100 protein-coding genes, 2 tRNA genes and 2 pseudogenes (2 of these 104 running past the window's edge) are annotated in these 87,340 nt (G+C 72.6%); 84 read left to right on the top strand and 20 right to left on the bottom strand.

Features of this window, described 5'->3' with window-relative positions; genetic code table 11:
• A protein-coding gene (locus tag FHX73_RS19105) for a S66 peptidase family protein (protein WP_145906148.1) crosses the window boundary here: on the bottom strand, positions 1-291 show its start. Its footprint begins 654 nt before the window's first position; the window shows 291 of its 945 coding nt (coding positions 1-291); the start codon lies at positions 289-291; its stop codon lies beyond the left edge, outside the window.
• 255 nt (positions 292-546) lie between these two features.
• On the opposite strand from FHX73_RS19105, the gene FHX73_RS19100 reads away from it, so the two are divergent.
• The gene (locus FHX73_RS19100) at positions 547-1,548 is read left to right on the top strand and encodes a hypothetical protein (RefSeq protein WP_145906147.1); all 1,002 of its coding nucleotides are present in this window, start codon (positions 547-549) and stop codon (positions 1,546-1,548) included.
• A 38-nt stretch (positions 1,549-1,586) separates the two neighbouring features.
• On the opposite strand, the gene FHX73_RS19095 is transcribed toward FHX73_RS19100, so the two are convergent.
• The gene (locus FHX73_RS19095) at positions 1,587-2,084 is read right to left on the bottom strand and encodes an NUDIX hydrolase (RefSeq protein WP_145906146.1); all 498 of its coding nucleotides are present in this window, start codon (positions 2,082-2,084) and stop codon (positions 1,587-1,589) included.
• A 183-nt stretch (positions 2,085-2,267) separates the two neighbouring features.
• Here FHX73_RS19095 and FHX73_RS19090 point away from each other — a divergent pair, with 183 nt between their 5' ends.
• The gene (locus tag FHX73_RS19090; protein WP_145906145.1) at positions 2,268-3,167 is read left to right on the top strand and encodes an ATP-grasp domain-containing protein; all 900 of its coding nucleotides are present in this window, start codon (positions 2,268-2,270) and stop codon (positions 3,165-3,167) included.
• Positions 3,168-3,195: 28 nt separating this feature from the next.
• On the opposite strand, the gene FHX73_RS19085 is transcribed toward FHX73_RS19090, so the two are convergent.
• From FHX73_RS19085 to FHX73_RS19075, 3 genes are all read right to left on the bottom strand, one after another.
• A complete protein-coding gene (locus FHX73_RS19085) occupies positions 3,196-4,395 on the bottom strand; it encodes an MFS transporter (protein WP_145906144.1) in 1,200 nt (399 codons plus the stop codon).
• A 187-nt stretch (positions 4,396-4,582) separates the two neighbouring features.
• Positions 4,583-8,398 (bottom strand): ABC transporter ATP-binding protein, encoded by a 3,816-nt coding sequence (locus FHX73_RS19080; protein WP_145906143.1) that lies wholly within the window; start codon positions 8,396-8,398, stop codon positions 4,583-4,585.
• A gap of 297 nt (positions 8,399-8,695) precedes the next feature.
• Positions 8,696-9,340 (bottom strand): TetR/AcrR family transcriptional regulator, encoded by a 645-nt coding sequence (locus FHX73_RS19075; protein WP_145906142.1) that lies wholly within the window; start codon positions 9,338-9,340, stop codon positions 8,696-8,698.
• Positions 9,341-9,470: 130 nt separating this feature from the next.
• Here FHX73_RS19075 and FHX73_RS19070 point away from each other — a divergent pair, with 130 nt between their 5' ends.
• The 4 genes from FHX73_RS19070 (at position 9,471) to FHX73_RS19055 (ending at position 16,210) form a co-directional block, all read left to right on the top strand.
• Complete coding sequence (locus tag FHX73_RS19070) at positions 9,471-11,225, top strand: carboxyl transferase domain-containing protein (RefSeq protein ID WP_246213600.1); 1,755 nt, start codon at positions 9,471-9,473, stop codon at positions 11,223-11,225.
• A gap of 303 nt (positions 11,226-11,528) precedes the next feature.
• Entirely contained in the window at positions 11,529-13,835 is a 2,307-nt protein-coding gene (locus tag FHX73_RS19065; protein WP_145906141.1) for an ATP-binding protein, read from the top strand.
• 89 nt (positions 13,836-13,924) lie between these two features.
• Entirely contained in the window at positions 13,925-14,878 is a 954-nt protein-coding gene (locus FHX73_RS19060) for a hydroxymethylglutaryl-CoA lyase (protein ID WP_425461443.1), read from the top strand.
• A 141-nt stretch (positions 14,879-15,019) separates the two neighbouring features.
• Positions 15,020-16,210: an acyl-CoA dehydrogenase family protein gene (locus FHX73_RS19055; protein WP_145906139.1), complete on the top strand. Its 1,191-nt coding sequence runs from the start codon at positions 15,020-15,022 to the stop codon at positions 16,208-16,210.
• 109 nt (positions 16,211-16,319) lie between these two features.
• On the opposite strand, the gene FHX73_RS19050 is transcribed toward FHX73_RS19055, so the two are convergent.
• The 3 genes and pseudogenes from FHX73_RS19050 to FHX73_RS19040 form a co-directional block, all read right to left on the bottom strand.
• Positions 16,320-17,093, bottom strand: coding sequence for a bestrophin-like domain (locus tag FHX73_RS19050; protein ID WP_145906138.1), 774 nt, complete (start codon positions 17,091-17,093; stop codon positions 16,320-16,322).
• Between the two features lie 28 nt (positions 17,094-17,121).
• The gene (locus FHX73_RS44740; RefSeq protein WP_170304959.1) at positions 17,122-19,026 is read right to left on the bottom strand and encodes a hypothetical protein; all 1,905 of its coding nucleotides are present in this window, start codon (positions 19,024-19,026) and stop codon (positions 17,122-17,124) included.
• Positions 19,027-19,208: 182 nt separating this feature from the next.
• A pseudogene (locus FHX73_RS19040) lies at positions 19,209-19,643 on the bottom strand (universal stress protein); the annotation flags it as partial.
• 887 nt (positions 19,644-20,530) lie between these two features.
• On the opposite strand from FHX73_RS19040, the gene FHX73_RS19035 reads away from it, so the two are divergent.
• The 5 genes and pseudogenes from FHX73_RS19035 (at position 20,531) to FHX73_RS19015 (ending at position 26,961) form a co-directional block, all read left to right on the top strand.
• Positions 20,531-21,265 (top strand): HAD family hydrolase, encoded by a 735-nt coding sequence (locus tag FHX73_RS19035; RefSeq protein WP_145906136.1) that lies wholly within the window; start codon positions 20,531-20,533, stop codon positions 21,263-21,265.
• A gap of 1,374 nt (positions 21,266-22,639) precedes the next feature.
• Positions 22,640-23,797, top strand: a pseudogene (locus tag FHX73_RS19030) (helix-turn-helix domain-containing protein); the annotation flags it as partial.
• 833 nt (positions 23,798-24,630) lie between these two features.
• Complete coding sequence (gene orn / locus FHX73_RS19025; protein WP_145906135.1) at positions 24,631-25,233, top strand: oligoribonuclease; 603 nt, start codon at positions 24,631-24,633, stop codon at positions 25,231-25,233.
• Between the two features lie 249 nt (positions 25,234-25,482).
• A tRNA-His gene (locus tag FHX73_RS19020) sits at positions 25,483-25,558 on the top strand.
• Positions 25,559-25,665: 107 nt separating this feature from the next.
• Entirely contained in the window at positions 25,666-26,961 is a 1,296-nt protein-coding gene (locus tag FHX73_RS19015; RefSeq protein WP_145906134.1) for a tyrosine-type recombinase/integrase, read from the top strand.
• On the opposite strand, the gene FHX73_RS19010 is transcribed toward FHX73_RS19015, so the two are convergent.
• Together FHX73_RS19010 and FHX73_RS19005 are read right to left on the bottom strand one after the other, a co-directional pair.
• Positions 26,962-27,237: a hypothetical protein gene (locus FHX73_RS19010; protein WP_145906133.1), complete on the bottom strand. Its 276-nt coding sequence runs from the start codon at positions 27,235-27,237 to the stop codon at positions 26,962-26,964.
• 141 nt (positions 27,238-27,378) lie between these two features.
• Entirely contained in the window at positions 27,379-27,801 is a 423-nt protein-coding gene (locus tag FHX73_RS19005) for a helix-turn-helix domain-containing protein (RefSeq protein WP_246213599.1), read from the bottom strand.
• Positions 27,802-28,059: 258 nt separating this feature from the next.
• On the opposite strand from FHX73_RS19005, the gene FHX73_RS19000 reads away from it, so the two are divergent.
• The 20 genes from FHX73_RS19000 (at position 28,060) to FHX73_RS18910 (ending at position 38,256) form a co-directional block, all read left to right on the top strand.
• The gene (locus FHX73_RS19000) at positions 28,060-28,326 is read left to right on the top strand and encodes an XRE family transcriptional regulator (RefSeq protein WP_246213598.1); all 267 of its coding nucleotides are present in this window, start codon (positions 28,060-28,062) and stop codon (positions 28,324-28,326) included.
• Positions 28,323-28,592 (top strand): hypothetical protein, encoded by a 270-nt coding sequence (locus tag FHX73_RS18995; RefSeq protein WP_145906130.1) that lies wholly within the window; start codon positions 28,323-28,325, stop codon positions 28,590-28,592. Before FHX73_RS19000 ends, FHX73_RS18995 begins: the two co-directional genes overlap by 4 nt.
• A gap of 99 nt (positions 28,593-28,691) precedes the next feature.
• Positions 28,692-29,045 carry a hypothetical protein gene (locus FHX73_RS18990; protein ID WP_145906129.1) on the top strand — a complete coding sequence of 118 codons (354 nt, stop codon included), beginning with the start codon at positions 28,692-28,694 and terminating at the stop codon, positions 29,043-29,045.
• 130 nt (positions 29,046-29,175) lie between these two features.
• Positions 29,176-29,310, top strand: a complete 135-nt coding sequence (locus FHX73_RS47240; protein ID WP_281292690.1) for a hypothetical protein — start codon at positions 29,176-29,178, stop codon at positions 29,308-29,310.
• A gap of 62 nt (positions 29,311-29,372) precedes the next feature.
• Entirely contained in the window at positions 29,373-30,194 is an 822-nt protein-coding gene (locus FHX73_RS18985; protein WP_246213597.1) for a PD-(D/E)XK nuclease-like domain-containing protein, read from the top strand.
• Positions 30,191-31,015 carry a hypothetical protein gene (locus FHX73_RS18980; RefSeq protein ID WP_145906127.1) on the top strand — a complete coding sequence of 275 codons (825 nt, stop codon included), beginning with the start codon at positions 30,191-30,193 and terminating at the stop codon, positions 31,013-31,015. Before FHX73_RS18985 ends, FHX73_RS18980 begins: the two co-directional genes overlap by 4 nt.
• The gene (locus FHX73_RS18975; RefSeq protein ID WP_145906126.1) at positions 31,012-31,731 is read left to right on the top strand and encodes an exonuclease domain-containing protein; all 720 of its coding nucleotides are present in this window, start codon (positions 31,012-31,014) and stop codon (positions 31,729-31,731) included. The genes FHX73_RS18980 and FHX73_RS18975 overlap by 4 nt, the downstream gene beginning before the upstream one ends.
• A 260-nt stretch (positions 31,732-31,991) precedes the next feature.
• Positions 31,992-32,579, top strand: a complete 588-nt coding sequence (locus FHX73_RS18970) for a hypothetical protein (RefSeq protein WP_145906125.1) — start codon at positions 31,992-31,994, stop codon at positions 32,577-32,579.
• 91 nt (positions 32,580-32,670) lie between these two features.
• On the top strand, positions 32,671-33,204 hold the full coding sequence (locus FHX73_RS18965) for an Lsr2 family DNA-binding protein (protein WP_145906124.1): 534 nt from the start codon (positions 32,671-32,673) through the stop codon (positions 33,202-33,204).
• 75 nt (positions 33,205-33,279) lie between these two features.
• The gene (locus FHX73_RS18960) at positions 33,280-34,296 is read left to right on the top strand and encodes a helix-turn-helix domain-containing protein (RefSeq protein WP_145906123.1); all 1,017 of its coding nucleotides are present in this window, start codon (positions 33,280-33,282) and stop codon (positions 34,294-34,296) included.
• An 89-nt stretch (positions 34,297-34,385) separates the two neighbouring features.
• A complete protein-coding gene (locus tag FHX73_RS18955; RefSeq protein ID WP_145906122.1) occupies positions 34,386-34,811 on the top strand; it encodes a hypothetical protein in 426 nt (141 codons plus the stop codon).
• 3 nt (positions 34,812-34,814) lie between these two features.
• Positions 34,815-35,375 (top strand): hypothetical protein, encoded by a 561-nt coding sequence (locus FHX73_RS18950; RefSeq protein ID WP_145906121.1) that lies wholly within the window; start codon positions 34,815-34,817, stop codon positions 35,373-35,375.
• A 3-nt stretch (positions 35,376-35,378) separates the two neighbouring features.
• A complete protein-coding gene (locus tag FHX73_RS18945) occupies positions 35,379-35,816 on the top strand; it encodes a hypothetical protein (RefSeq protein ID WP_145906120.1) in 438 nt (145 codons plus the stop codon).
• A gap of 3 nt (positions 35,817-35,819) precedes the next feature.
• A complete protein-coding gene (locus tag FHX73_RS18940) occupies positions 35,820-36,245 on the top strand; it encodes a hypothetical protein (protein ID WP_145906119.1) in 426 nt (141 codons plus the stop codon).
• Between the two features lie 12 nt (positions 36,246-36,257).
• Positions 36,258-36,587 carry a hypothetical protein gene (locus FHX73_RS44735; protein WP_170304958.1) on the top strand — a complete coding sequence of 110 codons (330 nt, stop codon included), beginning with the start codon at positions 36,258-36,260 and terminating at the stop codon, positions 36,585-36,587.
• A 49-nt stretch (positions 36,588-36,636) separates the two neighbouring features.
• Positions 36,637-36,891, top strand: coding sequence for a hypothetical protein (locus FHX73_RS18930; RefSeq protein ID WP_145906117.1), 255 nt, complete (start codon positions 36,637-36,639; stop codon positions 36,889-36,891).
• Positions 36,888-37,127, top strand: coding sequence for a hypothetical protein (locus tag FHX73_RS18925; protein WP_145906116.1), 240 nt, complete (start codon positions 36,888-36,890; stop codon positions 37,125-37,127). The genes FHX73_RS18930 and FHX73_RS18925 overlap by 4 nt, the downstream gene beginning before the upstream one ends.
• A 29-nt stretch (positions 37,128-37,156) precedes the next feature.
• Complete coding sequence (locus FHX73_RS18920) at positions 37,157-37,348, top strand: hypothetical protein (protein ID WP_145906115.1); 192 nt, start codon at positions 37,157-37,159, stop codon at positions 37,346-37,348.
• Positions 37,345-37,608: a hypothetical protein gene (locus FHX73_RS18915; RefSeq protein WP_145906114.1), complete on the top strand. Its 264-nt coding sequence runs from the start codon at positions 37,345-37,347 to the stop codon at positions 37,606-37,608. The genes FHX73_RS18920 and FHX73_RS18915 overlap by 4 nt, the downstream gene beginning before the upstream one ends.
• A 45-nt stretch (positions 37,609-37,653) precedes the next feature.
• Positions 37,654-38,256 (top strand): hypothetical protein, encoded by a 603-nt coding sequence (locus FHX73_RS18910; RefSeq protein WP_145906113.1) that lies wholly within the window; start codon positions 37,654-37,656, stop codon positions 38,254-38,256.
• 22 nt (positions 38,257-38,278) lie between these two features.
• On the opposite strand, the gene FHX73_RS18905 is transcribed toward FHX73_RS18910, so the two are convergent.
• Entirely contained in the window at positions 38,279-38,500 is a 222-nt protein-coding gene (locus FHX73_RS18905; RefSeq protein WP_145906112.1) for a LuxR C-terminal-related transcriptional regulator, read from the bottom strand.
• A gap of 42 nt (positions 38,501-38,542) precedes the next feature.
• Positions 38,543-38,767, bottom strand: a complete 225-nt coding sequence (locus FHX73_RS18900; protein WP_145906111.1) for a hypothetical protein — start codon at positions 38,765-38,767, stop codon at positions 38,543-38,545.
• A 227-nt stretch (positions 38,768-38,994) separates the two neighbouring features.
• Here FHX73_RS18900 and FHX73_RS47235 point away from each other — a divergent pair, with 227 nt between their 5' ends.
• The 38 genes from FHX73_RS47235 to FHX73_RS18730 all read left to right on the top strand — a co-directional run bounded on the left by FHX73_RS47235 (position 38,995) and on the right by FHX73_RS18730 (position 65,456).
• Entirely contained in the window at positions 38,995-39,126 is a 132-nt protein-coding gene (locus FHX73_RS47235) for a hypothetical protein (protein ID WP_281292689.1), read from the top strand.
• A 10-nt stretch (positions 39,127-39,136) separates the two neighbouring features.
• The gene (locus FHX73_RS18895; RefSeq protein ID WP_145906110.1) at positions 39,137-39,598 is read left to right on the top strand and encodes a MalT transcriptional regulator family protein; all 462 of its coding nucleotides are present in this window, start codon (positions 39,137-39,139) and stop codon (positions 39,596-39,598) included.
• A gap of 11 nt (positions 39,599-39,609) precedes the next feature.
• Complete coding sequence (locus FHX73_RS18890; protein WP_145906109.1) at positions 39,610-39,939, top strand: hypothetical protein; 330 nt, start codon at positions 39,610-39,612, stop codon at positions 39,937-39,939.
• A complete protein-coding gene (locus FHX73_RS44730) occupies positions 39,936-40,109 on the top strand; it encodes a hypothetical protein (RefSeq protein WP_170304787.1) in 174 nt (57 codons plus the stop codon). The genes FHX73_RS18890 and FHX73_RS44730 overlap by 4 nt, the downstream gene beginning before the upstream one ends.
• 8 nt (positions 40,110-40,117) lie before the next feature.
• A complete protein-coding gene (locus tag FHX73_RS18885) occupies positions 40,118-40,507 on the top strand; it encodes a beta barrel domain-containing protein (protein WP_145906108.1) in 390 nt (129 codons plus the stop codon).
• Positions 40,508-40,510: 3 nt separating this feature from the next.
• Positions 40,511-40,834: a hypothetical protein gene (locus FHX73_RS18880; RefSeq protein WP_145906107.1), complete on the top strand. Its 324-nt coding sequence runs from the start codon at positions 40,511-40,513 to the stop codon at positions 40,832-40,834.
• Complete coding sequence (locus FHX73_RS18875) at positions 40,831-41,226, top strand: hypothetical protein (protein ID WP_145906106.1); 396 nt, start codon at positions 40,831-40,833, stop codon at positions 41,224-41,226. Before FHX73_RS18880 ends, FHX73_RS18875 begins: the two co-directional genes overlap by 4 nt.
• Positions 41,227-41,315: 89 nt before the next feature.
• Positions 41,316-41,864, top strand: coding sequence for a hypothetical protein (locus FHX73_RS18870; RefSeq protein ID WP_145906105.1), 549 nt, complete (start codon positions 41,316-41,318; stop codon positions 41,862-41,864).
• Between the two features lie 19 nt (positions 41,865-41,883).
• Positions 41,884-42,420: a hypothetical protein gene (locus tag FHX73_RS18865; protein ID WP_145906104.1), complete on the top strand. Its 537-nt coding sequence runs from the start codon at positions 41,884-41,886 to the stop codon at positions 42,418-42,420.
• A gap of 148 nt (positions 42,421-42,568) precedes the next feature.
• Complete coding sequence (locus FHX73_RS44725; RefSeq protein ID WP_170304957.1) at positions 42,569-42,763, top strand: MerR family DNA-binding transcriptional regulator; 195 nt, start codon at positions 42,569-42,571, stop codon at positions 42,761-42,763.
• Between the two features lie 14 nt (positions 42,764-42,777).
• Complete coding sequence (locus FHX73_RS18855) at positions 42,778-43,119, top strand: hypothetical protein (RefSeq protein ID WP_246213595.1); 342 nt, start codon at positions 42,778-42,780, stop codon at positions 43,117-43,119.
• Positions 43,120-43,279: 160 nt separating this feature from the next.
• On the top strand, positions 43,280-43,609 hold the full coding sequence (locus tag FHX73_RS18850) for a DUF1003 domain-containing protein (RefSeq protein WP_246213594.1): 330 nt from the start codon (positions 43,280-43,282) through the stop codon (positions 43,607-43,609).
• On the top strand, positions 43,606-44,154 hold the full coding sequence (locus FHX73_RS18845; RefSeq protein WP_145906101.1) for a helix-turn-helix domain-containing protein: 549 nt from the start codon (positions 43,606-43,608) through the stop codon (positions 44,152-44,154). Before FHX73_RS18850 ends, FHX73_RS18845 begins: the two co-directional genes overlap by 4 nt.
• Complete coding sequence (locus FHX73_RS18840) at positions 44,144-45,397, top strand: PBSX family phage terminase large subunit (protein ID WP_145906100.1); 1,254 nt, start codon at positions 44,144-44,146, stop codon at positions 45,395-45,397. The genes FHX73_RS18845 and FHX73_RS18840 overlap by 11 nt, the downstream gene beginning before the upstream one ends.
• Before the next feature lie 20 nt (positions 45,398-45,417).
• A complete protein-coding gene (locus tag FHX73_RS18835; protein ID WP_145906099.1) occupies positions 45,418-46,965 on the top strand; it encodes a phage portal protein in 1,548 nt (515 codons plus the stop codon).
• Positions 46,966-46,986: 21 nt separating this feature from the next.
• Entirely contained in the window at positions 46,987-49,191 is a 2,205-nt protein-coding gene (locus tag FHX73_RS18830) for a phage minor capsid protein (RefSeq protein WP_145906098.1), read from the top strand.
• A gap of 10 nt (positions 49,192-49,201) precedes the next feature.
• The gene (locus FHX73_RS44720; protein WP_425461399.1) at positions 49,202-49,363 is read left to right on the top strand and encodes an Rmf/CrpP fold protein; all 162 of its coding nucleotides are present in this window, start codon (positions 49,202-49,204) and stop codon (positions 49,361-49,363) included.
• 345 nt (positions 49,364-49,708) lie between these two features.
• Positions 49,709-50,479 (top strand): hypothetical protein, encoded by a 771-nt coding sequence (locus FHX73_RS18825; RefSeq protein WP_170304956.1) that lies wholly within the window; start codon positions 49,709-49,711, stop codon positions 50,477-50,479.
• A gap of 17 nt (positions 50,480-50,496) precedes the next feature.
• The gene (locus tag FHX73_RS18820) at positions 50,497-51,558 is read left to right on the top strand and encodes a major capsid protein (RefSeq protein ID WP_145906096.1); all 1,062 of its coding nucleotides are present in this window, start codon (positions 50,497-50,499) and stop codon (positions 51,556-51,558) included.
• Positions 51,559-51,560: 2 nt separating this feature from the next.
• Positions 51,561-51,875 carry a hypothetical protein gene (locus FHX73_RS18815; protein ID WP_145906095.1) on the top strand — a complete coding sequence of 105 codons (315 nt, stop codon included), beginning with the start codon at positions 51,561-51,563 and terminating at the stop codon, positions 51,873-51,875.
• A complete protein-coding gene (locus FHX73_RS18810; protein ID WP_145906094.1) occupies positions 51,872-52,468 on the top strand; it encodes a hypothetical protein in 597 nt (198 codons plus the stop codon). Before FHX73_RS18815 ends, FHX73_RS18810 begins: the two co-directional genes overlap by 4 nt.
• Before the next feature lie 12 nt (positions 52,469-52,480).
• The gene (locus FHX73_RS18805; protein ID WP_145906093.1) at positions 52,481-52,996 is read left to right on the top strand and encodes a hypothetical protein; all 516 of its coding nucleotides are present in this window, start codon (positions 52,481-52,483) and stop codon (positions 52,994-52,996) included.
• Between the two features lie 13 nt (positions 52,997-53,009).
• Positions 53,010-53,435: a hypothetical protein gene (locus FHX73_RS18800; RefSeq protein ID WP_145906092.1), complete on the top strand. Its 426-nt coding sequence runs from the start codon at positions 53,010-53,012 to the stop codon at positions 53,433-53,435.
• Positions 53,432-53,749: a hypothetical protein gene (locus tag FHX73_RS18795; protein ID WP_145906091.1), complete on the top strand. Its 318-nt coding sequence runs from the start codon at positions 53,432-53,434 to the stop codon at positions 53,747-53,749. Before FHX73_RS18800 ends, FHX73_RS18795 begins: the two co-directional genes overlap by 4 nt.
• Positions 53,750-53,761: 12 nt before the next feature.
• The gene (locus FHX73_RS18790) at positions 53,762-54,127 is read left to right on the top strand and encodes a minor capsid protein (protein WP_246213593.1); all 366 of its coding nucleotides are present in this window, start codon (positions 53,762-53,764) and stop codon (positions 54,125-54,127) included.
• On the top strand, positions 54,124-54,543 hold the full coding sequence (locus tag FHX73_RS18785) for a minor capsid protein (protein WP_145906090.1): 420 nt from the start codon (positions 54,124-54,126) through the stop codon (positions 54,541-54,543). The genes FHX73_RS18790 and FHX73_RS18785 overlap by 4 nt, the downstream gene beginning before the upstream one ends.
• Positions 54,544-54,555: 12 nt before the next feature.
• Complete coding sequence (locus tag FHX73_RS18780) at positions 54,556-55,008, top strand: phage tail tube protein (protein WP_145906089.1); 453 nt, start codon at positions 54,556-54,558, stop codon at positions 55,006-55,008.
• Positions 55,005-55,508: a hypothetical protein gene (locus FHX73_RS18775; protein WP_145906088.1), complete on the top strand. Its 504-nt coding sequence runs from the start codon at positions 55,005-55,007 to the stop codon at positions 55,506-55,508. The genes FHX73_RS18780 and FHX73_RS18775 overlap by 4 nt, the downstream gene beginning before the upstream one ends.
• Positions 55,509-55,763: 255 nt before the next feature.
• Positions 55,764-59,207 carry a hypothetical protein gene (locus tag FHX73_RS18770; RefSeq protein ID WP_145906087.1) on the top strand — a complete coding sequence of 1,148 codons (3,444 nt, stop codon included), beginning with the start codon at positions 55,764-55,766 and terminating at the stop codon, positions 59,205-59,207.
• 6 nt (positions 59,208-59,213) lie between these two features.
• Positions 59,214-60,149 carry a phage distal tail protein gene (locus tag FHX73_RS18765; protein ID WP_145906086.1) on the top strand — a complete coding sequence of 312 codons (936 nt, stop codon included), beginning with the start codon at positions 59,214-59,216 and terminating at the stop codon, positions 60,147-60,149.
• 8 nt (positions 60,150-60,157) lie between these two features.
• On the top strand, positions 60,158-61,342 hold the full coding sequence (locus tag FHX73_RS18760) for a hypothetical protein (RefSeq protein WP_145906085.1): 1,185 nt from the start codon (positions 60,158-60,160) through the stop codon (positions 61,340-61,342).
• Between the two features lies 1 nt (position 61,343).
• Positions 61,344-62,444 carry a hypothetical protein gene (locus FHX73_RS18755; RefSeq protein ID WP_170304955.1) on the top strand — a complete coding sequence of 367 codons (1,101 nt, stop codon included), beginning with the start codon at positions 61,344-61,346 and terminating at the stop codon, positions 62,442-62,444.
• Positions 62,444-63,178: a hypothetical protein gene (locus FHX73_RS18750; protein ID WP_145906084.1), complete on the top strand. Its 735-nt coding sequence runs from the start codon at positions 62,444-62,446 to the stop codon at positions 63,176-63,178. The genes FHX73_RS18755 and FHX73_RS18750 overlap by 1 nt, the downstream gene beginning before the upstream one ends.
• A gap of 109 nt (positions 63,179-63,287) precedes the next feature.
• The gene (locus FHX73_RS18745) at positions 63,288-63,587 is read left to right on the top strand and encodes a hypothetical protein (RefSeq protein WP_145906083.1); all 300 of its coding nucleotides are present in this window, start codon (positions 63,288-63,290) and stop codon (positions 63,585-63,587) included.
• Between the two features lie 213 nt (positions 63,588-63,800).
• Complete coding sequence (locus FHX73_RS44715) at positions 63,801-63,974, top strand: hypothetical protein (protein ID WP_170304954.1); 174 nt, start codon at positions 63,801-63,803, stop codon at positions 63,972-63,974.
• Positions 63,971-64,714, top strand: a complete 744-nt coding sequence (locus tag FHX73_RS44710) for a peptidoglycan-binding protein (protein ID WP_170304953.1) — start codon at positions 63,971-63,973, stop codon at positions 64,712-64,714. The genes FHX73_RS44715 and FHX73_RS44710 overlap by 4 nt, the downstream gene beginning before the upstream one ends.
• Before the next feature lie 50 nt (positions 64,715-64,764).
• Complete coding sequence (locus FHX73_RS18735; protein WP_145906082.1) at positions 64,765-65,133, top strand: hypothetical protein; 369 nt, start codon at positions 64,765-64,767, stop codon at positions 65,131-65,133.
• Positions 65,130-65,456: a hypothetical protein gene (locus FHX73_RS18730; protein ID WP_145906081.1), complete on the top strand. Its 327-nt coding sequence runs from the start codon at positions 65,130-65,132 to the stop codon at positions 65,454-65,456. The genes FHX73_RS18735 and FHX73_RS18730 overlap by 4 nt, the downstream gene beginning before the upstream one ends.
• A 607-nt stretch (positions 65,457-66,063) precedes the next feature.
• Here the strand turns inward: FHX73_RS18730 and FHX73_RS18725 are convergent.
• Both FHX73_RS18725 and FHX73_RS18720 read right to left on the bottom strand, forming a co-directional pair.
• Positions 66,064-66,381: a hypothetical protein gene (locus tag FHX73_RS18725; protein ID WP_145906080.1), complete on the bottom strand. Its 318-nt coding sequence runs from the start codon at positions 66,379-66,381 to the stop codon at positions 66,064-66,066.
• Between the two features lie 38 nt (positions 66,382-66,419).
• Positions 66,420-66,713, bottom strand: coding sequence for a hypothetical protein (locus tag FHX73_RS18720; RefSeq protein ID WP_145906079.1), 294 nt, complete (start codon positions 66,711-66,713; stop codon positions 66,420-66,422).
• Between the two features lie 130 nt (positions 66,714-66,843).
• On the opposite strand from FHX73_RS18720, the gene FHX73_RS18715 reads away from it, so the two are divergent.
• From FHX73_RS18715 to FHX73_RS18695, 5 genes are all read left to right on the top strand, one after another.
• Positions 66,844-67,056 (top strand): hypothetical protein, encoded by a 213-nt coding sequence (locus tag FHX73_RS18715; RefSeq protein ID WP_145906078.1) that lies wholly within the window; start codon positions 66,844-66,846, stop codon positions 67,054-67,056.
• The gene (locus FHX73_RS18710; RefSeq protein WP_145906077.1) at positions 67,049-67,561 is read left to right on the top strand and encodes a DUF6879 family protein; all 513 of its coding nucleotides are present in this window, start codon (positions 67,049-67,051) and stop codon (positions 67,559-67,561) included. The genes FHX73_RS18715 and FHX73_RS18710 overlap by 8 nt, the downstream gene beginning before the upstream one ends.
• Before the next feature lie 13 nt (positions 67,562-67,574).
• On the top strand, positions 67,575-68,429 hold the full coding sequence (locus FHX73_RS18705; RefSeq protein WP_145906076.1) for a helix-turn-helix domain-containing protein: 855 nt from the start codon (positions 67,575-67,577) through the stop codon (positions 68,427-68,429).
• Between the two features lie 292 nt (positions 68,430-68,721).
• On the top strand, positions 68,722-69,687 hold the full coding sequence (locus tag FHX73_RS18700) for a terpene synthase family protein (protein ID WP_145906075.1): 966 nt from the start codon (positions 68,722-68,724) through the stop codon (positions 69,685-69,687).
• On the top strand, positions 69,684-70,445 hold the full coding sequence (locus FHX73_RS18695) for a hypothetical protein (RefSeq protein WP_145906074.1): 762 nt from the start codon (positions 69,684-69,686) through the stop codon (positions 70,443-70,445). The genes FHX73_RS18700 and FHX73_RS18695 overlap by 4 nt, the downstream gene beginning before the upstream one ends.
• An 810-nt stretch (positions 70,446-71,255) precedes the next feature.
• Here FHX73_RS18695 and FHX73_RS18690 read toward each other — a convergent pair.
• The gene (locus tag FHX73_RS18690) at positions 71,256-72,272 is read right to left on the bottom strand and encodes a helix-turn-helix transcriptional regulator (RefSeq protein ID WP_145906073.1); all 1,017 of its coding nucleotides are present in this window, start codon (positions 72,270-72,272) and stop codon (positions 71,256-71,258) included.
• A 159-nt stretch (positions 72,273-72,431) separates the two neighbouring features.
• Here FHX73_RS18690 and FHX73_RS18685 point away from each other — a divergent pair, with 159 nt between their 5' ends.
• From FHX73_RS18685 to FHX73_RS18675, 3 genes are all read left to right on the top strand, one after another.
• On the top strand, positions 72,432-72,623 hold the full coding sequence (locus FHX73_RS18685; RefSeq protein ID WP_145906072.1) for a hypothetical protein: 192 nt from the start codon (positions 72,432-72,434) through the stop codon (positions 72,621-72,623).
• Between the two features lie 457 nt (positions 72,624-73,080).
• Positions 73,081-73,530: a DUF4442 domain-containing protein gene (locus tag FHX73_RS18680; RefSeq protein ID WP_145906071.1), complete on the top strand. Its 450-nt coding sequence runs from the start codon at positions 73,081-73,083 to the stop codon at positions 73,528-73,530.
• Between the two features lie 318 nt (positions 73,531-73,848).
• On the top strand, positions 73,849-74,673 hold the full coding sequence (locus FHX73_RS18675) for a hypothetical protein (protein ID WP_145906070.1): 825 nt from the start codon (positions 73,849-73,851) through the stop codon (positions 74,671-74,673).
• A 65-nt stretch (positions 74,674-74,738) separates the two neighbouring features.
• Here the strand turns inward: FHX73_RS18675 and FHX73_RS18670 are convergent, their stop codons facing one another.
• Together FHX73_RS18670 and FHX73_RS18665 are read right to left on the bottom strand one after the other, a co-directional pair.
• Positions 74,739-75,581 (bottom strand): spermidine synthase, encoded by an 843-nt coding sequence (locus tag FHX73_RS18670; RefSeq protein ID WP_145906069.1) that lies wholly within the window; start codon positions 75,579-75,581, stop codon positions 74,739-74,741.
• Positions 75,582-75,648: 67 nt separating this feature from the next.
• Positions 75,649-76,080 carry a hypothetical protein gene (locus FHX73_RS18665; RefSeq protein WP_246213592.1) on the bottom strand — a complete coding sequence of 144 codons (432 nt, stop codon included), beginning with the start codon at positions 76,078-76,080 and terminating at the stop codon, positions 75,649-75,651.
• Positions 76,081-76,521: 441 nt separating this feature from the next.
• Between FHX73_RS18665 and FHX73_RS18660 the strand changes: the two genes are divergently transcribed.
• On the top strand, positions 76,522-77,928 hold the full coding sequence (locus tag FHX73_RS18660; RefSeq protein WP_145906068.1) for an NsdA family TPR-like regulatory protein: 1,407 nt from the start codon (positions 76,522-76,524) through the stop codon (positions 77,926-77,928).
• A 48-nt stretch (positions 77,929-77,976) separates the two neighbouring features.
• On the opposite strand, the gene FHX73_RS18655 is transcribed toward FHX73_RS18660, so the two are convergent.
• On the bottom strand, positions 77,977-78,627 hold the full coding sequence (locus FHX73_RS18655) for a histidine phosphatase family protein (RefSeq protein WP_145906067.1): 651 nt from the start codon (positions 78,625-78,627) through the stop codon (positions 77,977-77,979).
• A 107-nt stretch (positions 78,628-78,734) separates the two neighbouring features.
• On the opposite strand from FHX73_RS18655, the gene FHX73_RS18650 reads away from it, so the two are divergent.
• The 6 genes from FHX73_RS18650 to FHX73_RS18625 all read left to right on the top strand — a co-directional run bounded on the left by FHX73_RS18650 (position 78,735) and on the right by FHX73_RS18625 (position 84,298).
• A complete protein-coding gene (locus FHX73_RS18650; protein ID WP_145908380.1) occupies positions 78,735-79,931 on the top strand; it encodes a hypothetical protein in 1,197 nt (398 codons plus the stop codon).
• Positions 79,928-81,493 (top strand): hypothetical protein, encoded by a 1,566-nt coding sequence (locus FHX73_RS18645; protein WP_145906066.1) that lies wholly within the window; start codon positions 79,928-79,930, stop codon positions 81,491-81,493. Before FHX73_RS18650 ends, FHX73_RS18645 begins: the two co-directional genes overlap by 4 nt.
• Positions 81,490-82,935 (top strand): AAA family ATPase, encoded by a 1,446-nt coding sequence (locus FHX73_RS18640; protein WP_145906065.1) that lies wholly within the window; start codon positions 81,490-81,492, stop codon positions 82,933-82,935. The genes FHX73_RS18645 and FHX73_RS18640 overlap by 4 nt, the downstream gene beginning before the upstream one ends.
• Before the next feature lie 171 nt (positions 82,936-83,106).
• Positions 83,107-83,451, top strand: coding sequence for a hypothetical protein (locus FHX73_RS18635; protein WP_145906064.1), 345 nt, complete (start codon positions 83,107-83,109; stop codon positions 83,449-83,451).
• Between the two features lie 123 nt (positions 83,452-83,574).
• A complete protein-coding gene (locus FHX73_RS18630) occupies positions 83,575-84,168 on the top strand; it encodes a bifunctional DNA primase/polymerase (protein ID WP_145906063.1) in 594 nt (197 codons plus the stop codon).
• Between the two features lie 56 nt (positions 84,169-84,224).
• Positions 84,225-84,298, top strand: a tRNA-Lys gene (locus FHX73_RS18625).
• A gap of 136 nt (positions 84,299-84,434) precedes the next feature.
• Here the strand turns inward: FHX73_RS18625 and pgi are convergent.
• On the bottom strand, positions 84,435-86,096 hold the full coding sequence (gene pgi / locus FHX73_RS18620) for a glucose-6-phosphate isomerase (protein ID WP_145906062.1): 1,662 nt from the start codon (positions 86,094-86,096) through the stop codon (positions 84,435-84,437).
• Between the two features lie 152 nt (positions 86,097-86,248).
• Positions 86,249-87,340: the 3' portion of a Na+/H+ antiporter gene (locus FHX73_RS18615; RefSeq protein ID WP_145906061.1), read on the bottom strand. 489 nt of this gene lie beyond the right edge of the window; the window shows 1,092 of its 1,581 coding nt (coding positions 490-1,581); its start codon lies off the right edge, out of view; its stop codon occupies positions 86,249-86,251.

Below are 87,340 nucleotides of genomic sequence, written 5' to 3'. Positions count from 1 at the left end.
GCCGTAGCCGCCGCGGGCGGTGATCACGGCGGCGATCGACGGGTCGCGCCAGGCCTGCTCGAAGTCGGCGGCGCGCTCGGCGTCGGTGCCGGAGAAGTGGCCCAGTCGGGGGTGCGCGCCGAGCACGTGCGCGCCGACCACGGGCTCCAGGCCCCAGCCGCGCAGCAGTTCGCAGCCGGCCCGGAGTCGGTCGGGGTCGATCGGACCGCTGGTGGCGACGACGGCCACCCGGTCACCGGGGACGAGTCGGCGGGGTCGGGTGAGGGCGCTGGCGGCGGAGGGTGTTCCCATCGGGGGCGTCCTTCGGGCGGCTCGGGCGGACCGAGCAGATCGGGTGTTCGAGGTCATTGTGGCCGTTCGACACGCACTTGATGTCCGCTCGGTGGTGGTTCGGCCCGGCTTTCCGTAGCCTGACGACCGATCAGTTCGCCTGCGGGCTGGGAGCGGTACCTCGGCTCTCTTGTCGGGTTCTGACACCCGCACCATGGACGTTGCCCCTTCGGTACGGCAGGATTCGGGCGGACCGTACAGCGGAGGACCTCACCGATGAGCTCGTCGTTCATACCGATGGACACGCCGAACCCGCCCCCGGCGGCTGCGGCCTCCGACGGCCTGCCCCAGGTCTGCGCGCCGACCGAGCCGACCGGCGCGGGCACGGTCGCGGAGCCCGCTGCCGGGCCCGCCGACGGCACCGGTGGAGCGGCACCGAGGCGTCCGGACGCCGGCGCCGCCACCACGGCGAACCTGCGCGCGGGGCTGGCCTCGCGGCTGCGCTCCGCCTACGAGCAGGGCGCCGGGCTGGGCGACCTGGCGGTGGCGAGCCACCAGTCGATCTCCGAGGTGCGGGAGTTGCTGGCGCTGGCCGCCACCGGGCCCGCGCCGGGCCAGCAGGACACGGTGCCCCCGCAGCGCAGCGGTCCGCCGGAGCCGTCGGTGGAGGACTGGCGGCCGACGGCCGGGCGGCCGCGCCCGCGGGTGCGCCGGCAGCTGCCCTCCCGTCGGTCGGCCAGGCCTGCCGGGCCGACCCTGGCCGACGGCGCGAGCGGTGAGGCGGGGGCGTGGTCGGCCGCGGAGCTCCCCGTCGCGGGCCGTTCCGCCGACGCCCCGCCGGCCGAGGCACGGTCGTTCGATCCGCGGCCGTCCGAGGCCGAGCCGTCCGACGCACGGCCGATCGAGCCGTCGCCGGCCGGGGCCGATCCGGAGCAGGGCCGCCAGGACCCGCCGCTCGGCGTGCTGATCGGCGCCTCGCGACCGCCGGGACCGCTGGGCGGCAAGCGGGTCGAGGAGTGCCGGAAGCGGGTCACGGCCCAGCTGGTCAAGGTCGGCCGGGGCACCACGCTCGCGGTGCTGCCCGCCTGGCGGGCGTCGATCGCGGTGTCGGTGCCGACCGAGCTGCTGCTCGACGAGACCGGGCTGGCCTTCGAGGAACTGGCCGGCACCGAGCTGACGGTGGTGGTGAACACCGAGGCGCTGCACGACCGCGAGCTGCGCCCGTCCGGCTGGCAGGTCGTGACCGCCGACCGCCCGGGTGGGCGCAGGCGCGGCTGACCCCGCCGGACGACGGGCGGTCCCCGGACCGCCGCGGTTCAGTCGTTGGGCAGGTACCCGAGGTGGACCGGGGCGGTCCCGGGCCGGCCCTCGGCCCAGGCCGCGCGGACGTCGCGGACCAGCTCCGCGAGGTTCGGCGGCCACAGCGCCTCGGCCTCCGGGTCGGCCAGCTCCTGCTCGCTCCACCAGCGCCAGTCCAGGATCCGGTCCTGCGCGTGCGCGTCGCTGACGTCGCCGACCGGGCCGCGGCGCGGACCAGTGGTGACGTAGACGTGCTCGGACTGACGCACCGGTACGCCCTTGCGGGTGAAGTCGTGCTCCCAGGTGCAGAGCAGCGGTCCGGGGCTCAGGTCGGTCCAGCCGGTCTCCTCGCGCAGCTCGCGCAGGGCGCCCTGCTCCGGGGTCTCGCCCGGGTCGATGCCGCCGCCCGGCGGGCTCCAGTGCACCCCGACCTCGTCGTTGTCGGAGCGGAGCAGGAAGACCGCCCCGTCCGGGTCGATCACCACGGTTCTGGCCGCCTGGCGTGGAGTGCGCATCCCGCCAGCTTGCCAGCGGGGCGCCGCCGGAGTCCACGCGGGCCGGCCGCACGCCCCTGATGCACCGTCAGCGCCACCGGGTGCCACGGACGCACGCTGCGGCGCGCCGATCGCCCGCACGCCCACCGCGGGACACGGCCGAACCACGGGACCACCGGGTACCACCCCGCTACCCTGTGGGCCATGCCAGCCCCGACCATCCTGCTGCCGCAGGATCCGTTGAACCCCCGGCGGGTCGATCCGCACTACTCCTACGAGGCCCAGCTGGTCCGCGGCCTGGGCGGCGAGACCGCGCTGGTGGACCACGACGCACTGCTGGCCGGCGACGCGGCCGAGGCGGTCCGCCGGGTGCCGGCCGGGACCGGACCGGCCTGGTACCGGGGCTGGATGCTGCCGGTCCAGGCCTACGCGGGGTTCGTGCGGGCCCTGGCCGAGCGCGGCTGCCACCTGCTCACCAGCGCCGCCGCCTACCGCACGGCCCACGAGCTGCCCGGCTGGTACGGCACCTTCGAGGGCGCCACCCCGGACAGCGTCTGGCTCCCCGCCGACGCCGACCGCGGCGCGCTGGCCGAGGCCGCCGCCCGGCTCGGCGGCCGCGGCCCGGCGATCGTCAAGGACTACGTGAAGTCCCGCAAGCACGAGTGGCACGAGGCCTGTTACATCCCCGACCTGGCCGACCTGCCGGCGCTGGCCCGGGTGGTCGGCCGGTTCGTGGAACTGCAGGGCGACTACCTGGCCGGCGGCGTGGTGCTGCGGCGGTTCCACCGGTTCGCGCCGGCCGCCGGCCCGGCGGGCGAGCCGGACGCGGCGGCGCGCGGCACCGAGGCGCGGGTCTGGTGGGTGGACGGCGAACCGGTGCTGACCGGCCCGCACCCCGACACGCCCGAGGTCTTCCCCGCGCCCGACCTCACCCTGATCCGCTCGCTGGTCCGCTCGCTCGGCTGCCGCTTCGTCACCACCGACCTGGCGCTGCTGGCCGACGGCAGCGGCTGGATGGTGGTGGAGGTCGGCGACGGCCAGGTGAGCGACCTGCCCCGGGGCACCGAGGTGTCCGGGCTGCTCTCCTCACTGATCTCCACCTGAGGCCGCCGCGGCCGGGCCCGACGCGGGGTCAGCCCCGCCGCTGGGCCGGGATCACCGGCCGGGCCCGGGCGGCCAGCGTGAGCGGCACGGCGGCCAGCAGCAGCGCCCCGCCGAGCAGGGCGCCGACCGGTGCCCCGCCGACCCGGGCGGCCAGCAGCGCGCCGGTGAGCGGCCCGCCGACCAGGCCGAGCGTGCAGGCCGCACCGGCCAGCACCGTCCAGCGCCCGGCCGGGTCCAGGGCGGCCGCGGTGCCCAGCAGGTAGCTGAGCACCAGCGGGTAGAGGCCGTTCCACAGCACCTCGCCACCGGCGAAGGCGGCCGCCGAACGGCTGGCCGCGGTCAGTGCGACGCACAGGGCGATGGCGGCGGTACCGGCGCCGACCGGCAGCGCCCGGCCGAACCGGTCGCCGAGCGCCCCGGCGGCGAGCACGCCGAGCAGGCCGCCGGCCAGCGCCACCGCGAGCACCAGGCCGATCCGACGCTCCGTCAACCCGGCCTGGTGCAGGCCGATCTGGGTGCTGATCCCCCACAGCGCGTTCTGCGCCAGCGACCAGAGCGCCATCCCGCCGGCCAGCGCCAGGCCCGCGCGCCGGTGCGGCAGCCGGCGGCCGCGCACCGCGCGGGCGGCGCCGCACCGGGCGGCGGGCAGCCGCATGGTGAGCGGGAAGGCGAGCGCGGCGAGCACGGCCAGGGCCAGGAAGGGCACTGCGGGCGCCCGGCCGAGCCGGGGCAGCAGCAGGTAGAGGAAGCCGGCGGCGCCGGAGGTGGCGAGCAGGCCGCGCACCGAGACCCGGTGCGGCTCGGGCGCGGCGGCGATGCCGGTGGCGGCGACCGCGCCGGCGGTGCCCGCGCCCAGACCGGCCAGCAGGCAGCCGACGAGCAGTCGCAGGCCCGCCCCGGGCCCGGCGGTGCCCGCCAGCGGGCAGCCGAGCAGCAGCAGGAGCAGGCCGGCCCGGGCCGTCCGGGCCTGGCCGAGGATGGCGACCCGGCCGGCCAGTGCCAGGCCGGCGGCGGCCGAGGCGAGCAGCAGGGCGCTGCCGACCGCGCCGGCCTGAGTGGCCGTCAGGCTGCAACCGGCGACGAGGCGGGCGACCACGGCGGGGGCCAGGTAGCCGGGCAGCGAGCCGACCGCGTAGAGCGCGATCAGTGCTGGGCGGGCCGGATCGGCCGCCGGGCGGGGAGCGTGGTGCGCAGGAGTGCGCCCCGCCACGCGAAGGCGCGGGGACATGGGTGGTGCGGCCTCTCGACCTCAGGGTTCGGGGACGCGTCCGCCCTCCCTGACGGCCGACGGGCCGTGCGGTCGCTCCGCATGTCTACCAGCTCGGGGCGCCGGCCGGGAACCGGCCGACGCCCCGAACGGCCCCGATCGGCCGAGTCGGCACCGGATCGAGAGCCCTTCGTGATCGAACGGACCGTCAACCGGCCAGCTCGGCGGCCACCCGGCCGTCGGCGACGAAGGCCTGCCACAGTCGCGCGTAGGTGCCGCCGGCCGCCACCAGCTCGGTGTGCGTGCCGTCCTCCACCACCCGTCCGTGGTCGAGCACCACCACCCGGTCGGCCCGTTCGGCGGTGGTCAGGCGGTGCGCGATCACCAGCGTGGTGCGGCCCTGCGGGCGGTTCGGGCGGCCCTCGCGCAGCAGGTCGGAGGCGCGGTTGACGGCGGCCTCGGTGGCCAGGTCGAGCGCGGCGGTGGCCTCGTCGAGGAGCAGCACGTCCGGGTCGACCAGCTCGGCCCTGGCCAGCGCGATCAGCTGGCGCTGACCCGCCGACAGGTTGCGGCCGCGCCCGGCCACCTCGTGCTGGTAGCCGCCGGTCAGGCCGGTGATCATCTCGTGCGCGCCGACCGTGCGGGCGGCGGCCTCCACCTCGGCGTCGGTGGCGCCGGGGCGGCCGTAGGCGATCGCGTCGCGCACCGTGCCGGCGAACAGGTAGGCCTCCTGCGGGACCACGCCGAGCCGGTGCCGGTAGCCGGTGAGGTCGTACCGGGTGACGTCGGTGCCGTCGATCCGGACCGTGCCGCCGGTCGCGTCGTAGAACCGGGCGACCAGCTTGACCAGGGTGGACTTGCCGGCCCCGGTCTCGCCGACCAGGGCGACGGTCTGGCCGGCCGGGATCCGCAGGTCGATGCCGGTGAGCACGTCCGGGTTGCCCTCCCCGCCGCCGTTGTAGGCGAAGGTGACGTCCTCGAACCGGATCTCGCCGCGCAGCCGGTCCACCGGCACCGGGTCCGCCGCCTGCGGGGTGGTGGTCGGGGTGCGCAGCAGCTCGCGGACCCGGCTCAGGCCGACGGCGGCCTGCTGGTAGCCGTCGAAGAGCTGGGACAGCTGGTTCACCGGTGCGAAGAACAGGTCGATGTAGAGCAGGTAGGCGACCAGCGCGCCGACGGTCAGCGAGCCGGCCTCGACCCGGGAGGCGCCGGAGATCAGCACCAGCGCGGCGGCCGCGCTGGACAGGAACTGGACGAACGGGAAGTAGAGCGAGATGTAGAACTGCGCCCGGACCCGCGCGTCGCGGTAGGCGGTGCCGCGCTCCAGGAACCGCCGGGTGGTGACCTCCTCCCGGCGGAAGGCCTGGACGATCCGCATGCCCGCCACGTTCTCCTGCAGGTCGGCGTTGACGGTGCTGATCAGCTCGCGGGAGACCTGGTACTGGGCCTTGGACTTGCGGCGGAACACCACGGTGGCGACCGCCAGCACCGGCAGCACGGCGAAGACCGTCAGGGCCAGGCCGGCGTCGATCAGCAGCAGCGCGAAGAAGATGCCGAAGAAGGTGAGCAGGCTGACCACCGCGGTGACCACGCCGGTCTGCAGGAAGGAGGAGAGCGCATCCACGTCCGTGGTCATCCGGGTCATGATCCGGCCGGACAGCTCACGCTCGTAGTAGTCCAGGCCGAGCCGGTTGAGGTGGGCGAAGATCTTCAGCCGCAGGGTGTAGAGCACCCGCTCGCCGGTGCGCCCGCTGACCTTGGTCTCGATGGCCTGCACCAGCCAGTCGCCGAGCACCACCAGCAGGGCGATCAGCGAGGCGGCGGTGATGCCGGACATCGCCGAGCGGGTCACGCCGTTGTCGATGCCCTGCCGGATCAGCACCGGGACGACCAGCCCGGCCGCCGCGTCCAGCGCGAGCAGCACGAAGGCTAGGCCGAGCGCCGGGCGGAACGGCTTGAGCAGGCGGGCCAGCGAGAAGTCGGGGTCGCCGGCCGCGGCCTCGGCGACCGGGACGGCGGGCAGGTCCGCGGCCGGCGGCAGGGCCGCCACCTTGGCCAGCAGCTCCGGGTCGGTGCCGCGCGGGGCGGCGCCGGCGGCCGGGCGGGCCGGTTCGGCGGCGGCCGGCTCGGCCACGGCCGCCGGCTCGTCGAGAAGCGGCGCCACCCGCTCGGCCTCCGGGTCGGTGATCAGCGCGCGGTACTGGGCGCAGCGCTCCTCCAGCTCCTCGTGGGTGCCGAGGTCCAGCAGCCGGCCGTGGTCGAGCACGGCGATCCGGTCGGCGAGCTGCAGGGTGGAGCGGCGGTGCGCGATCAGCACGGTGGTGCGGTCGGCCATCACCTGGTGCAGCGCGTGGTGGATCTGCGCCTCGATCTTCGGGTCCACCGCCGAGGTGGCGTCGTCCAGCAGCAGCACCTGGGGGTCGGCGAGGATCGCCCGGGCCAGCGCGATCCGCTGCCGCTGGCCGCCGGAGAGGGTCAGGCCCTGCTCCCCCACCTTGGTCAGGTAGCCCTCGGGCAGCGCGCGGACGAACCCGTCCGCCTGCGCGGCGCGGGCGGCGGCCTCGACCTGCTCGTCGGTGGCGTCGGGGCGGCCGAAGGCGATGTTGGCCCGGACCGTGTCGGAGAACAGGAAGCTGTCCTCGGGGACGATGCCGACCACCGAGCGCACCGAGTCCAGGGTCAGCTCGCGCAGGTCCTGGCCGAACAGCCGGACGGCACCGCCGGTCGGGTCGTAGAACCGCGGGATCAGCTGGGCGACGGTGGACTTGCCGGAGCCGGAGGCGCCGACCACGGCCAGCGTCTCGCCCGGGGCGACGGCCAGCGACAGCTCGCGCAGCACCCGGGGGCCGACCAGTCGGTCGTCCTCGGCGCTGCGGTAGCCGAAGTCCACCCGGTCGAACTCCAGGGCCGGGGCGCCGGGGACGGGGCGCAGCGGGTGCGCGTCGGGGGCGTCCTCGACCAGCGGGCGCTCGTCGATCAGCTCGAAGACCCGCTCCACGCCGGCCCTCGCCTGCTGACCGACCGTCAGCACCATGGTGAGCATCCGGACCGGGCCGGTCATCTGCGCCACGTAGCTGGAGAAGGCGACGAAGGTGCCCAGGGTGACCGAGCCGTGCACGGCCAGCCAGCCGCCCAGCGCCAGCACGGCGACCTGGCCGAGCGCGGGGACGGCCTGCAGGGCGGGGGTGAACCGGCTGTTCATCCGGATCGCGCGCAGCCGGGCGCCGTAGAGCGTGCGGGAGGCCCGCTCCAGCTTGCCGAGCTCCTGCTCCTCCTGGCCGAAGCCCTTGACCACCCGGACCCCGCCGATCGCGGCGTCCACCACGCCGGCCACGGCGGCCGCCTCCTGCTGGGCCGCCCAGGTCGCGGGGAAGAGCTTCTTGCGGCTGCGGTCGGCGAGCCACCACAGGGCCGGGGCCATCACCAGCGCGACCACGGTGAGCAGCGGCGACAGCCAGACCATCACGGCCAGCGACATCAGGAAGAGCAGCAGGTTGCCGGTCATCATCGGCAGCATCGAGAGCAGGCCGTGCACCAGCTGCAGGTCCGAGGTGGCGCGGCCGACCACCTGGCCGGTGTCCACCGAGTCCTGGCGGACGCCGTCGAACCGGGAGAGCGAGCGGAACAGGTCGGTGCGCAGGTCCAGCTGGACGTCGAGGGCGAGCTGGCCGGCGGTGTAGCGGCGGACCTGGGTGAAGACGAAGACCAGCAGCGCGGCCACGATCAGGCCGGCGGCCCAGGGGACCAGCGAGTGGGTGCTGCCCTTGGCGACGTCGTCGATGATCAGCTTGGTGATCAGCGGCACCAGGGCGGTGACCGCCATGCCGCCGAGCGAGGCGCCGAACGAGAGGAGGAAGTTGCGGCGGTAGCGCCAGCAGTAGGCGTTCAGGCGGCGCAGCCAGCCCTGGCCCTCGTGGGGCGCGGTGGTCGGGACGGGACCTGAGGTCGGTGCAGGGGCTTGCGCCGTCGCGGGTGTCGGGGCCGCTGAGGCTATCTCCCTGGTGGAGCCGTGAGTATCAGGCATATTTAGGGATACTAACCATTTCCTGAGGCGGTCGTCCACGATGTAATCGCGGCGCCGGACCGGGCGTGCGGGGGCTTGGGGTGGGGCGTCATGGAGCGTGGCGCGCGCCGTCGCAGACGGCCGCGGGGTCGGCGGGGCGACCGGCTTGGGCAACAGCGGCCGGCCGGTTTTCCTTCCCCCTCAGCCTGCTCCGCGCGGGCACGGGGGCGCACCGGGCGATCGACGGGGGTGCGGCGGGGCGCTCGACCTAGGACCTAGGGACGAGGACGGCCGTGCAGGTCTGCCGTGCGGGCCGGTTCAGCCGCTGTGCGGGGCCGCGGCGGCGAAGGCGCCCTGGGCGAGCCGGTGCAGCAGGGCGGCGATCTCGGTGCGGGGCAGCAGCTCGGGGCGCTCGCCCTGGGCGGCGGACTGCGGGCGCACGCCGAGGCTGTGCGGGGTGGAGTTGAGCAGGCCGAAGACGGCGTGCACGGAGGTGCGGGCGGCGGACTCGCGCTCCGGGTCGGCCAGCGCGGGGAAGGCCGCCCGGACGGTGGCGACCCAGAGCTCGACGTACTCGCGCTGCAGCCGGCGCACCCGGCGGCGGTCCTCCTCCTTGAGGTGGAACAGCTCGCGGTCGTGCAGGGTGATCAGGTCGGAGTCGTCGAGGGCGAACTCCACGTGGCCGCCGATCAGCGCGTCGAGCGCGGCCACCGGGTCGGCGGCGGTCGCCGAGCGGCGCCGACCCTCTTCCAGCAGGCGCTCGCTGATGCCTATCAGCAGGTCCGCGAGCATCGCGTCCTTGCCGGAGAAGTGGCGGTAGAGGCCGGGCCCGCTGATCCCGACCGCCTTGCCGATCTCGTCCACCCCCACACCGAGGAACCCCCGCGCGGCGAACAGCCGGGCGGCCTCCCGGCGGATCTGGTCACGGCGGGGGGTCGCGGCGGCGACGGGGCTGTTCGGCATGAAACCCATCGTAGACAGCTGGGTTATCGATGGTTAACCTGGCGGCAGGAGTTAACCACCATTAACTTGCCGGGCGCGGGCCCATCCGGATCCCCGTCCGCTGGTTTCCGGGAGCAAGGGAGCTCTTGGGATGGCCCTGACGACCCCCGGCTTCGCCTCTCCCCACCCCTGGGAGGCGGTCGGACCCGCGCACGCCGGTGCGCCCACGGCGGCCGGCCCCGCCACCGCGGTGGCCGGCGGACCGCTCGGCGCGAGCCCGGCGGCGGCTGCCCCGGCGCCACGGCTGAGCTCGGCGGTGGACGCCGGCTCGGCCGCCTTCGAGGCCAACACCGCGGCCCACCGGGAGCTGGTGGCCGAGCTGCGGGCCAAGCTGGCCGCCGCGGCGCTCGGCGGCGGCGCCAAGGCCCGGGACCGGCACACCTCCCGCGGCAAGCTGCTGCCGCGCGACCGGGTGGACACCCTGCTCGACCCGGGCTCGCCGTTCCTGGAGGTCTCCCCGCTCGCGGCGGACGGCCTCTACGACGGCGCGGCCCCGGCGGCCGGGGTGATCGCCGGCATCGGCCGGGTGGCGGGCCGGGAGGTGATGATCGTCGCCAACGACGCCACCGTGAAGGGCGGCACCTACTACCCGATGACGGTGAAGAAGCACCTGCGGGCCCAGGAGGTGGCGCTGGAGAACCGGCTGCCCTGCATCTACCTGGTGGACTCCGGCGGTGCCTTCCTGCCGATGCAGGACGAGGTCTTCCCGGACCGCGACCACTTCGGCCGGATCTTCTACAACCAGGCCCGGCTCTCCGCCGCCGGCATCCCGCAGATCGCGGCCGTGCTCGGCTCCTGCACCGCGGGCGGCGCCTACGTGCCGGCGATGAGCGACCAGGCGGTGATCGTCCGCAACCAGGGCACCATCTTCCTGGGCGGCCCGCCGCTGGTGAAGGCCGCCACCGGCGAGGTGGTGACCGCCGAGGAGCTGGGCGGCGGCGAACTGCACTCCCGCACCTCGGGCGTGACGGACCACCTGGCCGAGGACGACGAGCACGCCCTGGCCATCGTGCGCACCATCGTGGCCGGCCTCGGGCCGCGCACGCCCCGGCCCTGGCAGGTCTCCCCGGTGGAGCCGCCGGCGGTGGACCCGGGCGAGCTGTACGGCGCCGTGCCGGTGGACCCGCGCACGCCCTACGACGTGCGCGAGGTCATCGCCCGCCTGGTGGACGGCAGCCGGTTCGCCGAGTTCAAGGCCGAGTACGGCGCCACCCTGGTGACCGGCTTCGCCCGGATCCACGGCCACCCGGTGGGGATCGTCGCCAACAACGGCGTGCTGTTCGCCGAGTCGGCGCTCAAGGGCGCGCACTTCATCGAGCTCTGCGACCAGCGCGGCATCCCGCTGCTCTTCCTGCAGAACATCACCGGCTTCATGGTCGGCCGCCAGTACGAGGCGGGCGGCATCGCGAAGCACGGCGCCAAGATGGTCACCGCGGTGGCCTGCACCCGGGTGCCGAAGCTGACCGTGGTGATCGGCGGCTCCTACGGCGCGGGCAACTACTCGATGTGCGGCCGGGCCTACTCGCCCCGCTTCCTGTGGATGTGGCCGGGGGCCAAGATCTCGGTGATGGGCGGTGAGCAGGCCGCCTCGGTGCTCGCCACCGTGCGCCGCGACCAGTTCGAGGCCCGCGGCGAGGACTGGCCGGCCGAGGCGGAGGACGAGTTCAAGCGCCCGGTGCGGGAGCAGTACGAGCGCCAGGGCAACGCCTACTACGCCACCGCCCGGCTCTGGGACGACGGCGTGATCGACCCGATGGACACCCGGACGGTGGTCGGCCTGGCCCTCACCGCCTGCGCCAACGCACCGCTCGCACCGCCCGCGCCGTACGGCGTGTTCCGGATGTGACCGCCCGGTCGGCGCGGGCCGCTCCCCACCGCTCCCGGTTCCGGGGGCGCCTCGGAGCGGCCGGCGCCGACCGGCCCACCGGTGAGCGGCGGGCCCGATCCGTCGACCGGCTCCGCCGTCCCAGTCCGCCGTTCCAGCCCGCCGTCCCAGTCCGCCGTTCCAGCCCGCCGTTCCAGCCGCTGTCCCATCCGCCGTCCCGCCCCAGCGCCCCGTCGGCGCCCGGTGGCCGCGCACCGCGACCGCAGGTGCGCCTCCCCGGCCGTCGCCGCCCTTCCCCGTTCTCGCCCCGGAGGAGCACCTCCCATGTTCGACACCGTCCTGGTCGCCAACCGCGGCGAGATCGCCGTCCGGGTGATCCGCACCTTGCGCCGGCTCAGTGTCCGGTCGGTCGCCGTCTACAGCGACGCCGATGCCGATGCCCGGCACGTCCGCGAAGCCGACCTCGCCGTCCGACTCGGACCCGCCGACCGCAGTGACAGCAGCGCCGCCGAGACCTACCTGCGCGGCGACCAGATCATCGCGGCGGCGCTGCGAACCGGCGCCCAGGCGATCCACCCGGGCTACGGCTTCCTGGCCGAGAACCCCGGCTTCGCCCGGGCCTGCGCCGAGGCCGGCCTGGTCTTCATCGGCCCGCCCGCCGGCGCGGTCGAGCTGATGGGCGACAAGATCAACGCCAAGGAGGCGGTCAGCGCGGCGGGCGTGCCCGTGGTGCCGGGCAGCCGGGCCGGAGCCTCGGCCGACGAGGACCTGATCCGCGCCGCCGAGGAGATCGGCTACCCGGTGCTGATCAAGCCCTCGGCCGGCGGCGGCGGCAAGGGCATGCGCCTGGTCCGCGACCCCGCCGAACTGCCCACCGAGCTCGCGGCCGCCCGCCGGGTGGCGCGCACCGCCTTCGGCGACGACACCCTGCTGCTGGAGCGCTGGGTGGACAACCCCCGGCACATCGAGGTGCAGGTGCTGGCCGACGGCCACGGCACCACCGTCCACCTCGGCGAGCGCGAGTGCAGCCTGCAGCGGCGGCACCAGAAGGTGATCGAAGAGGCGCCCTCCGTTCTGTTGGACCCGCAGACGCGGGCGGCGATGGGGGCCGCGGCCGTGCGCGCGGCCCAGTCCTGTGGTTACACCGGTGCGGGCACGGTGGAGTTCATCGTGCCGGGCGGTGACCCGGCGGCCGGCCCGTCGGGCACTGACGGGTCGACAGGCGGGTCGACAGAGGAGTCGACTGACGGGTCGGCAGACGCCGAGCCGGTGGTCCGGGAGTTCTTCTTCATGGAGATGAACACCCGGCTGCAGGTGGAGCACCCGGTCACCGAGCTGGCCGTCGCGGTCGCCGGCCCGTCGGGCCCCGAGCGGCTCGACCTGGTCGAGTGGCAGGTCCGGGTGGCTGCCGGTGAGTCACTTCCCTTCGTGCAAACGGACATCTCCTTCCTTGGCCACGCCGTCGAGGCGCGGATCTGTGCCGAGGACCCGGCACGGGACTTCCTGCCGACCGGTGGCCGGATCCTGCTGCTGGAGGAACCCGGCGGCGAGGGCATCCGGGTCGACTCCGGCCTGACCGCGGGCACCTCCATCACCAGCTCGTACGACCCGATGCTCGCCAAGGTCATCGCCTACGGCCCGGACCGCGAGACCGCGCTGCTGCGGCTGCGCGCCGCGCTGGCCCGCACCCGGATCCTCGGGCTCACCACCAACGCGGGGTTCCTGCGGCGGCTGCTCGCCCACCCGGACGTGGTGGCCGGCCGGTTGGACACCGGGCTGGTCGAGCGAGCCGTCCAGGAGCACCCCGAGCTGCTGGCGGACCAGCAGGACCGGTTCGCCCCGCGGGACACTCACGGGGCTGCGGCCTCCCCGGCCCCGACCCCCGAGGCCGTCCTGCTGGCCGCGGCACTCGTGCGGCACCTCCAGCTCGTTCCCGCCGCCGCCTCCGACGGCTGGACCGATCCCTACGCGCTCCCTTCCGGTTGGCGCCTCGCCGGCGAACCGGCCTGGACGACGCACCGGCTCCGGGTCTCCGGGCAGGACCCGGTGTCGGTACGAGTACGACCCGCCAGCGCCTCGACCGTCATCGAGGGGACTGACGACTCCTCAACTGCGTTCCCCGAGCTCCACGTCCGCCTCGGTGACGGCCCGGTCCGCCGGGCCCGCGCCGAGCTCGGCGCGACGGATCTCTCGCTCACCCTCGACGGCCTGCGCAGCACGTTCGCGCTGGCCGTCGACCGCTCGCCCGCTGCCTCCGCCGGGCCGGTGATCTGGCTCGGCCACGACGGCGACAGCTGGGCCGTCCACCCGTACGACCCCGTCACCGACCGCTCCTCCGCCTCCGCCGCCCACCACGGGGCCTTGACCGCGCCGATGCCCGGCACGGTCACCGTGGTGAAGGCCGCGGTGGGCGACCGGGTCCGCCGCGGACAGCCGCTGCTGGTCCTGGAGGCCATGAAGATGGAGCACGTGATCGCCGCGCCGCATGACGGTACGGTCGGCGAACTCCCGGTCGCGGCGGGCGGAACCGTGGCGATGGAGCAGTTGCTCGCAGTCGTCGTTCCCGAGGAGGTGGCCCTCCCCGAAGGAGCGGGCACCGCCACCGAGGCCCAGGAGGTGGCTTCAGCATGACCAGCACTCAGGGAACGCCCCAGCGAGCGGAATCCGTGCCCGGTCCCGCGCAGTCCACCCGTTCGGAGCAGTCGGCCGACCCCGGCCCGCTGGAACTCGGCCTGCCGAGCACGGTGCGCGACCCGGAGCTGCCGGCCCGGGTCCGGATCCACGAGGTGGGCGCCCGGGACGGCCTGCAGAACGAGAAGGCGCTGGTCCCGGTCGAGGTGAAGGCCGAGTTCATCGCCCGGCTCGCCGCCGCCGGGCTGCGCACGGTGGAGGCGACCAGCTTCGTCCACCCCAAGTGGGTCCCGCAGTTGGCGGATGCCGAGCAGCTGCTTCCGCAGATCATCGGACTGCGCGAGGAGTACCCCGGACTGCGGCTGCCGGTGCTGGTCCCGAACGAGCGGGGCCTGGACCGGGCGCTGGCCCGGGGCGCCGACGAGATCGCGGTCTTCGCCAGCGCCACCGAGACCTTCGCCCGACGCAACCTCAACCGGTCGGTGGCCGAGGTCATGGAGATGTTCCGGCCCGTCGTCGGCCGGGCCGGCGAGGCCGGGGTGCCGTCCCGCGGCTACCTCTCGATGTGCTTCGGCGACCCCTGGGAGGGGCCGGTCCCGCCCCGCCAGGTGGTGGACGCCGGGCTCCAACTGCTCGACATGGGCTGCGCGGAGCTGAGCCTGGGCGACACCATCGGGGTCGCCACGCCGGGCCAGGTCGCCGCGCTGCTGGCCGAGTTCGACCGGGCCGGCGTGCCGGTGGAGCGGCTCGCGGTGCACTTCCACGACACCTACGGGCAGGCCCTGGCCAACACCCTGGCCGCGCTCCGCTGCGGGGTCACCGTGGTCGACTCCTCGGCCGGCGGGCTCGGCGGCTGCCCGTACGCGAAGAGCGCCACCGGCAACCTCGCCACCGAGGACCTGGTCTGGATGCTGCACGGCCTCGGCATCGAGACCGGCGTGGACCTACCCGTCCTGGTCGCCACCAGCGTCTGGCTGGCCGGGGAGCTGGGTCGTCCCAGCCCCTCCCGAGCGGTCCAGGCACTGGCCGGACCGGCCGACTGACGTCCGTCCGGCGCGCGTGGTGACGAACCGTCACCACGCGCGCCGCCGGTCGGCGCCGTCGTGCGCCGGCCCGCCCCCGCGACACCGATCGCACCCCGCTGCGCCCAGGTCACCCCTTCGGGCGAACCACTGGAGGATCAGATGCTCGACCACCGCCTGGATTCCGAGTACGAGGAACTGCGGCGCACGGTCGCCGAGTTCGCCAACGACGTGGTCGCGCCGGTGATCGGCGAGTACTACGAGCGGGAGGAGTTCCCGTACGAGATCGTCAAGGAGATGGGGCGGATGGGCCTGTTCGGCCTGCCCTTCCCCGAGGAGTACGGCGGCATGGGCGGCGACTACTTCGCGCTCTGCCTCGCCCTTGAGGAGCTCGCCCGGGTGGACTCCTCGGTCGCGATCACGCTGGAGGCCGGCGTCTCGCTCGGCGCCATGCCGATCTTCCGGTTCGGCACCGAGGAGCAGAAGCGCGAGTGGCTGCCCCGGCTGGCCGCCGGCGAGATCCTCGGCGCCTTCGGACTGACCGAGCCCGAGGGCGGCTCCGACGCCGGCGCCACCCGGACCACCGCCCGGTTCGACGAGGCCACCCGGGAGTGGGTGATCAACGGGACCAAGTGCTTCATCACCAACTCGGGCACCGACATCACCGGCCTGGTCACGGTGACCGCGCTCACCGAACCGCTCGTCCGTTCGAGTGAAGAAGCGACTGACGCCTCGTCAAAGCGCGAGATCTCCTCCATCATCGTGCCTGTCGGCACCCCCGGGTTCCAGGTGTCGAAGAAGTACAGCAAGGTCGGGTGGAACGCCTCCGACACCCACGAGCTGTCCTTCACCGATTGCCGAGTCCCCGAAGCCAACCTCCTCGGCCAGCGCGGCCGGGGCTTCGCCCAGTTCCTGCGGATCCTCGACGAGGGCCGCATCGCCATCGCCGCCCTGTCCACGGGACTGGCCCAGGGCTGCGTGGACCAGTCGCTCAGCTACGCCGCGACCCGGCGCGCCTTCGGGCGCACGATCGGGTCCAACCAAGCCATCCAGTTCAAGATCGCCGACATGGAGACGCGTGCGCACATGTCCCGCCTGGCCTGGCGGGACGCGGCCTCCCGCCTGCTGCTCGGCGAGCCGTTCAAGAAGGAGGCCGCGATCGCGAAGCTCTACTCCTCCGAGGCCGCCGTGGACAACGCCCGCGAGGCCACCCAGATCCACGGTGGCTACGGCTTCATGAACGAGTACCCCGTCGCCCGCTTCTGGCGCGACAGCAAGATCCTGGAGATCGGTGAGGGCACCTCCGAGGTCCAGCGGATGCTGATCGCCCGCGAGCTGGGCATGAACCCCTGACCCTGGCAACCGACCCACCCCACCCGCCGACCAGACCCGGTCGCCGGCGCCCGCAGCACTGACGCTCGCACCTCGACTGTGATCGTGACGAGCCGTCAGGGACGACCCGTCAGTGCTGCGCGGCCTCCGCGTCCATCTGGTCGTAGCGGGTGAGGGCCAGCTGGAAAGCGGCGGGCTGTACCTTCAGCACCCCGCTGTACGGCCCGCTGAGCTGTAGGACGAGGCCGACCGCGAAAGCCACGGTCGCCCCGACGAAGCACAGCACCATCAGATTCCGGCGGTTGGCGGTCATGCCGATCACCGCCGGGGTCGCGACCACCAGGACCGAACCGACGATCAGACCGCCCAGCGCCAGTCCCGGCACCACCGCCCGGATGTCGGAGAGCCTGGCGTTGCGGGTGGCGAACATGTCGGTCAGGTTCTGCAGGGTGTCCCCCTTGGCGGAGACCTCCGTCGTGGTCTGCGCGTTGGCGGCCTCGGCAGCCGTGCGGACCCGGTCCGCGGCCAACCAGACGGCGGAGCTGCCGTGCCCCGCCGCCATCTGTGACCACTCGTCGTCGATCACCAGGTGGGTGTAGTTGCGAAGGGCTCCCTGGACGGCCCGCCGATCGTCGGCCGCCATGCCCTCGCTCGACCAGTAGACCTCGGTGAGTGACCTGGACTCCTCATAAGTGTGCTGTCGCGCCGAGTTCAGCTCCTGCCAGGCGCCGGCGATGCTGAATCCGGTGAACAGCGCGAAGAACCCCAGGATCGCCGCTCCCGCGAAGGACAGGGCCTGCGGAGTGGTGGCCCCGTCCTTGGAACGGGCGGTTCGGCCGAAGACCGTGCCCACCGCCAGAGCCAGACAGGCACCCAGCAGGGCCGCGATGACACTGCGCCACATCAGTACCCACCTCTGAATTGACGGCTTCTCATGTCCGCCGCTTCACACGACCGGCGAAGGCCGCCGCCAGTACGCAGATCACCGGAAGGAGGAAGGCGAGCAACAACCACATCACCTCTGTCGGACCCCAGTCGTCGCTGATCGTGTACGGCTGCTCCCGACGGCGCCCGCCGGACAGTTGGTCCAACGGCGAGGCGGCTGCTCCGGGGGAAAGCGCCCTACCGGGAGCGGCCGTGCCCGCCGCTCCGCCCGGGCGGTTTCCCTGAGGTGTGCCGGCCCGGAAGGGGGTGGCCGGAAGCCCCGGGGTGAGGCCTGGCAGGTAGGGGGCGCCCTGGAGGACGCCGAGTTGGGCACCCGCGGCAACGGGAACCGCAGCGAGGCCAGCGGCTGCGGCGGCGGCCGCGCCGCCCGCGAGGGCTCCGCCGACGACTCCACCCGCGGCACCTACGCCGTTCGCGGCGTTCACGGTGTTCGCGGCGGACCCCGCAGCTCCGACGGCGCCTGTCGTTCCTGCGGGCCCGGGTCCGGCTCCGGCCGCTGCGGCGGCGGCAGCCGCAGCCACAGCCGCAGCGGCCGAGGTCGCCGAAGTGCCCCCCGCTGCGAAGGCGGACGCAGGAACGCGGCCGAAGAGTGGCGCTGTCGCGGTCGCGGCTGTGCCGGCCGGGACGGAGCCGGAGGCAAGGGTCGAGCCGCCGGGGCCACCACCCGGCCCGGCTCCGGGCACACCGCTTGCACCTCCGGCGCCGCTTCCAGGACCGACACTGCCAGCGACGCCACCACCGGTGCTGCTGCCGGAACTGCCACCGGTGCCACCACTGCCCGTGCTGCTGCCGTCGCCAGTGCCGCTGCCCGCGCTACCGCCGGTACCGGGCACGGGCGTTGGCGGAGGTGCCGGACCGTCATAGCCACTGTTCGCCTCGGCGTTCAGCGTCAGGGCGGGCAGTTCCCGGCCGTCCTCACCGACGGTGTGGTCGGCGGCCGTGGCGGCCGCACGGGCGATGCCGGACTGGCGGCCGGGCAGGGCCTGCCCGGCGGCCGTGCACTCGACGGAGTTCCCCGGGGCGAGCACGCCGCCGTTGGCCAGCCCCGGGCAGTCCACGGCAGTGATCCCGGGCACGGAATCGGTCATCCCGACGCCACTGAGCGGCACCTCGCCGAGGGCCAGCAGGCTGAAGCGCAGGCGCAGCGGCGGGTCCGCCTCGGGTGCGGCCGGCGCGAGTCCCAGGTCCGCTGCGGCCCGGTCCACGAGCGCCGGGCGCCATGCCGAGCGCCGTAGCGATCGTCCCGCCGCACCCACCACGCCCGCCGTAGCGTCAGCTGAGGCCGCGTCAGTGCGACTTCCAGGAACAGACCCACCAGGCGGCCCGCCCCACGCTGCCCGCGGCGCGTCGGCCACCCGCTCCACCCGGAGCCCGGAGACCACCCCGTGGTACGAGGCGGGCGCACCCGCTGCCGGGTTCGGCAGTCCGGCGGGCGCCTGCGCGTCGGCCGTCACGGTGACGGCCTGGTCCCCCGGTGCGGCCGACAGCCTCGCGCGGCACTCCACCGTCTCCAGCCCGCGCAGCACCAGTGGGAGCGGTCGTCCGCAGTCCGGCCGGACGCCCTGGAGTTGGGGATCGTCGAGGGTCACTCCGGTGAGCGGGTACTCCGCGCGGTTGGCCAGTTGGTAGACCCGCAGCAGTTCCGTGCCCGCCCGTACCCGTGGCGGCGCGGCCGCTCCGTTCGTGGTGACCGACAACCGCAGCGCGTCCCGTGCCTCTCCCCCACGCACGGAATCCGCACCGCGACCGCGCCGCAGCACCGTTGCCCCCGCACCCGCACCCGCACCCGCGACCGCCCCGGAACCCGCCCCCGCCCCTACCCCGGCACTTTCGGCCACTCCGGTGCCGGCCGACACGGCCAGCAGGGAAACCAGTACCGCACCGGTGATCATCCGCCTGCGCGGTAATTCCAGAACCCTTGGCGGTCGAACACTCCGCCCGACAGATAGGAAGACCACCGCTCAATTGTTTGCTTGGTACGTCCACAATCGATCAGGCGCGCTAGGCAATCGGCTCACGAGAACCCGATCGGCCTAGCCCCACCCGTCCACCACATTCCGGTGGTGATGCCGCGTCAGGGAATGACGATCACCGGTCGGTTGGCGCGTCGTGCCAACCGGCCCGAGACGGAACCGAAAACCCGGCCGAAGATCCCCTTCGTCGTGCCGACCACGATCGCGTCCGCGGCGTACTCCTTGCCGACTTCCTCGATCTCGTGGCAGATGTCGCCACCGCGCTCCACCAGGATCCACGGGACGCCGGCCAGGAAGTCCGCGCAGGCGAGCTCCAGGCCGAGCACCTCGGTCCGGTGGTCGGGCAGATCCACGAAGACCGGCGGCTCGCAGCCGGCCCACACCGTGGCCGGCAGCCGGTTGGCGACGTGCACGATGACCAGGCCGCAGTTCGAGCGCCGGGCCATGCCCACCGCGTAGGCGAGCGCGCGCTCGCTGGAGAGCGAGCCGTCGAAGCCCACCACCACGCCGTGCTGGAAGGCGGGATCGCAGGGCTTGGCGGGCTGCGCCCGCAGCACCGGGTCCTCCCCGCCGAGCGGAGCCGGGTGCTTGGAGTCCTTGGACCGCACGTCGCCACCACCGTTCTCACCGGGCCCGGGCGTTGCTCCGTCGAAGACCTTGGCCACCGCCGTCGCCGGCCTCAGCAGCCGCGCCGCGAACCGGCCGCCCCGCGTTCTGCGGATCCCGCCCGACCGGACGCCGGAGTCCGTCGACGCCGACACCTCGGGCGACAACTCAGCGGGCAGCTCGGACGACAGCTCGGGTGACGACTCGGACGAGGGCAGCACCGAGCGGGGTCGGGCCCCCTGCGACGGTCGGGACCCCTGCGACGACCGGGGCGGCCGCGAGGCGTCGGACAGCGAATCCGGGAATTCCGCCGATCCGAGAAATCGGAACGGGTCTGCAGATCGGGGAGACTCAGAACCGGCCATGAATCGAGGCTCTTCGAGTGAGAGGGGCCGACAGGAAGGACAGCGCTGCCCAGGCGGCAGGCCAATCATTGGCACGTGATCGGTGGAGGCCGAGCGGCACCGTTAGTGACCTGTTCCTTTCAGAGTACGACGACCGGACGTGGCCGCCCAGCCTTTAGGGCCTGGTGCGACAACGATCCCGCTAATGGCGGCGGCGTGAAGTAATCGGTGCGCGCCCCGGGGGAGCGGGATGACACGCCGCCTTCGCGCGGTTCCCAGGAGCTTGCCTGACGGATTGAGCGGATGCAACAGGTCGGCCACGTACCGTAGGAGAGGAGTTCAGCGGCTCGTGGGGCGGATGGGGTGGCTGTGGCGGCCGGCCAGCATCCGAATCCGGTCGAACCGTTGTCCGACTGCCGCGCTCAGCTGCGATTCCCTTCCTCCCGACCGGCGCCGCTGGCACCATGCACCGCATGCCGCTGCTCCTGCTCGACCTCGACAACACGCTCGTCCCGCGCGACGCGGCCTTCCGGGCCTGGGCTGCGGGCTTCCTCACCGAACACCGGCTCCCCGCAGCCGAACTGGCCTGGCTGACCACCCTGGACGGCGGCGGCTACGTGCCCCGCACCGCGCTGCTCGGCGCCGCCCGCCGGCGCTACCGGCTGGACCAGTCGCTGGAGGCCCTGCTGGCCCATTACGGACGCGGGATCAACTCCCATATCCGCTGCCCCGACTCGCACCTCGCGGCACTGCGGGCGGCCCGCGCGGCCGGTTGCGCGCTGGTCATCGTGAGCAACGGCGGCACCGGCTCCCAGGTCGAGAAGATCCGCCGCACCGGGCTCGCCGCGCTGGTGGACGCCTGGGTGGTCTCCGAGGAGGCCGGGTGCGCCAAGCCGGATCCGCTGATCTTCGAGATCGCGGCCCGGCGCTGCGGGTTCGAGCTGGCCGGGCCCGGGGCGGCCGACGCCTGGGTGATCGGCGACCACGCCCCGGCCGACATCGCGGGCGCCGAGGCGGCCGGCCTGCGCAGCGTCTGGTTGCACCACGGCCGCCCGTGGCCCGAGCTGGGCTACCGGCCGACGCTGACCGCCGCCAGCCTCCCGGAGGCGATCGACCTGGCCCTCGCCACCTCGACCGTCAATGCCCCGACCGTCAATGCCCCGACCGTCAACGTCCCGGCCATCAACGTCCCGACCGCCGCCGCCTGAGCGCAGGCGGTCCACAGGCAGTCCGCAAGCAGTCCACGGAACGGCGTGCGGATCGGCACTCGCCCCAAGCCCATTCCCGGAAACGGAAGTCGGCCCATCCGACTTTCCGGCGAGCCGGAAACCCGCCCCGACCTGACGGCCCATCGACCGCACCCTCGGCCGCCACCCGGAAATCGGTGCGACTGGATTTCCGCCCCCCTTCCGCAGTGAAAGTACGACCACCTACTCATCGCATCCAGGGCGTCATCGAGCACCCGTGCACGGCAGCACAGGGCGGCGAGTCGACCCGGAGGGCAGGTGGCCGGTTCGGGCCGGCCCATCGCACCCCCGGCCACCCGGCACGCACCACCTCCCCGCGACACCCCCACCCGATCGGGAGAACCGGATCCGCCTGCCTCGCGTACGCCACCCCCCGAGCCACCCCTGACCGACCCTCGACACACCCGCTCCCCGCCCCGTCCCCACCCCGCCCCCACCCCGCCCGCGACCCAGCGGCGCCCCGGCGCTTCGCACGGGCGCACGGATGCACTGCGCGCCCCGTTTGCGCAACACCGATTTTCAGTCAGTTTCGGGACTCCTCCGTGCGGTTGGCCATCCTCGCTGGCCACGGCGCCGGTCAGCGGCAGCGGGCCGCCGCCGGGCCCGGCCCGCCGTACGGCAACCAGCCACCGGGCGACCCGCCCCCTTCCCAGAGGGGTCGACGGGTGCCACGCTTCGTGATCGAATGCATCACGCCAAATTGCCATGTCGACATAGCGTCGGATGGTGAACTTGTCACAACGGCGACGGTCCACCCAGTAGATTCGATCTTGTGAGCAGTGCCGCACCACCACACCACACCACCGAGGGGGCTTGGGCGCCTTGAACAGGGTGAGCAGGAGCGAGACAGGTCCTGAAGGCGGCCAGTCCTCGACCGGCCGGGGCGGACCGGCGGTCCCGCCCACCCCGAGAAGCAGTGCCCCGAACTCCCTCCAGCCCTTCTCCGCCACCCGATCGTTCGCGGCCGAGTCCGGCGCCGCCCAGTCGATGGCCCATCACCCGATGAGCGGGCACCCGACCCCCCATCACCAGATGCCCCATCACCCGACGGGTAGTCAGCCGACCAACAGTCAGCCGATGGGCAATCAGCCGATGGGTGGTCAGCCGATGGGCGGTCACCAGCGCGGCGGCAGGCTCCAGTCGGCGTACCAGGACGGCGGCTTCGCGTCCTTCGGCGGCGCGGATCCCGCCTTCGCCGCGACAGCCGCGACAGCCGTCGCAACCGCCTTCGGCGGCCCGGGCGGCCCGGGCGGCCCCGGCGGTTCCGGTGCCCCCGGCGTTCCCGGTGCCGCCGGCAGCGCCGGCCCCGTCGGCACGGTCGGTCAGGCCGGCCCGCTGCCGACCAACGGAGCGGTCCCCAACGGCTCGCCCGCCCCGCGCAAGCTCTCCGGACGCCGCCGCCGGGAGACCGTGGCCGTACTGATCTTCAGCGGGGCACCGATCTTCGAGAGCTCGATCCCGCTCTCCGTCTTCGGCGTGGACCGCCAGGACGCCGGCGTCCCCCGCTACCGCCTGCTGGTCTGCGCCGGCGAGGACGGACCGCTGACCACCACCGGCGGTGTCACCCTCTCCGCGCCGTTCGGCCTGGAGGCGCTCTCCCGGGCGGGCACCATCGTGGTCCCGGCCTGGCGCTCGATCTCCCAGCCCCCGCCGGTCGAGGCGATCGCCGCCCTGCGCAAGGCCCACCACGAGGGCGCCCGGATCATCGGCCTGTGCACCGGCGCCTTCGTGCTCGCCGCGGCCGGCCTGCTGGACGGCCGCCCGGCCACCACCCACTGGATGTACGCGCCGACCCTGGCCAAGCGCTACCCGCGGGTCCACGTCGACCCGCGCGAGCTCTTCGTGGACGACGGCGACGTGCTCACCTCCGCCGGCACCGCAGCCGGCATCGACCTCTGCCTGCACGTGGTCCGCAGCGACCACGGCGCCGAGGCGGCCAACGCGCTGGCCCGCCGCCTGGTGGTGCCGAACCGCCGCAGCGGCGGCGGACAGGCCCAGTACATCGACCAGTCTTTACCGGAGGAGATCGGCAACGACCCGCTGGCCGAGGTGGTCACCTGGGCGCTGGAGAACCTCAACCAGCAGTTCGACGTCGAGGTGCTGGCGGCCCGTGCCTACATGAGCCGCCGCACCTTCGACCGGCGGTTCCGCACGCTCACCGGCAGCGCACCGCTGCAGTGGCTGATCACCCAGCGGGTGCTCCAGGCGCAGCGGTTGCTGGAGACCTCCGAACTCTCGGTGGACGACGTGGCCCGGCGGTGCGGCTTCCGGTCCCCGGTGGCGCTGCGCGGCCACTTCCGCCGTCAGCTCGGGGTGTCCCCCGCCGCCTACCGGACCAGCTACCGGGCCCGGCGTCCGGGCACCGGCCAGTCGGCCGGGGTGCCGCCGCAGGGCACGGCGGTCGAGCGGACCGGAGCCGTCGGGCCGGTGCAGCCGACCGCGGCCGGGCCGGGCGGGACGCAGCCGGGCATGCCGGGCGGCACCGGGGCACCCGGTGCGAACGCCGGTGCGGCCAAGCAGCCCCGCCAGTTGGCGCAGCCCAACCTGCCGGCGCCGGGCAAGAACCGGATCCGTCCGCTGGTCCCGCCGCAGCCGGGTCCGGCCACCCGGCGCGGTGCCGCGCCGGTCCGGCCGGTGGAGCACGCGGTGGCGGAGGACGGCCTGGCCCAGCCCGGCGTGCGCGGGCGGGTCGAGCGGTCGGCCCCGGAGACCCGCAGCGACGCCCGTCCGGGCGGGCGGCCCGGCACCGCGGCGCCCCGCGGTGGGCTGCCGAACGGCGGGCGCGGGACGGGTGCGCCGGGTGTTCCCGGCGGGCCCGCCGCTCCCGGGATGCCCGGCGTTCCCGGCGTTCCCGGCGGAGCGTCAGCCCTGCGGCGCGGCCCGGGAACGAGCGGTGCGCCCGGTCTCGGTGCGGTGGTCCGGCACGGCGCCGGACCCGCCGGAGCCGTCGGTCCCGGCCTGCCCGGTTCCGGCCTGCCCGGCGCCGACGGCGCGGCCCGCTCGCGCCCGACCGGCCCCGCGCCGGTCCGCGGCACCAGCGGGTCGGGCGGGCCCGGCGGGTCGGGCACCGGTGGTCCGGCCGCGGCGCCGGTCGTCCCCGGTTCCCCGGCCGACCCGGCCGCGGACCGCTGAGCGACGGGCCCGCGGCGCCGGGTCGCTGACCCACCGCCAGACAACCGCCCCGGGCGCCCCGCAGGGCGTCCGGGGCACCCGCGCGCCCACCCCCGACCGACCCCGCCCGCCCGTCACACCGGCGGACGGGGTCGGTCGACGTACCGGCGCCGCCTGGTGTCCCGGGAGCGGGGGTGCCCCGTAGGGTGGGACAGGTGAACGACCGTTTGGTATGGATCGACTGTGAAATGACCGGCCTGGACCTCGAACGCGACGCGTTGATCGAGGTGGCGGCCCTGGTCACCGACTCCGAGCTCAACATCCTCGGCGAGGGCGTGGACGTGGTGATCCGCCCGCCGCAGGAGGCGCTCCTGACCATGCCCGAGGTGGTGCGCGAGATGCACACCTCCTCCGGTCTGCTCGACGAGCTGGCCGAAGGCGTGACGCTGGCCGAGGCCGAGGAGAAGGTGCTGGCCTACGTGCGCGAGTGGGCACCCGAGGCGGGCAAGACTCCGCTGTGCGGCAACTCGGTGGCCACCGACCGCGGCTTCCTGTCCCGGGACATGCCGGCCCTGGAGGGCCACCTGCACTACCGGATCGTGGACGTCTCCTCGATCAAGGAGCTGGCCCGGCGCTGGTACCCGCGGGCGTACTACAACAGCCCGCAGAAGGGCGGCAACCACCGGGCGCTGGCCGACATCCGGGAGAGCATCGCCGAACTGCGCTACTACCGCGAGGCGGTGTTCGTCCCGGCGCCCGGCCCGGAGACCGAGCAGGCCAAGGAGATCGCCGCGAAGCACCAGATCGCCGGCGGGTGACCCGCCGCCCACCGCCGGACTCCTCCCCCGGACTCCGGCGGTGGGCACGGGCGTTGTGAGCCGCGTCACTCCGGCGCCCGCGCGTTCCCCGCGCCGGCCCGGCAGTTCGGCGCCGTTCCCGGCCCGCCCGGCCCCCGCCGGGGTTCCGTCCGGCCGTCCGCAGGTCGGCCGGTCGAAACCCTGGCGCGAGCACCCTCGGGAATCCTGTAGAGTTCTTCCTGTCAGCGCGGGAAACGCGCAAGACAGATGGTGGGTGTAGCTCAGTTGGTAGAGCACCTGGTTGTGGTCCAGGTGGTCGCGGGTTCGAGTCCCGTCACTCACCCCATCTGATCAAGCCCTGGCCAGCATCAACGGCCAGGGCTTGATCGTTTTCCGTCTCACGTCAACACGACGTCAGCACGAGCTGTCCACCCAGGGGCCTACGGTCCCCCCATGGCGACCATCCGAAACCGCGTCCGCAAGGACGGCGGCATCACCTACACCGTGCTCTGGCGCGCTGGCGGCAAGGCCGACGCCAAGCAGGAGTCCGAGATCTTCCCGGACTCCCTGGAGAACGCCGAGCAGAAAGCCGAGCTCTTCAAGGGCCTCGTCAACCTGAACGGCCAGCAGTGGCCACCTGGCTGGGTCCGGGGCAAGGGGTTCGTCCAGCCCGAGCTCGAACCCGAGCCGACAGCTTTCCCGAGCAACCAGCCGCTACTCGAATACGCACGCCGCATCGTGGATCGGCTCACTGGCATCGACGAGCGCACCCGCGGTGACTACCACCGCGAGCTGCGCCTCCACGTCGAGGGCGTCCTGGTGCACACGGCGCCGGATGGCACGGTCGTGCCCCCCACAGTTGGCAACGTGACGAAGGACGACATCACCGAGTGGGTGCGCGCCGAGGAGGACGGCAAGGTGCGCCACGACGACCCGGAGCAGTGGGAGCGCCAGCCGGCTTCCCCGAAGTCCATCAAGAACCGCCATGGCGTCCTCTACAGCGTCTTCCAGGCCGCCGTCGAGGCTGAGCCCTCACTGCGCAGCGGCAACCCCTGTGCGCGCACCAAGCTCCCCCGCCTCGACGGCGGCACGGAGGAGGAGATGGTCTTCCTGGAGTACTCCGAGTGGCAGCGCGTCCGAGCGGAGCTCGCGCTCATCTGCGGCGGCGACGGAGTCGACATAGCGGAAGTACTCGTCGCAACCGGGCTTCGCTGGGGCGAACTGACGGCACTTCAGGTCCGCGACTTGAATTTGTCCGGATCCACACCCACGCTGCGCGTCACCCGCGCCTGGAAGCGGCAGCGGGACAACTCGCTGAAGCTCGGGCCGCCGAAGACGAAGAGGAGCCGGCGCACGTTGGCGCTCGCGCCGGGCACCGCAGAGATCGTCCGGCGCAGGATTGTGGCCAAGGGCCCCGAGGACTTCGTCTTCACCACCGCGTGGGGCAACCCGTGGCGCCACTCGAACTTCTACAGCCGCCGGTGGCTGCCGGCGGTGAAGGCCGCCAAGGCCAAGGGTCTGCCGAAGTCACCCCGGCTGCACGACCTGCGCCACACGCATGTGAGCTGGCTCATCGCGAAGAACATCCCGCTGCCGGCGATCCAGGCCCGACTGGGGCACGAGAGCATCAAGACGACGGTGGACCGCTACGGGCACCTCGTACGGGAGCTGGACGCGGAGATCGCCGCCGCCGTCGAGGTCGCGATGACTTCGACGGCTGGCAACGGCCTCCACCTCGTTACGGCGTGATCAGCCGATCCGGTGGTGGTGTGCTGGGTCGGCCCCGATGAGGCAGTCCCAGCATGACCAGGCCACTGCGGACCCAAGTTCGCACGCGCAGCGGATTCGCCGACGCAGGGCCTCCAGATCTGCCTCTGTCGCGTGGTCTTCCCGGATGGCCAGGATGGTCTGGTCGTCCAGGTCGAACCGTGCGATGAGGCGACCCCCCGGAAGGCTCGGCACCGGGTCGATCACTACCTCGCGATGCAGACTCTCCTTGATCTGCCGGTCGCGTACTTGCAGCACCTTGCAGCCCCCTCGCGGGTTTGGCCCCCCGTGTATGGCTGATGGCGCGTCAGCCAGACGGTGAACGCGTTGCTGCTCCCCAGGCGCTTGCCCATCCTGCCGCGTCAGCAGCGTGATTGGAAGATCACAGTCCGCTGAAACTTAAGATCCTTTTGAGGTTTCGCGGCGCGCGACCTGCTGTGCTGCGTAGAGCTCGGCCATCTGCGCGAGGTCGGCGCGTTCTTCCGGTGTCAGCTCCTCCATGCGGGCCACAACTGCCCGGACGGTACTGTCACCGCTCCATTCGGCCTGCCGCTGCATCCCGAGGAACTGGACAGCCGCCTCATCCTGGAGCCGGCGCAGTGGCAGCTGGAGGCCGGCGGCCATCGCGCGCAGTTCGGACAGCCGGGGAGTGAGTACCGGCTCACCCTTCTCCAGGCGCTCGATCCAGCCCTTGGTGATCGGGGTGGCGCCGGTCTCGGGGTCGATGCAGCGTTCAGCGAGGGCGCGGAGGCTGAGGCCGAGCTCGGCACGTCGAGTACGGACGAGGTCGCTGAAGGGGGTCTCGGTGTCGTGCTCAGCCATGAGGATCATCCTGCCGCTCCACATCGTGATCGCAAAGGCACAGCGCCCATGGTCCGCCCCGCACAGCCGGCCCCGTCGTGCCGGAGTTTACGAGACAGGGTGACAGCAGGAAGTCGCTGGGGTGTAGCGATCGGCGAGATTTTGGCGCGAATGCAGCACGAGCACGATGTCCAAGTAGATGGACACTGCGTCCAGAGATGTGCCATGCTCCTCATGTCCAAGTAGATGGACATTCCTTCCAGGGAGGTGGACAGCATCATGCGTTACACCCTTCGCAACCCAGACCTCCTGCGCATGCTCATGCAGCACACCGGCACCGGCAGAAGCGTCTCGATCAGGGACCTCGCCCGGACGGCGCGCTGCTCCCACGGCACGATCCACAATCTGCTTGCCGGCTCTCTGCCCGCCATTGAGCACCCGGCCGCAGTGGCCATCGCTCACCGGATCGGCGTCGACCTGCTCGTCCTCTGGGCCCCTGTCGGTCGCGCCGCGCCGCTCACCAGCCGCGAGGCAGTGCCCGTATGACGACGCCGCTGCTGATCGACTACGAGGCCTGCGCCACCGCGCTGGGTCTCGACAGCCCGAACTGGCTCCAGGAACACATCAGCGAGCTGCCCCACGTCCGGCTGGGCAAGTACGTCCGGTTCAGCGCGGACAACCTCGCCCAGATCATCCGGACGCACACCGTGCTGCCGGCCGCTGCCGAGCTCCCGTCGAGCGCGTCGGACGTCCCGGTCGCACTGCTGGAGCTGCGGCCCGGGCGAGCGCCGCGCGGCCGCCAGTCGAACTGACCACATCACCAGACCCGGGCGGGCCGCCCCTGGATTGGACCCCTCGGGGCGACCCCGGCCCACCTCACCCAGACAGAACGAGAAGGAGGCAGGCCGATCATGAAGCCTACCCCGCACCGCCCCCAGCACGGCCCGGTCATCGCCCTGACCCAGCTGATCACCGAGTACCCCGAACTGCCCCCGCTGCAGTGGCACCTGACGACCAGCGGCCAGCTCGGCGCCGACCGACACCGCATCGTCCCGAACGACGGGCCTGCCGACGTGCGCGCGGTGCTCGCCGCCTACGCGGCTGTTCTGGGCGCCGACCCCACCGAACCGTTCCTCTACATGCACGACGGACGGATGATCGTGTCACAGCACATTCGGACGACCTGGCGCGATGTGCCGCTGAACATCGCCACGTACGCCACCCTCGCCGAGTACCCCGAGCTGGCGCCGGCGGTAGCCGCGTGACCGGCCGTGCCGAGTTCTGGCTGGTTGTCCTGTCCGCCTTGGCACTGGCTCTGATCGTAGAGGCGTACCTGGAGGAACTCCGGCACGAGCGCGGTCCGCGCCGGGGCCGCAACCGCCGCAGGCCCCGCCGATGACGATCCTCCACGCGCTGCTGATCGGCGCCGCATGCTGCCTGGTCCTCGGGACCGGCCTGCGCTGGCTCGCCGCCGTCATCCAGCTCCTGATCAACCTCACCACCAACAAGCCCAAGGGGGACTCCCAGTGACCGCTGTCCTTCCGGAAGCCCCGGCCGCTAGCCCCATCATCACGGAGCCCGGCATCTACGAGATGACGAACGAGCAGTACCACGCCGACCCGGTCCCGGGCGGATCCCTTTCCTCGTCAGGTGCGCGGAAGTTGTTGGCGCCGTCGTGCCCGGCCCTGTTCCGCCACGAGCAGTTGCACGGCCAGAAGCCGCGCAAGGTGTTCGACCTCGGGGCCGCGGCCCACGGACTGGTGCTCGGTGCCGGACCAGAGCTCGCCCGCATCGACGCCGACGAGTGGCGCACGGCCGCTGTGAAGGCCAAGGTCGCGGCCGCCCGAGAGCGCGGCGCGATCCCGTTGAGGCCCGCTGAGTACGAGCAGGTGCAGCAGATGGCCGCCGCCCTGCGGCAGCACCCGATCGCTTCGGCGCTGTTCGCCCCCGGCAGCGGTCTGCCGGAGCAGTCGTTGTTCTGGACCGACCAGGCCACCGGCGTGTGGCGGCGGGCCCGCTTGGACTGGCTGCCGACACCGAGCAGCGGCCGGCGGCTGATCATCCCGGACTACAAGACGTGCGCCTCGGCGGATCCGGAGGCGATCGCCAAGTCGGTGCTGACCTACGGCTATCACCAGCAGGACCCGTGGTACGTCGACGCCGTTCGGGCGCTGGGCCTCGGCGACGAGTCGACCACGTTCGTCTTCGTCTTCCAGGAGAAGTCGGCGCCGTACCTGGTGAACGTGGTCCAGCTCGATGCCGTGAGCCGGCGCCTCGGCCGGAAGCTCAACCGCAAGGCCATTTCCCTGTACCGGGACTGCGTCACCGCCGACCGGTGGCCCGGCTACAGCGACGGGATCGAAATCGTCTCGCTGCCCGCGTGGGCGCAGAAGCAGCTGCAGGAGATCCAGTGACGAACATCGAGCAGTACCTGCCGTCCGCGCCGGCCCGGATCGGGCAGGGCACCGCGGTGGAGCAGTCCCGGGCGGTGGCCGAGGTTCAGGCGGCGATCGTGGTGGCGCAGCAGTGCCCGCGGATCATCCAGGCGGCGATGACCGAGATGCGGCAGTCGTGCCGACAGATGGCCCTCGCCGAGCGGGCGTTCTACCGCTTCCCCCGTGCGGGTGGCGCTGTGTCGGGGCCGTCTGTGCACCTGGCCCGTGAGCTGGCCCGCTGCTGGGGGAACGTCCAGTACGGGCTGGCCGAGTTGCGCCGCGACGACGAGGCCGAGCAGTCCGAGATGCAGGCGTTCGCGTGGGACGTCCAGACGAACGCGCGCACGAGCTCGACGTTCATCGTCCCTCACAAGCGGGACACGAAGGACGGTCCGAAGTCGCTGACGGACATGCGCGACATCTACGAGAACAACGCCAACAACGGCGCCCGACGGGTGCGTGAGGCGATCTTCGCGATCCTGCCGCCCTGGTTCGTCGAAGAGGCCAAGGACCTGTGCGCGCAGACCCTGAAGAACGGCGGCGGCAAGCCGCTGCCGAAGCGCATTGCCGACGCCATCATGGTGTTCGAGGGGCTCGGGATCACCGCCGAGCGGATCGAGCAGAGGCTGGGCCGCCCGTCCGGGAAGTGGACGGAGCACGATGTCGCCCAGCTGACCGTCACCTACAAGAGCCTGCAGCGCGGCGAGGTGACCATCGAGGACGAGTTCCCCGCGGAGCTCGCCACCGTCGCCGAGATCATGCAGCCGGCCGCCATGAGCCAGCAGGGTGGTGCCGAGTGAGTTGGCACACGGGCCGCATGGCAGCGTTCGATCTGGAGACCACCGGGGTGGACGTCGAGGAGGACCGGCTCATCACCGGGGCAGTGGTCGAGGTCGGCGGCGGCCAGCGGGCCGTCACCCAGGCGTGGATGTGCAACCCGGGCCTGCCGATCCCGCGCGCCGCAACGAAGGTGCACCACATCACCGACGCGCAGGCTCGCGTTGCCCCGCCAGCCGCTGAGGTGGTCCCCCGGATCGCGCAGGCGATCGTCGCGCAGGCCCGCGCTGGCCGGCCCCTGATCGTCATGAACGCGCCCTTCGACCTGACCCTGTTGGACCGCGAGTTGCGCCGGCACGGCCTGCCGTCGCTGGCCGAGCAGCTCGGCGACACCGACCTGCACGTCATCGACCCGTTGCTGATCGATCGCCAGCTCGACCGGTATCGAAAGGGCGCCCGCACGCTGACCGACCTGTGCGCGCACTACGGGGTGACGATCGAGCGGGCGCACACTGCGGACGGGGACGCGCTCGCCGCGGCCCGGCTGGTCGGGGCCGTCGCCCGCTGGTTTCCGCAGCTGCAGCGCTGGTCGGTGGAGTACCTGCACTGGCAGCAGGTCGAGTGGGCTCGGCAGCAGGCGCCGGGGCGGCAGGAGTACCTTCGCCGCCGGAATCCCTCGGCGGTGGTGTCCGGCGACTGGCCGCTGATCCCACGCACGCGAACCGGCGGTGGCCGATGAACGGCCCCCGCCGCCGTCAGGATCACGGAACGTACGCCCGTGCCGTCGGGCGTCCGGCTGGCTGCAGCCGCTGTCCCAAACCGGATCTGTGTTCGCGGTGCAGCGCTTGTAGGTGTACTCCCTGCGTTGAGGCCCGCCGCGCCTACACCGCCCGGCGCGCTCTGCTGGCGGCAACCGGCCGCAGGTTGACCGTGGATGCCACACCAGTGGCAAGTCGGCTGAGGACGCTCCGCGCCGCTGGAGCTGGCTGGGACAAGTTGGTGACCGCCACCGGATGCTCCACAGCAACGCTGGCCGCGCTGCTGAACGGCACTCGACCCAGGGTTCGACGCTCAACCGCCCAGCGAATCATGGCGGTTCGGCTCGCCGATGCCCTTTGCTCCGGAGCGAGCGTTCCCGCGATCGGCTCGGTTCGACGCCTCCGTGCCCTGGTCGCCGCCGGCCACCCGGTTCACAAGATCGTTGCTGCGACAGGGCTGGAGCAGACCACGGTCTCCTACCTGCTCACCGGGGCGGTCACCACCATCCGGGTTCGGACCCATCAGCGGGTCGAGGTTGCGTTTGAACGACTCGCGCTGGTCCCCGGTCACAGTGCGCGGTCGCTTGCCCGCGCGGCTCGCAACCAGTGGTCTCCGCCACTGGCCTGGGACGACCCGGACGATCCGAGTGAACTCCCGCAGCACGGCGACCAGTCGGTGCGCCGTGAGGCGATCGTGGAGGACACCGCCGAGCTGGCACGGCAGGGCCTGTCGCGTGAAGCGGTGACCCACCGGCTCGGCGTGTCGTGGGCTGTCGTCCAGCAGTCGCACACCCGGTGTGGCATCCCGGTGCCCACCTTCGCCGCGTGACGTGCTGTCCGAAACTCCCTGATCATCCACCCGCTGCCCGGCCCCGTGCCGGGCGGCCACCCGCACACCCACCAGCTGAGGAGGACACACCGTGGACGCTGAAACCGCCGTCGCCGTCTCCCTATACAAGAACGGCGCGACCGTCGCTGACATCGCCGAGGTCACTGGGCTGACTCAGCACGAGCTCGCCGCGGCCGTGACCGGAACGGGTGCCCCGTTCGCCGTCCGCACCCCGACGAACGACCCGTCCGGAATGCTGATCACCTGGGGCCAGCAGCACGGGACCAAGGGCATGCAGCGTCTCGCCGAGACCGCCCGGAATGCGCTCGCTGGTCTCCAGGAGGCCCACCGGAATGAGGCCGTGGTCGAGGCGGCCCGGGCGCGCGTTCGGGCTGCGCGAGAGCAACTGGCCACCGCCGAACAGGCCCTGCGTACCGCTCAAGGAACGGCGCCGAAGAAGTCGGCTGCCGCGGCGCCGGCCGTTCCGCGGCCCGACCGAGCCGAGGGCGCGTTGATCCGCGAGTGGGCTCGGGCGCGCGGCCACCAGGTCGGGAGCGCTGGTGCCATCGCGCAGGACCTGATCGTGGCCTACCGCGCCGAACACCCCCGCGCCGACGCCGCCTGACGGCTACTTGTACGGCCTGGGCCGACGTGACCCCCCGTCGGCCCAGGCAACCAACCCTCTGCCGAGAGAGAGCCCGTGACCAACAGCCAGCGCCAGTCCGTCCGGAACGCCTGGGTCAATGCCCTGCGCGCCGAGACACTGCGCGAGCGCAACCGCGCGCAGGCCACGGTCGCGTTGGTCGGGCACATGATCGCCACCTACACCGACGCGGACGGCGGTGGAGCGTTCCCGAGCAGGGAGACGCTGGCGTTGCTGTGCGGCTGCACCACCGAGACCGTATCCCGGGCTGTGGCCGTGCTCACCGCGGTGGGGATGCTGGCCCGGAAGCGTCGTCCGAACAGCCCGATGGTGTATCAGCTGCTGCTCCCGGTCAGCCGGCCGGACTGGGACTCGCACATGCCTGCGTTCACCGAGACCCGGCAGAAGCGGGCCCGCGCGGCCGCGAAGGAACGCCTGGCCACCGAGTTGGAAGCCGCCCTGGCCGGCACCGCACCGACCTCTCGGACAGCGTCCCCGGACGCCATCCGGACAGCGTCCCCGGCGGGGCTTCCGGACAGCGTCCCCGGACGCCATCCGAAGGAGTCGGACAGCGTCCCCGGACGCCCCCGGTTAGCGTCCCCGGACGCCATCCGGACAGCGTCCCCGGCGGGGGGTACCAGAACACCTACCTCCGGTAGGGACCAGGACACCCACCACACACTCGCGGGCCATGTACAGCAACCACAGCACCGCGCGCCCGACCCCCGAACCGACGACCCCCAACTCCTCCCCCCCGACTGGACACCCAGCACCGCCGCCATCGAAGCAGCGCAGTCCAACCGCACCGCCGCCGGCCGCCCCGTCCTCACCGGCAGCGAACTCATCACGGTGACACGCCGCTTTCGCAGCCGAGTCCGCGCCGATCACTGGCTCACCACCCCAGACGCCGCCAACGCCCGCTGGATCACCTGGGTCGAACGCGAACGCTCAGGAGACGCCGACCAACCACCGCTACTCCTCAGCCTCCCAGGCGGCCAACACCACACCACCACCCAACCCGCCGCGCCCAACACACCAGCACGCCACCCAGAAAACACACGAGACACCGCCTGACAGGCCGCCAGCAGCCCGGAGACCGGTCCCGTGTCCGAACGCGCGCACGACACCACCACAGCCCGCCCTAGACCCCCTGGAGCCCTTCCATGAACCAGTCCGAGATCCGCGCGGTGCTCGATGCCGCTGCCGAGCGTGTGCGTGCCCAGCTGATCCCGCAGCCGGCCGACGAAGTCGACCACCACGTCAACGACGTGATCGAGCGGTGCGCCGCCGCCGTGCTCGCCGTGCCGGTTCAGCTGCCGCGTACCACGGCTGCTGGCCGCACCTACCTGGCTCGGTTCGCCGAGCACCAGGACAAGGGCCAGCCGGTCCACGTCTACCGCGACCCGGGCCACCCCAACCGTCCCGGCAACGGCGTCTCGCGGCCCGCGCTGGACCGGCTCCGGCTGGACCGCCTGGTCCAGCTCGGCGGCTACCAGGCGCAGCACGGCCGACCGGTGCTGGTGACCGACCTGGGCCGCGCTGTCCTCGCGGCGGCTGGCACCGGCGATGTGCTGCCGCAGGAGGGCTGACCGATGGCTGACGCGTTCAACATCCCCTCCACACCCATCGAGACCGCGCCCCGCGGCTTCCGTCCCGGCGACGAGCAGTCCGTGATCCTCCTGGACACGCTCCGTGCTGCCGGGGTGGAACTCGGCGCCTACGACCGGCGGATCGCTAACTGGCTCTCCGGCTGGGAGTGGTCCACCGTCGCCACCATCACCAGCTGGGTGGCCCGCGCCAGCGCCGGCCACGCCGCCGACCGGGCGCAGCACCGCGACGAGGTGCTCGCCGACTACGACTCGGCGCACCGCTGCGAGGTGTCCGCCGAGGCCGCCGAGCAGTCGGACCCCGTCGCCATCCTCACCGCGTATGCCGATGCGCTCCCGGTGGCCGACGGAATCGGCGCGCAGACGTGGTCCGAGGCGATCCGCTGGGCGGCCGCCCGAGTCCGCGGCGGCCACGCCAGCCTCCAGGCGCACCGCGACTTCCGGCAGCGCTTCGGGCAGATCGCCGAGCACTGCGGCGCCGGCCCCTGGGACGGCACCGAGCTCGCCGCCCACACCATCACCGCCCCGACCACCCAGGAGAACTGAGCCGTGACCACCGACCCGATCACCGCCTATCTCGACACCCTGACGCCCACCGCGCAGCCGTTCGTGCTCCGCCGCCACGAGGACGTCACCGGCATCTCCGGCACTGGAGTGGTGGCCGACGGTGTGCTCTTCCCCACCGCCGGCGGCTCCAAGGCCGTCGTCCGCTGGCGCGGCGAACGCGGCTCCACCGTCATCTGGGACCACCTGCGGCACGTCCACGAGATCCACGGCCACGACGGCCGCACCACCGTTGAACTGGTGCCGATCGACGAGCTGATCGCCGCGCTCAAGGCCGTCGCCACGATCCGGCCCGCGCTCGGCCTGGTATCCGCCTCCCAGTTCGTACGAGGCCAGGACAGCGGCTGGGATCAGGCGCTTGCCGAGGTCCGCCGAACCATCACCGTCGCAATCACCGCCCTGCACAGTCACGTGGAGGGCTGACCGATGGCCCAGCCGCTGACCGACGAGCAGCTCACCGCGATCGCCGCCCGCGCGGAGGGCGCCACCCCCGGGCCGTGGACACCCGATGAGGACGAGTCCGTGTGGCGCCTCCACGGCACCCACCCCCGCATCCCCGGGATGAAGTGGCAGATCCTCAAGGCCGCCAAGCAGGGCACGCCGTACGCCGAGTACTGGCCCAACCCGGCCGACGCCGAGTTCATCGCCGCCGCCCGGGCCGACGTGCCCGCGTTGCTCGCCGAGGTCCACCGGCTCCGCGCCGAGCGGGATGGCGCCCGCACCCAGGTCGCCGCCGCCCAGGCCTACGCCGACGAACTGACCACCTCGGCCATCTCCCCGCGCATCGCCGCCTACATCGCCGGCGGACTCCGCGCTCGCCTCGACCTCGCCGCCGACCCGACCACCACTTGATCGGAGACCCCGATGGGCATTTGGAACTCCGCCGTCCTGCTGTACGGCATCCCGCTCCCCGACGATCACGACGCCGCCGGCTGGGCTGGCGAGGAACTCCGCGACGCAATCCTCGCCAACCACGAGGGCGTCAGCCACGCCACAGCCGGCCCCTACGACCAGCACACCACCTACCTGTGCACCGACCACGCCGACGCCGACATGGGCAAGACCAAGACGATCCCGGCCCCCGATCCGGCCGGGCAAGCCGAGCGCGACGCGCGCCTCCACCGCGCGTGCCTGGAGCTGGACTACCCGGACCACCCGGAGCCGGCCTGGCACCTGATCGCCAGCCAGTCCTGATCCGCCGCCGGCCGCCCACCGCGGCGGCCGGCCAACCCCAAGGAGCACCATGACCACCCAGGACCCCGCACAGGAACTCCGCGCCGCCGCCGAGCAACTGCGGACGCTCGCCGCCCAGGCCAACCACCACGCACCCAGCACCGAGTACGTCGGCCTCCTGCGCCCCGGCACCGGCCTGTTGATCGCCGACTGGCTCGATGCCTCGGCCGAAGAGCTCGCCGCACTCACCTGGGCCGACCCCGACCGCGACAGCCTGCACCGAGCCCTCGCCGTCGCCCGCGCGATGCTCGGCACCCCGTCATGACCACCGTGAAGCCCGGCCAGATCTGGGCCGACAACGACAAGCGCTTCCCCGGCCGTCACCTGCGCGTCGAAGAAATCGACGCCACCCACGCCACCGTGCGCCCCGTCACCCTCACCCCGCAGGGCGCCGTCGCACCCTTCGCTGGCCGCCGGCCGACCCGGATCCGCCTCGACCGGTTCGTCCCCACCAGCACTGGCTACCGACTCGTCCGCGGCGTCGACGAGCAACCGTCATGACCGCTGCCACCGCCGACTGGGCAGTCCTCATGGTCTTGCCCCTCGGCGTGGTCATCGCCCTCAACCGGCTCGACACCTGGCTGGACTGGCGCGCCGACCGCCGCCAGATGCTCCGCCAGCTCGACCAACTCCTGCGCGCTGCCGCTGCCCAGAGCAGCGCCGAACCGCCCACCGGCGACTTGTTCGCCATCCCACGCCCACCCGAGGACGACCCGACGTGACCACCGACCAGCCCAGCAACTCGCCAGCTCTCACCGCCGAGCAACACGAGCAGCTGCTCCAAGCCTCCGCCCAGCTCGGAACCGCGGTCGCCGAGATCATCCAGGCCGCCGAACCCGCCCTCCGGGAACTCGGCCGGCAACTCGCCGAGCTGCTCGCCGCGCTCCAGCAGGTCGGCCTGATCGACGCCGACGGCCACCCCACGCACCCGGCGAACCGGCCGGCCTGGCAGAGCCCCTACGGGCCGCCGCGCCGCCGCTGACCGCCCATCACCACCGCCCCACCCCCAGCTCCAGGAGACCTGCGCATGCTCGACCACGACGCCACCGAACGCCTCCGCCGCCAGCTCCAGGACCTGCCGGAGCTGCTCGTCTACGCCCACCTCGCCCTGGAGCCCGGCAGTGCACCCCGCGGCGGCCGGGTATCCGGAGCCACCCGCGACGCCCCGCTGCCCTGCCGGCTCGACGTCCTCTCCATCCTCGGACCGTCAGCGTCCGTCGCCCTGGACGAAGACGGCGACCAGGACGGCCAGACCCCGATCCTCCACACCATCCGGGCCTGGGCCACCTACGCTGCCCAGCAGCGCCGCGACCCGGAACCCGGCCGTCACGCCGGCACCCACCTCGCCTACCTGCTCCGCCACCACGACTGGGTGTGCGCGCAGGACTGGGCGGCCGACTACGCCACCGGCATCGCCGCGGTACACCGCACCGCAGCCCGGCTCGGCTCCAGCCCGATCAGCCGCCGACCGGTCCGCGTGCCGTGCCCGCGCTGCCGGCTGCTCACGATGCAGGAGCGCCCCGACGGCCAGCGCGAGTGCGCGAACCCGGACTGCTCGGCCGTGCTGTCCCGGGACGAGTACGACGACCGTGCCGAGCAGGTGCTCGACCGGCCGGACAGCGCAGCGTGAGCACCGTCGCCAAAGTCGCTGTTTAGGTCGCCTCTTGGGCCGCTCGGGTCACCAACTGCCAACGAGGCTCGGTGTCGGCACCGATCTTCCGTCGGGCGTTACGCACCTGCCGCTTGACCGACTCCTGCTGGATCCCGAAGATCGCGGCGATCTCCGGGAACGGCGTGCCGTCGGCGAGCAGCGCAATGACCAACAGTTCGTGGTGCGTCAGGAGGGACATGTCGGGCGTGTACTCGTCCTGCACGATCAGGCTCCCGGTCCGCTTGGTGTGTGGCCGTTCGAGTAGTCAGCTGACCGTGGCGGCCTGATCCGGGCCGGCAGCTGCGCGCCGCTCGCGCACAGCTGCGGCGGTGCGCCGGGCCCACTCGTGGTTGGCCTCGGCGGCCGCGCCGATCTGTCGCCAGCTGAGACCGCCCTGGTCGTAGGCGTCCGTGATGGTTTCCTCCAGGGCGCGTTCGGCCCGGCGGATCGCGGTGCGCCGCTGCTTGAGCAGCTTCTCCCAGTCGGTCATGGGGCCATGGTCTCACGTGGCCTGTCTATGGGGTAGCCGGCGACGAGTCGACTCTAGCGTCTACAGGGTAGACAGCGCGGTCGGCAACTGAAAGAGTGTGAGCGTCTACAGAGTAGACAGCCAATCGGAGGTAACTCCCATGCACAGCAACTGCATCACCTGCGGTCGCCCCCTCCGCGCCGCCATCGCCATCCTTACCGCCGCCTGAACCCGCCCAGGAGCCCACGTTGAACACCACCATCGTCCGGCCGGCCCGCTGTGAGGGCGGCGCCACCGGCAGCTGCACCAGCCGCGCCACCTGGTCCGTCCGGCTCCCCGGTGACTCCGACCACACCGTCAACCTCGCCGACGAACGCTGACTGAGCCCAGATGCTGCTGCCCTGCGGTACCGACCCGGCCGCCTACGACGCGCTCCTCGATGAGGAGCCCAGCAGCCCCGCCTACCAGGCCGCCCGCGATACCGCCGTCCAGCTCTGCACTGGCTGTCCGAGCCCCTGCCCCGAGCGCATCACCCCAGGCAGTGAACCACGGACCGTCCAGGACTTCGACGACAGCGACTGGATCCCCGCCCCGGCACCAGTCGTGCTGCTGCCCGTCCGCCCAACGCGGCGTCGGCCGAGGCACTTCCCGCCGACCGGCCGCGACTACGTCCGCCCGGAACGCCGCCCGGCCGTCTGGGCCAGCATGGCCGCCGAACTCGCCGCCGAGGGGCGCAGCTTGGACGACATCGCCGCAGCGCTCTGCGTCAGCGAAGAGACCGTGACCGCCCTACTCGCCCAGACCATCAGCCAGGACGACGCCGCTGAATACCGCCACTACGCCTACCACTGAGGAGCACCACCATGTCCGACCGCGCCCAGTACACCGCCGCCCTCCGCCAGGTCGCCGACTGGCTCGATGCCAACCCCCACTGCAACCTCCCCGTGGTCCAGGGGCTCCACGTCCCGTTGCACACCAACGCCGCCGTCCGCGAGTTCGCTCAGCAGCTCGGACTGGAGACCGATGCGGACGCGGAGGGCAACCTGTCCATCAACGTCCCCTTCGGCCCGATCAACTACCACGCCTACGGCTACGTCAACTTCGACGACCACTGCGCGGCCACCGAGGAACGCAACGCCCGCCGGTGGGCCGACAAGAACGGCCTGCAGATCACCGCTGGGACCGACGGGTGACCAACCCCCGCGCCATCGCCGAGCCGTCCGCCTGCGCCCACTGCGGCATCCCCCGTCGGGGGCACACTCGCCAGTGGATGCAGGCGGCCGGCTGGCACCAGTGGCAGCCGCCCACCGACGCCCAGATCCTTGCCCGCATGAAGGCGCGCCGCGCCACCAAGACCACCTGAGGAGCCCGATGCCCCGCCCCGAACTCGGCCCGATCGCCGTCGGCGACCCCGTCATCGTCACGATCAACAACCTCCAGGGCGCCGTGGACCTGGTGTCGGCAACTATCACCAAGATCAACCCAGTCTGGCTAGTCATCACCCAGACCAGCCCCTCCGGTCGCCGCGCCCGGGAGTGGCGGATGCGCCGAGACAGCCAGCGCGAGCGGGACGGACTCGACCCTTACGAGGACCAGTTCGCAACGCCGGCACAGCACAACTGGGATCGACGACTCGCCTTCGCCACAACCCACTTGGCCGCGCAGGGCATCGAGCTTCAAGCGACCAGCCCTTGGAACGATCCCGACCGGCGGATCCTGCTTGCCGACCTGATTCGCCAGCACACCACCACGGAGGCCTGACCTGTGACCGCGATCCGTACCGCTGAGGCCCGGGTAATCACCCTCACCATTGAGGGCCCGCCCGACCTCGCCAACTGGGACGGCAAGTTCCACATCGTCCCCACCACCGTCGAGATCGACTACCGCTGGGAACACCCGGACCACCACGACAGCTGGTACCAGCCCGGCGGCGCCAGCATCAAGGTCACCGGCCCGCGTCGCCTTAAGTCCGGTGGTATCGGCCAGCAGGAGTGCACCTTCGAGTACCACCGCACCGCCGGCCGCGAGTGCCCGGCGTGGCTGATCGAGCTCGTCGCCCAGCATCTGCCGAAAGGCTGGGACCAGTGACCGGCACCCCACCCCTGAACCCGCGCACCGAGGACGACATCCGCACCGAGCTCGACCGCCCCGGCCCCGCACACCTCACCCGCAACGAGATCAAGGCGCTGCTCGCGGAACTGGACCGGCTCCGCGCCGCCAACAGCCGACAGTCGGCCCCCAGCACCAACACCGAGCGCACCCCGCGCGCCGAGCTCTACCGGGCGCTCGTCACCGGCGGCACCTTCATCCGCCGCCCCGGCCTCACCCACGCCGACCAAGCCGACGCCGCGATCGACGCCGTCGAGAAGGCCGCGCTCGCCGCGGTCGCCGCTCGGGTCGCCGCACTGCCAACCGCCAACGACGGCCAACTGATCGCCGCCGACCGCCAGCAGATCCTCGACGCCATCACCGGACCCTGACGGTCCGTTGACTCCCGCCACCAGCAGCCGTCCAGTGCGCTGGACAGTCCCGTCCAGCGCACTGGCCAACCCACCGAGGACCTACCCCGATGTACCGTGCCGGCGACGTCGCCGACGTCTCTCTCGAACTGCCCGGCCTGCCAGGCTGGACTGTCCCGGCCACTGCGCTGGTCCTGGCCGACATCCCAGGCGAGCAGTTGCTGCTGTTCGTCGCCCGCGACCCGGCCGCCGGCCCCGGTATGCACGCGACCGGCCCAGTCAACACTTGGGCCAGCGGACTGGCCGTCGAACGCCCGGTCACGACCGGGCCAGCTGTTGCTCGGATCCTGCTCGGCCGCATCACCGAACACCACCCCATCCCGGGCGACATGATCGAGCGCGCCCACACCCAGCTCGCGACCCACCTCGCAGCCCGCGCGTCCACCCCACTGGACGTCGAACACCTCGGCCTTCTCGACGTCGCCATGGCCGCCGTCGCCGACCACCGACGCGCCGTCACCGAAGCCGAGCAGCACCGCGACCGAATCGTCCGCCGACTTCGCGCCGGCGGCGTCCGCCCCGCCGACATCGTCCGACCGGGCCTGTCCAGCAGCCGCATTGGCCAGATCGCCCCGTCGGGAGAGAAGATCAGCGCCTGACCCAATCCCGAGGAGCGCCGTGACCTGGCTGCAGTTCATCGCGGACATCAAGTGGGCCGTCGTCACCCTGATCGTGCTGGGCGTCGCGAGTCGGAAGCTCAAGCGCGTCAGCCCAGAAACCCGGCAGGCCATCCGCGACTCCCTCCTCACCCGCAAGCTCCGTGTGAAGCTCGGTGACGCCGAGGCTGAGCTCGGCGAGAAGCAGCAACTCGTCGAAGCAGCTGCAGCTGCAGCTGCCAGCGACGAAGAACTGCACACTCAGATCCAGGAGATCACCAGCGGTGAACCCAGTGCCGAGGACGTACGACGGGTTCGGCGGGAAGCGATCGATGCGATCATCCGTCAGACAGTGACGTTGACATGGGAGGCCAGGCACTTCAACTTCACGTTGCCGCCCATTCCGCACGTTGAGTGGGACAACGACCGGCCACGGGTGACGTACGGGCCCGAGGTCGACCGCGAACGCGCACTGTTGCTGGCGGGGGCGGCAGCTGGCGACAGCGAGTTGGAACGCAGGTGGTTGGAGCGTCTACTACGCCCCGGAGACGGGAACTGAGACGGCCGACGGAACGCCCGACGTCCATCTCCCTGGACATGATCGCTCGCTTGTGCGACGCTGTTGCCAGCACCACACGTGCGCCCACTACTTGGCGAAGGGCCCGACCACCTCGGTCGGGCCCTTCGCCGTTCCCGGAGGTGACGCCGTGCAGACGCTCCTGTCCGGCCCCGAGAGCGCCGCGCTGTGCGGCGTCAGCCCCGTGACAGTCCGCAACTGGAAACGGCGCGGCCTGATCACCCCCGATGGCCTGGACGAGCGCGGCCGGCCGCTGTACTCCCAACTCACCATCGCCAGGGCCGAGGCGCGCACCCGCCAGCGCGCCAGCCGTGCAGCCGCCTGACCCCACACGCTCCGGTGCCCGCGTTCCAACCCCCCGACGCGGGCACCGGCACCAACCACACCGAGGAGACCGCCGTGCAGCCCACCATCGGCCGCGTGGTCCACTACCAGCTCACCCAGCAGGACGCGAACACCATCAACCGGCGCCGCGCCGCCCGCGCCACCAGGGAACGCATCACCCTGGACGAGCTCGGGAACCGCGCCGAGGCCGGCCAGACCCTGCCGGCCGCCGTGGTCCGGACCTCGCCCGTCGGTTGCAACCTGCAGGTGCTGCTGGACGGCTCGGACACGCACTGGGCAACCAGCCGGCGCGAGGGCAACACCCCCGGCACGTGGTCGTGGCCGCCCCGGGCCTGACCGCGGCCCAGGCTGCCGAACGGCTCAGCCTCCCGCTCGCCACCATCCGTCTGCTGCGCACCAGCCGCCGCCTCGCCCCGTCCGGCCGAGACGAGCACGGACGCCCCACCTACAGCCTTCCCGACCTCTGCCGGGCGGCAGCCAACGTCAGGAGGCGACCGTGAACGGGCCCACCCTCGGCGAGCGCGCTGCCGACGCCGTGACCGGCGCTTTCGGGAGTTGGCGGTTCCTCTGGGCACAGACCGGGTTCATCGCCGTGTGGATGGCCGCCAACGCACTGCCTGGCGTCCCGCATTGGGACGCCTACCCGTTCGGCCTGCTGAACTTGGTCTTCTCGACTCAGGCCGCCTACGCCGCACCGCTGATCCTCCTGTCGCAGAACCGGCAGGGCGACCGCGACCGGCAGCGCAGCGAGCAGGACCTGGAGACCGACACCGCCGCCTACAAGCTGCTGCGGCGCCTCGCCCGGCACCAGGGCCTGGAGCCGTGACCGCGCCGCGGCCGGCCCGGCCGGTCACCCAGGACGACTACGACGAGGTCCGGCAGCTGCACGCGCTCGGCCTGGGCCGCAACGACATCGCCCGCCAGCTCGACCGAAGCGGCAACGTCGTCTCGCGGCTGGCCGCCGAGATGGGCCTCTCGTTCGCCCGGGCCGGCGAAGTGGCCGTTGCCACCGAGGTGCGCCGCCAAGACCTCGCCGCCCGCCGCATGCTGCTCGCCGAGCACCTCACCACGGACGCCGAGCGGCTACGAGAGCAACTCTGGCAGCCCACAGTCGTGTTTGCGTTCGGCGGCAAGGACAACGACTACAACGAGCAGCCGGTCAACGAGCCGCCGCCGAGCGAGAAGCGGGCGCTCCTGTCCGCCGCCGGCATCGCCATCGACCGCTCCCTGAAGCTCGAACCCGGGCGGGACGACTCCGGCGCCGACGCGGCCCGCTCGATGGTCGGCCAGCTGATGGCTGGCCTGGCCGAGGTCTACCGCGAGCAGCAGAGCGAGCAGCCCGCGGCCGAGGGGGCCGGTGATGCTCCGTGACGTCCAACTGCCGCTGTCCCGCAAGCAGATCACCAGCGTGGTCGAGTCGCAGCACCGGATCAACGCCTGGGAAGGCAGCGTCCGCAGCGGTAAGACGATCGCCTCGCTGTTGCGCTGGCTGATCTACGTCGCCACGGCGCCGACCGGCGGCGAACTGGTGATGGTCGGCAGGACCCGCGACTCGATCAACCGCAACGTCTTCGCCGTCCTCACCAACCCCGACCTGTTCGGGCCGCTCGCCCGGCAGGTGCACTACACCAACGGCGCAGCCACCGCGGTCATCCTCGGCCGAATCGTGCACGTCCTCGGCGCCAACGACGCCCAGGCCGAACCGAAAGTGCGTGGCTTGACCTGCGCCGGCGCGTACGTCGACGAGGCCACCACACTGCCGAAGTCGTTCTTCGACCAGCTGGTGGCTCGCTGCTCCGTGCCCGGCGCGCGCATCTTCTGCACGACCAACCCTGACAACCCCTCGCACTGGTTCCGCAAGGAGTACTTGCTCCGGCCAGCCGAGACCCGGCTGCGCTCCTGGCACTTCACCCTCGACGACAACCCGGCCCTCGACCCTGAGTACGTCTCGGCGCTGAAGTCGACGTACACGGGCCTGTGGTACCAGCGGTTCATCCTCGGCCGGTGGGTGCAGTCCGAGGGCGCGATCTACGACATGTGGGACCCGTCCCGGCACATCGTGGACACCCTGCCGGCCATGGCCCGCTGGACCGCCGTGGGCATCGACTACGGCACCACGAACCCTTTCGCCGCGCTGCTGCTCGGTCACGGTATCGACGGCCGGCTGTACGTCGCCAGCGAGTACCGCCACGACTCACGGGCCACTCAACGGCAGCTGACGGACGCCCAGTACAGCACCGCCGTCCAGAAGTGGCTGGGCGACCAGCGGGTGCGCCCGGAGTGGCTGTTCGTGGACCCGTCCGCTGCCTCGTTCATGACCCAGCTGTGGTCCGACGGCGTCACCAACCTGGCCAAGGCCAACAACGCCGTGGTGGACGGGATCCGCTCCGTCTCCACCGCGCTCGGCGCCGACCTGCTCTCCGTTCACCGCTCCTGCACCGGTCTCCTGGACGAACTCCCCGGCTACGCCTGGGACGACACCGCCGCCGCCAAGGGCGAGGACAAGCCGATCAAGAAGGACGACCACTCCGTGGACGCCCTGCGGTACGCCGTCCACTCCACCGCGCACGAGTGGCGCCAGCTGCTCCAGCAGGGCCTGGACGTCGCCGCCTGACCGTCGAGAGGGGACCTGCCGTGCCGCTGCCCGACGCCGCTACCGTGTGGCCGCCGCGCGCCCCGGAGGTGACCCTCGCACTGGGCGACTGGGGCGCCTGGTACTCCGGCGACCCGGACCGGCTGTACGAGCAGTACCTGTACCGCGGTACCCGGACCTACCTCAACCGGCCCTCGCAGTACCGCGGGGGACTCACCGGCCGGCTGGCTCGCTGGTGGTGGGGACAACCCACCCCGTACGGCGAGAAGCGCACCAAGACCCACGTTCCGCTGGCTGGCGACATCGCCCGCGCCAGCTCTGACCTGCTGTTCGCCGAGCCCCCACGACTCACCGCCACCAGCACGGCGGCACAGGCCCGGATCGACCAGCTCCTCGAAGAGGGCCTGCACGCTGGCCTGCTGGAATCCGGCGAGCTGTGCGCCGCACTCGGCGGGGTGTACCTGCGGGTGGTCTGGGACCAGACGGTCCGGCCGCGACCGTGGCTCAGCCCGGTAGCTGCCGACGGCGCCATCCCCGACTTCTCGTACGGCGTGCTCACTGCTGTGACGTTCTGGACGACGCTCCAGAGCGACGGCCAGCACGTCGTACGGCACCTGGAGCGGCACGAGCGGGGCGTGATCTACCACGGCGTGTACGAGGGCACCATCGACAACCTCGGCCGCCAAGTCCCGCTGACGGAGTATCCGGCTACCGAGCCGCTGGCTGACCAGGTGGACGCCGACGGCGGCATCAACACGGGCGCCCCGACGGTTCTCACCGCCGCCTACATCCCGAACATGCGGCCGGCCCGACAGTGGCGCGACATCCCGATGGCCGCCTACTGGGGCGTCTCGGACTACCAGGGCATCGAGTCGCTGCTGGACGCGCTGGACGAGACGTACTCCAGCTGGATGCGGGACATCCGGCTCGCCAAGGCGCGCATCATCGCCCCGTCGCAGTTCCTGACCAGCTCCGGGTACGGCCCGGGCCACGGCGTGACGTTCGATGAGGACCGCGAGCTCTACGTCTCGATGAACGTCCCACCGACGTCCGATCAGGGCCTCGTCCTCAACCAGTTCACGATCCGGTTCGCCGAGCACTCGGCGACGGCGGACGCCCTGATCGAACAGGCCGTCAGGATGGCCGGCTACTCGACCGCGACGTTCGGTGAGCCGGACGGCTCCGCGCTGACCGCCACCGAGGTCCGGGCCCGGCAGGCCCGCACGCTGACCACCCGCGGCCGCAAAACGCTCTACTGGACCCCCGGGTTGGGGGACATCATCGAGGCTCTGCTGGCGGTCGAGGCCGGCCCGCTGTTCAACTCCGGCGTGGCGCCGGAACGGCCAAGGATCGAGTGGCAGGACTCCGTCTCGGAGAGCCCCCTCGACCTCGCCCAGACCGCCCTGGCGCTCGATCAGGCCCGCTCCGCGAGCACCGAGACCCGGGTACGGCTGATCCACCAGGACTGGCCGGACGACCGGGTGCAGGCCGAGGTCGACGCGATCAACTCCGAGGCCGGCACCTCGCTGGCCGACCCAGCCACCCTCGGCACCGGTGGTGCTGGCCTCGACGGCCCCGACGGGTCCTGACGGCACGCCAGGGGGTGAGCGGTGCCCACGTCACCCGCTGATGCCACCGACCTGGCCGTAGCAGTCGGCCAGGTCTACCAGGACGCCGAGAACGCCCTCCTGGAACGCCTGGCCCGCGCCGTCGCCGACGGCATCGACGCACCCGACTGGGTCACCGCCAAGGCCCGGGCGCTCGGCAACTTGATCACCGGCGTGCAGGAGATCACCGCCGCGCTGCGGGACGACGCAGACGGAGCGATCGCCTCCGCCGTGCGGCAGGCATACAGCCGCGGCCGGCAGGCAGCCGTTGCCGAGCTCGGCCTACTCTCCGAGGGCACCCGTGCCGCTGCCGACGACGCGCTGCCGAACGCCCGGGCGGTGGATCGACTCGCCGCCGAGGCCGTCGCCGCGACCCGGCCGCTCTACCTACGCATCCTGCGCGGCATCCCCGACGTCTACCAGACCATCAGCCAGCGCATCGCTGGTGGCGTGCTGCTCGGTGTCATGACCCGCCGACAGGCCGCCCAGCGGGCCCTCGACCAGTACGCCGCAAAGGGGATCACCGGGTTCACCGACCGAGCCGGCCGGAACTGGGACATGGCGAGCTACGCCGAGATGGCCGCCCGCACTGTCACTGGCCGAGCCGCGATCACCGGCCACGCCGACCGCCTGGAGGAGCTCGGCCAGAACCTGGTGATCGTCAGCTCGGCCCCGCTGGACTGCCCGCTGTGCCAGCCCTGGGACGGCGAGGTGCTCACCCTCGGCGGCCCGGCCGGCTCCCGCACCATCAGCGCCGAGCACGCCACCCAGGACGGCCGCACCGTCAACGTGCACGTGGCCGGCAGCCTGGAGGAAGCCCGGGCCAGCGGCTTGTTCCACTGCAACTGCCGGCACAACGTCAGCGCCTACCTGCCCGGTCTCACCCGGCGCCCCGAGACGCCGCCGCATCCCGGTGGCGCGACCTACGAGGACACCCAGCAGCAGCGCTACCTGGAGCGGCAGGTCCGCATGTGGAAGCGTCGCGCGTCCGTCGCGATGGACGACGCCGGACGCACTGCGGCGAACGCGCGCGTGCGGGACTACCAGAGCCGGATCCGCCAGCTCACCGCCGACAAGCAACTGTCCCGCCGGAGCACCCGCGAGCAACTGCTCACCGGCACCGTGCGCCCTGCGGTGCCACTGAACGCCGCCCGGGTGCGCGTGGGCGACGCCACGGTGCGCCGTATGTCCGACGAGGAGCTCGGCGCCGCGATCGCCTCCGGGCACCTCACCAGTGCCGACCACGCGACCGTGGAGGCCGAGGCCGACCGGCGCGACCACGAACAGCTCCTCGATCGGATCCGGCCCAGCGGCCGGCTCGCAGCCGACCTGACCGGGTTCAGCGACGACGAACTCGGCCGGGCGCTGCCCGACCTGACTTCTGATCAGGCCCTGACGGTGGCCGCCGAGATGGACCGCCGCGACACCGCAGCCGGGCTACCTGGCGCCCGAGCGGACCTGATCGGCCTGTCCGACCACCAGCTTGGCGAGCGGGCCCGACACGCCACCGGGGACGAACTGGCCGCGCTCGCGGTCGAGGCCGACCGGCGGGAGATGCTTGGCCGGGTCTTCCCCGATGGCCGGCTCGCCACTGACCTGTCGGGCCTGGATGACGACACGCTTGGCTGGGCCGTGCGGTACGCGGATCCGGCCGGCGCCGAACGGATCGCCGCCGAGATTGACCGCCGACACCCGATCGTGCTGCCGGCCGCACGCGGCGCCGCCACGGTGGCTGGCCAGCTCGCCGACCGTGCCGCGCTCGACCAGGTGCTGGCGCCGCTCGCCCCGGTTGAGGACTGGGCCCACCTCGCTGCCCCGGCCGACGAGCATGACGCCCTCGACGCCGCCGCGCGCTGGCTCGCTGACAAGGAAGCCGCGGAGCTCGCCAACAAGGGCGCGTACAGCCGCGAGCAGATCCGCGAGCTCTACGCCGAGCACGTGTACGCCCAGTGGTTGGACGCCGAGGACTGGTGCCGCGGCTACCTGCTCACCAAGCAGGCCGAGCACGACGGCGTGGATCCGCGGTCGCTGTTCTCCGGACCGTCCCACGTCGCCTACACCCGGGCCTCCGAGGAACTTAGGCGGTATTGGTCAGAAGTCGCTCCCCGCTTGACACTTGCCGAGTACAGTGAGCAGCTGACCGGGCTCCGGTCGGCCGCCGCAGACACCGCGCGCAAGGCCAAGTCCGATCAGCACAACCGATTCTGAGAGGTTCCCCGTGGAGGCTCGCGCCGAGATTGTGCGCGCCATCGCCGCTGGCCAGCAGGCCGCCCGCGACGGCCAGCCGGTCACCGCCTGCCCCCACCCCCGCGGCGACCTCCTACGGACCGCCTGGGTGCGCGGCTACGCGCAGGCCGCGCCGCCGCCAGCCGAGGACTAACTGCCGCATCAAGAGGCGCTGCCCATCCAGCTGGCAGCCAAGGTGGAGCCGCTCGGGCTGCTTGCTGGTACCCACGTCATCCGGTGGAGTGTTGCTCGTCCCAGGCGTCGAGCTCCGCCTGCGTGCAGTGTCCAGCGCACCTGTAACTCTCAAGCGTCCACGGGGTGGCGCCACCCTCTTCGAGGTTGATCCGCCAGTACCGCGCCTCTGATGGCGTCCCGCACCTTCGACACTGGCCTCTCTCTGTCTTCTGCTCTTTTCCCATGTGATCGACGGTAGATCCGTCGCCGAATGCTCGCCCGCCGGGTGCGGGCGCACTCCCGACCGACCCCAGGAGGGCCGATCATGCACGTCCAAATCCATCCCGCCGCCACCTACCCGCCGCGCCTGGTGCTCGGCTACCGGGCCGACGGACGTCCCATCTACCCGATCGCCGGTGGTGCCACCCCGGCCGAACCGTCAGCCGCTCCTGCGGCTCCGGCACCCGCGCCGCCCGCGCCGGAACCGGCCGCTCCCGCCGTGCCGACGCCCTCGGCACCCGCGACACCCGCGGCACCAGCCACGCCGGCCGAAGACCCGGCCGCCACGATCGCCCGGCTCCAGAAGGAACTCGACGGCGCCCGCAAGGAGGCTGGCGCGGCCCGCGTCGGCGCCAAGCAGGCCGCGGCAGACGAGGCCCGGGCCGAGCTCGCCCAGCAGATCGGCAAGGCCCTCGGCATCGTCAAGGACGACGGGCCGCCGGACCCGGCCGAGCTGACGAAGCAGATCACCGCGGGCACCGCGCGGATCGGCGACCTCGAAGCATCCCTGCGGGCCCGCGAGGTGGAGCTGGCCGTCTACGGGCTGGCCGACAAGCACGGCGCCCGGCCGGCCGCGCTGCTCGACTCCCGCGCGTTCCTCAAGACCGTCAGCGCACTCGACCCGGCCGCCGCCGACTTCGCCGCGCAGCTGGACGCCGCGGTGAAGGCCGCGGTCGACGGCAACACCTCGTTCAAGGCCGCACCGGCCGCGCCGGCCCGCAGCGGCACCGACCTCGCCGGCCGAGCTGGCGAGCCCACCACCAAGGCGCGCCCGACGTCGCTCACCGCGGCGCTGCGCGACCTCTACAAGACCTGACCTGATCGGAGGCCCTCGTGCCCGTCACGCTCGCCCAGGCGGCGATCAACACCCTCAACGACATCGACTTCGCGGTGATCGACAACCTGCGCCGCTACAGCTGGTTCCTCGACCAGATCGTGTGGGACGACTCCGTCACCCCGGGCACCGGCGGCGGCACCCTAACCTACGGCTACACCCGGCTGACCACTGCCCGCGGTGCCGCGTTCCGCGACTACAACTCGGAGTACACCGCGGACCAGGCCGTCAGGGCCCGGTTCACCGTCGACCTCAAGCCCCTGGGCGGCAGTTTCAACATCGACCGGACCCTGGCCCGGCTCGGCCCGGCCGCGACCAACGAGGTCGCGTTCCAGTCGCAGCAGTTGCTCACCTCGCTTCGGACGATGGCCCAGCAGCAGTACATCCGTGGCGACTCCAGCACCGACGGCGGCTTCGACGGCCTCAACAAGATCCTCGCTGGCACGAACACCGAGTACCTGCCGATCAACAACGGCACCCCGACCGGGTACCTGGACTGGAGCCCGGCCACGATCAACTCGCAGCCGCTGGCGCAGGCCGCGTTGGACCAGCTCGACTCCTGGCTGTCGATGATCGTGCCCTCGCACACCGGCGGCGGCGACCAGGGCATGCCCGGTGCGCTCCCGCCTGGCGTGAAGGCCATCCTCGGCAACACCCAGTCGATCACCCGGATTCGGGCGCTCGCCCGGTGGGCCGCGATGTACACCAGCGTCAAGGACGACCTCGGCCGCCAGATCGAGTCCTACGGCCAGTGGGTGCTGGTCGACATGGGTGACACCGCGACCGGCACCGGCCCGATCATCCCGGTCCAGGCCCTGGACGCCGACGGCGCCGGCGCCGGCGGTATCATCACCGGCCTGACCGACATCTATGCCGTCAGCTTCGGCCTCGATGCGCTGTGCGGCGCGGCGCTGGCCGGCCAGCCGCTGGTCAACACCTACATGCCCGACTTCACGCTGCCCGGCGCGGTCAAGTCCGGCGAGATCGAGATGGGGCCGATCGCTGGCGTCGTCAAGAACACCCGCGCCTGCGGCGTCCTGCGCAACGTGAAGGTGATCTGACCGTGGCCCAGTTCATCGTCTCTCACCCGGCTGGAGCCGCGTTCTCCGGGACCATCGTCGGCAGCACCTTCACCGCCGGCACCGCCCACATCGACACCGACACCCCGGGCGGGCAGGCCGCGTACGCCTACTTCCAGCGCGCCCAGTACGGCCTGACGCCCTACCAGGCGCCCCCCGAAGAGGCCATCGAGCGCATCGGCCTCGACGCTCCGCCCCTGCCGGACACGGACCCCGAGCAGCCCCACAGCCCGACCGGGCCCGAACAGCCCGCCATCCTCGGCCCGGCCGAGCCTGACCAGGAAGGGGGTGCCCAGTGACGGTCTTCGGCCGCTACACCGGCATCGTCCGCGACGAGCTGTCCTACGCCTCCGACATGGTGCGCCAGTGGCTGGGCGGCGCCGACCCGGGCGCCGGCTTCTACCGCAGCAGCATGCGGCGCCTGGACGCCGTGGCCGACACCGGCGCGCTGACCTCTGGCGTGATGACGTCGGTACCGATCTACCTCCGCAAGGGCGACGTCGTCAGCAACCTGACGTTCCGCAGCGGTGCTACCGCCGCGGTGACGCCGACCAACCAGTGGGCCGCGCTGTACTCCAGCGCGGCGACTCCGGTCCTGCTCGGGCAGTCCGCGGACGCCACCACGACCGCCTGGGGCGCGACCACGAACCGCACGTTCGCCCTCGGCGCCCCCGTGACGATCACCGCTGACGGGGTCTACTGGGTCGCGCTGATGGTCAAGGCGGCCACCGTGCCGTCGCTGGTCGGCGTCTCCACCACCGCGTCGGCCGGCATCACCGCCAACGAGCGCAACCTCGCCCAGACGTCCGGCTCCGCCCTGGCCAGCACCGCGCCGGCCACCATCGCCACCCCGACGGCCGCGGCCACCGTGCCGCTGGTCATCCTCACCTGACCGGAGGTCACCATGGGACTCCAGAACACCCAGCTCGGGCTGACCGTGGCGGGGATGCTGACCAAGGCCACCTCGGTGGCCGGCCAGACCGCCCAACTGCCGCTGCAGTACGCCCAGCAGCTTGGCCTGGGGGCCGGCACCGGCGCCGGGCAGGCCGACACGCTGTACGTCGCGACCCGGACGCTGGCCGCCAGCGCGGGCGAGGATCTCGATCTCGCCGGCACCCTGGTGGACGCCCTCGGGAACACGATCAACCTGGCCCGGCTGAAGGGCCTGGTCATCGTGGCGAACGCCGCGAACACCAACCCGCTGGTCGTGGGCAACGCGGCCGCCAACGGGTTCATCGCATGGTGCTCCGGTGCCACCGCGACGGTCAACGTCCGCCCTGGTGGCCTGTTCGCGCTGTTCGCGCCGGACGCCACCGCCTACCCGGTCACCCCGGGCACCGCCGACCTGCTGCACGTCGCCAACGGCGGTGCCGGCTCGTCCGTGACCTACGACGTGCTCGTGATCGGCTCGTCCGCGTAGGAGGTGGTGACCGGTGGCCCGGATTTACGCGACCGCCGCCGACTACCAGGCGTACAGCGGCCAGCCGACCGACACCGACACTGATCGGCTGCTCGGTCGGGCCGCCGCGTTTTTGGACGCGCAGGTGTTTCGCCTGTGCCACTACATCGCCGACCCGGTCACCACGCTGCCGTCCGACCCGATCGTGGCCGGCGCGTTCCGGGACGCCGTGTGTGCGCAAGTCGAATGGTGGGCCGCGGTCGGAGAGTCGATCGGAATCGGCGGTGTCGGCACGTACGGCACGGTGCGGATCGGCACCGTGCACATGCAGGACCCCAAGGTCGGCACCGCCACCACCTCGGCGGCCCGGCAGATCGCCCCAGCCGTCTGGGACGCACTGCAGTCCCCTGACCTGGCGTGGCCGGTGCACTTCCAGCTCGGGGCGGTGACGATGTGGTGACCGGCCTGCCGGGGTTCCTGATGGTCCACCAGGTCACCATCGAGGCGTACCAGGGAGACTCCGCCTATGGGCCGAGGTGGGCGCCGCCGACCGCGGTGCGGTGCTTCCTCGATGAGGGCACCCGGATGGTGCGCGCTCGGGACGGCCGCGAGGTGTCCAGCACCAGCACCGCCTACTGCCCGCTCACCACCACCGCGCCGACCGACTCCCGGGTGACGCTGCCGGACGGCCGACAGGCCACCGTCATCCAAGCGCTTCGGCGCGACGGCGGCACGCTGCCCGTCCCCTCACACCTTGAGGTCCAACTCACCTAAGGAGTTGCACCCGTGACGCTGGGCACCACTTTTCGATGGGATGGCGACCGCTGGCTGGCCGCTGCCCGAGAAGCCGCCGCGCGTGGCCTGGAACTCGGCCTGGAGCACGTCCTCACGCAGGCCAACCAGCTCGTCCCGCTGGAGGAGGGCACGCTGGAGCGCTCCGGCAAGGTCAGCATGGACACCGCCAACCTGACCGGCGCCGTGTCCTACGACACGGTGTATGCGGTCCGCCAGCATGAAGAGCTGAGCTGGAAGCACGCCCCGGGTCGGCAGGCCAAGTACCTGGAGCAGCCGTTCAACTCGGAATCCGCGGTGGTGCTGGAGATGATCGCCGCCCAGATCCGCCGCACCGGCGCTGAGGGCAACCTCCAGTGACGGACCCGCTCGACGGCATCGCCCAGTACCTCGCCGGGCTCGGGCTGCTCACCTACGACCCGACCGGCGCCAGCGGCGACACCTTCATCGACAGCATGCCGCCGGCCCCGGACGCGGCCGTCGCGCTCACCCTGTACGGCTCCGGTGAGCCGGACCCGCTGGCCGCCGAGGACGAGGTCAGCCTCCAGGTCCGTATCCGCGGCGGCCCGGATCCGCGCGTCTCCCGCCGGCGATCCCAGGCCGTCTACAGCGTGCTGCACGGCGCCAGCGGCCTTGCGCTGCCGGACGGCACCTGGCTGGTGCTGGCCATCGCCCAGCAGACCCCTACCGCGCTCGGAATCGACCAGAACGGCCGACACGAGCACGTTGTCAACTACCGCCTCACCGTGACGAATCCGACGGTGAACCGCAGCTAAGGAGGTGGCCCGTTGGCCACTCGCAGGATCGAGGCCCGCGGCTGGTCCGTCCAGATCGCCGTCGGCGCCACCCCCACCTGGACCCCGGTGGCCGGCCTCAAGTCGCTGACCTACAACCCCGGCGACAAGGCAACCCAGACCGACGCCACCGACTTCGACAGCCAGGGCCAGTACGAGGAGGTCGTCCTCCAACGCGGCGCCACCATGAAGTTGGACGGGACGCGCCGGATCGACCCGGCCACCGGGCTTCCGGACCCCGGTCAGGGCGCCCTGGACGCGCTCGCGCAGGGCCTCGGCGACACCAGCACCGGCCAGATCCGGTTCCGGTACCGCACCGAGACGCAGTGGCGCGTGTGGACCGTCACCGCGACCGCGGCAGAGCAGGGCGGCGCGACGAACGACCTGTCCAAGTGGGGCATGGTGCTGACCCGCTGCGGTGCCGAGACGTACGTGAGTGCCCCGTGACCGACGACCTGACCCACGACGAGACCGACCAGGCCCAGGTTGCCGAGGTAGCTGACGACTTCGCTGACGCGGACGCCTTCTTCGCCGCCGAGGTGCTGCTGGTTCAGGCGGCACCACTGCGCCTGTACGGACGCACCTACACGCTTCCGGCCCGTACGCCGTTGATGTTCGCCCTGCTGGTCGAGCGCTACGAGCAGGACACCAGCCTCGACGCCCTGCGTACCGTTCTCACCCCGGTGTTCGGCCCCGACGCGCTCGACCACTGGATCGAACGCGGCATTGACGAGCACCAGCTCGCGGTCGTGCTCGCCTGGGCGGCGGCCAACATGCGCCAGCCCGGATCGACATCCCTGCAGCAGGCCGCCGCGGCGGTCGCCGACCGCGAGCAGGACCTGGGAAAAGCCCAGACGGCGCCGACCCCGAGAAACCGGACCGAGCGGCGGCGCGCCGGTTCTGGCGGTCCGTCCTCACGAACTGGGCGGTCGTCGAAGCGGACCTGATCCGCGAGTACCACCACACACCCGCCTCGCTGGCCCGGCTGAGCGTGCGTGAGTTCCTGGTCCTCATCAGCGCGCTGAGCGACGAGGCGCGGTTCCCCCGGGCACTTGCGGCCCAGCCTGTCGAGGCAGACAGCCCCACCGAGATCGCGGCCGTCTTCGGCTCCTACCTGGGACCGGGGGCGCACGATGTCGGGGTTGACAGTTGGTGAGCTCAGCGCAAGTTTCAGCGTCGACGCCGCGCCGGCCGAGCAGGGCATGGCCGATGTCCAGCTGGCGATGCGCGGGCTGGAACGGGACGCGGCCGCGACCGCCGCCGAGGTCAAGCAGGAGCTGTCCGACGCGCTGCGGCGCCTGCCGAGTCCGACAATCACAGCGGACTCGACCGAGCTGGACCGCCAGCTGGTCCAGATCCGCTACGAGCTTCGCGACCTCGCCTCCCAGCGGGTCGGCATCAACATCAGCTCCGAGGACGCCCAGGCCCGGGTAGACGCGCTGCTCGCGCAGCTGCGCGACATCGCCGAGCAGCATCCCAACCCGCGCGTCCAGCTCGATGCCCAGCTGGCCCAGGCCGAGCTGGACGGGCTCACGGCCCGGCTGGCCGAACTCGCGGCCGAGGACGCCGCGGTGCGGGTGCACGTGGAGGCCGAGGCCGCCGCCGCGGAGCTCGCCGCGATCCACGACGAGGCCCGCGCCGTCGCCGACGAGGACCCGACCGTCGACGTTCACGTCGATGACCACGGCGACACCGAGCGCGCGGCGCAGAGTCTGGAGGGCCTGTCCGGCTCGGCGGGATCGGCCGGGGAGGCACTCGGCGGCTTCGGCGGCACGGCCGCGATGGCACTCGGCGCGGTCGGCGCCGGTGTGCCGATCGTGGCCGGCCTGGTCGCCACCCTGGAGGCGGTCGCACCTGCCGCAGCGCTCGGCGCGACCGGGCTGCTGGCCATGGCCTCGGCCGCCGCCGCGATCAAAGTTGGCACCAGCGGGATCGGCGCCGCCATCACGGCCGCGTTCGCCCCCGCCCCGGCGGCGGCCGGTGCGGCCACCAACTCCGCGCAGCAGTACGCGGACGCGCAGCGGGCCGTCAAGGACGCCGTCACCAACGCCGCGGACGCCAACGTCAAGGCCGCGCAGCAGGTCGCGCTCGCGCAGCGCACCCTCGGCGACGACCAGAAAGCCGTCACTGACGCGCAGGTCCAGGGCGCCCGCAGTGTCGAGATGGCCGAGCGGAACCTGGCCGACGCCGAGAAGGCGTCCCAGCAGGCCCAGCTCGACCTCAACGCCGCCCGCAAGCAGGCCGCGCAGGATCTCCAGGACCTGTCCAACCAGGTCTCGGACGCCGGCCTGCAGCAGCGGTCTGACACCCTCGCAGTCCAGCAGGCCCAGCAGGACCTGCAGAAGACCATCGCGGACCCGACCGCCACCAGCCTCCAGCGGGCCCAGGCCCAACTCGCCTACGACACCGCGATCCAGCGGCTGTCGGAGCAGCAGACCGCGGTCCAGCAGCTCCAGGACCAGCAGGCCGCGGCAGACAAGGCCGGGGTGGACGGCAGCGCCCTGGTCCTGTCCGCGCAGGACAAGCTCGCCCAAGCGCAGCGCACCGTCGGCGATCAGGCCCAGGCCGCCGCGGACGCGCAGGTGCAGGCGCAGGACAAGGTCGCCTCCGCTGTCCGCAAGGTCGGCGACCAGGTCCAGGCTGTTGCGGATGCGCAGCAGCAGCAGGCCCGCACCGCCTACCAGGGCGCCGAGCAGGTGTCCAAGGCCGAGGAGGCTCTCCAGCAGGCCGGCGCGAAGGCCGCTTCGGGCGGCGTCGATCCGCTGGCCAAGGCGCTGGCTGGGCTGGCACCCTCCGCCCGGGCGTTCGTTGAGGAAATCCTCCAGCTGAAACCGCAGCTGGACGGCCTGAAGTTGGACACCCAGCAGGCGCTGTTCGCCGGGCTGGCGGGCAGGCTGCGCGACACCGCAACCACGGTGCTGCCGGTGCTGCGCGGCGCCCTGGTGGACACCGCGGGCGCGCTGAACCTGGCTGGCAGCGGCGTGCTGACGGCAGCGGACCGGCTCGGCTCCTCCGGGGTGCTCGGCCGGGCGCTCGCGGGCGCCAGTCTCGGCCTGCGCAGCGTGGCCGGCATCCTCGGACAGATCGTCACCGGGCTGGGCGAGCTGGCGGATGCCGCCGCGCCGGCATTCGACCGCGTCGCGGCCGGTGCGGGCAAGCTGGCCGACCGGGTGTCAGCCCGGCTGTCCGCCGCGTTCTCCAGCGGCGGCCTGGAGAGCGGCATCAACGTCGCGCTCGGGCTGCTCTCCCAGCTGGGCACCGTCGTTGCCAACGTCGGCGGACTGGTCAGCGAGGTGCTCGGCGCCGCGCAGCAGTCCGGCGGCGGCTTCGTCAACACCCTGGTGACAATCAGCGGCGCCTTGCGGGCAGCGTTCGCGAGCCCGGCCGTCCAGCAGGGCCTGCAGGCGCTGTTCGCGGTCACGGCGTCTATCGCCTCGACGGCGGCGCCGCTGCTGCTCCAGGCGCTCCAGGTGATCGCACCTGTGCTCGCGGCCCTCGGGCCGCCGGTTCAGGTGCTGGTCACCGCCTTGGGTGCCGCCCTGCGGCCGGTGATCGCTGCGCTGGGCCCGGTGCTCCTGACGGCGGCTCAGGCGGTAGGCCAGCTGGTACTTGCTGCTGCGCCGTTGCTGCCGGTGGTCGGCCAGCTCGCGGCCGCCCTGCTGCCCGCCGTAATGCCGCTGCTCGCCGGCGCCGGGGTGATCTTTCAGCAGCTGGCGCCGCTGGTTGCGGCCGTGGCCGTGGCCGTCGGTCAGCTGCTGGGCCCGGTGCTGGCGGTGCTGCCGCAGTTGATCACACCGGCCGTGACGATCTTGACGACGCTGACCGGCGCGGTGCTGCCAGTGCTGACCCAGCTGGTCACGCAGCTGCCGCTCGGTCAGCTCGGCCAGTCCTTCGCTCAGGTGGCCCTCGCGCTGACGCCTGTTCTCGCTCAACTCGCAAACCTGGCAGTCCAGTTGCTGCCAGTACTGCTTCCGCTGCTGCTTCCGATCATCACGGCCGTGGCTCAGCTCGCCAGCATCTTCGCGGGTGAACTCGCCCGCGTGGTGCAGCTGGTGGTCGTGCCGGCGCTCCAACTGCTCGCCGACCTGCTGCACGGAAACGTGCACGGCGCCGTCCACGATGTCGGTCAGCTGCTCTCCGGGCTCGGCCAGATCGTGCTGGACGCCTTCACGCGACTGCCCGGCGAAGTGCTCAGCGTGCTGGGCGACTTCGCCACCCAGCTGTTCGACGCCGGAGGGAAGATCATCAGCGGCTTGATCAACGGCATCAAGTCCAAGATCGGTGACGTCAAGGGTGCAGTGGGCGACGTGCTCGGCGCGGCCCGCAACCTGCTGCCCTTCAGCCCCGCGCGCGAGGGGCCGTTCTCGGGATCCGGCTGGACGCTGTACTCCGGCCAGAGCATCTCGGGCGCCCTGGCCGACGGCATCCTGTCCGGCCAGGGCCGGGTCCGGGCGGCAACTCGCCAGCTCGCTACCACCGCCCAGGCGGCCCTAGGCGGCGACCAGTTCGGTGCCCCGGGATTCGCTGCGTTCGGTGGTGCCGGCGGCCCGAGCGGGTTCCACATCCAGAACTACTACGAGTCGAACGCCGGGTCCGCCCGGTCCACGGCCGAGGAACTCTGGTGGCTCGGCAAGGCGAGGGGGTGAGCAACCGTGGCTGGTGAGCTCGTGACCGGCCCGGGCCTGATCCAGTGGGGCACCCTGCTGCTCGGCCGCTCCCGGGCCGGCGGCGTGGCCACCACTCCGTACCGATGGGGCACCATCACCGGGTGGGAGGAGACTCCCGCGCTGGACTCCGGCACGGTCGCCCGCGCGCAGGACATCGGCGCATGGCCGGGCCGGTTCCTCTCCCAGGTCCGCACCATCACCGTGCCGGACCTGACGATCCGCACCGCACCCGGCGCCCTCGGAACCGCGGTGCGGACCCTGGAGCTCTCAACCGGGCCGGGCCCGAACACCGAGCAACCGCTGGTCGTTCAGCTGGATGAACGCGGGCCGCTGCTGGTCTGGGCCCGGCTCACCCGGCGGGCACTGCCGGTAACCCCGACCTGGCAGGTCGGCTGGACGGCCGGCGGCGCGCTGCAGTGGGAGTGCTCGGACCCCCGCCGGTACGTGGTGGCCGAGCAGTCCGCAGTGACCGGGCTGCCCGCGCCGGAGTCCGGGCTGAGCTGGGGCGCGCCGAGCGAGACCGGCTTGAGCTGGGGTTCGCCCACGGAAACCGGGTTGGCGTGGGGTACACCGGGAAGTACCGGCGACGTTGCGGTCACGAACTCGGGCACCGCACACGCGAACCCGATCATCGAGTTCCGAGGGCCCGTCACCACCCCCTCGATCACGCTACTGAGCACCGGTCAGGTCCTGGAGTACGGCATCACGCTGGCCCTCGGGGATGTCCTGACCGTGGACACCTGGGCCGGCACGGTCCTGCTAGGCGGCCAGTCCCGCATCGCCACCGCCACCCTGCGCAGTTCCCCCGAGGGGTCGTTCGTCCTCCCGGCCGGCACCTCGACCTTGTCCTTCCGGGCAGCGCCCGGATCCACCGACCCCGCAGCGTCCGCCACCGTGCGGTACCGCTCCGCCTACTGGTAGGAGGCCCCGTGACGGTCCGCTCCGCCTGGCAGCTCAACCCGGGCCAGACGCGCTCCGACTCCCGGCTGGCGCCGATCGGCACGTTCGCGCCGCTGGACGCCACCCAGACCCGCGCCGGAGTCGTCCCGGGCGGCACCCCGATGCTCCTCACCGGCTCCGGCATGACCGGCTCGCTCTCGATCGGCCGAGCAATCGTCCAGGGCACCGCAACGCAGGGCGCCTACCCGGTCGTGATCACCGCGGCCGAGCCGATCACCGTGGCCAACGGCCACGCCTCCCTGCCCCGGATCGACAGTGTGTTCCTGGTGGCGTACGACCAGCTTTACGACACGAGCGGCCAGACCCTGGCCGCCGTCGTCTACGTCCAGGGCACCGCAGCCAGCACCCCGCTTGCGCCGGCCGCACCGGCCACCGGCACGGCGTACCTGCGGCTCTGGGACATCGCGGTACCGGCTGGCGCGAGCGCGGGCAGCCCGATCAGCTGGGGCACCGCGCTGACCGACCGGCGCACCTACACCGCGGCTGTCGGCGGAATCACCCCGGACGGCGCTGCGGTCGGCGCCTACCCGGGCCAGTACCGGGACGGCAACGGCTACATCGAGCGGTACAGCGGCAGCGCCTGGGAGTCGAAGGTGTACCTCGGCGCCGCCGGCCAGGTCGTCATCGGCTCCGACGTCTCCCTCTCTCGCTCTGGCGCTGGGGCGATGCAGGTCAACGGTTCCTTGAACGCCACCGGCGCGGGCGGCTACCTGCTCGCGCGCCGTACCGCCGACTCCGCCGCGGTGACCAACAACACCACCCTTGCCGCAGACAGTGCGCTGACCGTGAACGTGGCGGCGAACGCCGTCTACACCGTGACCGGTGTCCTCGGGTTCCAGGCGAGCACTACGGGCGACATCAAGGTGCAGTTCGTCGGGCCGTCCGGGGCGACGTTCGACTGGGTGGCAACCGCTCAGGACTCCACCGGCACCAGCGCGGTCGGGACCGTCATCACCGGGCGTGCTGCCATCACGGACGCCCAGGTATTCGGCGGCCGCGGAGCCGGATCGACCAACACGGCGCTGATCAACGGCCTGCTGGTCACCTCCAGCACGGCCGGAAGCTTCGGAGTGCAGTGGGCGCAAGGTGCTTCCGACGGCACGGGAACGCTGATGAAAGCCGCGTCGTACCTGCTGCTGGACCGGGTGGTCTGACGTGGCCCAGACCGATCAGCTGCTGGTCTGCGACCTGCGATCCGACCAGCTCATGGACCGCATCCCAATCAGCGGCCTCAGCTTCGATGACTACATCGGCAAGACCGGCTCGCTGGCCGGCACGGTGCCGATTCCGGATGCGGCGATGGCCGCCCGGGCCCAGGCGGCGCTGCTTCCTGGTCGCACGATGCTGTGGCTGCAGCGCGGCATGGACATCGTCTGGGGCGGGATCCTGTGGACCGCCACCCCGACCCGGGACGAGCGCGGCCGGTGGACGCTCCCGATCCAGGCCGCCGGTGTCGAATCGTACTTCCGTGCACACCAGCAGCTGACCGACACCCAGGTATCTACAGCTGTGGACCAGTTGGACATCGCACGCGGCCTGATCGCCTACTGCCAGGGGCGGACTGGTGGGAACATCGGCGTGGAGATCGACTACACCCTCACGTCCGGGACGCTCCGCAACGCCACCTACCTGTCGTACGACCTGCCGTGGGTCGGTCAGCTCATCGACCAGCTGGCCGCCATGCAGGGCGGATTCGAGTGGCGGATCAACTGCTACCGGGATGGCACCGGCGCGCGCCACAAGGCCCTGCAGCTCGGCTACCCCAAGATCACCGCCGGGTCGAGCGACGTGGTCCTTACCAGCCCCGGCCCGATTACTGCCCTCAGCCTGCCGCAGGACGCCACAGCCCAGGCCAACGCCTGGACCAGCCGCGGCGCAACGATCAACGCCAACATCGCCGGGGTCTCCTACCCGCTCGTGTCCGGGCCGCTGACCACCCCGGCCGACTACGCCGCGGGCTGGCCGCGCCTGGACGGCTCCAGCGACTACAGCACCGTTTCGGTGCAGAGCGACCTCGACCAGCACGCTGCCGCCGACCTTGCCCGCGCGGTCCGGCCGATCATCATCCCGACCGTGCGGGTGCTCACCGGTGGTGGTGCCCTGCCGCCGCTCGGCTCCACGATCCGCCTCAACGTGCTGGACCCCGTTTGGTCTCCGGCGGGGTGGACGGCCCGCTACCGGCTCGTCGGCTACAAGGTCACCCCCGAGGAACGCGGCCGGCCGGAGAGCACCGACCTCTACCTGGAGGCCATCTGATGCCCGAAGTTCCGCAGACGATCCTCGACCGGATCAGCACCATCGAGGACCAGCTGCGCCAGCTGACCGGCCGCGCCCAGATCCGGCCCGCGCTCACCCAGATCCTCGGCGGGGACGTCAGCATCGGCCAGGGCGGCCGGCTGATCGTCACCACCCCGGCCGGCCAGCAGATCCTCTACATCGGCAAGCAGACTCCGAGCCACCCGGACGGGAGCGACCAGCAGGGCCTCATCGTGCGGCGGGAGGACGGCAGCGTCGCGCTGACGGTGTGGACCGGCGCCGGCAGCGGCGTACAGCCCGTGACGATCTGGGACCACCTCGGCAACGGGCTCTTCGCCGAGGACCTGGTAGCGGGCGGCCTCGCAGCGCCGTACATCGACGCGTCCGGCTGGTTCGGCGCCACCGAGTACCCGGCCTACACCACCAGCGGTGCCACCTTCGCCACCGTGATGCATCTGCCGTGGATCAAGCAGCACCCGAAGGTGGAGGCCAACTACCTCGTGCGCTGCTCAGATAGCTCAACTGCTGGCGAGATCCAGCTCGTTGACGACTCTGGAATCCAGATCGGCCCAACCGTGGCCTGCCCTGCGGGCGCGTTCACCTACGGCAGGCTCCAGGGCGCGGTCGGCGGTGCCTACCAGCAGCGCATGTACCTGCACTGGCAGGCTCGCACGACCTCGGGCTCCGGCACGATCGGCGTCAAGGGCCTGTCCACGTACGGCGTGCAGTCCTGATCAGGACGAACTCGCGCTCGGTGTCGGGTCGGCGAATGTCGGCCGCATCCCACCGTTCGGCGCGCCCGGAGCACTGCTGGGGTCGGCCGCGCGGCTCGGGTACGGGCCGTTGTCCACCGTTCCGGTGCCCCCGTTGTGCTGGCCGGCCACCGCGCCGGGCGGCCCGTCGGGCGTCTGCGCGGGCGGGGAGGCGCTGGGCGGCGTCGGGCTGTCGGCCGGCGCGGTCGGACTGGTCAACTTCGTTCCCCTCGTCGGGCTCTGGCTGGCCGTCGGCTTCGGCGCGGCAGCTGCAGCCGAGGTCGGCGTCTGGGCCGTCGGTGCGGCGGTCGGTGACGTGCTGGTGCTCGCAGAGGCCGTCGCGGTCGCGCTGTCGGACGGCGCCGGACTGGCGACCTGGTCACCCACCTGAACCACCGTCGTCCTGCTGCCGCCAGCCGGCGCGCTGAGCGCCACCGCGGTGGCGCTCCCCCCGGCAACGACCGCCACTGCCGCTACAGCCACCCATGCCCTGCGGATCTTCATCATGCCCCCTATCGGCTCCGGCCGACGCTACACCGCCCCCGGACGCCATCACCACAATTCACGCACCACGCAACCAAGTTCAGCAGATTCAGGAGACCTCATGACCACCCCGCCCCCGGCCACTCCCGACGTGCCGCAGTACCAGCTGCTGCGCGACACCGGCAACGGCCCGACCACCCCCGACGAGCAGGCGATCCTGCACGCCGAGTTCGGCGCCCCGGATGCCCGCGGCGTCTACGGCGCCCCGACCACCACCGAGGAGACCACCGCATGAGCCTCGACTCGATGATCCAGACCGCCGAGCAGTCCCTCGGCCTGTCCGGACGCCCCAACGCGCTCACCAACGACTACGCCAGCCGCGAGGGCCAGGAGTACGCCGCCGCGCCCTGGTGCGACGAAGCCGTCACCGAGTGGGCCCGCCAGTCCGGCAACTTCGCCGCCGTGTGCCCGAGCAGTCAGGACTACGCCTACACCGTCGCCCACGCCCAGGCATTCGCCGACGCCGGCCAGTGGCACAGCGGCATCGACGGTATCCAGGCCGGGGACATCGCGTTCTTCAACTGGGAGGGCAACCTCACCGTTGCTGGCATCGAGCACGTGGGCGTTGTGACCGGCACCAGCGGTGCCTACGCCCTGACCATCGAGGGCAACACCGGCGACGTCTGCGCCCGCCGGGTGCGCGGCGCCAACGTGATCGTGGGCTACGGCCGGCCGCCGTACGCCTCTGCGGTGCCCGCGCTGGCGCCCGCTCCGCTCCCGGGCGGCCCGGAATGGCCCGGCGAGTACCTACGCCTGCAGAGCTCGATGGAGCACGACGACAACGTCCGCACCTGGCAGCAGCACATGCACGACCGCGGCTGGTCGATCGCCGTGGACGGCTGGTACGGCCAGCAGTCCGACTCGATCTGCCGACAGTTCCAGCAGGACTCCACCGCCCACGGCTGGCCGCTGGCCGTGGACGGCGTGGTCGGCCCGGCCACCTGGGACGCCACCTGGCGACGCCCGGTCAGCTGAGCCAACCGACCACCGCCCCCTCAACCCAACCCGTACTGACTGGAGAACTCATGTCCCTGATCACTGACCTGCGCGCCGAGCTGGGCAGCGCGTACCTGCAGCAGCAGGTCGGCCGGCTGGCGCGGATCACCGCGCTGGCCGCCGGCGCCCAGCTGACCGCCCTCGGCACCGGCCACCTCGACCGAACCGCGCTCACCGCGGCGGCCGTCGGCATCGCGGAGACCGTGTACCGGCAGGTGGTGCCGGTGGCCGGCTGGGGTCCGCTGGCGCGGGCGCTGGCCGAGCGGCTGCACCTGATCGCCCCGGCGGTGCCGGCTCCGGCGCCCGCGCCGGTCACCCTGGTGCCGCCGGTCGTTGCCGACCCGGCACCGGGCTCCGCGCCGATCGTGGACGGTTCGGGCCCCGGCGGCGCGGCGTGACCGAGGCCCCGGATCCGGCGACCGCGCTGGAGTTGGAGCGGATCCGGGGCCAACTCGGCGAGGGGTTCGCCAAGATCGAGGGCGGCCTGGCACTGCTGGTGCAGCGGTCCGACCAGACCGACCGGGCCCTCGGCCACCAGCGCGCCGAACTCGTGGACCAGGACCGCCGGCTGACGGAACTGGAGCGGGCCCAGTCCGCTGCTGGCGACCTCGGCGGCCGCGTCAATCGCCTGGAGGCACGCCGCTGGCCCCTCCCGGCGATCGGCGCCCTTACTGGTGTCGGCGCCCTCGTCATCGCCGCGGCCTCGCTTCTGCATCACTGAACCACCGCGCCCCCGCACGGCTACGGCCGCGCGGGGGCGCTTCGTCATGCTCAGCGGGTGGGCGGCCAGGATGGCGGCTCGGTACCCTGCGGCGGCTGGCCGGTCTGTTGCTGGGGCGGCCAGGGTGCCGGCTGCTGGGCGCCGGGCCGGGGCGGCTGTCCCCACTGCGACGGCGCCGGGTGGCCGTGGGGCTGTTGCGGTAGTGCGCCTGTCACCGACGTCTGCCAGCCCGGCAGGTCAGGGCGCTGCTGGTGCGAGCTCAGCATGTGGCGGCAGTTGGGACAGTGCTTCGCGACAGCACGCTTCACCACCCAGCTGATGCCGGCGGTGCTGATGTGAATGAGGCCGATGGCGGTGCTGATGCTGGCGCGGACGGCGCCGGGCTGGGTGCAGGTGGTGCAGTCACGGCAGCCGCTCACAATCTGTCCTTCCGTCAGAGGTGACGTGCGGACGGTACTTGACGTGTGCGCGAGGCGTGTTCGACGTTGCTGATCCGTGATCATCTCGACTCACCGTGCGGCCCGACTCGATGTCCAGCCGCCAACTTGAACGACCTGACTACGTGCCCGCGCCTCCGTCTTCGCGCCGGCGGGGCACTTCCTCGTTCTCAGCTGGCGGAGGCCCGCGTGGCGTCCTGGAGCGCATCCCAGGTCGGCCAAAGAACCCCCTGCTCGCGAGCTTGGACCAGGACGGGGTGCTGGCGGACAGCGCGACCGAACTCGTCCCGCTCAGCGCGGAGTCGACCCAGCTCGGCGGACTCGTCCTCGCTCCAGGCAGCTCGCTCCAGGGCCTGTTCGGGGTCAGGGTGGAGCTCGCGTCGCTGGGCGTCCACGCGGCTGATGTACTCGGCGACCGCGGTCTCGGCGGCGATCCGGGTGCGCTGGAGCTGGACGAGGTCGGGCGGGATGGGGAGGGCGTCGGGCACGGTCGGGATCCTAGGGTGCGGGTCGGACGATCGGGGGGCTACGCGCCGAGGTCTGCGGCGTCGAGGCCGGCTGCGGTGAGGGGCTGGATGGTGGCGGGGTCGTGGCGGAGCCACGCCCAGCCGTCGCCGGGGTTGCGGGTCGTCCGCCAGCGGACATGGGCGACCCACCCGGACGGAAGGCGCTTCCAGGCGGTCAGTAGCGCCGGCTGCCATCTGCCCTCGACGTGCACGATCACGATCTGCCACGCGGCCCGGTACGGGTGCAGCCCGGGGCCGTCCATCTCGGCGCGGTCGGCCGGGAGCGCGTCGGCAGGGCAAGTCGGGGCGTACACGCAGCCAGCATATCGCTCACATGTTCGATAGCACGCTGGGGCGCAAGTTCTCGCAAACTTCTGGCGGTCCAGTCGCTTAACGTGCAAGCCTGAACACAGAGATCGCCAAGTCCCTTGATCGGAGGCCAGGATGGCACTGCACAAGCTTGGACAGGACCCGGAGAGCCCGGAGGGCAAGTCGCCCACTCTGTACTACGACGACGAGACCGACAACTACCTCATCCAGGGCTGGAAAGTGCTGGACCCTGAGCGCAGGTCACAGCTCGACCTGCCCGATCATGAGGATGTGATCGAGTTCCCGAAGCGCATGATGAAGTTCTTCCCGGAGGTGGACGGTGGCTGAGGTCCCCTCGATTGAGGACCTCTTGACGGCCTGCCAGCACTCGGCCGTCCACTTGGAGATGCGTGACGGCTACATGCTGGACGACCCGATGTTCCTGGCCTGGAAGGCTGGTGACGTCGAGGCCTCCGGCAGGGCGCAGAGCCCCTGGCTGACGTTCATGGCGGACACGACGAACCGGGGTGTCCAGGTACGCCGGGCCCGGATCGTCTCCGAGCCGGTAAGTGAGTACATCCGGTTCGAGTACGAGATCACCGATCGCCACAACATCGCCGTCGGCGAGCACGTCCGCTGGCTACCGCGCCGACGAGCGACCGACTTGGCGTTGCCCGGCAACGACTTCTGGCTCTTCGACGGCCAGCTGCTGCTGCTCAACCACTTCGACGGCGATGGCAACTTCATCGACCACGAGCTGATCAGCGAGCCTGGGGTCATCAAGCTGTCCGCCACAGCATTCGAGGCGGTCTGGAGCCGGTCAACCCCTCACGAGGAGTACCAGCCGGCCTGACCGGCTCAACATCATGTCCCCAAGCTCGCCATCGTCCAGCGTGCAGGAAGCGCGTAATGCGCTAGGCCTGCGCCTACGCGAGATCCGGAAGGACGCGCTGCTCAGCGCGCGAGCCCTCGCGCGCCTGGCGGGCTGGCACGAGTCGAAGTGCTCGCGCCTTGAGCATGGTCACGCAATGCCGTCCGACGCCGACATTCGGAGCTGGACCCTGCATTGTGGCGTGCCGGACCAGGCGGCGGACCTGATCGCTACAGCCCGGGGCATCGACAGCGCCTACGTTGAATGGCGCCGCATCGAACGCCCCGGGCTGAAGCACGCGCAGGAGTCCATCCGCCCGCTCTTCGAACGCACCCGACGGTTCCGCATGTACCAGTCCTGGGTCGTTCCCGGGCTACTCCAGACGCCTGCTTACACGAAGACGGTCCTGGAGACAATCGTGAAGCTGCGGGGCGCCATTGACGATGTCGAAGACGCTGTCGCGGTTCGCATGGACCGCCAGCGAGTGCTGCACACGGGGCACCATCGCTTCGCTGTGGTCATCGAGGAGTGGGTACTCCGGAGCGTGATCGGTGACGCGGAGGTGATGGCCGCACAGCTCGGCCAGCTGATCGCGGTGGCGACCACGCCGGCGATCAGCCTCGGCATCATCCCACTCGGAACGATTCGTGGCGGCGGCTGGCCGACGGAGTCCTTCACGATCTACGACGATGCGCAGGTCAATGTGGAGTTGGTCTCCGCGCATCTCACCGTGACCAGCCCCGGAGGGATCGCCGAGTATGCGCGCGCGTTCACCGAGCTGGAGTCGCTTGCGGTTTACGGGGCCGCCGCGAGGGCCCTCGTCATAGCGGCGATCACCTCTCTTGGGTGACCGCATGCAAGTTTGCGCACACTTGTGGTGCTCGGTTCCGCCCCCTCTCTACCGTCGTCGGCATGGCAGATCTCGCGGCGTCCGTGCCGCAGCCTGGCACCGGGCTGCTGCTGCCGGACCACCTCCTGAGACATCCCGACCGGCGTCCGTGCTGCGACTGCGGCGCGCCGGACGCCCCCTACCGCGGCGAGCAGCGCACTGTCAGGGTCCCCCCCGGCGCCCTGCGGACCGAGCAGCTGTGGCGATGCGAACCTCACGAGCTCCTGCGCCGTACCAAACTGGCGGTGGTCAAATGATGCCGCGTCAGACCGTACACACCACGCAGCCGGACCCTCGGCTCCCTGAGCTGAAGGCCTTGATCCAGGGTTGGCTGACGACCAGCCGGCTGGTCGACGATGTGGACGCGTTCCTTGGCCATGGCTACGTCGACCTGTGCCTGCACGCGTGGCCCGACGCCAGCAGCGCCCGGCTCGACCTCCCGGCACGGTGGGCTGTCTGGACCTGGGCGGTGGATGACTACCTGGACACCCAGGACCTGAGCCACGCCGAGGTTTGGCAGTTCGCCCGAGAGGTTAGCCGCGCGATCTCCGGCGGCGCTCTCACCGGTGAAATCCATCCGGCCGTCGCAGCTCTCGTACCGCTTGCAACGGCAACCAGGACACTGATGCCGGACACCTGGTGGCACGCCTACCAGGGTGAGCTCGTCGGGTGGATCGTGGCCGTCGAGCACAAGTTGGCCGAGTTCGTCCGGCCCGGCCGGATCCCGTCACCGCGCGAGTACCAGGCACTACGGCCTGCCGACGGGGGGATGGTGCTGGCCGCACGGTGGACTCAGCTGGCCACCGCCACTGTGCCCGACCAGCGGCACGCCAGGCGCGTCCAGGGGATCCTGGAAGCGTTCTCGAAGGTCGGGTGCCTTGCGAATGACCTGCGTGCCAGCGACGGCGAGGTGTTCAGCCTCATTTCGGTGCTGGCCGAGTCCGAGGGGGTGACGATCCGCGGGGCGCGGCACCGAGCGACTGTGCAGCTGGCCGTCGAATGGGAGCGTTGGGAATCCACCTGCAGCGCGCTGCAGGAAGACGCCGAGGAGCCCCCGGCAGCGCCGGTGGTGATCACCTCGCCTCTGGGCGTCGAGGTCATCGTGAACACTCCTCGGGTCGTTCGCGGCCTCGACCAGTTCCTCCGGGCTCTGTTGCCGTGGACGGAGACGAGCGCCCGGTACGCGACGCCGGCCGCAACAGAGGCTCGGTCGCGATGAGCGGCCGGCTGGAGCAGCTCTGCGCCGAGCAGCGCGCCGTCGCGCGGCGCGCCCGCATCGCGTTCGAGGCCGAGCTCGCCCGCGCCGGCGTGAGGCTGCCGTCCCTCGGCCTCGACGACCCCGGCGACGGCTACCGCGGCGAAATCCAGGTCGAGCTCGGCCGCGCCCGACCCGACGTGCTCGACCAGATCACCGAACTGCTGCGCGAGGCGCTCGACGCCCGCGAGCAGCGCAGGCCCGACGACGAGCCGGCACCTGACGCAGAAGCAGCCGCCCTGGTGTCCCGAGTCTGGACGCTGGCAACCGACCCCGAGGGCTGGGAGCGGACTGGGCGGTTTATGCCGTGCCGCTGCGTACTGGGGAGGGCCGGGGGGTGCGTGGTCGCGGCCTGCGTGGCCGCGGCTGAGCTGCCGCCGCTCGGCACAGAACTGACGGGCCCCCTCGGCCGCGGGCTGCTGCTCGCGGCACGCAGGGAGGTAGATGCGTCCGGTGTAGTCAGGCGCACGACACTCGCCTGGCACAGGCCTCGACGAGGCCGGACAGGTTCCTACAGTTGGGCGCTCGAATGCGCGGCTGAGCAGGTCGTCCGGCCGGCCCGGCGTGGCTGGATCTTCCCGCCACCTGCCCAGCTGCGGCTGCTGTACGACCAGCTAGGCAATTCGTCCCTGGTGGGGGACGCGCTCGGCATTTCCTCGTCCGCTGTGCGAGAGCACATGCAGCGCGTCGGGCTGGCCCGTCGGCGGCGCCCGGGGGCCTGATGAGCGCCCGACGTGGCGGCGGTGATTGCCCCCGTGGCGGTCGGTTCGACGCCGGCCGCGCCGATGACCAGACGACTCCCGTGCCGGGGGCAGCCGCTCACATGCGCTCCCGGCACGGGTCCGGGGCCGCCCCGTCCAGGAAGCCGGGGCGGCACACCAACATGGAGTAAGAGCACCATGCCTGACGAACCGCCACCACCCCCACCGCCGCCACCACCCGCGCCGGAGGTCCCGGACTACATCCCGCCGTCGGTGAGCTGTGTGCTCTGCGGAGGCGCCCCCTGTTACATCAACCACTGGATGTAGGGATCTGCCTGAGAACGGGCTCAGGTCGGCCGGCGCGCGGTGGCGCGCCGGCCACTGGCGCGTCAACGCACCAGGCACCTGGTGACTGTGACTGGGCCGGGTAGTTGTCACCACCTCCAGGAGCGAACTGGCCACTCAGGGCGGTGCGCTTGCTCGAAGCGGTAACCGGGTGGTCGCAGTGCCCTTGTTTGAACTTGGGCCGCCCGCTCACCCAAATTCATACACCCGTTCGATATCATGAGCACCTCAGCCGGGGGGCCGAGTACCGGAGCACGCCCTGAGCAGCAGGTTCACCGTCAGCGCCGACGGCCTAACAACACCCACACTTCACTCCGACCTACGGGGTGCGATCACAGCCCTGATCGAGCTGCTCGATGCACTCCCGCTGGACGATGCGCACGCTCGTGCGGGCATCATCGAACTCCTGGCAGACACCGCGGTGGTTGAGGCATACCTCGCTCGCGACCGCGAACTTCGGCTCGACCTGGTAATGGCCAGCCGCCACTATGAGGTGGCCATCTCCTGCTTGTAGTCGACGTGGTTGAGGCCCCACCAGTACATCAGCTGAGCCAGGGACCCGGAGCCGGTAGCGGCCCGAAGGGACGCGAGCCGGCCCGTGACGAAGCGACGGGAGACGTACAGCTCCGCGGCTGCCTGGTCCTGGTCAAGTCCACGCGCCAAGCAGCGAAGAATTCCCACCTCGCTGTCGGTCAGCGGCAGCCGGGGGACCGGCTCGGCAATCGTCCCATCCCAGGGTTTGGCCCGGCCCCAATCTCGTTCGAAGCCAGCCAGCCAGTGGAAGACGAGCAGCGGGTTCGTGATGATCATGGCGGCATTCGTGGGGTCTGGCTCCACAACCGCCGCGCTGCGGTGCAGCAACGACGTAATCACGGTGTGGTAGTCGATGATGATCACCCGAGCGAAGTCGGAGCTCGTACGGATCTGCACTCCCTGCTCGCCCATGGTCTGTGCCCAGCGGGCCGTGGGGGCGTCGGTGCGGACCGACGGAAGGTAGATGGTGCGCATTTTTGCACCACGGCGCAGCAGGGGCATGTCGCGCTCGTAGGAGCGCGCGAGCACGGCTGGAGACCTCGGCCCGGTCGGATGTGCCGTCAGGGCCTCAACCGTGCAGGAGGCGGTGATGAGGCTGATTCGGCGCTCGATCTCCTCGTAGCCGCGTACGACCTCAACACCGCTCGTCACGGCCTGGCCAGCCTGCGTGTGGGCCCACGCTGTGACAAGCGGCTGCAGGGCCGCCTCGACCGACCGGGCCTCGGTCAGCGCGGTGGCTGCCATCGTGTAGAGGTCGCTCTGCCAGCCGCGGAGCGCGGAACTGACATTGAGTGCCATGTAGTGTCCGGGGCGTTCCGCATCGGGCGCCAACAGCTTGACTGCCAGCAGCTGTTCCCGTTCAGGCGAGTCCGAGGGGTCCGTCAACTCGCCACGCAGCACCCGGAGGTAAAGGTCGTGCGCTGCCGGAATGAGAAACGGCCGCTCACCCGCGGCCCGTGCCTGTCCCATTTATCCCCCAAGGTCGGCATTGCCGGAGTGCTCAATTGGGCACGGTTTAAACGATACCGTGGGAACGCTTGATCCAATGGTCAACCACCGGCCACGCTTGCATGCACAGGGACCCCACGCACCATCCATCTCAGCTGCACACGAAAGGGGCGTACGCCAGTGCCCAAGCGGTCGAAGTTCTCCATTGCAGTCGCCACCGCCATCGCGGCCTGCGCCATCGTCGGGGCAGCCCTAACGGGCATCCAGCACGCCGACAACTCCCCCATCGCCGACACGGCCTGGGGCACCGCCGTCCAGTCGGACTCCACACCGCCCGCCGCGGCGGTCGCGGACACCGGCTGGGGTGTCTGACGAACTCTGGCTCCTCGGGCCCGTGCTGCGAGAGACATCACGGGCCCGAGGTTGCGTCCGCTGCTCAAGGCTCCCCAGGCTCTGGGTGGACGCATGGGCCGCTGCTCCTGGCGCGGAGCGGCGGCCCCGTTTGCATTCTCGCGCACGCGGGTCCGGTCGGGTCAACACCGGTGCTGACACGTCAACACAGACTGCCACCAACCCGGGCCAAGTCGGGCCAGCTCAGATCAACGCTCGCCCCAGAGTGGCTGGTCAGGTAAATCCGCAGGTCAAGCCTGTGTAACAAATCGGGTTCGAGTCCCGTCACTCACCCCATCGAAGTGGCCCGGTCTCCTTGAGACCGGGCCACTTCTGCATTTCCGCCCATCCTTCCCACCCCTCCTCTCCGGCGCCCGTCCGAACCCCGTTCAGGACGGCACCTGTTCAGCGATCGCTACCGATGAGTAACATGTCGGCCATGACCACGACTCCCACGGTCGGCGAGATGCTGGCCGCCACCGTCCCGATGGCCCGCACGCTGAACCTCACCTTCCTGGAGACCAGCGCCGAGCGCGCCGTGCTCCAGCTGCCCGACCAGCCCGAGTACCACAACCACGTGGGCGGGCCGCACGCCGGCGCCATGTTCACGCTGGCCGAGTCGGCCAGCGGCTGCATCGTGCTGGCCGCCTTCGGCGACCAGCTGTCCCGCGCCGTGCCGCTCGCGGTCAGCGCCGAGATCGCCTACAAGAAGCTCGCCATGGGCGCGGTCACCGCCACCGCCGTGCTGGGCCGCCCGGCCGCCGAGGTGGTCGCGGAGCTGGACGCCGGCCAGCGCCCGGAGTTCCCGGTCACCGTGGAGATCACCCGGGCCGACGGCGCGGTGACCGGCGTGATGACGGTGAACTGGACGCTGCGCCCCAACAGCTGACCGGCCACAGCCGACCCACCGCAACTGACCGACCGCAACTGACCGACCGCAGCCGAGCAGACGTCCCACGAACCACACCCGTCCCACCAACCCCACCCGCTGCCCGTCGAGCTGGCGCACCGTCAGATCGACCGAAAATCGCCGCCACGCGGTCGAGCCGGCGGGGGGACGGTGGGTTCAGCTGCGGCGTCAACGGTCCGCGTGACCTCCGCCCGGCGCGCCTCGTTCTCCCCTCACGTGCGAGTCAATCAAGCGTCACCCGGGCCCGAACCGCAGCCCGCCGCCTCGGCGGCACCCGCCCGCACGGGGGGCGGGCGGGTGCCCCGGCAACGGGTCGCCACCCTGGCTGCGGCGAGCGCGGTCCTGGCCCAACTCTGGGGCCTGGGCATCGGCGTCGCACACGCCGTCGACGGGAGCGCCGCCGATCCGGTGGGCCGCACCGTCCGGTCCGTCGGCAGCACGGCCGGGCAGGGCACGGGGGCGCTGCCGGACGGCGGCTCGACCGTCCTACCGGTCTCCGGCGGCACCACCGACGTGAACGGCCTGCTGCGCGACCGGATCCGGGCCGGCGGCCTCCCGCTGCCGGGGCAAGTCACGGCCGTGCCGGACGCGTTCGCCATCGCCGCGGTGCTGCTCCCCGGGCCGGCGGCCCAACCGGGCTCCCCTCGCGACCCGGTGCGCGGCGCGACCGCCGGTGCCGCGGGCGCGCAGCCGCCCACCGGGACCGGGCTGCCCGGCGCACGGGGTGCGCTGGGCGACGGCGCGGGCACGCACCAGGGGAGTGCCCGCGCCGAGGACCCCGGACGGCACGGTCCGGGCGCCACCCGGTCCGCGCCGGTGCCCGGGGGCGGTGTCGAGGACGGTCAGCCCGGATCGCACGACTCCGAGGCCGCCTCCCGGGACGCGGAGCGCCCGGCGGTCGGCGCGCCCCACCCGGTGAACGGCGGGCCGGCCCTGCTCACCGCTCCCGCGGACGGCGGCGGCGCCTCGGCCGGTCTCGGCCAGCCGGTGGCCGCCGCGCAGGACGCGCAGTCGTTCCCCGGAGGCGGGGTGCGCAGCGCCGTGCTGATCCCGATCGCCGCCGGCCTGCTGCTCACCGGCGCGGCCATGTACAAGCACAAGGGCCTGCCCAAGGGCCACTGAGCCACTGAGCCGCCGCCCCCGGCAACTCACCTACCGCAGAAAAGCGTTCGCCCGGCCGGCACCCGTCAGAAGGTGTTCGGCGGCGGCGCCGGCGAGGGCACCGCCGAGGCATCGGTCACCACCGGCGCGCCGGCCGGGAAGGCGGCCAGCGCGGCACCGTGCTCGACCCGCCCGAGCGCCGCGTCGGAGGCCGTCCGGCGGGTCAACTCGGCGATCGGCAGCGGGGTCTGACCGGCCGCCAGGATCAGGTTGCCGAACCGCTTGCCGCGCAGCACCGCCGGGTCGGCGATCAGCGCCAGCTCCGGGAAGACCGCCCGCAGGGTGGCCACCTGGGAGCGGGCGAAGGCGAGTTGGAAGCCGTCGGTGATGTTGGTCGCGTACCGCCCGCCGGGGGCCAGGGCCCGCGCGGCGAGCGTGGCGAACTCCACGGTGGCGCAGTGTGCGGGCACCCGGGCGCCGGCGAAGACGTCGGCGATCACCAGGTCGAAGGCGCCCTCGGGGGCGCGCTCCAGCACCGCGCGGGCGTCGCCGCCGCGGACCTTGATCTGCCAGCCGGGCTGCAGCGGCAGTTCCGCCCGGACCCAGTCGGTGAGCGCGGTGTCCAGCTCGGCCACCTGCTGGCGCGAGCGCGGGCGGGTGGCGGCGGTGTAGCGGGCCAGGGTGAGCGCACCGCCGCCCAGGTGCAGCACCCGCAACGGCCGCCCGGGTTCGGCGGCCAGGTCGATCAGGTGTCCCAGGCGGCGCTGGTACTCGAAGCCGAGGCGGCTGGGGTCGGCCAGGTCGACGTGCGACTGCGGTGCGCCGTCGAGCAGCAGCGACCAGGACTGCGGGTGGTCGCGGTCGGGGCGCAGCTCGGCCAGGCCGGTGTCAGTGCGGTGGGTACGCGGGGCGCGCTGTTCTCGTCCCATACCGCGAAGTATCCCCGGTGGGCCGCGGGAACGCGCAGGTGGGGGCCCTCGGGCAGGCAGCCGGGGACTAGAAGGGCCCGAGTCCGCCGGCGGCCAGGGTGCGGGCCGCCTCGCAGAGCGCGTCGCGCAGCACCCAGGGATCGGTGGGCCGCGGGGCGAGCTCCGGGCCGGTGGGCGGCAGCAGCCAGCGCGGGTCGGTGGCGGGCAGCGCGGCCGCACCGGGGGTGCAGCTGGTGCCGACGAGCTGCCAGCGCTCGGCGGTGCCGGCCGGGACCAGGAAGGCGACGGTGCCGGCCGGCCCCTGCACCACCGAGCCGCAGGCCCGCCGCAGCCGCAGGATGTCCACGGTCTCCAGACCGTGCCGCAGCGGGACGGTCACGGTGTCGCAGCCGCGGGCCCAGGCGGTGCTGCGTCCGCTGAGCGACCGGCCCTCCGCCGCGCTGCCCCCGCCGGCGGCCGGGCTGCGGAAACTGCGGAACTGCGGCAATCCGATGACCATCACTGCGGGCCCTTCTGACTCGGTTCGCTACCCGTGACCATCACGTCCGCTTTCCCCGCCGTTCGGTCCCGCGCCGCTGGATCCCCTGCTGGAACAGGGAAACTGAGGGCACGTCAGGAGAACTAGTGACCTGATGGTATGAATGTGACTGCTGATGAGCTCAGGCCGAGCGGCGGCTGCCGTCGAGCGGCGCGCACCACCCGCCTTCCCGATATCAACACAACGGGTCCGGGCCACGGATAGCCACGGGGCGCCCTACAGCAAGCCATGGCATTTCATGGCGGATCCGCAGATATATGTCTGCTTTGCCATCAATTCGCAGCTATTTTCCCCGAAACCCATCGTGAGCTCCTGATGACAGCCGGTACTGTCGAGCCGTCGCCTCGGTCGGGCCCACCCGACCCACGGGCCCCACCCCGCACCACAGCTCGGAGCGACCCCATGGCACATCCGGCCGGTCACGCCGGCGCGGCCACCGCGCCCGTTCCGCCCGCCCGCCCCGTCCCCAACGCCACGATGCGCGAGTTGCGCGGCGGACTCTCCCCAGCGGAGTTCGCCACCGTGATCCGCCGGGCGGCCCGGGAGATCGGCGAACACGTCTCCTGCGACGCCCGCTACATCGGCCGGGTGGAGGCCGGCGAGATCCGCTGTCCCAACTACGCCTACGAGCGGGTCTTCCGCCACCTGTGGCCGGACCGGTCGCTGGCGGACCTCGGCTTCGCCCCGCGCTCGGCCGTCCGGCGCCGCTCCACCGCGCGCCGCCCCGCGCCCCCGGGGCACCCCCCACATCTGGACCCGCACCACCCGGACGAGGAGAACGACGACGTGCACCGCCGTACGTTCCTGACCGGCGGCCCCACCGCCCTGGCCACCGTGCTGGGCCTGGACGGACCCGCCCGCACCACCGACCCGCTGCTCTCCCCCACCGCCCCACCGGCACCGCGCAGAGTCGGCGCGGCCGACGTCCAGATCGTCGAACAGGCCGTCCGGGAGATCCGGTTGGCCGACGACGTGCACGGCGCGGACACCCTCTTCGAACGGGCCGGCCAGTCGCTGCGCAACGCCTACGTGCTGCTGAACGAGGGCGAGTTCTCCACCACCACCGAGCGCCGGCTGCAGTCCACCGCCGGCGAACTGGCCATCTCGGTCGGCTGGCTGGCGCACGACTCCAACCGGCTGGGCGACGCCCGGTCGTTCTACGCCGAGGCCCTGGCCACCGCCCGGATGGCCAACGACCCGGCGCTGGAGGCCCACGTCTTCTGCAACAGCGCCTTCCTGGCCCGCGACGCCGGGCGCCCGCGCGAGGCGCTGCGGGCCGCCCAGGCGGGCCAGGCCGCCGCCGCCCGGCTCGGCTCAGACCGGCTGCTCGCCCTGCTGGCGATGCGCGAGGCCGGCGCCTGGGCACTGCTGCACGACCGGTCCGGCTGCCTGCGGGCACTGGGCCGGGCCGCCGCGCTCTTCGAGCACGGGGAGTCGGACGCCGACCCGGAGTGGATGTCCTTCTTCGGCGAGGCCGAACTGGCCGGCCTGGAGGCGCAGTGCTGGTCCGCGCTCGGCGAGTGGGACCGGGCCAGCGAGCGCGCCGGGCAGGCGATGGCGTTGCAGGAGCCGCACTTCGTGCGCAACCGGGCGCTCTACACCGCCGAGTTGGCCCACGACCGGCTGGGCCGGGGCGACCTGGCCGGGGCCGCCGAGCACGGCCGGGCGGCGGTCGGCCTGCTCGACCGGGTCCGGTCGGCCCGGATCCGGTCGATGCTGGCCGCCACCGCGACCCGGCTGCGCGCCCACCCGGACGTGCCCGGGGTGATCGGCTTCCTGCACGCCCACGACGGGGCCCGGGCGGCCTGACCCGCCGTCAAGGCCAGGTCCGTCAGGGTCCGGACCGTCAGGGTCCGGTCAGGCGCCCAGCCCGTCCAGGTGGCTGTGGTCGTTCCAGATCTCGATCGCCGGCGCCCCGTACTCCCAGGAGAGCACCGAGAGCGCGGCCGTGCCGAGCTTGAGCCGCTGGCCGTACTCGGGCGCCAGGCCCAGCCAGCGGGCGGCCAGGATCCGCAGCAGGTGGCCGTGGGCGAAGACCACCACGTCGCAGTCGGCCGCGTGCATGGTGGTGGTCTCCGGGTGCGGGGTGCCGTGGTCGGCCGCCACGTCGGCCAGGAAGGCGTCCACCCGGGCCGCCACCTCGGAGATCTTCTCGCCGCCCGGCACGCCGTCGCGCCAGATCAGCCAGCCGGGGTTGTCGTGCTCGCGGATCTCGACGCCGGTGCGGCCCTCGTACTGGCCGTAGTCCCACTCCAGCAGCTCCGGCCGGTCCACCGCCCGGGCGCCGAAGCCGGCCAGCTCGGCGGTCTCCCGGGCCCGGGAGAGCGGGCTGGTGTACACCCGGGCGTCGGGCAGGCCGTTCCACGGCGCGTTGGCCAGCCGCACGCCCACCCGGCGCGCCATCTCGCGCCCCTCCTCGGTGAGCGGGATGTCGGTCCGGCCGGTGTGCTGGCCGCTCGCCGACCAGGCGGTCTCCCCGTGGCGGACAAGGATCAGACGAGCGGGCATCGCGGACTCCTGAGGGCTGGGCGTTTCGGCACCCCCATGATCCCCCACCACCGCACGGGCCCGGGTTGTCGGGTCTGTCAGTGCCGGATGCGACACTGGCGAGCACCATGAACGTCTCGCTCGCAGAACCCGCGCGGCGGCTTGCCGCGCTGCGCGGCAGGGCCGAGCAGCGCGGCCTGGACGCCCGCGCGCTGGCCGCCCTGGCCGCCAACCCCGGCTGCCGCCGCCGGGCCCTGCTGGACGCCGCGGGGGTGGACAAGGGCGCGGTGGCCGGCCGGCTCGGCCGCCCGGCGCCGTTCGGCCGCTCGCCGTTCGCGATCGCCCGCGGCACCGTCTTCGAGGCCCGGCTGAAGGCCGAGGAGTGCGCGGGGCTGCTCACCCCGCTGCGCCGGCACCTCGGCCTGCCGGAGCACGACGCGGACCGGCTCGCGACCCCCGACCTGCTGCCCGGCGCGAGCCCGGCGGTGCGCGCCGCCCGGACCGCCGAGGCGCTCGCGGAGGCGGTCCGCGCCTCGCTGGCCGACCCGCACCGCTGGACCCTGCTGGACCACCCGATGCTGCGCCTGGAGGTGGCCGGCGCGCCCGCCTACCTGGAGCCGGACGCGGTGGTGGTGCAGGGCGGCCGGTGCACCGTGGTGGAGATCAAGTCCTTCCCGGTGCTCGACGGCTCGGCCGACCCGGCGAAGGTCGGCGCCGCGGCCCGGCAGGCCGCGGTCTACGTGCTGGCGCTGCAGCAGGCCGCCGGGGTGCCCGAGGAGCGCCGCCGGCTGCCCGACCCGGGCGTGCCCGGCGCGCCGGAGCTGACCGTGCTGCTGGTCTGCCCGCTGGACTTCGGCAGCCGGCCGACCGCCGCCGCGATCGACGTCCGGCGGGAACTCGCGACCACCCGGCGCCAGTTGGGCCGGCTGACGCGGATCGAGGAGCTGCTCGACGCGCTGCCGCCCGGCCTCAGCTTCGACCTGGCGCCCGACGGGGCCGGCCAACCCACTCGCCCGACGGCCGAGTTGGCCGAGGCGGTGGACGCGGTGCCGGCCACCTACGGGCCCGAGTGCCTGTCCAGCTGCGAACTCGGCTTCCACTGCCGGTCGCAGGCCCGCGCGACCGGTTCGCTGGAGCAGCTGGGCCGGGGCGTGCGCGCCGACTTCGGCGAGCTGCGCACGGTCGGCGAGGCACTCTGCGCCGCCGCCGGGACCGAACCGGAAGATGGGGGCCCCTCCCGGCCGAAGGCTGGGGGAGAGGCGGCCGAGCGCCTGCGGTTCGCCGCTCGCCTGCGCGCCGAAGCCCTGGCCGGGGCGACCCGATGAGCCTGCTCGCCACCCTGGCCCGGCTGGAGGCGGTGCGCAGCGGCCGGGCCGAGCCGCTGGCCACCGTGCGCCACCGCCACCTGGGCGAGCGCCCGATGGTGCTGGTACCGCTGGCCAGCGCGGCGCAGGACGGCGCGCCGCTGGCCGTGCTGCTCGGCACCGACCGCGAGGCGCCCCGGCTGCACCTGGTGCCGCAGCCGCTCAACCGCGAGCTGCGCACCGAGTTCCTGACCGCCTTCGCCGACGACCTGCTGCCCTACCTGGAGCCCTTCGCCACTGCGACCGAGCCGGTCGAGGGCACCGAGAAGGACCCGGTGACCGGCGAGAAGACCACCGTGGTCCGGGAGTTGTGCGCCGACGCGCCGCAGCTGCTGGTGCCGAACGCGGGCGGGGTCCGCCACCTGGCGCTGCTCGGCCGGGCCACCCGGTTCCGCCGCACCGCGGCCGATCCGGACCCGGGCCCCTACCCCGCGCCGGCCCGGGTGCCGCTGCTCGGCCGCTGGCTCACCCACTTCACCGACCGCGCCCAGGTGCCCGGTTCCAGCCTGCTGCTGCCGATGACCGGCCTGCTGGCCCGGCACTGGGCGACCGGCCAGTCGATGCTGGAGGACCAGCACCTGGCCGCCCAACTCGCCTGGCACCACCCGCCGCAGGGCCTGACCGGCGCGCAGGCGGCCGAGCTGGCCGAGACCGAGCGGGACGAGCACGGCCAGCTGACCCACCCGCCGGCCGGCCCGGCCACCGATCCCCGGTTCGACGAGAAGGTGCTGGCCCCGGCGATCGCCCGGTTCGATGCGGCGCTCACGGTGCGCCGCCAGGGCGGTCCGGGCGAACCGGTGGAGCGCTGCGTCGAGCAGCTGCGTGCGGCCCTGCTCGCCATCCTGCTGCCCACCTGGCGGGACGTCTGGCGCGGGCTGGACCTGCTGCGCGAGCTGCCGCCGGCCGCCCACCTGGCCGAGCGCTGGGAGGGCGACCGCTGGTCCTTCACCGGCCACCGGGACCGACTGGCCGCCGGCGAGCCCCCGCAGCCCCGGCTGGACGACGCGGTGACGGCCGCCCGCAAGCTGGCCCAGCGCGAGCGCGAGCAGGTCCGCCTGGACGTCCAGGAGGCGCTGGACGATCCGCTGGCGATGGCCGAACGGCGCCTCGCCGGCGAGGCGTTCACCGCCGAGGTGGTCGAGGTGGTGCCGGACTGGGACACCTCGGGCCGCTCCCCCAAGCCGCGCCCGCTGCTGGTGCTGCGCACCGCCGACCGGCCGCACGCCGAGCTGGGCGTGGAGGCGCACCGGGTCGGCGGGGCCACCGCACAGAAGGCCCGGGTGGTCGAAGTCGGCCCGGAGCCAGGGGTGTTGACGCTCCGGGTGCTGAACGGCATGGGCCGCAAGCGGGACCCGGAGCCGGGCACCCTGCCCGAGGTCGGCGAGCAGGTCCTGTTCACCCTCTTCGAGTTGACGCCGCGTCAGTCGGCCCCGCTGCCGGAGCCGGACGACACCCCGTGGACACATGGTGGCCCGCCGTCCGCCGTCCAGAGTTCGACTGCCGTCGCCGAAGAGTGGGCATGACCAGCACTGTGAGCTTCCTCGACACCACCGCGCTCGCCGATCCCGGGGCGGCGGCCGACGCCGCCGTGTCCGCGATCCTGGACGCCACCGTGCGCCCGGCGCCCGGTGCCCCGCGCGGCGTGGTGGTGGACTCACCGCCCGGCGCCGGCAAGTCCACCCTGGTGGTGCGGGCCGCGCAGGAGCTGGTCGGCTCCGGCGAGCGGCTGATGATCGTGGCCCAGACGAACAGTCAGGTGGACGACCTGGTCGACCGACTGGCCCAGAAGGCGCCGGACATGACGATCGGCCGGCTGCACGGCGCGGACGCGCTGCCCGCCGCCGAGGCGCTGCGCCACCCCAACGTGACCGCCTCCGGCAAGCCGGCCGACCTGCTCGGGCTGGACGTGGTGGTGGCCACCGCCGCCAAGTGGCAGTGGGTGCGCGACGTCGAGCCCTGGCGGCACGCGATCGTGGACGAGGCCTACCAGATGCGCTCGGACGCGCTGCTGGCGGTGGCCCGGCTGTTCGAGCGGGCGCTGTTCGTCGGCGACCCGGGCCAGCTGGACCCGTTCACCGTGGTCGGCACCGAGCAGTGGAGCGGCCTGTCGCACGACCCGTCGAACAGTGCGGTGGTCACCCTGCTCGCGCACAACCCGGCGATCCAGCCGCACCGGCTGCCGGTCTCCTGGCGGCTGCCGGCCACGGCCGCGCCGCTGATCTCCGAGGCCTTCTACCCCTACACGCCGTTCCGCGCCGGCACCGGTCCGGGCGACCGCCTGCTGGTGCCCGCCGCCCGGGCCGACGGTTCGGCGGTGGACGCGGCGATCGACGAGGCCGCCGAGTACGGCTGGTCGCTGCTGGAGCTGCCCGCCCGGCACACCGTGCGGACCGACCCGCAGGCGGTGGCCGTGGTCGCCGCCACGGTGCGCCGGCTGCTGGAGCGCTCGCTGACCGCCTCCTCCGAGCAGGGCCACCGCCCGCTCACCGCCGACCGGATCGCCGTCGGCACCGCGCACCGCGACCAGGCGGCGGCGGTGCGGGCCGCGCTCGCCTCGCTCGGCATCCCGGTGGACGGCACGGCCGGCCAGGCGGTCACCGTGGACACCGCCAACCGGCTGCAGGGCCGGGAGTACGACGTCACCGTGGTGCTGCACCCGCTCTCCGGCCGGCACGACGCCACCGCCTTCCACCTGGAGACCGGTCGGCTCTGCGTGCTGGCCTCCAGGCACCGGCACGCCTGCATCGTGGTGGCCCGGGCCGGCATCCCCGAACTGCTGGACGAGCACCCGGCCACCGATCCGGTGCAGCTGGGCAGCGCGGTGCGGATCCCGCAGGGCTGGGAGAGCCGGATCGGCCGCGAGGTGGTGCCGCTGCTGGAGCGGGTCGGCGCCCAGTTCCCGGACGGCTGGGAGGCCAACCACCGGGTGCTGGCCGAGCTGGTGGAACACCGGGTGCGGCTCTGAGCCGGCCGGCCACCGGTCCGCGGTCGACCCGACCGCACGGTGCGCCGAGGGGCGTGCGGGGCCGCAGAGCGCCGGACCGAGCACCGTTCCGCGTGGGCGGGCCAGGAGCGACAATGGACGGCGGCCAGCTCGTCCGGTCAACCGTCCCTCCCGTCCCGAAGGTGCCCGCCCATGCCTGACCATCAAGATCCGCCCCGCAAGCTCCGTCCCGCCCCGCTGCTCTTCGAGCCGGAGACGCTGGCGGCCGAGCCGGAGCGCTTCTTCCAGTTGGAGAGCATCGAGGACCCCGCGGAACTGCTGCGGCGCTCGACCGAGTTGGCCCTGGCCTTCCGGGTCGCGGCCGAGCGGGCGACCGACTACCAGGCGATCGCGGCGGCCCAGCTGGCCGACCCGCGCCGGTTCGACGCGCTCTCCCCCACCGAGGTCGCCGCCCGCGCCGACTGGACCGCCGACTACGCGGTCCGGATGGTCGAGCACGGCCGTGGCCTGCTGCAACAGCGCCGGCCCAGCGAGTAGCGCGGCGGCAGTCGCGCGCCGCTGGCATATGCGGCGGGAAACCCTACGCCGCGCGGCACCCCGCTGTCCGACGAATCGGATTTTCGCTGCACCCGGTCCGCCACCGGGAGCACCCTGCTGCTCGTGGACACCTGGACCTACCAATCCGTGGCCTGCCTCACCGAGGCGGGCGAGGCCTGGCTCGCCTCGGCCAGTGAGTACCCCGGGAGCATGCGGGCGCTCTGGGAGGCGCGCCCCTGGGCCCCGGCGGTGCTGCCCTGCGGGCGCGCCTTCGACGTGATCAGCATGCCGGGGCTGTTCGGCCGCCGGGTGCTGGACGAGCTGTGGGCCTCCGGCCCGGGGTGCGGCCCGGTGGCCGGCTACCGGGGCCGCACCCTGCTCTTCGTCCAGCCCGGCGCCGCGCACCGGCTGCGCACCCTGCTGGCCTGGGAGGAGTGGGCCCGGGACGTGCCGCCGCTGCTCTGCCACGGCCTGGGCGACGCGGTGACCGTGCCGCCGGTGCGCCGGGCGGCCGGCACGCCCGCGGCCGGCACGCCGGACAGCCGGTGGATCGTCGCGCCCGACGGCCGCGAACCCTGGCTGCCCGGGCCGGGCGTGGTGCTCTGGGCCTGCGTCCGGGCGGCCCGCGGCGGCCCGGCGTCGCTCCCCGAGCCCTCCCGCACCCGGGAGCCCCTGGTCGCCCGCCCGGCCCAGCTGCTGCCGCTCTCCCCCGCCTGAGGTTTATCGATTTGGGCTCCGCCCGGGGCCGCTGCTAGAGTCTTCCGTGTCAGCAGGCGCCGCTAGCTCAGTTGGTTAGAGCAGCTGACTCTTAATCAGCGGGTCCGGGGTTCGAGTCCCTGGCGGCGCACAGACACCCTGAGGGGCTCCTCGCAGCAGCGAGGAGCCCCTCAGGCGTTTCCCGCACCTCACCCGCCGTCCCTCACGTGCCGTCAGGGTGCCCCGCCGCCCGGGCACACGGCGCCGGGCGGCGGGGCGGTGGTCCGTCAGCGGCCGCGCAGCTCGCGGTACTTGGCGACCAGGGCGGCGCTGGAGCTGTCCAGCTGCCCACCGCCCTCACCGGTCAGCAGCACCGGCTCGATCTTCCTGGCCAGCACCTTGCCGAGCTCGACGCCCCACTGGTCGAAGGAGTCGATGTTCCAGATCGCGCCCTGCACGAACACCTTGTGCTCGTAGAGCGCGACCAGCTGGCCGAGCACCGACGGGGTGAGCTCGTCGGCCAGCAGCACGCTGGTCGGGTGGTTGCCCTTGAAGGTGCGGTGCGGCACCTGGAACTCGGGCGTGCCCTCGGCCCGGACCTCCTCCTCGGTCTTGCCGAAGGCGAAGGCCTGCGCCTGGGCGAAGAAGTTGGCCATCAGCAGGTCGTGCTGGGCGACCAGGCCCGGGGCCAGGTCGGCGACCGGGCGGGCGAAGCCGATCAGGTCGGCCGGGATCACCTTGGTGCCCTGGTGCAGCAGCTGGTAGTAGGCGTGCTGGCCGTTGGTGCCCGGGGTGCCCCAGACCACCGGGCCGGTGGTCCAGTTGACCGGCTCGCCGTCGCGCTGCACCGACTTGCCGTTGGACTCCATGTCCAGCTGCTGCAGGTAGGCGGTGAACTTGGAGAGGTAGTGCGAGTAGGGCAGCACCGCGTGCGACTGGGCGTCGAAGAACTGGCCGTACCACAGGCCCAGCAGGCCGAGCAGGAACGGCACGTTCTCGGCGAGCGGGGCGGTGCGGAAGTGCTCGTCCACCAACCGGAAGCCGTCCAGCATCTCCTGGAACTGCGCCGGGCCGATCGCGATCATCAGCGAGAGGCCGATCGCCGAGTCGTAGGAGTAGCGGCCGCCGACCCAGTCCCAGAACTCGAACATGTTCTCGACGTCGATGCCGAAGTCGGCCACGCCCCGGGCGTTGGTGGACAGCGCCACGAAGTGCTTCGCCACCGCCTCCTGGCCGGCGCCCAGCTGCTCCAGCAGCCAGCTGCGGGCCGAGGTGGCGTTGGTGACCGTCTCGATCGTGGTGAAGGTCTTCGAGGCGACGATGAACAGCGTCTCGGCCGCGTCCAGGCCGCGGACCGCCTCGTGCAGGTCGGCGCCGTCCACGTTGGAGACGAAGAACAGGTTCAGGTCGCGCTGGGCGAAGGAGCGCAGCGCCTCGTAGGCCATCGCCGGACCCAGGTCCGAGCCGCCGATGCCGATGTTGACGACGTTGCGGATCCGCTTGCCGGTGTGGCCGGTCCAGGCGCCGCTGCGCACCCGGCCGGCGAAGCCGGCCATCTTGTCCAGCACGGCGTGCACCTCGGGGACCACGTTGACGCCGTCCACCTCGATCACCGCGCCCCGCGGCGCGCGCAGCGCGGTGTGCAGCACGGCGCGGTCCTCGGTCACGTTGATCTTCTCGCCGCGGAACATCGCGTCCCGCAGGCCGGCCACGTCGGCCGCCTCGGCCAGGTCCCGGAGCAGCTCCAGGGTCCGGTCGGTCACCAGGTGCTTGGAGTAGTCCAGGTACAGGTCCCCGACCTGGAGCGTGTAGCGGCTGCCGCGCTGCGGGTCCTGGGCGAACAGCTCGCGCAGGTGGGTGTCACCGAGCTCCGCCCGGTGCTTGCCGAGTGCGGCCCACTGCGGAGTGCGGTCCAGGGGGATCCGTCCGCCGGCGGGGGACTGGGGCATCGGTCTCTCCTCGTGGTTCGGTCTGGGAAGCGGTGCTTCGGGCCCGGAGGGACGGGTCCGGTCAGCGCCGACGTGCTGCTTGGCGGCTCGACCGCGCCAAGCCTACGGAACTGTCAGCACCCGCGGTGCCAGCGGCAGCTGACGGGGCGCCGTCACTTCCGCTCGGAGCGCAGGTCCAGACCGCGCAGCACCTGGTCCACCAGCTCCGGATCGGCCCCCGGCTCGCTGCGCGCCTGCACCATCTCGCGGCGCGAGGCCGCCAGCAACTCCTGCTCCGTCAACCGGAGTCGGCGCAGGTTGCCGACCCGCTGGCGGGCCTCTTCGGCCTCCTCCTCCTCGTACTGCTCGGGGCACAGCCGCGCCAGCCGGTCATGCTGGCGTTCCCTCAGCTTCTCCACGATTTCCACCGGCAGCCGGTCCTCCTGCTCCAGCTCCCCGAGCCGCACCAGCGCGGCCCTGGCCGCCCGCCACCAGAGCATCCGCTCCTGCTGCTCGCGCCGGTCCAGGTGCGGGTCGATGCCGAGCCGCTTGACCAGCCAAGGCAGCGTCAGCCCCTGCACCAGCAGGGTGAAGAGCACCACGCAGAAGGCGATGAAGACGATCCGGCTGCGCCCGGGGAACGGGTGCCCGCCGTGGGTGGTGAGCGGGATGGCCAGGGCCAGCGCCACGGTGGCCACCCCGCGCATCCCGGACCACCAGAGCACCACCGTCTCCTGCCAGCTGAGCGGCACGTCCTCCTCGCCGTGGGTGATCCGCTTGGAGACCCAGGCGGCGGGCAGCAGCCAGAGCAGCCGGACCCCGACCACCACGGCGATCACGGTGACCGCGTCGCCCAGCATGGCGTGCCAGCCGGTGCCGACGTCCTTGAGCACGGTGGCCAGCTCCAGCCCGATCAGGCCGAAGGCGACGCCGGTGATCAGGGTCTCCACGATGTCCCAGAAGGCGGTGCCGACCAGCCGGTAGGCCACGTCGTCGGCGTCGGCGGCCCGGTCCGCCAGGTAGAGCCCGACCACCACCACGGCCAGCACCCCGGAGCCCTCGGCCTCCTCGGCCAGCGTGTAGGCGGCGAACGGCACCAGCAGGTTGAGCGCGACCTGCAGGGTGGGGTCGTCGAGCAGCCCGGAGATCTTGGTGCTGAGCCAGCCGAGCGCCCCGCCGACCGCCACCGCGATCACCGCGGAGAGCACGAACCTCAACAGCGCGTGCGGCACCGAGAAGTCGCCGTCCACCACGGCCGAGACGGC

This window comes from Kitasatospora viridis, from assembly GCF_007829815.1.
Taxonomy (GTDB): Bacteria; Actinomycetota; Actinomycetes; order Streptomycetales; family Streptomycetaceae; genus Kitasatospora; species Kitasatospora viridis.
Note: the sequence above shows the minus strand (reverse complement) of the source record. Positions and strands in the feature narration are given on the sequence as shown.

Excerpts from the sequence above, each read along its gene's own strand:
- FHX73_RS19095 (WP_145906146.1), bottom strand. The coding sequence starts at position 2,084 with ATGCGCACTCCACGCCAGGCGGCCAGAACCGTGGTGATCGACCCGGAC.
- FHX73_RS19000 (WP_246213598.1), top strand. The coding sequence starts at position 28,060 with ATGCGTTACACCCTTCGCAACCCAGACCTCCTGCGCATGCTCATGCAG.
- FHX73_RS18655 (WP_145906067.1), bottom strand. The coding sequence starts at position 78,627 with ATGCCCGCTCGTCTGATCCTTGTCCGCCACGGGGAGACCGCCTGGTCG.
- FHX73_RS44715 (WP_170304954.1), top strand. The coding sequence starts at position 63,801 with ATGACCACCCCGCCCCCGGCCACTCCCGACGTGCCGCAGTACCAGCTG.
- FHX73_RS18660 (WP_145906068.1), top strand. The coding sequence starts at position 76,522 with ATGGCACATCCGGCCGGTCACGCCGGCGCGGCCACCGCGCCCGTTCCG.
- FHX73_RS18920 (WP_145906115.1), top strand. The coding sequence starts at position 37,157 with ATGGTCTTGCCCCTCGGCGTGGTCATCGCCCTCAACCGGCTCGACACC.
- FHX73_RS19075 (WP_145906142.1), bottom strand. The coding sequence starts at position 9,340 with ATGCCGAACAGCCCCGTCGCCGCCGCGACCCCCCGCCGTGACCAGATC.
- FHX73_RS18825 (WP_170304956.1), top strand. The coding sequence starts at position 49,709 with ATGCACGTCCAAATCCATCCCGCCGCCACCTACCCGCCGCGCCTGGTG.
- FHX73_RS19085 (WP_145906144.1), bottom strand. The coding sequence starts at position 4,395 with ATGTCCCCGCGCCTTCGCGTGGCGGGGCGCACTCCTGCGCACCACGCT.
- FHX73_RS18690 (WP_145906073.1), bottom strand. The coding sequence starts at position 72,272 with ATGGGACAGGCACGGGCCGCGGGTGAGCGGCCGTTTCTCATTCCGGCA.
- FHX73_RS19080 (WP_145906143.1), bottom strand. The coding sequence starts at position 8,398 with ATGCCTGATACTCACGGCTCCACCAGGGAGATAGCCTCAGCGGCCCCG.
- FHX73_RS18665 (WP_246213592.1), bottom strand. The coding sequence starts at position 76,080 with ATGGTCATCGGATTGCCGCAGTTCCGCAGTTTCCGCAGCCCGGCCGCC.
- FHX73_RS18900 (WP_145906111.1), bottom strand. The coding sequence starts at position 38,767 with ATGACCGACTGGGAGAAGCTGCTCAAGCAGCGGCGCACCGCGATCCGC.
- FHX73_RS18950 (WP_145906121.1), top strand. The coding sequence starts at position 34,815 with ATGGCTGACGCGTTCAACATCCCCTCCACACCCATCGAGACCGCGCCC.
- FHX73_RS44740 (WP_170304959.1), bottom strand. The coding sequence starts at position 19,026 with ATGATCACCGGTGCGGTACTGGTTTCCCTGCTGGCCGTGTCGGCCGGC.
- FHX73_RS44710 (WP_170304953.1), top strand. The coding sequence starts at position 63,971 with ATGAGCCTCGACTCGATGATCCAGACCGCCGAGCAGTCCCTCGGCCTG.
- FHX73_RS18805 (WP_145906093.1), top strand. The coding sequence starts at position 52,481 with ATGGGACTCCAGAACACCCAGCTCGGGCTGACCGTGGCGGGGATGCTG.
- FHX73_RS18645 (WP_145906066.1), top strand. The coding sequence starts at position 79,928 with ATGAGCCTGCTCGCCACCCTGGCCCGGCTGGAGGCGGTGCGCAGCGGC.
- FHX73_RS19050 (WP_145906138.1), bottom strand. The coding sequence starts at position 17,093 with ATGTGGCGCAGTGTCATCGCGGCCCTGCTGGGTGCCTGTCTGGCTCTG.
- FHX73_RS18715 (WP_145906078.1), top strand. The coding sequence starts at position 66,844 with ATGGCACTGCACAAGCTTGGACAGGACCCGGAGAGCCCGGAGGGCAAG.
- FHX73_RS18910 (WP_145906113.1), top strand. The coding sequence starts at position 37,654 with ATGCTCGACCACGACGCCACCGAACGCCTCCGCCGCCAGCTCCAGGAC.
- FHX73_RS18770 (WP_145906087.1), top strand. The coding sequence starts at position 55,764 with ATGGCCGATGTCCAGCTGGCGATGCGCGGGCTGGAACGGGACGCGGCC.
- FHX73_RS19090 (WP_145906145.1), top strand. The coding sequence starts at position 2,268 with ATGCCAGCCCCGACCATCCTGCTGCCGCAGGATCCGTTGAACCCCCGG.
- FHX73_RS19015 (WP_145906134.1), top strand. The coding sequence starts at position 25,666 with ATGGCGACCATCCGAAACCGCGTCCGCAAGGACGGCGGCATCACCTAC.
- FHX73_RS18735 (WP_145906082.1), top strand. The coding sequence starts at position 64,765 with ATGTCCCTGATCACTGACCTGCGCGCCGAGCTGGGCAGCGCGTACCTG.
- FHX73_RS18925 (WP_145906116.1), top strand. The coding sequence starts at position 36,888 with ATGACCACCGTGAAGCCCGGCCAGATCTGGGCCGACAACGACAAGCGC.
- FHX73_RS18955 (WP_145906122.1), top strand. The coding sequence starts at position 34,386 with ATGAACCAGTCCGAGATCCGCGCGGTGCTCGATGCCGCTGCCGAGCGT.
- pgi (WP_145906062.1), bottom strand. The coding sequence starts at position 86,096 with ATGCCCCAGTCCCCCGCCGGCGGACGGATCCCCCTGGACCGCACTCCG.
- FHX73_RS18670 (WP_145906069.1), bottom strand. The coding sequence starts at position 75,581 with ATGGGACGAGAACAGCGCGCCCCGCGTACCCACCGCACTGACACCGGC.
- FHX73_RS18680 (WP_145906071.1), top strand. The coding sequence starts at position 73,081 with ATGACCACGACTCCCACGGTCGGCGAGATGCTGGCCGCCACCGTCCCG.
- FHX73_RS18995 (WP_145906130.1), top strand. The coding sequence starts at position 28,323 with ATGACGACGCCGCTGCTGATCGACTACGAGGCCTGCGCCACCGCGCTG.
- FHX73_RS18930 (WP_145906117.1), top strand. The coding sequence starts at position 36,637 with ATGACCACCCAGGACCCCGCACAGGAACTCCGCGCCGCCGCCGAGCAA.
- FHX73_RS18840 (WP_145906100.1), top strand. The coding sequence starts at position 44,144 with ATGCTCCGTGACGTCCAACTGCCGCTGTCCCGCAAGCAGATCACCAGC.
- FHX73_RS18700 (WP_145906075.1), top strand. The coding sequence starts at position 68,722 with ATGATGCCGCGTCAGACCGTACACACCACGCAGCCGGACCCTCGGCTC.
- FHX73_RS18895 (WP_145906110.1), top strand. The coding sequence starts at position 39,137 with ATGCTGCTGCCCTGCGGTACCGACCCGGCCGCCTACGACGCGCTCCTC.
- FHX73_RS18695 (WP_145906074.1), top strand. The coding sequence starts at position 69,684 with ATGAGCGGCCGGCTGGAGCAGCTCTGCGCCGAGCAGCGCGCCGTCGCG.
- FHX73_RS18635 (WP_145906064.1), top strand. The coding sequence starts at position 83,107 with ATGCCTGACCATCAAGATCCGCCCCGCAAGCTCCGTCCCGCCCCGCTG.
- FHX73_RS18750 (WP_145906084.1), top strand. The coding sequence starts at position 62,444 with ATGCCCGAAGTTCCGCAGACGATCCTCGACCGGATCAGCACCATCGAG.
- FHX73_RS19100 (WP_145906147.1), top strand. The coding sequence starts at position 547 with ATGAGCTCGTCGTTCATACCGATGGACACGCCGAACCCGCCCCCGGCG.
- FHX73_RS19005 (WP_246213599.1), bottom strand. The coding sequence starts at position 27,801 with ATGGCTGAGCACGACACCGAGACCCCCTTCAGCGACCTCGTCCGTACT.
- FHX73_RS47240 (WP_281292690.1), top strand. The coding sequence starts at position 29,176 with ATGACGATCCTCCACGCGCTGCTGATCGGCGCCGCATGCTGCCTGGTC.
- FHX73_RS18650 (WP_145908380.1), top strand. The coding sequence starts at position 78,735 with ATGAACGTCTCGCTCGCAGAACCCGCGCGGCGGCTTGCCGCGCTGCGC.
- FHX73_RS18985 (WP_246213597.1), top strand. The coding sequence starts at position 29,373 with ATGACGAACGAGCAGTACCACGCCGACCCGGTCCCGGGCGGATCCCTT.
- FHX73_RS18890 (WP_145906109.1), top strand. The coding sequence starts at position 39,610 with ATGTCCGACCGCGCCCAGTACACCGCCGCCCTCCGCCAGGTCGCCGAC.
- FHX73_RS18885 (WP_145906108.1), top strand. The coding sequence starts at position 40,118 with ATGCCCCGCCCCGAACTCGGCCCGATCGCCGTCGGCGACCCCGTCATC.
- FHX73_RS18870 (WP_145906105.1), top strand. The coding sequence starts at position 41,316 with ATGTACCGTGCCGGCGACGTCGCCGACGTCTCTCTCGAACTGCCCGGC.
- FHX73_RS19035 (WP_145906136.1), top strand. The coding sequence starts at position 20,531 with ATGCCGCTGCTCCTGCTCGACCTCGACAACACGCTCGTCCCGCGCGAC.
- FHX73_RS18990 (WP_145906129.1), top strand. The coding sequence starts at position 28,692 with ATGAAGCCTACCCCGCACCGCCCCCAGCACGGCCCGGTCATCGCCCTG.
- FHX73_RS18940 (WP_145906119.1), top strand. The coding sequence starts at position 35,820 with ATGGCCCAGCCGCTGACCGACGAGCAGCTCACCGCGATCGCCGCCCGC.
- FHX73_RS19055 (WP_145906139.1), top strand. The coding sequence starts at position 15,020 with ATGCTCGACCACCGCCTGGATTCCGAGTACGAGGAACTGCGGCGCACG.
- FHX73_RS19070 (WP_246213600.1), top strand. The coding sequence starts at position 9,471 with ATGGCCCTGACGACCCCCGGCTTCGCCTCTCCCCACCCCTGGGAGGCG.
- FHX73_RS18640 (WP_145906065.1), top strand. The coding sequence starts at position 81,490 with ATGACCAGCACTGTGAGCTTCCTCGACACCACCGCGCTCGCCGATCCC.
- FHX73_RS44735 (WP_170304958.1), top strand. The coding sequence starts at position 36,258 with ATGGGCATTTGGAACTCCGCCGTCCTGCTGTACGGCATCCCGCTCCCC.
- FHX73_RS19065 (WP_145906141.1), top strand. The coding sequence starts at position 11,529 with ATGTTCGACACCGTCCTGGTCGCCAACCGCGGCGAGATCGCCGTCCGG.
- FHX73_RS18705 (WP_145906076.1), top strand. The coding sequence starts at position 67,575 with ATGTCCCCAAGCTCGCCATCGTCCAGCGTGCAGGAAGCGCGTAATGCG.